91 protein-coding genes and 1 tRNA gene (1 of these 92 cut by a window edge) are annotated in these 115,343 nt (G+C 44.8%); 58 read left to right on the top strand and 34 right to left on the bottom strand.

Annotated elements, in window-relative coordinates:
- Positions 1-256: 256 nt before the first annotated feature.
- Both J6I44_RS12315 and J6I44_RS12310 read right to left on the bottom strand, forming a co-directional pair.
- Positions 257-1,618, bottom strand: coding sequence for a RagB/SusD family nutrient uptake outer membrane protein (locus tag J6I44_RS12315; RefSeq protein ID WP_265766439.1), 1,362 nt, complete (start codon positions 1,616-1,618; stop codon positions 257-259).
- 18 nt (positions 1,619-1,636) lie between these two features.
- Positions 1,637-4,609: a SusC/RagA family TonB-linked outer membrane protein gene (locus J6I44_RS12310; RefSeq protein WP_265766438.1), complete on the bottom strand. Its 2,973-nt coding sequence runs from the start codon at positions 4,607-4,609 to the stop codon at positions 1,637-1,639.
- 360 nt (positions 4,610-4,969) lie between these two features.
- On the opposite strand from J6I44_RS12310, the gene J6I44_RS12305 reads away from it, so the two are divergent.
- Positions 4,970-5,533 carry a TlpA family protein disulfide reductase gene (locus tag J6I44_RS12305; RefSeq protein WP_265766437.1) on the top strand — a complete coding sequence of 188 codons (564 nt, stop codon included), beginning with the start codon at positions 4,970-4,972 and terminating at the stop codon, positions 5,531-5,533.
- Positions 5,534-5,632: 99 nt separating this feature from the next.
- On the top strand, positions 5,633-6,943 hold the full coding sequence (gene ahcY / locus J6I44_RS12300) for an adenosylhomocysteinase (protein WP_265766436.1): 1,311 nt from the start codon (positions 5,633-5,635) through the stop codon (positions 6,941-6,943).
- A 114-nt stretch (positions 6,944-7,057) separates the two neighbouring features.
- Here the strand turns inward: ahcY and J6I44_RS12295 are convergent, their stop codons facing one another.
- Entirely contained in the window at positions 7,058-8,044 is a 987-nt protein-coding gene (locus J6I44_RS12295; protein WP_265766435.1) for a carboxypeptidase-like regulatory domain-containing protein, read from the bottom strand.
- 147 nt (positions 8,045-8,191) lie between these two features.
- Here J6I44_RS12295 and gldC point away from each other — a divergent pair, with 147 nt between their 5' ends.
- Positions 8,192-8,527, top strand: a complete 336-nt coding sequence (gene gldC / locus J6I44_RS12290; protein ID WP_265766434.1) for a gliding motility protein GldC — start codon at positions 8,192-8,194, stop codon at positions 8,525-8,527.
- Between the two features lie 68 nt (positions 8,528-8,595).
- On the opposite strand, the gene amrB is transcribed toward gldC, so the two are convergent.
- Together amrB and nth are read right to left on the bottom strand one after the other, a co-directional pair.
- Positions 8,596-9,840: an AmmeMemoRadiSam system protein B gene (gene amrB / locus J6I44_RS12285; protein WP_265766433.1), complete on the bottom strand. Its 1,245-nt coding sequence runs from the start codon at positions 9,838-9,840 to the stop codon at positions 8,596-8,598.
- Positions 9,841-9,939: 99 nt separating this feature from the next.
- Positions 9,940-10,647 (bottom strand): endonuclease III, encoded by a 708-nt coding sequence (nth, locus tag J6I44_RS12280; RefSeq protein WP_265766432.1) that lies wholly within the window; start codon positions 10,645-10,647, stop codon positions 9,940-9,942.
- A gap of 142 nt (positions 10,648-10,789) precedes the next feature.
- Here nth and J6I44_RS12275 point away from each other — a divergent pair, with 142 nt between their 5' ends.
- On the top strand, positions 10,790-12,064 hold the full coding sequence (locus tag J6I44_RS12275) for a spinster family MFS transporter (protein ID WP_265766431.1): 1,275 nt from the start codon (positions 10,790-10,792) through the stop codon (positions 12,062-12,064).
- Positions 12,065-12,347: 283 nt separating this feature from the next.
- On the top strand, positions 12,348-12,608 hold the full coding sequence (locus tag J6I44_RS20900) for an energy transducer TonB (protein ID WP_350356699.1): 261 nt from the start codon (positions 12,348-12,350) through the stop codon (positions 12,606-12,608).
- Between the two features lie 184 nt (positions 12,609-12,792).
- On the opposite strand, the gene trxB is transcribed toward J6I44_RS20900, so the two are convergent.
- Positions 12,793-13,761, bottom strand: coding sequence for a thioredoxin-disulfide reductase (gene trxB, locus J6I44_RS12270; RefSeq protein WP_265766430.1), 969 nt, complete (start codon positions 13,759-13,761; stop codon positions 12,793-12,795).
- A gap of 250 nt (positions 13,762-14,011) precedes the next feature.
- Here trxB and J6I44_RS12265 point away from each other — a divergent pair, with 250 nt between their 5' ends.
- From J6I44_RS12265 to J6I44_RS12250, 4 genes are all read left to right on the top strand, one after another.
- Complete coding sequence (locus J6I44_RS12265) at positions 14,012-14,380, top strand: transmembrane 220 family protein (protein WP_265766429.1); 369 nt, start codon at positions 14,012-14,014, stop codon at positions 14,378-14,380.
- Between the two features lie 214 nt (positions 14,381-14,594).
- Positions 14,595-15,719: a Re/Si-specific NAD(P)(+) transhydrogenase subunit alpha gene (locus J6I44_RS12260; RefSeq protein WP_265766428.1), complete on the top strand. Its 1,125-nt coding sequence runs from the start codon at positions 14,595-14,597 to the stop codon at positions 15,717-15,719.
- Between the two features lie 100 nt (positions 15,720-15,819).
- Entirely contained in the window at positions 15,820-16,101 is a 282-nt protein-coding gene (locus J6I44_RS12255) for an NAD(P) transhydrogenase subunit alpha part 2 (protein ID WP_265766427.1), read from the top strand.
- A gap of 4 nt (positions 16,102-16,105) precedes the next feature.
- Positions 16,106-17,539, top strand: coding sequence for an NAD(P)(+) transhydrogenase (Re/Si-specific) subunit beta (locus tag J6I44_RS12250; protein ID WP_265766426.1), 1,434 nt, complete (start codon positions 16,106-16,108; stop codon positions 17,537-17,539).
- 273 nt (positions 17,540-17,812) lie between these two features.
- Here J6I44_RS12250 and J6I44_RS12245 read toward each other — a convergent pair whose 3' ends face one another.
- On the bottom strand, positions 17,813-18,238 hold the full coding sequence (locus J6I44_RS12245; RefSeq protein WP_265766425.1) for a DUF4342 domain-containing protein: 426 nt from the start codon (positions 18,236-18,238) through the stop codon (positions 17,813-17,815).
- A gap of 218 nt (positions 18,239-18,456) precedes the next feature.
- On the opposite strand from J6I44_RS12245, the gene J6I44_RS12240 reads away from it, so the two are divergent.
- The 10 genes from J6I44_RS12240 (at position 18,457) to J6I44_RS20895 (ending at position 35,403) form a co-directional block, all read left to right on the top strand.
- Positions 18,457-19,998, top strand: coding sequence for a YifB family Mg chelatase-like AAA ATPase (locus J6I44_RS12240; RefSeq protein ID WP_265766424.1), 1,542 nt, complete (start codon positions 18,457-18,459; stop codon positions 19,996-19,998).
- 502 nt (positions 19,999-20,500) lie between these two features.
- A complete protein-coding gene (locus J6I44_RS12235) occupies positions 20,501-23,797 on the top strand; it encodes a SusC/RagA family TonB-linked outer membrane protein (protein ID WP_265766423.1) in 3,297 nt (1,098 codons plus the stop codon).
- A 51-nt stretch (positions 23,798-23,848) separates the two neighbouring features.
- The gene (locus J6I44_RS12230) at positions 23,849-25,306 is read left to right on the top strand and encodes a SusD/RagB family nutrient-binding outer membrane lipoprotein (RefSeq protein WP_265766422.1); all 1,458 of its coding nucleotides are present in this window, start codon (positions 23,849-23,851) and stop codon (positions 25,304-25,306) included.
- Between the two features lie 413 nt (positions 25,307-25,719).
- Positions 25,720-28,155: a replication restart helicase PriA gene (gene priA, locus J6I44_RS12225; RefSeq protein ID WP_265766421.1), complete on the top strand. Its 2,436-nt coding sequence runs from the start codon at positions 25,720-25,722 to the stop codon at positions 28,153-28,155.
- A 549-nt stretch (positions 28,156-28,704) separates the two neighbouring features.
- The gene (locus tag J6I44_RS12220) at positions 28,705-30,663 is read left to right on the top strand and encodes a glutamate-cysteine ligase family protein (RefSeq protein WP_265766420.1); all 1,959 of its coding nucleotides are present in this window, start codon (positions 28,705-28,707) and stop codon (positions 30,661-30,663) included.
- A complete protein-coding gene (locus J6I44_RS12215; RefSeq protein ID WP_265766419.1) occupies positions 30,641-31,588 on the top strand; it encodes a succinylglutamate desuccinylase/aspartoacylase domain-containing protein in 948 nt (315 codons plus the stop codon). Before J6I44_RS12220 ends, J6I44_RS12215 begins: the two co-directional genes overlap by 23 nt.
- An 88-nt stretch (positions 31,589-31,676) precedes the next feature.
- Positions 31,677-32,522 carry an SMC-Scp complex subunit ScpB gene (gene scpB, locus J6I44_RS12210; protein WP_265766418.1) on the top strand — a complete coding sequence of 282 codons (846 nt, stop codon included), beginning with the start codon at positions 31,677-31,679 and terminating at the stop codon, positions 32,520-32,522.
- Positions 32,497-33,312, top strand: coding sequence for a pseudouridine synthase (locus J6I44_RS12205; RefSeq protein ID WP_265766417.1), 816 nt, complete (start codon positions 32,497-32,499; stop codon positions 33,310-33,312). Before scpB ends, J6I44_RS12205 begins: the two co-directional genes overlap by 26 nt.
- A 22-nt stretch (positions 33,313-33,334) precedes the next feature.
- Positions 33,335-34,204, top strand: coding sequence for an alpha/beta hydrolase family protein (locus J6I44_RS12200; protein WP_265766416.1), 870 nt, complete (start codon positions 33,335-33,337; stop codon positions 34,202-34,204).
- A gap of 38 nt (positions 34,205-34,242) precedes the next feature.
- On the top strand, positions 34,243-35,403 hold the full coding sequence (locus tag J6I44_RS20895) for a tetratricopeptide repeat protein (protein ID WP_265766415.1): 1,161 nt from the start codon (positions 34,243-34,245) through the stop codon (positions 35,401-35,403).
- Positions 35,404-35,645: 242 nt separating this feature from the next.
- Here J6I44_RS20895 and J6I44_RS12190 read toward each other — a convergent pair whose 3' ends face one another.
- The gene (locus tag J6I44_RS12190; RefSeq protein ID WP_265766414.1) at positions 35,646-36,335 is read right to left on the bottom strand and encodes a DUF4412 domain-containing protein; all 690 of its coding nucleotides are present in this window, start codon (positions 36,333-36,335) and stop codon (positions 35,646-35,648) included.
- 113 nt (positions 36,336-36,448) lie between these two features.
- Here J6I44_RS12190 and J6I44_RS12185 point away from each other — a divergent pair, with 113 nt between their 5' ends.
- Positions 36,449-36,937 (top strand): metallophosphoesterase, encoded by a 489-nt coding sequence (locus J6I44_RS12185; protein ID WP_265766413.1) that lies wholly within the window; start codon positions 36,449-36,451, stop codon positions 36,935-36,937.
- Between the two features lie 40 nt (positions 36,938-36,977).
- Here J6I44_RS12185 and J6I44_RS12180 read toward each other — a convergent pair whose 3' ends face one another.
- The 4 genes from J6I44_RS12180 to J6I44_RS12165 all read right to left on the bottom strand — a co-directional run bounded on the left by J6I44_RS12180 (position 36,978) and on the right by J6I44_RS12165 (position 40,658).
- Positions 36,978-37,979: an isocitrate/isopropylmalate dehydrogenase family protein gene (locus J6I44_RS12180; RefSeq protein WP_350356704.1), complete on the bottom strand. Its 1,002-nt coding sequence runs from the start codon at positions 37,977-37,979 to the stop codon at positions 36,978-36,980.
- Between the two features lie 104 nt (positions 37,980-38,083).
- Positions 38,084-39,076, bottom strand: a complete 993-nt coding sequence (locus tag J6I44_RS12175; RefSeq protein ID WP_350356698.1) for a zinc-dependent alcohol dehydrogenase family protein — start codon at positions 39,074-39,076, stop codon at positions 38,084-38,086.
- A gap of 18 nt (positions 39,077-39,094) precedes the next feature.
- The gene (locus J6I44_RS12170) at positions 39,095-39,526 is read right to left on the bottom strand and encodes a DoxX family protein (protein WP_265766411.1); all 432 of its coding nucleotides are present in this window, start codon (positions 39,524-39,526) and stop codon (positions 39,095-39,097) included.
- A 13-nt stretch (positions 39,527-39,539) separates the two neighbouring features.
- Complete coding sequence (locus J6I44_RS12165; protein ID WP_265766410.1) at positions 39,540-40,658, bottom strand: PQQ-dependent sugar dehydrogenase; 1,119 nt, start codon at positions 40,656-40,658, stop codon at positions 39,540-39,542.
- 170 nt (positions 40,659-40,828) lie between these two features.
- On the opposite strand from J6I44_RS12165, the gene J6I44_RS20890 reads away from it, so the two are divergent.
- Complete coding sequence (locus J6I44_RS20890; RefSeq protein ID WP_350356703.1) at positions 40,829-41,035, top strand: deoxyribodipyrimidine photo-lyase; 207 nt, start codon at positions 40,829-40,831, stop codon at positions 41,033-41,035.
- A gap of 110 nt (positions 41,036-41,145) precedes the next feature.
- Here J6I44_RS20890 and J6I44_RS12160 read toward each other — a convergent pair whose 3' ends face one another.
- From J6I44_RS12160 to J6I44_RS12140, 5 genes are all read right to left on the bottom strand, one after another.
- On the bottom strand, positions 41,146-41,745 hold the full coding sequence (locus tag J6I44_RS12160; protein ID WP_265766409.1) for a DJ-1/PfpI family protein: 600 nt from the start codon (positions 41,743-41,745) through the stop codon (positions 41,146-41,148).
- A 67-nt stretch (positions 41,746-41,812) separates the two neighbouring features.
- Positions 41,813-42,280: a hypothetical protein gene (locus J6I44_RS12155; RefSeq protein ID WP_265766408.1), complete on the bottom strand. Its 468-nt coding sequence runs from the start codon at positions 42,278-42,280 to the stop codon at positions 41,813-41,815.
- An 89-nt stretch (positions 42,281-42,369) separates the two neighbouring features.
- Positions 42,370-43,092 (bottom strand): SDR family NAD(P)-dependent oxidoreductase, encoded by a 723-nt coding sequence (locus J6I44_RS12150; RefSeq protein WP_265766407.1) that lies wholly within the window; start codon positions 43,090-43,092, stop codon positions 42,370-42,372.
- Positions 43,093-43,096: 4 nt separating this feature from the next.
- Positions 43,097-44,035: a cobalamin-binding protein gene (locus J6I44_RS12145; RefSeq protein ID WP_265766406.1), complete on the bottom strand. Its 939-nt coding sequence runs from the start codon at positions 44,033-44,035 to the stop codon at positions 43,097-43,099.
- A gap of 99 nt (positions 44,036-44,134) precedes the next feature.
- Entirely contained in the window at positions 44,135-44,758 is a 624-nt protein-coding gene (locus tag J6I44_RS12140; protein WP_265766405.1) for a YceI family protein, read from the bottom strand.
- Between the two features lie 248 nt (positions 44,759-45,006).
- Here J6I44_RS12140 and J6I44_RS12135 point away from each other — a divergent pair, with 248 nt between their 5' ends.
- Together J6I44_RS12135 and J6I44_RS12130 are read left to right on the top strand one after the other, a co-directional pair.
- Positions 45,007-46,332 carry a DUF3472 domain-containing protein gene (locus J6I44_RS12135; RefSeq protein WP_265766404.1) on the top strand — a complete coding sequence of 442 codons (1,326 nt, stop codon included), beginning with the start codon at positions 45,007-45,009 and terminating at the stop codon, positions 46,330-46,332.
- Between the two features lie 234 nt (positions 46,333-46,566).
- On the top strand, positions 46,567-47,058 hold the full coding sequence (locus J6I44_RS12130) for a DUF4168 domain-containing protein (protein WP_265766403.1): 492 nt from the start codon (positions 46,567-46,569) through the stop codon (positions 47,056-47,058).
- A gap of 48 nt (positions 47,059-47,106) precedes the next feature.
- Here J6I44_RS12130 and J6I44_RS12125 read toward each other — a convergent pair whose 3' ends face one another.
- The 3 genes from J6I44_RS12125 to J6I44_RS12115 all read right to left on the bottom strand — a co-directional run bounded on the left by J6I44_RS12125 (position 47,107) and on the right by J6I44_RS12115 (position 50,546).
- Entirely contained in the window at positions 47,107-47,712 is a 606-nt protein-coding gene (locus J6I44_RS12125) for a DNA-3-methyladenine glycosylase (protein ID WP_265766402.1), read from the bottom strand.
- A gap of 109 nt (positions 47,713-47,821) precedes the next feature.
- Complete coding sequence (locus J6I44_RS12120) at positions 47,822-48,727, bottom strand: YihY/virulence factor BrkB family protein (RefSeq protein ID WP_265766401.1); 906 nt, start codon at positions 48,725-48,727, stop codon at positions 47,822-47,824.
- Positions 48,728-48,929: 202 nt separating this feature from the next.
- The gene (locus J6I44_RS12115; protein ID WP_265766400.1) at positions 48,930-50,546 is read right to left on the bottom strand and encodes a carboxylesterase/lipase family protein; all 1,617 of its coding nucleotides are present in this window, start codon (positions 50,544-50,546) and stop codon (positions 48,930-48,932) included.
- 135 nt (positions 50,547-50,681) lie between these two features.
- Between J6I44_RS12115 and J6I44_RS12110 the strand changes: the two genes are divergently transcribed.
- Together J6I44_RS12110 and mutS are read left to right on the top strand one after the other, a co-directional pair.
- A complete protein-coding gene (locus tag J6I44_RS12110; protein WP_265766399.1) occupies positions 50,682-51,413 on the top strand; it encodes an NUDIX hydrolase in 732 nt (243 codons plus the stop codon).
- A 138-nt stretch (positions 51,414-51,551) separates the two neighbouring features.
- The gene (gene mutS, locus J6I44_RS12105) at positions 51,552-54,239 is read left to right on the top strand and encodes a DNA mismatch repair protein MutS (protein ID WP_265766398.1); all 2,688 of its coding nucleotides are present in this window, start codon (positions 51,552-51,554) and stop codon (positions 54,237-54,239) included.
- A 401-nt stretch (positions 54,240-54,640) separates the two neighbouring features.
- On the opposite strand, the gene J6I44_RS12100 is transcribed toward mutS, so the two are convergent.
- A complete protein-coding gene (locus tag J6I44_RS12100; protein WP_265766397.1) occupies positions 54,641-56,275 on the bottom strand; it encodes a redoxin domain-containing protein in 1,635 nt (544 codons plus the stop codon).
- A 278-nt stretch (positions 56,276-56,553) separates the two neighbouring features.
- Here J6I44_RS12100 and J6I44_RS12095 point away from each other — a divergent pair, with 278 nt between their 5' ends.
- The gene (locus J6I44_RS12095; RefSeq protein WP_350356702.1) at positions 56,554-57,477 is read left to right on the top strand and encodes a GntR family transcriptional regulator; all 924 of its coding nucleotides are present in this window, start codon (positions 56,554-56,556) and stop codon (positions 57,475-57,477) included.
- 176 nt (positions 57,478-57,653) lie between these two features.
- Complete coding sequence (locus J6I44_RS12090) at positions 57,654-59,633, top strand: DEAD/DEAH box helicase (protein ID WP_265766396.1); 1,980 nt, start codon at positions 57,654-57,656, stop codon at positions 59,631-59,633.
- A 73-nt stretch (positions 59,634-59,706) separates the two neighbouring features.
- On the opposite strand, the gene mnmC2 is transcribed toward J6I44_RS12090, so the two are convergent.
- Both mnmC2 and J6I44_RS12080 read right to left on the bottom strand, forming a co-directional pair.
- Positions 59,707-60,495, bottom strand: a complete 789-nt coding sequence (gene mnmC2, locus J6I44_RS12085; RefSeq protein WP_265766395.1) for a tRNA (5-methylaminomethyl-2-thiouridine)(34)-methyltransferase MnmC2 — start codon at positions 60,493-60,495, stop codon at positions 59,707-59,709.
- 29 nt (positions 60,496-60,524) lie between these two features.
- Positions 60,525-60,875 carry a hypothetical protein gene (locus tag J6I44_RS12080; RefSeq protein ID WP_265766394.1) on the bottom strand — a complete coding sequence of 117 codons (351 nt, stop codon included), beginning with the start codon at positions 60,873-60,875 and terminating at the stop codon, positions 60,525-60,527.
- 151 nt (positions 60,876-61,026) lie between these two features.
- On the opposite strand from J6I44_RS12080, the gene J6I44_RS12075 reads away from it, so the two are divergent.
- The 3 genes from J6I44_RS12075 (at position 61,027) to J6I44_RS12065 (ending at position 64,601) form a co-directional block, all read left to right on the top strand.
- Complete coding sequence (locus J6I44_RS12075; RefSeq protein ID WP_265766393.1) at positions 61,027-62,229, top strand: M20 metallopeptidase family protein; 1,203 nt, start codon at positions 61,027-61,029, stop codon at positions 62,227-62,229.
- A 146-nt stretch (positions 62,230-62,375) separates the two neighbouring features.
- A complete protein-coding gene (locus J6I44_RS12070; RefSeq protein WP_265766392.1) occupies positions 62,376-63,473 on the top strand; it encodes an NAD(P)/FAD-dependent oxidoreductase in 1,098 nt (365 codons plus the stop codon).
- Between the two features lie 159 nt (positions 63,474-63,632).
- Positions 63,633-64,601, top strand: a complete 969-nt coding sequence (locus tag J6I44_RS12065; protein WP_265766391.1) for an isoaspartyl peptidase/L-asparaginase family protein — start codon at positions 63,633-63,635, stop codon at positions 64,599-64,601.
- Positions 64,602-64,686: 85 nt separating this feature from the next.
- On the opposite strand, the gene J6I44_RS12060 is transcribed toward J6I44_RS12065, so the two are convergent.
- Positions 64,687-65,325 (bottom strand): NUDIX hydrolase, encoded by a 639-nt coding sequence (locus J6I44_RS12060; RefSeq protein ID WP_265766390.1) that lies wholly within the window; start codon positions 65,323-65,325, stop codon positions 64,687-64,689.
- A gap of 337 nt (positions 65,326-65,662) precedes the next feature.
- Here J6I44_RS12060 and J6I44_RS12055 point away from each other — a divergent pair, with 337 nt between their 5' ends.
- The 3 genes from J6I44_RS12055 (at position 65,663) to rdgB (ending at position 68,653) form a co-directional block, all read left to right on the top strand.
- A complete protein-coding gene (locus tag J6I44_RS12055) occupies positions 65,663-66,883 on the top strand; it encodes a S8 family peptidase (RefSeq protein ID WP_265766389.1) in 1,221 nt (406 codons plus the stop codon).
- Positions 66,884-67,041: 158 nt separating this feature from the next.
- The gene (locus J6I44_RS12050) at positions 67,042-68,043 is read left to right on the top strand and encodes an adenosine kinase (RefSeq protein WP_265766387.1); all 1,002 of its coding nucleotides are present in this window, start codon (positions 67,042-67,044) and stop codon (positions 68,041-68,043) included.
- Between the two features lie 22 nt (positions 68,044-68,065).
- A complete protein-coding gene (gene rdgB, locus J6I44_RS12045; RefSeq protein ID WP_265766386.1) occupies positions 68,066-68,653 on the top strand; it encodes an RdgB/HAM1 family non-canonical purine NTP pyrophosphatase in 588 nt (195 codons plus the stop codon).
- Positions 68,654-68,823: 170 nt separating this feature from the next.
- On the opposite strand, the gene nagB is transcribed toward rdgB, so the two are convergent.
- Complete coding sequence (nagB, locus tag J6I44_RS12040) at positions 68,824-70,752, bottom strand: glucosamine-6-phosphate deaminase (protein WP_265766385.1); 1,929 nt, start codon at positions 70,750-70,752, stop codon at positions 68,824-68,826.
- A 151-nt stretch (positions 70,753-70,903) separates the two neighbouring features.
- On the opposite strand from nagB, the gene J6I44_RS12035 reads away from it, so the two are divergent.
- Entirely contained in the window at positions 70,904-72,439 is a 1,536-nt protein-coding gene (locus tag J6I44_RS12035) for a sodium:solute symporter (protein WP_265766384.1), read from the top strand.
- Positions 72,440-72,489: 50 nt separating this feature from the next.
- Positions 72,490-73,734, top strand: a complete 1,245-nt coding sequence (locus J6I44_RS12030) for a serine hydrolase domain-containing protein (protein ID WP_265766383.1) — start codon at positions 72,490-72,492, stop codon at positions 73,732-73,734.
- A 41-nt stretch (positions 73,735-73,775) separates the two neighbouring features.
- Here the strand turns inward: J6I44_RS12030 and J6I44_RS12025 are convergent, their stop codons facing one another.
- Complete coding sequence (locus J6I44_RS12025; RefSeq protein ID WP_265766382.1) at positions 73,776-74,531, bottom strand: hypothetical protein; 756 nt, start codon at positions 74,529-74,531, stop codon at positions 73,776-73,778.
- Positions 74,532-74,756: 225 nt separating this feature from the next.
- Between J6I44_RS12025 and J6I44_RS12020 the strand changes: the two genes are divergently transcribed.
- The gene (locus tag J6I44_RS12020) at positions 74,757-75,281 is read left to right on the top strand and encodes a hypothetical protein (RefSeq protein ID WP_265766381.1); all 525 of its coding nucleotides are present in this window, start codon (positions 74,757-74,759) and stop codon (positions 75,279-75,281) included.
- 677 nt (positions 75,282-75,958) lie between these two features.
- Here the strand turns inward: J6I44_RS12020 and metH are convergent.
- Positions 75,959-79,645, bottom strand: a complete 3,687-nt coding sequence (gene metH, locus J6I44_RS12015) for a methionine synthase (RefSeq protein WP_265766380.1) — start codon at positions 79,643-79,645, stop codon at positions 75,959-75,961.
- A gap of 189 nt (positions 79,646-79,834) precedes the next feature.
- Here metH and J6I44_RS12010 point away from each other — a divergent pair, with 189 nt between their 5' ends.
- On the top strand, positions 79,835-80,803 hold the full coding sequence (locus J6I44_RS12010) for a methylenetetrahydrofolate reductase (RefSeq protein WP_265766379.1): 969 nt from the start codon (positions 79,835-79,837) through the stop codon (positions 80,801-80,803).
- 424 nt (positions 80,804-81,227) lie between these two features.
- Here J6I44_RS12010 and J6I44_RS12005 read toward each other — a convergent pair whose 3' ends face one another.
- Positions 81,228-82,226, bottom strand: a complete 999-nt coding sequence (locus J6I44_RS12005; protein ID WP_265766378.1) for an aldo/keto reductase — start codon at positions 82,224-82,226, stop codon at positions 81,228-81,230.
- A gap of 122 nt (positions 82,227-82,348) precedes the next feature.
- Positions 82,349-83,095, bottom strand: coding sequence for a lysophospholipid acyltransferase family protein (locus J6I44_RS12000; protein WP_265766377.1), 747 nt, complete (start codon positions 83,093-83,095; stop codon positions 82,349-82,351).
- A 242-nt stretch (positions 83,096-83,337) separates the two neighbouring features.
- Between J6I44_RS12000 and J6I44_RS11995 the strand changes: the two genes are divergently transcribed.
- From J6I44_RS11995 to J6I44_RS11950, 10 genes are all read left to right on the top strand, one after another.
- On the top strand, positions 83,338-83,907 hold the full coding sequence (locus tag J6I44_RS11995; protein ID WP_265766376.1) for an RNA polymerase sigma factor: 570 nt from the start codon (positions 83,338-83,340) through the stop codon (positions 83,905-83,907).
- A gap of 143 nt (positions 83,908-84,050) precedes the next feature.
- Positions 84,051-85,049: a FecR family protein gene (locus tag J6I44_RS11990; protein WP_265766375.1), complete on the top strand. Its 999-nt coding sequence runs from the start codon at positions 84,051-84,053 to the stop codon at positions 85,047-85,049.
- Between the two features lie 120 nt (positions 85,050-85,169).
- Entirely contained in the window at positions 85,170-88,466 is a 3,297-nt protein-coding gene (locus J6I44_RS11985; protein ID WP_265766374.1) for a SusC/RagA family TonB-linked outer membrane protein, read from the top strand.
- Positions 88,467-88,495: 29 nt separating this feature from the next.
- On the top strand, positions 88,496-89,974 hold the full coding sequence (locus J6I44_RS11980; RefSeq protein ID WP_265766373.1) for a RagB/SusD family nutrient uptake outer membrane protein: 1,479 nt from the start codon (positions 88,496-88,498) through the stop codon (positions 89,972-89,974).
- Between the two features lie 42 nt (positions 89,975-90,016).
- Positions 90,017-90,475: a DUF4843 domain-containing protein gene (locus J6I44_RS11975; RefSeq protein WP_265766372.1), complete on the top strand. Its 459-nt coding sequence runs from the start codon at positions 90,017-90,019 to the stop codon at positions 90,473-90,475.
- Between the two features lie 23 nt (positions 90,476-90,498).
- Positions 90,499-91,533 carry a dipeptide epimerase gene (locus tag J6I44_RS11970; protein ID WP_265766371.1) on the top strand — a complete coding sequence of 345 codons (1,035 nt, stop codon included), beginning with the start codon at positions 90,499-90,501 and terminating at the stop codon, positions 91,531-91,533.
- Position 91,534: 1 nt separating this feature from the next.
- On the top strand, positions 91,535-92,812 hold the full coding sequence (locus J6I44_RS11965) for a serine hydrolase domain-containing protein (protein WP_265766370.1): 1,278 nt from the start codon (positions 91,535-91,537) through the stop codon (positions 92,810-92,812).
- A gap of 1 nt (position 92,813) precedes the next feature.
- Positions 92,814-94,391, top strand: coding sequence for an N-acyl-D-amino-acid deacylase family protein (locus J6I44_RS11960; RefSeq protein ID WP_265766369.1), 1,578 nt, complete (start codon positions 92,814-92,816; stop codon positions 94,389-94,391).
- A gap of 243 nt (positions 94,392-94,634) precedes the next feature.
- Complete coding sequence (locus tag J6I44_RS11955; protein WP_265766368.1) at positions 94,635-95,897, top strand: NAD(P)/FAD-dependent oxidoreductase; 1,263 nt, start codon at positions 94,635-94,637, stop codon at positions 95,895-95,897.
- Positions 95,898-95,937: 40 nt separating this feature from the next.
- Entirely contained in the window at positions 95,938-97,488 is a 1,551-nt protein-coding gene (locus tag J6I44_RS11950; RefSeq protein ID WP_265766367.1) for a Na+/H+ antiporter NhaC family protein, read from the top strand.
- Between the two features lie 9 nt (positions 97,489-97,497).
- On the opposite strand, the gene mscL is transcribed toward J6I44_RS11950, so the two are convergent.
- The 3 genes from mscL to J6I44_RS11935 form a co-directional block, all read right to left on the bottom strand.
- On the bottom strand, positions 97,498-97,956 hold the full coding sequence (gene mscL / locus J6I44_RS11945) for a large conductance mechanosensitive channel protein MscL (RefSeq protein WP_350356701.1): 459 nt from the start codon (positions 97,954-97,956) through the stop codon (positions 97,498-97,500).
- A gap of 163 nt (positions 97,957-98,119) precedes the next feature.
- On the bottom strand, positions 98,120-100,099 hold the full coding sequence (gene ftsH / locus J6I44_RS11940; RefSeq protein ID WP_265766365.1) for an ATP-dependent zinc metalloprotease FtsH: 1,980 nt from the start codon (positions 100,097-100,099) through the stop codon (positions 98,120-98,122).
- Between the two features lie 241 nt (positions 100,100-100,340).
- A tRNA-Lys gene (locus tag J6I44_RS11935) sits at positions 100,341-100,413 on the bottom strand.
- Positions 100,414-100,587: 174 nt separating this feature from the next.
- Here J6I44_RS11935 and J6I44_RS11930 point away from each other — a divergent pair.
- The 5 genes from J6I44_RS11930 to J6I44_RS11910 all read left to right on the top strand — a co-directional run bounded on the left by J6I44_RS11930 (position 100,588) and on the right by J6I44_RS11910 (position 104,963).
- Positions 100,588-101,547 (top strand): MBL fold metallo-hydrolase, encoded by a 960-nt coding sequence (locus J6I44_RS11930; protein ID WP_265766364.1) that lies wholly within the window; start codon positions 100,588-100,590, stop codon positions 101,545-101,547.
- Between the two features lie 112 nt (positions 101,548-101,659).
- Positions 101,660-102,058, top strand: a complete 399-nt coding sequence (locus tag J6I44_RS11925; protein ID WP_265766363.1) for an HIT family protein — start codon at positions 101,660-101,662, stop codon at positions 102,056-102,058.
- Complete coding sequence (aroQ, locus tag J6I44_RS11920) at positions 102,055-102,483, top strand: type II 3-dehydroquinate dehydratase (protein WP_265766362.1); 429 nt, start codon at positions 102,055-102,057, stop codon at positions 102,481-102,483. Before J6I44_RS11925 ends, aroQ begins: the two co-directional genes overlap by 4 nt.
- A gap of 105 nt (positions 102,484-102,588) precedes the next feature.
- A complete protein-coding gene (locus tag J6I44_RS11915) occupies positions 102,589-104,052 on the top strand; it encodes a lipopolysaccharide biosynthesis protein (RefSeq protein WP_265766361.1) in 1,464 nt (487 codons plus the stop codon).
- 101 nt (positions 104,053-104,153) lie between these two features.
- Entirely contained in the window at positions 104,154-104,963 is an 810-nt protein-coding gene (locus J6I44_RS11910) for a LabA-like NYN domain-containing protein (protein WP_265766360.1), read from the top strand.
- A gap of 100 nt (positions 104,964-105,063) precedes the next feature.
- Here the strand turns inward: J6I44_RS11910 and J6I44_RS11905 are convergent, their stop codons facing one another.
- Together J6I44_RS11905 and J6I44_RS11900 are read right to left on the bottom strand one after the other, a co-directional pair.
- Positions 105,064-105,507: a hypothetical protein gene (locus J6I44_RS11905; RefSeq protein ID WP_265766359.1), complete on the bottom strand. Its 444-nt coding sequence runs from the start codon at positions 105,505-105,507 to the stop codon at positions 105,064-105,066.
- Positions 105,508-105,648: 141 nt separating this feature from the next.
- The gene (locus J6I44_RS11900; protein WP_265766358.1) at positions 105,649-105,993 is read right to left on the bottom strand and encodes a tRNA-binding protein; all 345 of its coding nucleotides are present in this window, start codon (positions 105,991-105,993) and stop codon (positions 105,649-105,651) included.
- A 283-nt stretch (positions 105,994-106,276) separates the two neighbouring features.
- On the opposite strand from J6I44_RS11900, the gene J6I44_RS11895 reads away from it, so the two are divergent.
- The 6 genes from J6I44_RS11895 to J6I44_RS11870 all read left to right on the top strand — a co-directional run.
- On the top strand, positions 106,277-106,861 hold the full coding sequence (locus tag J6I44_RS11895) for an RNA polymerase sigma-70 factor (protein WP_265766357.1): 585 nt from the start codon (positions 106,277-106,279) through the stop codon (positions 106,859-106,861).
- Positions 106,858-107,784: a FecR family protein gene (locus tag J6I44_RS11890; protein WP_265766356.1), complete on the top strand. Its 927-nt coding sequence runs from the start codon at positions 106,858-106,860 to the stop codon at positions 107,782-107,784. Before J6I44_RS11895 ends, J6I44_RS11890 begins: the two co-directional genes overlap by 4 nt.
- A gap of 104 nt (positions 107,785-107,888) precedes the next feature.
- On the top strand, positions 107,889-110,624 hold the full coding sequence (locus J6I44_RS11885; RefSeq protein WP_265766355.1) for a TonB-dependent receptor: 2,736 nt from the start codon (positions 107,889-107,891) through the stop codon (positions 110,622-110,624).
- Positions 110,625-110,897: 273 nt separating this feature from the next.
- The gene (locus J6I44_RS11880; RefSeq protein WP_265766354.1) at positions 110,898-112,376 is read left to right on the top strand and encodes a hypothetical protein; all 1,479 of its coding nucleotides are present in this window, start codon (positions 110,898-110,900) and stop codon (positions 112,374-112,376) included.
- Positions 112,377-112,479: 103 nt separating this feature from the next.
- Complete coding sequence (gene gltX, locus J6I44_RS11875) at positions 112,480-113,967, top strand: glutamate--tRNA ligase (protein ID WP_265766353.1); 1,488 nt, start codon at positions 112,480-112,482, stop codon at positions 113,965-113,967.
- A gap of 145 nt (positions 113,968-114,112) precedes the next feature.
- On the top strand, positions 114,113-115,343 hold the 5' portion of the coding sequence (locus J6I44_RS11870; protein ID WP_265766352.1) for a Na+/H+ antiporter NhaC family protein. Its footprint extends 494 nt past the window's final position; 1,231 of the gene's 1,725 nt are visible here — the first part of the coding sequence; its start codon is at positions 114,113-114,115; the stop codon falls past the right edge of the window.

The raw sequence follows: 115,343 nt of genomic DNA, 5'->3' as shown, positions 1-115,343 counted from the left end.
GTTGAAGGAAAGGGGGGATTGACGTGCGGGAAATGTTGTGCAAGCCTCATCAGGATCCCATACTGCGGTAGAGTATCCAGATTAGGAGGGGATTCAGAATTTTGCAGGCGGTCCCAGCCCGATAATACAGGGTTGTTTGAAAAGCGTTATTGAGGCAATTGTCATCATTAAAGTGCCAGGACAGGGAATAGGGTAAAACGAAAAAGCCACCCCCGAGAAGGAGTGGCTTTTATACATTAGTCAGATGAGATAACCATTAATTGAAGTCTTCCCAGTTTTGCTCACTCAAGGGGCGAGCATAGTAATTGAAAATTTTACCGCCATCAGTTGGTAGTTCATCCAGCCGGTCATAGCGTTTAGCATCAAACCAACGATGTCCAAACTCGTACCATAAAGAGTATCGACGCTCGTATAACAGTTGGTCAGTAACTTCGGACGGGGTTGAACCGGAGAAATTATCCAAGCCCCAGGTATTCCGAACATAATTGATCGCTTCGTTAGCTTCTGTAATGTTTCCTTGCTGCATCTGAGCTTCAGCATAGATAAGGATCAACTCTTCGTTACGAAGCCAGGGTACCGGCGAGGTATTGGATTCAAATCGATGATCCTGGTACTTTGAGGAGAGTCCCTGCTGGGTAATCGGATTTGTTCGTTCAAAGAATTTGTTAGCAACCCGGAGGTCCCCTTCTTCCGCATCGGTAATCATGGATGGATGTACCATCTCAATTTGGCTGGTCTCTGCATTCTCGGTGTAATAGAATGGATTGAAAGCGTCTGGCGGACCTGTATAGACGAAGTAGGCTCCTTTGCTCATGGCAGCCTCGCCGGAGGTCAGTTCAAAAAAGGGCTTTGCTTCTTCAAGGGAGGCAAGAGCACCACTCCAATCTTCGGCGTAGATTGCGGCTCGAGCATCAATAGCCCGGTTCAGGTTAATGAAGGTAGAGGGAGTATTGAAGTCTGCATACCCTTCCGTCAGGTTAAAGGGAAAACTGCTGCCTGCTGCCTCTAAGTGTGTTTGTGCTTCATCCAGCAGGCCTCGAATTTCTGACAGGGCCTCGTCGTAGCCTACAAATGGACCGGGATTTAGGGGATCATCCACATCAATACGGATGCCGTTTTCTTGGGACTGTGTAAGAAGGGGAATGAGGTATTGGAACGCTTCGAGGGTCTTTGCAACGCCCAGATAACCACTTTTTTCTTCTTCTGTTACATTATCGGTGTTTTCTACTGCCCGAATGATCAGATTAGCTTGCTTGATAGCGGTGTAGGGGGTGGTCCAAACCGTACCCAATCCACGAAAGCTTGGGTCCGTTTCGGCATCGGCACCTTCAGCCAGCCCCAGAAGGTCACGCATATTCCGGGGGTCGGAGGCACGCATAGGATAAATTTCCCGGCCAAAACTACCAATCACATCGGTGAATCCCATGGCTCCGGAGCGGTGGCGTATCTCAAGGCCGGAGATCAGGTTTTGTAATTGTGCTTTATTAGCGCCTTCCAGCACTTCATTTACGGATGGATTATTCGGGTCCTCAATCCGGTCAGGATCAACAATATTGCATCCGGCAAGAGCCGTGATAACTAAAAATACGAATAAATAAATAAGCTTAGTTGATTTCATAAGAGCAAAAAGTTTGAATTAAAAGTCGAGCTTAATGTTAAACAGGACTTTCCTGGATGATGGGTACGGTGCTACTGAAACAGACTGGTTAATTGTTTGGGTACCAAATGTTGACACCTCAGGATCATAACCATCGTAGGTGGTCCACATCCAGACATTACTTGCAGAAATACCGAACTGTAAGCTTTGCAGGGTGTTGCTAAAGGTATTTTCAATGAATGCAGTCGGCACATTATAGTGTAGCCCAACTTCGCGAAGCTTAATGTAGCTGGCTTCCTGCACATAGGATTCGGGAGGCAGTTGGGAAAGCCGCTCAATACCTTTGGGTGTTCCGTCGCCATCAGAATCGGTATTCCAGTCGGTAGAAGTTCCACCGTCATCCGTTAAAAACTGGAAAAGGTTTACATTGTAATTTCCTTGACTCCAGTGGAACAAGAAGTTGAACTGAAATCCGTTGAGGAATGAAAGTTGATTGCCCAGGGATGCCTGGAAATCCGGCTGTGCATTGCCATACATAGTGTAAAGTGCCTTCTCTTCAGGGGTTTCGGGAATGCCGACAATGGCTGTTGGAGAAAAGCCCTCCTGAAGCAGGTAGTTGCCTAAAGAAACACCAAATCCCCCTGAAACATCAGGTGGTATATTAAGACGCGTTATTTTGGAATTGTTTTTCCAAAAAAGGAGGTCCGTGTTCCATGAAAATAGATCTTGCTGTATGGGAGAGGCATTTAATCCTAACTCAATGCCCTTGTTTTCAAGTTCTGCTGCATTGGTAGCAATGGCGGTAACCCCGGTCGAGCTGGCTGTCGGTAGGTCGAGGATAAGATCTTCCACCGTTTTGATATAGTAAGTAGCTGAAAATGAAAGTCGATTCTGTAACAGGCCGATATCGGTACCAAACTCTAATTCTTGAGCACGTTCGGGTTTAAGGTTAGGATCGATATCCCGTGTAGAAATTGTCAGTCCCAGGCTACTGCCAATGTTGGATCCATTGAGAGCACGGAAGGTATCACCGAAACTAGGCACGCCACCGGTTACTCCATAGGCGGCACGTAATTTGAACTGGTTAATGTTATCCAGTTCAAAAAAGTTAAAGTTTGCGATGTTGGCGGCCAGCGATGCTTTGGGAAACAGGTAATATTCGCTTTGGTTATAGTTTAGGGAAGAGCGATCTAAGCGAAGTCCCACAGTGCCAATGAGTTTGTCATCCCAATTAACTTCTTGTTGGCCAAACCAACCAATTTCAATTGTCTGTTGTTTGTTTTGCCCTAATACCGACTGTACTTGGGCCTGATTAATATTATCTTGACCGGTTACAAGGCCCTGACCTCGTAATTGTTGCCGACTTTGTTGCTGTTCATACCGCGAAAATCCAACCTGGGTTGTCAGGTCAAAATCACTCAGCGCCTGATTAAAGAGCAGTACGGCCTGCAGGTTGGTGCTCAGGTTATCTTCTTTGGTACGAATAACGTCGCCGGGATTGGAGGAAGCCTGCTGGTTTTGCAGAAATTCTGGGAAATAAATCAAACTGTTATAATTTAAGTAGTCAATTCCTCCCTTGATGTTCAGCGACAGTCCGGATCCTCCTTCTTGGTAGAGGTCCGTATTTAAATCCAGTGATTGGATGAACCGTGTAATATCTTCTTCATTCTTGGCATGCTCAATGATAGCTAACGGGTTATCATCGAAATACTGATTGGCAGGGTAGTTGCCTTCTTCATCCGGAAAGAGTTGTGCATAGGTAGGGGTATATGCCAGCGTATATCCGAGAGAACCGCCTGACCCGTTTTGGTTGCCTGTAAACCCACGGTCATTAGCCGTCTTAGAGAAATTAGAACTCGAGGAAATGCGAATATTGTCTGAAATGTCATGATCCAGGTTAGCCCGAATGCTTCCACGGTCAAAGCCGGTATTGTCAATAATGCCTTCTTCGGCATGTAAACCGGCCGATACAAAGAATTGAGTCACTTCATCTCCACCGGAAACACTTACATTGGTTTCTGAGATAAGCCCGCGATTTCCATAAATAATATCTTCATAATCATAAATGTTACCGTTGGATTGAGCCTGTCTGAACCGTTCAAGCTCGATCTCTGCTGCTTCACCGGAATACAGGGAGTTGATCTTCTCTTCACTCCATGACGCCACGCCCAGCAGGTTAAGTGGACTGGAGAATCCAATATTTTGTTCAATGCCTACTTCTGTTGCACCAGCAGAGCCTCTTTTAGTCGTAATAATGACCACGCCGGCGTTCGCGCGCTGGCCGTATATTGCTGCAGCAGAGGGTCCTTTAAGTACTTCAATGCTTTCAATATCATCTGGGTTTAGGTCGGCCAGGCGATTGCCGCCATTATCTTCACCTGCACTGGTAGCACCTGTTGCCTGGTAACGCCCATTACTAATGGTAGAGTTGTTTACATAAACACCGTCAATAATATATAATGGCTGAGAAGTACCTGCTCCCAAGGTGCTTATGCCACGCATTTGAACGTTGAACCCACCACCTGGTGCACCCGAATTACTGCGGATGTTTACACCTGGGATTTTGCCGGACAGGGCATTATCTACCGTGGGTGAGGCCACCGTTCCGGTCAGCTCATCAGCCCCTACTTTAGTTACCGCATTGGCAAGGTTTTCGCGCTTAACGCTACTGGCCAATCCGGTAACAACAAGTTCATCAAGATTAGCTATGTCAGGTGTTAGTTCGATGGTTACCTTGGTATCAGAAGCACTGACCGTAATATTTTTTGAGGCATAGCCGACAAAAGAAACCCGGAGTGTAGCTTCTTCTCCCGGCAGTTCAAGAGTAAATTCTCCATTGACATTCGTCGTAGCGCCACGAGAGGATGGCTGGTGGAAAACATTGGCCCCAATCAGTGGCTCTCCTGTGGAGCCATCGGTAATAACCCCAGATACCGTAAATTGGGCCCATGCCGGCTGGACCCCCAGCATCAGTACAAAGCAGACCATTAGAAGTTTATATCTTTTTTCCATAATAAGATGATGTTTATGGTTAATATGAGATGAACATTATGCTGATTTTATTTGTAGAGGCAAGACAGGCTATGGTTTGCATAAAAAACCGTTAATATTGGTAGATGTATCCATAAATATTACAATATATTCCCAGTCAATACCCTCAGTGATAACTATATACTTAAAGACCAATAATCAATACGATTAATTTTAAAAATTGTAATAAAAAAGAATCGGGAAGGCAATTGAGGTAAGATTTGAGGTGTATATTTCATCTTGAAAAAGAAAGCAATTGCCTGGCCAATTTGTTATTTTTGATCATCAATAAAACGAAGGTCAATTGCTTGTTTACAAGCTATCAAGTCTAAAAAATTATATATGCTTAATTACGTACGTTTATTAGCAGCTGGAATAATAGCTGTTGTGTTAGTTGCAAGTTGTGGAAAGTCGGATCAGTCAGAGGCAGAAAAGGAAAAGAATGCACCGGTAACGGATGCCGAAATTATAGAACAAGCCGCTTTTACTTCTCTGGATGGAGATACGGTGCGTGTAGCCGATTTTAAAGGAAAGGTGGTCATGATTGACTTATGGGAGACATGGTGCAAGCCCTGTCTTGCCAGCTTCCCGACGCTCCAAAAGCTGCAGGAAGAGTACCCGGATAATTTTGTCGTTTTGGCCGTTACACCCGGCTTTACAGATACGGTTAAAGATGCTCGTGCTTTTGCAGAGGAGCATGACTATAATTTTGCCTATCTGATGGATGCTAACAAGATCCACCAAAAGATTGGAGTTCAGGGTATTCCATTTAAGCTATTTGTTGATGCCGGAGGTAACTTTATCAAGAAATCGGTCGGTAGCTATGGGCCGGATGAAGACTACAAAAAGATCAAACAGATTATAGAAAAGCATAAGCAGCCGACTGAGAATAAGAGTGAAGTATAAAATTTCAGAATAGCATTTCGATTTTCTTAGGACTTACTTTTGAGTGAATAAAGCTGTATTTTTAACGACTACGAACTTTCAAAAAAAGAATAGATTTTCATGGCACAGAAGGTAAAAGAGAAACTTCCTTATAAAGTAAAGGATATTGGACTGGCTGAGTACGGCCGTAAAGAAATACGGCTGGCGGAAGCCGAGATGCCGGGATTGATGGCTCTGCGTGAAGAATATGCTGATGAGCAACCATTGAAAGGAGCCCGTATAGCCGGTTGTTTGCATATGACGGTCCAAACGGCCGTTTTGATTGAAACGCTGGTAGAGCTTGGAGCAGATGTTCAATGGTCATCCTGCAATATTTTTTCTACACAAGATCATGCCGCTGCTGCGATCGCGGAAGCTGGAGTTCCGGTTTATGCCTGGAAAGGTATGAACGAAGAAGAGTTCTGGTGGTGCATCGAAGAGACTCTTTTCTTTGAGGACGGAGAACCACTCAACATGATCCTGGATGATGGTGGAGATCTTACCAAGCTGGTACACGAAGATTATCCGGAATTGTTGGAAGGTATTAATGGAATTTCGGAAGAGACCACTACCGGCGTTAATCGCCTGTATAAAATGGCCAAAGCAGGGACGCTTGGTGCCCCGGCCATTAACGTGAACGATTCGGTCACCAAGTCGAAGTTTGATAACAAGTATGGTTGCCGAGAATCGTGTGTAGATGCCGTTAAGCGTGCTACCGATATTATGCTTGCTGGAAAAGTGGCTGTTGTTGCCGGTTATGGAGATGTTGGTAAAGGATCAGCTGCTTCGCTGCGTGGCGGTGGAGCTCGGGTTATTGTAACTGAGATTGATCCTATTTGTGCGCTTCAGGCTGCTATGGAAGGTTATGAAGTCAAGAAGATGGATGACGCCATCAAAGAAGCCGATATCGTGGTTACCGCAACCGGTAATAAGGATATCATCACGGCGCGTCATTTTAAAGCGATGAAAGATAAAGCCATTGTGGGTAATATTGGCCACTTTGATAATGAAATTGACGTTGCATGGCTGAAAGAAAACGCTGAGCAAGATAATATTAAGCCCCAGGTTGACCTCTTTAAGCTGGAAGACGGAAAAGAAGTTATCCTCCTTTCCGAAGGACGTTTAATGAACTTGGGTAATGCAACGGGCCATCCATCTTTTGTGATGTCGAACAGCTTTACCAACCAGACACTGGCTCAAATTGCCCTTTGGAATCGCCCGGAGGACTTTGATCTGGAAGTAAGCGTTCTTCCAAAAGATTTGGATGAAAAGGTTGCACGACTCCATCTTAAGAAAATCGGGGTAGAGCTCGAAGAGCTAAGTGATGATCAGGCCGAATACATTGACGTTCCCAAAGAGGGACCGTATAAGCCGGACCACTACCGTTATTAATTATACATTGATCATAATAAAGCCTCCATTCTAAATTGAGTGGAGGCTTTTTTTATTCAGCGAATTCTTGGGAGCCTCTAATCATAGTATGGGCTTTCGCTTGTGCGCTTGATGTTACTCATAGCTATCCAGTTTGGTGGTTGCGTCACTTCCAAAATCTTGCAATTCGCTCTCGTACATCAACTCTCCATTTTCACTGGAAGTTTTATAAGTTAAAACGCCACCGGGGACCGTGGTATCCTGTGCCTGCCATATTTTAAGGCTGACTTCCGGCGCGACCCCATATTCCAAGACATTAGCTTTATAGGTTCCTTTTGGGATGGTAATCTCAACTCCTTCCTGGCTGAGTGCTCCTTCGCGAGACTCTTCTGTCAATTGAGTGGGGGCTGTGTACCACCCTTCAGAGACCGGCTTTTCTTGTACTTCATTTTCTCCAATCTGTTCACGATAGCGTACAATAGAGGAACGATCTTCGGAGAAAAGAACTTCGGCCGTATAGGTGCTGCCTTCTTCATTGGCATCCTTGAGCTCGACCTGCCACCACTGCTGTCCATTATCCAGTTCTTTAAGAAAAGCCTTAGACATGATCATGTCGTTGTCGCTGTCATCCGTATTGATAGCCCATGATGTCCATTGTCCTTCCTGGTAATCCGTAAGTTCCAACCCATAGCCATAGCTGCTAAACATATAGTTAAAGATCAATGGGTAGAGGTTAGCAGATCCAAAAGCAATGCCGGTAAATTCAATGCTGTCGGTGAGCCGGGCCGTAATGGTTTCTCCACGATCGGTGGGCATGGTTACCACAAAGTTGTTGGGCATCCTGTTGTCAGCGAGCACGGTTATGGTATATATGCCCACGCCGCCAAACCGAATATTAGCTTTTCCATCGGCATCCGTAGTCGTCTGGCGCCCATTGGAAGCTTCTATTTGGGCTCCACTAATGGGGTTATCATTTTGGTCGAACACTTCTACATCAACTGAATTGATAGGGATCTTATTTAACAGCCGTGTTTCGGACGTGCATTGCACAAGCACGATACTTGCAACGGCGAAAATACATAGAAGGCGTAACAAAAAACCGAGGCGGGATAGAAGTTTCATAGCAGCTTAATTTAGTATGATGGTTGTTAAGATATAATATACGAAACAGCCGATTAAATAAGCTCAAATCAGAAGGCAAGCTTTAGAAAAAAGCAAGATTTACCGTATTTTGAGAGCAAAAATATAGAGCACTAACCAAACATTTTTATGCCTCAGAATAAAAAGGAAATTAGTATAACCGTAGAGTTAGATGATAACAACGTTCCGGAAAAGATAGATTGGAATGCTACGGATAAAGATGGAGAAGGAATAGCAAACTGCAGAGCGATGATGCTGTCGATGTGGGATCCTAAAAAGCAAGATACCCTCCGGCTCGACCTGTGGACGAAAGAAATGACGATGGACGAGATGAAAGTCTTCTTCCATCAGACGCTGATAACCATGGCGGATACCCTGGAAAATTCAACCAAGGAAGAGGGGATGGCCGAAGATATGCGTGATTTTACTTCCTACTTTGCCGAAAAAATGGAAATTATGGAGTAAGTTAAAAATGAAAAATTAAGGATTAAAAATTTTGTGAATATGGGGGACCAATTTTTAATTGGTCATTTTTAATTTTTCATTGAATAAAGGATAGATCCAAAGGTAACGGCACTTTCGCGTTCTCGTTCATCCCAGCGATCGTAGCTAAGTACCTCCCCTTTCAGGTCAGGCATACTATTTAAAAAAGTATAGAGTGGAGGAAAGCCACAAATACGGTAAGGATCAACATCTTTTGCAAGTAGCTCCAGCATGTTTTTGGGCTCATTATTGGAGCCATAATCCATGAACTGCTGGTCAAAATTTTCTACCTGCGCAAAGAGGGTAGAGGCCGGTTGTTCATCACCAAACTTTTTGCCAGTGTGGGCCAGGTCCCCACTAATCAGGAAAAAGGTGTCATCATCGTGGGCAAATTGATTGTTCAACAGCGATGTAAATCGATCCACCAGCTGCCCATGATGTCCATTGTCCATGTACAGAAGTTCTTGCAAGCTCGACACCAGAAAGGGAACAACGCTAAAACGGTGTTGCCAGAGGTAGCTTAAAAACAGGAGGTGCAGCTCGATGCTGTGTTCCATCCTGTGCGCTCGGTCCTGGGCGGTAATCCCACAATCTTGCTTGGTTTTAAGCCGTTCAATGACAGCCTGGTCACGATTAATGGTACCCAGGGGCAACTGGAAATTTTTATCAACCAGAATGAAGGGGTGATCTTCATATACCTGAGGGTACCAGCCAGCATAGTGAGAGGTAGCCAAAATGACCACCCGTTTGGGTTTAAGATTTTTGATAGGAGCAAAAGCTTCAACATAGCTGTTTAAAGCTACCCTTGGATCAATATGTGGGGCATACAGCGCTTTCGGCTTTTCTGGTGTGCCGTTGGGGATAGACTGGTCAAAAGCTTCATCCAGGTACTGTCGCAGTTCTTCTGGGTTTTCGGGATAAGAGTTACCGGCTGTTACGGATTGATGAACATCACCATGCTCGTATTTAAGCTCCATATTCTGGGCATAGGCCTTAAAAAACTTCGAGTCGAGCAGGCGGTTTTTGTCCAGGAATTGTATGAATTCCAGAACGTCTGATTTGGTAACGCCATCACCGAGATAGTTTTCTAAGTCCGAGAGGCTTTTACGCCCATCCAGCAGAGAAAGCAGGCTTCCGGTGTCTCGATGCAGGGCAAAATCCTGCGGAGCATACTGACGCGGATCCCGAAAGTAAAGGTATTCATCTCCATTTTCGCGCATGGGGATAACATCCAGGTCGCGACGTATTCCTGGAATGGGGTTCGTTTGGGAGTTAAATAGTTTGGAAGTGCTCATTTCTTAATGAAGGCTTCATTATGGGATATAAGGGATAGGGGTATATCGTTTTTGTAACACAATATTGGATGAATTTTTATTTCCATATACCCCTTATACCTACTTTTCTCGCATTTCTTGGCATTCACAGTGGGTGCCATATTTTTTGCAAAGCGGATGATCGGGCGGCTCCGATATACGTGCTTTGCAGGCATTACGTCCGTGATGGATGATTAAGTGAGAAAGGTCCGTCCATGATTCCCTGGGAAAAAGGGCCATCAAATCGCGCTCAATTTTGTTGGTATTCTTTTCTTCTTCCGTCAGTCCGTACCGGTTGGCAAATCGGCGAACATGGGTGTCCACCACCACACCAACATTGATATTGAAGGCATTGCCAAGCACAACATTAGCCGTTTTGCGTGCTACACCATAGAGTTCGAGCAGCTGATCCATCGTGCTGGGAACATCTCCATCATAATTCTCCACGATAATGGTTGAAGAGGTCTTCAGGGCCTTGGCTTTATTTCGATAAAATCCGGTAGATCGGACCAGCTCCTCCAGCTCTTCGATGGGCGCTTCGGCCATCAATTCAGGCGTAGGGTAAGCCTCAAAAAGATCGGGTGTTACCTTATTTACCCGTACATCGGTGCATTGGGCACTAAGGATAGTTGCACAAAGCAGTTCAAAAGCGTTGCGATGAGTGAGTTCGCAATGGGGATTAGGGTAGTGCTGGTAAAGTTCATCAAGGATTTGCCGTGCCTGCGCTTTTTCCTCTTCTGTTTTCTCAGGAAGTTTAGGTAAATCGTCGTATAGTTTTACTTTAGCCATGAATAAAATTCGTTGTCATTAATGCTCTCCAAAAATCATAAAGTGATTGCAAGAATACAATAGTTGATTTGAGGCCAATTATCTGCCGGTGGATTTACACCTGTAATTTCCGGTACATTAAGGCTTAATAAAATTCTGTTAAATGCCTCTAACAAAAGAACGTGCAAAACAGTTTATCTCATCACCCTATGCCTGGCTGGTGCTGGGATTATTAACGCTTATCTATATATCCAGCTTTGTTGACCGCCAGATTATCGCAGTGTTGGCTCCTCAAATCCAGCAAGAGCTTGCTCTAAGTAACTTTCAGGTGGGCTTGCTTTACGGTACGGCCTTCTCGTTTATCTATGCAATATGTGGCATACCCATGGGGCGGCTGGCCGACCTGTATTCTCGAAAATGGATGATTGTTGCCGGACTTGTCGTTTGGAGCCTGATGACCTTTATCAGTGGTTTTGCCAGTTCACTTGCCTTCTTGATTGTGGCACGCTTTTTTGTGGGGATTAGTGAGTCGGCCTTAAGTCCGGCGGTTTATTCGTTGCTTGCGGATTATTTTCGTCCTGAACAACGGGCAACAGTGTTTTCCATTTATGCCTCCGGAATTTTTGTAGGCGTCGGAGTGGCTTTCCTGGGAGGAGGAAGCATCGCCCAAGCTTATAACTGGCGAACCGCGCTCATGAGTGTTGGGTTACCCGGATTACTGATAGCTGCAATAGCATGGTTTGTCATTCGAGAGTTGCCCCGTGGCATTACCCGGGGTGGAGAACGTTACGAAGCCATAACCGATTTTCGGGAGGTTTTGTCGTACATCCTGCAAAAGAAGACCGTGCGCTATCACTTCCTGGGGTTTTCATTCCTGGCCTTTACAGGATATACCATATTGGGATTTATTGGAATTGTGCTTAAAGATATTCATAACGCCGCTTCCCTAACACCTCAATACGGATGGTTTATGATGGCAACCGGCTTGAGCGTGATAGCTTCTGGTAAAGCAGCTGATTGGTTAGCCGGTCGTTGGGAGGCTTCGCGTCGTTTTGTGATGGGTATGGTGGCCGGATTAGCATGCCTTCCACTCTATTACGCCGGACTTTTTGCCGAGTCTGGTACAACGGCTCTTATTTTAATTGGTTTAGCGAATATTATCTCTTCCTCCTATAATGGAGTGGCAGCAGCTCTGCTGCAATACTTGGTGAAACCCAATATGCGGGCGCTGGCTGGGGGACTCTATCTTTTCGTCATTAGTATCGTTGGATTTGGGATTGGCCCACCCCTTACCGGATGGCTAATGGATACTGTTTTTACCGCGCAATACGGTCCGGCTAAAGCCCTAATGCTTGTATTTAGCTGCTGCGGAGTGCTGGGTAGCTTATGCTTTTGGAAAGCTATGCAGAGCTATGAGCAGGATGCTGAGAACGCATAGATCCGACAATTAGATACTATAAAATTCAATAAATTGTTAATAGTATTCATTTATCTATTATGTTCTAAGGTTATAACTAATCATGATAAAAATGACTATTCATGAAAGGTAAAACGATCAAATATTTGCTGTTATCTTTTTGTCTCTTAATAGGAGTCGCATGCAGTTCATCAAAAGAAGGGGTTGTTTCGCAAACACAAGATAAGCCTGTCGAGATAGGTAGCGATTCGTTGACCGTTTTCAAGCAGGGTGAAGTAGATAAAGAACCACAGGTGGTTGGGGAATGCTACGTCTTGCCCAATCGATGGACTACCCTGCGGAAGCCAGGAATAGAGGGCTTCGTGGAGAGGTTACTGTGAAGTTTATTGTCTTAAAATCGGGTGAGGACATAAACCATACTATTATTAAGTCGGTACACCCCATTCTTGATAAGGCTGCTATTCAAACTATTAGAGAGGCATCTTTTGAACCGGGAATCAAAGATGGTAAGCCAGTCAATTCCTTCTTTAGTCTTCCGCTTAAATACCGTATGAAAAGGTTTTAATCCTTCTTGGGGGGAAGATAAATTGGGGTGGGATTGATTGCATCTCACAAAAAGATGGCCCTGTAATTTAGATCAATCCTCCTGTCCTTTTTCTTTAAGAGTCCTTGCAAAACTGGGCTTGTCATCCTGAATTTAACTCAGAATGACAAGACGTAATAGTTTTGAAAAGGACTCTCGAAATATATTACTCAGCAGCTACTTTTTCCTGAACTTCCTGTTCTGCTAAAAACCGCTCTGCATCCAGGGCAGCCCTACAACCGGTACCCGCAGCAGTTACAGCCTGACGGTAAACCGGATCCATGGCATCACCACAGGCAAAAATTCCTTCCAGATCTGTTTCGGTAGATTGTCCTTTGGTTTGGATATACCCTACATCATCCATGGTAAGAACGCCTTTAAAAAGGTCTGTATTGGGTTTGTGTCCAATAGCGACAAAGACGCCCTTTACATCCTTAAGGGTGGAAACATCATCTGTTTCGTTATTGACCACTTTCACACCATCTACGGCCTCTTCGCCAAGCACTTCCTGCAACTCGGTATCCCACATGAATTCAATTTTCTCATCATTAAAGGCACGCGTCTGCATTGCTTTCGAAGCCCTGAGCTCCTTGCGACGATGCAGGACGGTAACTTTACTGGCAAACTTGGTGAGGAAGGTGGCTTCTTCCATCGCTGTATCGCCACCACCGACTACAATAACATGCTCATCCCGGAAGAAGGCGCCATCACAAGTGGCGCAGGCCGAAACGCCTTTCCCTCTCATCTGCTGCTCGCTTTCCAGTCCTAACCATTTGGCGGATGCGCCGGTAGATACGATAATTGATTGGGCAAAAAGTTCGGTTTCCTCATCAACTTCTAAACGGTACGGACGTTCGCTAAAATCGATATCAGAGACCATGCCATAACGGCAATCGGCACCAAAACGCTGTGCCTGTTCCCGAAAATCCTGCATCATCTTGGGGCCTAAAACGCCTTCCGGATATCCGGGATAGTTTTCTACATCGGTGGTCTGCATCAATTGTCCGCCGGGTTCGGGTCCCTCAAAAACCAAGGGATTCAAATCAGCCCGGGCTGCATAAAGCGCGGCCGTCAACCCTGCGGGACCGCTTCCCACGATTACAACATCAAATGTTTTTCCTGCAATATCTTCCATAATTCTAAAATTCTGTCACTTTGCTCTATTAAATTCATCCAAACATACAAAATTTAACGAAATGAATAGAGTTGAAATTTTCTATGCCTGTCATAGAGATGAACTAACAGCTCTTGATCTTACGAATCGATTCTATGTTTGGTTATTTGCCTTATCGCAAATCAAGATAAAATAGGATCGTGAACTTCTTCCAAATGTTTTACTTTAAAGGTGTTCAATTTTAAAAAGTTAATGAAATTATATTCATAATATGTCGACCTCTAACCGATGGATCACCGGCTTCAACTACTTTATGATGATCCTTTTTCTTCTGGCAGCCGGATTTCAGTATAACGATTTTGACGCCACCGCCTGGATTATCACATACAGTACAGCTGCTCTGGCTTGTATTTTATGGCGCTGGACCTCTATTTCACGTTTCTTATTTGCTTTACTATCACTGGTCTGTGCAGTCTGGGCGCTTTACCTCTTAATAATACACGGCGATCAACTCTCTTGGGACGGGATGTTTAACTCTATACAGATGCAAAACAACAGTATCGAAATAATCCGTGAAGCCGGCGGACTATTTATTATCAGCTGCTGGTCGGCCGTTTTGTTTTGGAATCCACGCCAATAGAAAATCCCCCATCCGGAAAGTTTACACAATTATTATCGTGTGATTTCAAAAAAATGCAGTAGAAATACCTTTATTTCGGAGCGTTACCTTCATAAATACTAATATTAATTGCCCATAAATAAGTAGTCGCATAATTTTTTAAAAAAACATTTGTATTCCTCGTCGTTTTCTATTTTTTTTAGATTCAATTTTAAACTTTTTTACAATAACTATTGTGATTGTTGCGATACCAAAAGAAACGGCCGAACGTGAAAAACGGGTAGCGTTAATTCCTGATACAGTAAGTAAGCTTATCGATAAGGGATTAGAGGTTGTCATTGAAAAAGATGCCGGACTGGCATCGAACTTCCTGGATAAGGCTTACGAGGATGCAGGAGCCACGATCCAAGAAAACCGGGCAGAACTTTTCTCCTCTGCCGATATCCTTATCAGCATTCAAACGCCATCCGAAGAAGACCTTAACACTCTTTCCGAAGGAAGTATCCTTATTTGCTTTTTATGGGCCTTGCAGAACGAAGATACCATTAACCTGCTGAAAGAACGGAATATAACAGCCCTCGGAATGGATGCTATTCCGCGTATTTCTCGCGCACAGAATATGGATGCTCTTTCTTCGATGAGCTCTATTGCAGGATATAAATCTGCCCTGATCGGCGCAAATAAATTGGATCGTTACCTTCCTATGATGATGACCGCCGCGGGAACCATTGCCCCGGCCAAAGTACTTGTCTTAGGCGCCGGCGTGGCTGGTCTGCAGGCAATAGCAACCGCCAAACGGCTGGGAGCCGTTGTCGAAGCTTTTGATATTCGTCCGGTAGTTAAAGAACAGGTTGAAAGCCTGGGCGCTACCTTTGTAGAGGTGCCCGACCTGGATGAAGATTCCGAAACCGAGGGGGGCTACGCCAAGGAACTGTCGGATGACAAGCAGGAACGCCAGCGACAAGTCATTCATGAACATGCCAAAAAATCCGATATCATTATCACAACGGCATTAATTCCCGGTAAGCCAGCCCCATTGCTGGTCACTAAAGAGATGGTTCATGATATGAAGCCAGGTTCTGTTGTTGTAGACCTTGCTGCTGAACAAGGTGGAAACTGTGAGCTGACGGAACCGGGTAAAACAACGGTGGTGAATGAGGTAAATATTGTCGGACCTCTTAACATACCCAGTATGTTAGCCCATCATGCCAGTGAACTGTATTCTAAAAACATGTGGGCCCTTATGGATCACCTGTTAGAAGAAGGGGAACCCCATTTCGACTTTGAAGACGAAATTACACTCAAAACAACCATCACGCATCAGGGCGATATTATCAGCCCAATGCTGAAAGAGAATTAAAAATTAAGAATGTAAAACTATCTGAACCACAAAATTTACTCATTCTTAATTTTTCATTTTTAATTATCCTAATCGAGCAAAAACTAATAACCAAAAGATTATGTCGGGTCTTATATTTAATTTATTCATCTTTGTCTTAGCCTCCTTTGTAGGCTTTGAACTTATATCTAAAGTGCCTCCTACGCTACATACTCCGCTTATGTCGGGAGCAAACGCCATCTCTGGCATCACCATTATTGGTGCTCTCATTGTTGCGGGACAAACAGGCGACGAATGGGCGCAAATTATCGGTTTTTTAGCTATTGTCTTTGCCACCATTAACGTGGTAGGCGGATTTATGGTTACCGATCGTATGCTCGAAATGTTCAAGAAAAAAGATTGAGATAATGAGTCATTTTTTACCTTCCGGCCTTCAGACTATGTTACCCAACATTATTCAGCTTGTTTATTTAATAGCAACAGGCATCTTTATTTTTGGCATTAAACGATTGGGGTCTCCGGCTACTGCTCGTTCAGGAAACCAGCTTGCCGCTCTTGGGATGTTAATTGGTATTGTTGTTACGCTTTTTGACCAACAGATACTGAGTTTCGAATATATTATTGCAGGAATTGTTGTCGGCTCAGCAATCGGCGCTTTCCTTGCCAAAAAAGTAGAGATGACCTCCATGCCCGAACTGGTTGCTGTCTTTAACGGTTTTGGTGGCGGTGCTTCGGCCTTAGTGGCTTGGGGCGAGTTTACTCGTGTTGCCGATCCTACTATCTTCAGCGGTCAAGATCTTGTAACTACAGGTTTAAGTATTCTCATTGGTGCTATAACCTTTACCGGTAGCTTCGTTGCTTTTGGAAAGCTAAAAGGCTTTATAAGTGGAAATCCACTTACCTTTCCGGGCCAAAACGTCTTCAATGCTCTGCTATCTATTGGTAGCTTTGGTCTGGTTGGCTGGTTAGCATTTGATCCCACAAATCTAATCATTTTCTGGACGTTGTTCGGCATTGCGCTGTTTCTTGGTATTCTTACCGTATTGCCTATTGGTGGAGCCGATATGCCGGTAGTGATTTCCCTTTTGAACTCTTACTCGGGCCTGGCTGCTTCTATGGCGGGCTTTGTGATCGGCAACAACCTGCTGATTATCAGTGGTGCTTTGGTTGGTGCGGCTGGTCTTATTCTTACCAATATCATGTGTGAATCTATGAACCGTTCGCTGGGCAATGTATTGTTTGGTGCCTTTGGTGGTGATAACGGCGGCGATGGTGGAAATACAGGTCCCGCAGCTGATACCGACAAAACGGTTCACAAAACAACGGCCCAAGACGTTGCCTTACAGTGTTCTTATGCCGATAAGGTAATTATTACGCCCGGCTATGGATTGGCGGTAGCACAGGCTCAACATGTGCTTAAAGAAGTCGTCGATAAACTGGAAAAGAAGGGCGTGAATGTTAAATATGGAATTCATCCTGTCGCAGGACGTATGCCCGGCCACATGAACGTATTGTTAGCTGAGGCTGATGTACCTTACGATCAGCTGTATGATATGGAACAGATCAACCCGGAATTTAAGTCAACAGATGTTGTACTGGTTATTGGTGCAAATGATGTTGTGAACCCTGCGGCAAAAACCGAAGAGGGAAGCCCCATTTACGGCATGCCTATCCTGGATGTGGATGAAGCCAAGCGTACCATCGTCTTTAAGCGGAGCTTAAGTCCTGGTTTCGCCGGTATTGATAATGAGCTCTTCTATGAAGATTCGAACCAGATGTTCTTTGGTGATGCGAAAGATACCCTTCAGGATCTCTCGCAGGCTATTGGTGAGATGGATTAATTAAGCTTCCGTTCAGAGCCACAGATTTCCACTGATTAGATTATTCAGAAGAATAATGTTAAGGATCAGTGCGAATTTGTGGCTTTACCTATTTAAATTATTAAAGAACATACATAGTTGGATTCTGAGCTACTACTTAAAGTAGACTTCATAAAACACCATCAGATCCTGTCATTCTGAACTAAATTAAGGATGACAAGCCCAGTTTTGCAAAGATCTCTACAATGTAGGAATGATGAATTTAGGGTTTCCTAATTTTTAATTTTTCATTGACTACTCTTCTTCGCCTTTGCCCACCGTTTTTTCCGTCTTACTTTTTGTATTAGCGGTGTCTTCCTTTTCTTCTTCCTCGTCTTTGATGTCAATGATTTCAGCCTCTACCTCATATTCATCTTTCGACTTTTTTTCTTGGGTTTCGCCTTCCTCTTCGGGATAACGTTCCACAATAATCTTAATATCATTCATGAACAGGGCAAACATACTGATGGCTGAAACAACGGGCGCTATTGCCGTAAGCATCGCTGTTCCGGCAACCCCAACCGTCAGTTGCGATTGAAATAACACTTTCCCTTCTTTGTTCTGGATGATAACTCTTCGGGCATTGCCTTCTTTGATCAATTTCTTAACCTGGCTAATAATCTCTGAAGCAGTTCCCTTTACCTCTTCACTAAACGTCTTTTTGGATTCTGAAGTATTCATGACAGTCTCTTTTTAACCAATTGGATAGTTATGATTTAAAATCTCCTTAGTCAACATATACCAAATAAAAGTAGCTATACCTTGAAGGTTAACGAGGCACTAAAGTCTGTTTATAAGCTAATTTTATAAATTAATTTAAATTTTTTTGTAAGGATTTCTCTTTTCTAAGGTCTTACTACGTAAAGCGAATAAAAAAGATTCATTAAAAGGAGCCCCATATGTTATCCAGAGTCTATTGCGCCTCAACCATTGGAGTAGATGCCCGCCTTATCGAAGTAGAAGTGAACCGATCTGGAGGAATGCCCAAATATTTTTTAGTGGGCTTGCCCGATCGGGCCGTAAGTGAGTCCAGTGATCGTATTGAAGCAGCGCTGGAAAATTCGAATGCTTCATTTCCGGGAGGACGTATTACCGTAAACCTGGCCCCGGCCGATCTGCCTAAAGAGGGGAGCGCCTTCGATCTGCCCATTGCTTTAACACTGCTCGAAGTATCCGGACAAGTGGAGACCGACCGGCTTCAAAAAACGCTGGTGTTAGGCGAGCTGGCACTGGATGGAAAGCTACGCCCGGTAAAAGGGGTATTGCCAATGGCGGTACAAGCGCGTAAAAAGGGAATCAAACACATGGTAGTTCCGGCCGAAAATGGTCCGGAAGCTGCCGTAGTGGATGGAGTCAGCGTTTATGCCTTTGAGCATTTGGTTGAAGTGATGGAGTGGTTACGCAATGAAGGGGGGCATAAACCGCTCGATGTCGATGTAAAAGCCATGTTTCGAAAAAATGGCGAGCATGAAATATTAGATTTTAGCGATGTTAGAGGACAGGAAAACGTTAAGCGCGCTCTGGAAGTTGCTGCTGCCGGAGGTCATAATGTCGTCATGGTAGGGCCTCCCGGGTCCGGGAAAACAATGATGGCTCGCCGATTACCCAAAATTTTACCACCTTTAACGCTCGACGAAGCCCTGGAGACGACCAAAATACATTCAGTGGCAGGACTTTTGCCCGGTGGTAAGGCACTGGTCACAGACCGCCCGTTTCGTTCTCCGCACCATACGGTTTCGGATGTAGCCCTGGTAGGGGGAGGAAGTATCCCCATGCCAGGAGAAATTTCTATGGCGCATAACGGGGTGCTTTTCCTGGATGAATTACCTGAATTTAAGCGAAGTGCACTTGAAGTAATGCGTCAACCACTCGAAGATGGTTCAGTTAGTATTTCGCGTGCGCGAATGAGTGTGAGTTATCCCAGTCGGTTTATGCTGGTAGCATCTATGAATCCCTCGCCAACCGGGGATTGGTATGATGCTTCTGACCCGGCCGGGGCCACACCTTCGCAGATGCAGCGATACCTGAGTAAAATTAGTGGTCCTTTGCTCGATAGGATTGATCTGCATATTGAGGTGCAAAAAGTGAGTTATGAAGAACTTTCAAGTAAGGCGAAGGGAGAATCGTCTACAGCTATCAGGGAAAGGGTGATAGAGGCGCGAGAGGTTCAGACCAATCGGTTTATGGGTATTGAGGGAGTATATTGCAATGCACAGATGAATACTAAAATGTCCCGAAAAATTTGTGTGCTGAATGATGAAAGTGCTCAGCTATTAAAAAAAGCTATCACTTCACTGGGTTTGTCCGCTCGTGCTTATGACCGAATACTTAAAGTTGCGCGCACAATAGCAGACTTAGAGCGGTCGGAAACCATACGATCCAACCATATTGCAGAGGCTATTCAGTATCGTAGCTTAGATCGGGAAGGTTGGTTGGGCTAAAAAAGTGTAAAATTATTTTAAAAAGTATGGTATTTGTAGTATTAGACATTCTGATTTTTGCCATTATGTCAGGGGAAGGGGCTGGATTTTAGGTAAAATCTTATACAGGCTTACAGATAGTATAAAACATCCTTTTGCAGCTGTTAATAGAAGAATTTGGCAAATGTCTCAATAGGTATTTTGGAATATTAAGGCGTTTTGTGATATAGGTTAAAGAAAATTTGGCATAATTAATAAAAATCCTTAAATAGGTAGGCGTGTATTTTTTCTATAACCCAATTTTGGGTAAATACTTTCAATTCTTCTGTAGAAAAAGTACATTTAATTGTTCAAAAAATTATGCGCAATGATTCTCTAAATATTTTTAGAGCAATCGATATTGCTCTTTAGGGCTTTTTTGAGCATAAAAGGGGGTGCATGTTAAGTAGTATATATTACTATACGCATGTAACCATTCTTTTATTGTACTATAATCTAATCGTTAATAAATATGAGGTTATCTATGTATAGAAAGTTACTACTAACGGTAGTGGCCTTTCTGCTAACTATGGGTACTGCTTTAGCGCAGACCGGTAGTCTATCAGGAACCGTCACAGAAGCCGGATCAGGTGAGGTTTTGCCTGGTGCTAACGTGTTAATATCTGAGCTCTCCCGCGGAGCTTCAGTGAGTCCGGAAGGAACGTATGAAATTACGGATCTTCCGGCTGGAACATATGAGGTAACTGTTTCTTTTATTGGTTACACAAGTACGACAGAAACAGCAACCATTACTGAAGGTGAGGAAACTACGCTTGACATCGCATTAGAGGCAGGCGTTGCTCTTGGTGAGGTTGTTGTAAATTCTGCTTTGAGTATTCCCAGGGAAGAAAAATCTTTGAGTTACTCCGTACAGCAGGTAAGTGGAGATGAGCTTGCCGCTGGTGTAGAGGACGGTATTGTTAGTTCTCTGGCTGGTAAAGTTTCCGGGGTTCAGGTTATTGGATCTGCCGGAGCGAATATCGGCGGTTCACAAAAAATTCGTATTCGTGGTGCCAACGGTCTTTCCGACGGTCAGCCACTTTTTGTTGTCGACGGTACGCCGATCAGTAATAGAAGTTTTTCTGAAAGTACAAGAGGTCGTGACTTCGGTAACTTAGCGTCTGACCTTAACCTTCAGGATGTAGAGTCTGTTTCTGTATTGAAGGGTGCGTCTGCATCTGCTCTCTATGGTAACCGAGCGGCCAATGGTGTAGTACTGATTACTACTAAGAGTGGAAGCATGGGTGCGGATACTCCCTTACAGGTAAATTACAGTAACAACACTTCTATTTCAGAGGTGGATATTTTACCTGACTATCAAAACCAGTATGCTGGTGGATATGTGCAAGATCTGATTCCTTATACTGATCCAGAAACGGGTGAAGAGGTAATGGGACTGAACTATGCAGCTGATGAAAGCTGGGGGCCTAAAATTGATGGACAGATGTACCGTCCATGGTGGTCTTGGTATCACGGTGACTTTACCGGCGACGGACAAGATGATTATGGTACACAGGTTCCATTGACAGCTAACCCTGACAATGTCCGTAATTTCTATGAAACTGGTTGGGAAACGTCAAACAGCCTGGCTATTAGTGGTGGTAGCAGTAATACTGCTTATCGTGTTTCTGTTAAGGACACTAAGACGAATGGAGTTATACCTAACTCTGAGCTTGATAAAACATACCTGAACTTTAATGGTTCCCTTCAGCACAATAACAAGTTTACTTCCAAGGTAAGCTTCAATTATGTGAATACACATGCTAAAGGGCGTCCGGCTCAAGGTTATTCTCCTACATCAGGGAACCCAACCCAGTCGTTTAACCAATGGTTCCAGCGACAGTTGGATATGGACAAGGTTAGTAACTACCGGTTGGATGACGGCTCTTTGACTTCCTGGAACATCCGATCTCCAGAAAATTTACGTCCACTCTACTGGAATAGTCCATATTTCAGTATTAACGAAAATGTGCCTGTTGATGACCGTGACCGTGTGTATGGTAATTACAGCCTGTCATATAAAGTATTGCCGAGCCTTGAAGTAAAAGGTTCTATTAAGGCTGATATCTATGATATGGTTACAGAAGATCGTATTGCCTCAGGTGGTCTTGAGGTTGACGATTATACGGTTCAACAGCGTAACAGCCGTGAGATGAACTATGAGTTTACGGCTAATTACCAACAGGATTACGAAAACTTTTCACTCAGTGGTCTTGTAGGGGGTAATCTGCGCCAGGAGCGTTATCGTTCTGTTTATCAGTCAACGGAAGGTGGACTTTCTACGCCTAACCTGTTTACTATTGAAGCTTCTGTAGATCGTCCTGACGTAGAAAGTTATATCGAAGAAAAGGACGTTCGAAGCCTGTTTGGTACCGCTACCTTAGGATGGAAAGACTTGCTTTTCGTTGATGCCTCGCTGCGTAATGACTGGTCGTCATCTCTGCCAACCGGCAATAACTCTTATCTCTACTATAGCTTTTCCGGTAGTTTAGTCTTTACTGAACTTGGTATTTTCCAGGATCAGGATTTCCTGAGCTTCGGTAAAATCCGGGCTTCTATCGCCCAGGTAGGGGATGACATCGATCCATATTCGGTCATTCGTACCTATGATGTAGGAACGCCTTACGGCTCTTCTCCAAATTTGCAGGTGCCTAATACATTGGTCAACACCAATCTTAGGGCTGCAATATCTTCCGACTATGAATTCGGATTGGATACGCGCTATTTCGGAGGCGACCTCCGACTCGACCTGACGTACTACAATTCAGTGCGTGAAGATGAAATTCTTCAGCTTCAGGTTCCCGGTGCCAGTGGATACGAAGAAGCCACTATTAATGCCGGTGAGTTTGTGAAGCAAGGGGTTGAAGCACAATTAGGTGCTACGGTACTCCGCCGTCAGGATTGGTTGTTAGATCTGACCGTAAATTGGGCAACCAACAAGTCAGAGATCAACTCTCTGGATGAGCGTATCAACCGACAAGAGTTAGAAGGTGCTTATTTCGGTCCGACACTATATGCTACAGAGCAATCTACTTGGGGTAATATCATTGCCGGTGGATATGATGAGCATGAAAATGGCGGACGTATTGTAAATTCTAACGGTACCTTCGCGGTAAACCCAAATAAAGATCTGGGCACTATTTTACCTGACTGGACGGGTGGTTTCCGAGCTGACGTATCTTACAAGAATTTTAGTCTCGGAGCATTTGTCGAATTTCAGAAAGGTGGACAGTTCTACTCCATTACCCGCATGTTTAATGCGTATTCCGGCCTTAGTAAACAAACGGTTGGTAACAATGCGATCGGTAATCCGGTACGTGATCCTATTATGGATTCCGACGGAAACACTACTTACATTAATGACGATGGTGATGAAGTAGCTTATGCTTCTTTGCCTACGGATCAAACCAGTCCAGAAACGGGTGGTGTATTAGTTGAAGGAGTAGACAGCGATGGTAATCCTGTTTCATATATGACACGAGCATCAACTTATTACAGCTCTATGTTCTCTATTAAAGAGGCGTGGACTTATGATGCCAGTTACGTTAAGCTTCGAAATATTAAGCTTACCTACCAGCTGCCCAACAGTCTGATGGAAGGATTGCCATTATCACAAGCCAGTGTTGCCCTCAACGTTCATAATGCATTTTTACTGTATTCAAATGTTGATGGTGTTGACCCATCCATTATCCAAAATGGTACAACTGGTTTCTCTTGGTGGGAAGGCGGAGGTCTGCCTGGTACCCGCTCAATTGGATTGAATGTAAACTTAAGTTTCTAAACCTACATGGATCCAATTATGAAAAATTTAGAAAAAAGAACACTATTTGATATGAAGAAAGCAATAGTAACTCTACTGTTAGCAGTATTAGTTGCAAGCTGTGATGATTTTGGGGATATCAATCAAGATCCCAACAATCCATCTGAAGCCCAAACAGCATTGCTGCTTACTGGTGCAGAACGATCAATTAGCGATGTGATCGGAGCCGTAACGGGTACACTCTATGTACAATACTTTTCAGAGACACAGTACACAGAGGCTTCACGTTATGAGACGATCAACTTCAATTTTAACTCTTGGTATTATAATCCGCTGCAAAACCTGCAGACGATTAAAGAGTTAAATCGAAATCAGCCAGCCGAAGTATTATCCGGGGGGAGCAATGCCAATCAAATAGCGGTTGCCAATATTCTCCAGGTGTATTTTTACCACTTCATGACTGATCGATGGGGCATGATTCCATTTGAAGAGGCCCTTGGGGGTGGAGAAAACCTTGGCCCTGCCTATAGCGACCAGCAAACCATTTATACAAGTATGCTGGATACGCTTGAAGCAGCTGCCGGTAATATTTCAACCTCTGAAGCTGCTGTCAGTGGGGATATTATCTTTGATGGTGACATGACGCGTTGGCAACAGTTTGCCAACAGCCTGCGCCTCCGTATTGCTATGCGTGCGGCTGATGAAGCGCCTGAAATGGCAAAAACCCATGCAGAAGCCGCAATTTCTGCCGGGTTGTTAGAAGCAGATGCAATGTATCCTTACATGGCAAATGCCAATAATGACAATCCTTGGTACGAACGATTCCAGACACGTACGGACTATGCCATCAGTGAATTCATGGCGGACGAAATGAAAGCCATTGATGACCTGCGTCTTACGGAGTATGCGCTTCCTGCTCCTGCCGCTGAAAACGATGAGCCCGGTACGCAGCTGGAGGAAATCGTAGGGATGCCCTATGGAATCGAAAATGCGGGTAGCATTGATAACTCCCAAATCTCGTTCCCCGGTTCTGCAATAGGTGCCGGTGGACCTGGTGTAGGAGAGCAGGATGCTCCGCTGCCTATTATCACGACGGCGGAACTTAACTTCCTGAAAGCCGAAGTTGCAGCCCGTGGCTGGAATGCCGGTGGAACTGCTGCCGAGTTCTATGCAATGGGTATTGAGCAGTCCTGGAAGCAATGGGGCGTTTATGGAGACGGCAGTGATTTTACTACTTACATGGCGCAGCCAGAAGTTGCTTATGATCCAACAAACTGGGAACAAAGCATAGGCTACCAGAAATGGATTGCCCTTTTCCCCTTAGGCTACGAAGGTTGGGCTGAATGGAGAAAGCTGGATTATCCCGAGCTTACTCCTGCACCAGCAGCCATGAACAGTAGCGGAGAAATTCCTCTTCGTCATGGATATCCAACCTCCGAGTCACAGCTGAACCAAGAGAACTACGAAGCAGCTGTAAGTGCACAAGGAGAAGATGCATTAGATACCAAGCTTTGGTGGGATGTCGACTAACTGACACCTGCTCACTTTATGTACTTCGAAAGCCCCTTCCATTACCGGAAGGGGCTTTTTTATTTTAAACCTTATAGGCCGGGATGTCATCCCGGCTCACCTATTTTTAGGCAGGCATAAATTCTTTTGAGTCCACACTTCTGGGTTATAATCAACTATATTTCTCATCTTTCAATTAACATTGATTCACACCCGCAAAATGGATATGCTTGCTGCAGCATAGAGATTTGACATCATATATTACCAAAAAAGAAAACATAGTCTTATTTGGGAGATTAAATCGCTCTACTCTGAATATTTTGTTACTGGTTACCAGTTATTAGTGTTCAAGGAATGCTCAATACTAATTGCCTACTAGCGAATAACCAATAACTAATTCTACCAATTAACAAATAACAACCAAACTACTGAATTTGTCTACCTACGCTGATATTGTGTTTCCAACCGCGGTGCGACAGCCGTTTACCTACCAGCTTCCTGAAGAGTTTGTGTCATCAGCTGCTGTTGGTAAAAGAGTATGGGTTCCGTTACAGAAGCATAAAGCGATAGGATTTATTGTACATCTTCATGATCAGACGCCCTCCTTTAACACACGTCCCGTAGAGAAAGTATTGGATGAGGAACCAGTGCTATCTAAAGAATTACTCAGGCTCACGCAGTGGATCTATCGATTCTACTATTGCGGATGGGGTGAAGCTATCCAGGCGGCTTTACCCGTTGGGCTTAATTTTTATGCAGAGAAGAAGTTGCGGTCATCCGTAGAATCGCTACCGGATTACCTGGAAGAGCAGGAGCGTGAAATCGTACAAGAGATCCAAGCAAAAGGAAGCTATTTGGAAAAAGAAGCCAATAAGCGGTGGGGCGACCAAGCCATTAAGCGGTTAAAAGGGCAGAAGCTTCTGGAAGTCTGGGAAGAGCCGGCCGTTAAGATGGATCCCAGTACTGAGAATGTATGGAGATGGTCTGGCGATCAGTCGAAAGAAGAGGCCACAGAGTTGGTTAATTGTTACCTGGAAGACGGCAAAGAATACAAATGGATACAAGCTCTTAAACTCCTGACGGAGTTAGAGCTTCCGGATTTTCAGCGAGAACTGACCGATTATGACTTATTGGAATATTACACGCTGAATCGAATAGCCGAAGAGGGGTTGATTGAAGCCGAAGAAGTGGAATCCAACAATTTGAGTTTAAAGCATGAGCACGACCCCACACAATTGAAAACGTTAAATAAAGAGCAGGAAGAAGCATTTTCGGCCATAGAGAAGGCCATAGATGAGCAAGAGTTTGCTTCGTTCTTGCTTCATGGTATCACAGGGAGCGGTAAAACCGAAGTCTATATCCACGCCCTTAAGAAAGTGCTGGAGCAGGGAAAAGGCGGCTTGGTTTTAGTCCCTGAAATTGGGTTGACCCCACAGATCGTTAAGCGATTTTATATGATTTTTGGGGATGATATTGCGGTGCTCCACAGCAGGCTGACAAATCGAGAGCGTTATGATGCATGGAGAGCCCTACAGCAGGGAGAAAAGCGTATTGCCATTGGGGCACGCTCAGCTGTTTTTGCCCCGGTGCAGAATTTAGGGCTCATTGTGGTGGATGAAGAACATGATTCCTCATACAAGCAAAAAGATCCGGCTCCGCGTTACCACGGACGCGATGTGGCTATTATGCGTGCCCATATCAACGATGCGGTGACCGTGATGGGCTCGGCCACGCCCAGCATGGTTTCGTTGTATGGCGCCAAAAATGGAAAGAGCAAATTGCTTTCGTTGAAAGAACGTCCTTTTGAAGCAACATTACCCAAAGTGGAAGTGCTGGATCTGAAACAATACCGTTCGGCCATGCGGGGACCTATTGCCGTTCCATTATTTCAGGCGATAGAAAAGGCCTTGGAGCACGATGAGCAGGCTATTTTGCTTTACAATCGGCGCGGTTACTCTTCGTATCTGCAGTGTGGCCATTGTGGGGAAATACCCGAGTGTCCAAACTGTTCGGTAAGCCTGACCTTTCATAAATCTAAAAAGCAGCTGCGATGTCACTATTGCGGATACTCAGAGCGGGAGCCTCAGAAGTGTAAGGAATGTGGGCATAATGCTGTTGCACCCAAGGGTAGTGGTACGCAGCAGCTTGAGGAAAGTATAAGTGACTTATTTCCAGATGCTAAAACACTGCGCATGGATTATGATACCACATCGGGAAAAGATGCGCATGCACAAATTTTGAAGTCATTTGGACGAAAAGAAGCTGACATTTTAGTTGGAACCCAGATCGTGGGTAAAGGACTGGATTTTCCGGATGTAACAGTGGTAGGCGTTATTGATGCGGATACGGAACTGGCTTTTCCCTCATTTAGATCCGGGGAACGAATGTATCAGCTGCTGAGCCAGGTAGCGGGGCGATCAGGACGAGCAGGGAAAGAAGGCAGTGTCTTTTTCCAGACCTGGCAGCCCGACCATCCTGCTATACAGACGGCTAAAGACCATCATTTTGAGGCCTTTGCCGAGCAGGAATTAGCACAGCGTAAAATGTTACAATATCCGCCGTACTCGCGGATTATTAGATTTATTTTTAAAGGTAAAAGAGAGGAACGGGTCTATAAAGTGGCCACCACATTTACCGAAAGTTTAATGAACGTTCTGGGAAGCCCCGGACCCATATTGGGGCCGAGTCCGGCACCTATTGCGCGTATGCAGAACTACTATCGTTGGGAAAGCTTTGTCAAAATTAAGCCTGCGAATGGAGCTGGAGCAATAGAACAGCTCATTGACCGTACGTTTGAACAGTACAAGAAAGTGAAGCCAAACAAATCCAGCAGTGTACGTATCAATGTGAATGTAGATGCTTTGGAGTGATAGAAGAAGAGTATTAAGTATTGAGTTGAAAGTTTTTAGTGGTACGTTAGAGAACCTTTAGTATCCCGGAAACAGGAATCAGAATTTTTGTTCTCAACAGATTGCTTTTCTTAAGCACGTCTACTCATCGGATGAGTCCCCAAAGCTATTGTTCGGTATTGAGCTAAACCACTCATCCGATGAGTGATAAGCTTATTTTCTATTTGAGACTCCGGCAAAGTTATAATATGCCAATTGGCTATGGCGAGCGTCCACACTTGCTGTGTATGGCTCATCTGTCCGCAGGAAGGAATCCTCCCGCTCACTATCTTCCGTGTCTCCACAAAAGGATGCTGTTCTAATATGATGAAGGATTGAGGAGTCCAATGAGGCCAAACTTTACGTCCGACCGGCCGGGGTTGCGTTATAAGGTCGCAAGTTAGCTGTTTGGCGGGTTCTGAAAATCCTCCATACCCTAAGGCAATGAATAACCCGAAGGATCGCTTGCATTCTATCCCAGAAATTCGATTATTACAGCAGATTAACTCTTTATAACAGCAAGAGGTTTTTATGGGTGAGTCGAAGGTAAAATTGGCCGACAACCAGGAGGAAGTTCAGCGCTTCATGAAGTATGTGCTGAAAGATTTACGAGCGTTAGATCGAATGCTCAAAGAGGATGACTGGTTTGAAAGTGATCCTATCAGAATAGGTGCCGAGCAGGAGCTGTGCCTGGTCAACCAGCAAGCCAAAGCCTGGCCGCATGCTATGGAGATTTTGGATAGGCTGCAAAGTGAAGGAGCTGAAGGATTTACTACAGAATTTGCTAAGTTTAATCTGGAAATAAACTTAGAGCCGCTCGAATTTACGGCTGACTGTCTTTCTCATATGGAAGAAAACCTGCAGCAACAGGTGGATAAAGTCCGTTCAGTGACCGAAGATATGGGAGGGGAAATTTTGTTGACGGGTATTCTGCCGACGATTCGCAAGATGGATCTTGATCTTAAAAATATGACTCCTCTCCAGCGTTATCGGGCTCTTTGCCAAGCCATTAGTAAGCTGCGTGCCGAAGATTTTGATCTTCGTATCCAGGGGATGGATGAACTACTGATGCGATTCGACTCGCCTCTGTTGGAAGCCTGTAACACAGGGTTTCAGGTACATTTGCAAGTGGATCCCAAAGACTTTGTTACAAAATATAATATTGCTCAGCTTATAACAGCACCCGTTTTGGCGGGAGCTGTGGGTTCGCCCATTTTATTTGGAAAGCGGCTCTGGAATGAAACACGCATTGCGCTGTTTCAACAATCCGTGGACACCCGAACGGTGGGCGATCACCTGCGCGATAGCAGCCCGCGCGTTACCTTTGGCAACGAATGGGTTGAGGAAAGTATCTTGGATATTTTTCGAGAGGATACTGCACGCTACCGGGTTATGCTAAGTTCAGAAGTGACCGAAGATGTGGAAAAGCTTTTGGATGAAGGTACGCCTCCGGCTCTGCGTGCACTGCAAGTTCATAATGGCACGGTCTACCGATGGAACCGTCCGTGCTATGGCGTGGCCGACGGTCGTGCGCATCTGCGTATTGAAAATCGGATGCTCCCATCGGGCCCTACTGTTACTGATGAGGTAGCCAATGCGGCCTTCTGGCTGGGCCTGATGAATAAGATGGATGACTATTATCCAAATGTATCTGATAACATGGATTTTGATGATGTCCGGATGAATTTTGTGGCAGCTTCGAAGATGGGGCTCGACACAAAATTGCGCTGGTTCGACGATCAGCGGATTAATGTGGTGGACTTGATTTCTGAAGAGCTGTTGCCTATCGCCCGCGAAGGCCTGGAGGAAGCCGACATTGATAGCAGCGATATCAACAGTTACCTGGATATTATCCGTCGACGCGTAGAATCGGGGCAAACGGCCTCGAACTGGATGCTTTCCAACTATGCATCGCTGATGAAAGAAAATGAATCCAAAGAGCATACGCTGGCTGCTATAACAACAGCGATGATTAAAAATCAGAAGAAAGGAGAGCCCGTTCATAAATGGGGGCGTGCACGCATTGAGGACCTTGAGCACTGGCAGCCCTCCAGCCTGATTGTAGAAGAATTTATGACGACGGACCTGTTTACGGTCCAGAAAGATGATATTCTCGAGTTTGTTGCCAACCTGATTGACTGGCGGCATATTCAGTACGTACCGGTGGAAGACGATAAAAAACGATTGGAGGGACTGGTGACGATGCGTATGATTTTTAACGAGTATAGCGAGGCCGTTAACCAAGATGAAGAGGTCGGTGAAACCGTCGAAGATATTATGATCGATAACCCTATCACTATCCATCCGGAAGCCTCCATTATTGAAGCCATGGAGATTATGGAAAGCCAAGAAATAGGATGCCTGCCGGTGGTGAAAAATAATCGATTAGTTGGTATTATTACGGAACATAATTATATGAAAATTGCAGGGCGATTGTTGAAAGTGCTGCATTCAAATAGTGAGGTTAATGGATCATCTGATAGCACCTGAAGAAAGGGCAAAAACGGCTTCAAAAAGAATCATAGGTTCACTCAATGGGGCGCAGGATGGGCCCTTGCTCATCCTTATTGCAGGGTTGCACGGCAACGAGTCAGCCGGAGTTGCAGCCGTTGAAAATGTTTTGGCTAAGATTGAACAGACTTCGGCACCATTCTCCGGGAAAATATTTGCTATCCGAGCTAATCTGAGCGCCTTGAAAAAAAATGTGCGTTATATCGATGAGGACATGAACCGAATTTGGTTTCCTTCTATTATCGATGAAATACGTTCTACTCCTGAACATGCCATTGAGTCGAGTGAACGGCTTGAGATTAAACAGTTGCTGCATATCCTGGACCAGCTTAAAAATGAAACTCCCTATCCTACTATTTTAGCTGATGTTCATACCTTTTCGGCGGAAGGTTCAATGTTTACCCTACCCAATGTATCGCAGGATGAAATTGAGTTGCTTTCGAAAATATATGCTCCTATGGTGTTGGGGATTGGTGAATCGCTTCGGGGAACGCTTCTTAAATATTACCACCGCAAGGGCCTGCTTTCATTTGGCCTGGAAGGAGGACAGCATAAAAATAACTTGACAGAACAGAACATAACGGCTTTGCTGATGGTATTACTACAGGCTGCTGGTTGTATTGACAGTGATGATTACCCGGAGATGGATGATTACCGGGCCCACCTCAAACAGCAAACGCATAGGCTTCCGGTCAAGACGGAATTAGTGTATCAACATATCATCGAAGAGGGGGATGATTTTCAAATGCGACCTGATTACCACAACTTCCAGCGCATTAAGGAAGGAGAGTGGCTGGCTTCAGATCAAAATGGCAAAATTGTGGCCCAGTGTGATGGCTACATCCTAATGCCGTTGTACCAGTCCCAGGGTAATGATGGATTCTTCATCATCAAGGAGCAGTAGAATTAATCGGTAAACCCTTCAATTTTTGTTATTTTAGGCCTTTGACGTGGTTTCATGACAACCGCCAAACCATGATGTATGCAAAGTTATGAATGATTACGAATTTGTTGACGGCACGCGACTGTCTGCGGTCATAGAATCTCTTATTTTTACCAGTCCGGAACCTATCACACCGGAGCGTATTTGTGAAATTATTGCCAAGGGGGAAGAAAACCTGGGGCTGGAGACTGATGCTATAGAGCCTTTCGTGGATAAACTGAATCAGCGCTACGAAGAAAATGGATTAGCCTTTGAAATCGCCTTTGTAGGAGGTGGATTTACTTTTGCCACTAAAAAACGCTATGAGCCTTGGCTGAGTATCTTTCAGCATGAAAACGCCTACCGTAAACTTTCACAGTCGGCTATCGAAACGTTAGCCATCGTAGCGTACAAACAGCCGGTTACCAAGCCCGAAGTGGATGATATACGTGGCGTTGACTCCGGGTATATCCTGCGCCAACTGCTGGAGAAAGTGCTTATTGAAGTTTCCGGCCGCCTTGATGCTCCCGGAAAACCACTGCTCTATCGGACCAGCAAGTATTTCCTGAAGCATTTTGGCATTAACAGTATTGATGAGCTTCCCAAGCCTCGCGAGATTGAGGAGATCCTCAAAGATGATGATATGGCCGAACATCGGCAATTTCTGTTCGATCGGCAGCTTGAGCTTAAGGACCTGCAGGAGAAAGCGGAGGATGAAGATGCCGTAGAAACAGCCGTATCGCTGATTGATGCGGTTGAACATATTGATGAAGAGGAGGTGCCCGATCTGGAAGAGTTTACGGCCGAAGAGTTAATACTGGATGATGAAGAATCGGCTGATGAAGAGGAAGCAGAAGAAAATGAATTTGAACAAGAAGACTTTATAGAAAATGAGCCAGAAAAAGAAGAGGAATAGAAGAAGACGAAGGCCTAAAGAAGCCCCCCATGCCGTTGATCAGAATTATGGTGAGGAGGAAAAAATACGCCTGAATAAATATATTGCACACTGTGGGTTCTGTTCCCGTCGTAAGGCCGATGATTACATTGCAGCGGGCAAAGTAGAGGTCAACGGTGAGGTCGTCACCCAAATGGGCGTAAAAGTCCAGCGTAGCGATAAGGTTGTCGTGGAAGGCCAGCACCTGAGCCTCGAAAAGTTTGTTTATATCTTACTGAACAAACCCAAAGATACAATCACTACTACGGATGACCCCCGGAATCGTGATACGGTGATGGATAAGATTGAAGATGCCACGGGGAAGCGGGTCTATCCGGTGGGACGTCTCGATCGCCATACAATGGGGCTGCTACTGTTGACCAACGATGGAGACCTCGCCAACCGGTTGATGCATCCCAGTTATGAGGTACGCAAGATATATGAAGTTGAAACTGCTCGTAAACTGGAGGCCAAAGAACTGAAGCAGCTGGCACAGGGTATTGAGTTAGAAGATGGTTTTGCTCAGGCTAAGGACATAACCCGCATTTCGAATCAGAATAGTTTTGTGCTAACCGTTTTTGAGGGACGTAATCGTTTGGTCCGGCGTATGGTAGAGTACTTTGGTACGGAAGTCACCAAGTTAAAACGAGCGGATTATGCCGGCCTGAATTTAGATAACGTAAAGATGGGCCGTTGGCGATATCTGAAGAAGGGAGAAATTAATGCACTCCGTACCTTGGTAAATCTAAAGCCGCTGAATTTTAAAGGGTAAATTAAGTTTATAGCAATTGATCATGAAGCTATCAGGAGCTGTTGCATCCACCGAAGGGTTACCTATTTATTACGATTTGTACACGCCTGATTCTTTTGATAAGGGTGATGACTTACCCGTAATTCTGTTTGTGCATGGGTTTAAAGGGTTTAAAGACTGGGGCGCCTTCCCCGAAGCGTGTAAGCAGCTGAGTTCTGGGGGATTTGCGGTCCTCGCCATGAATTTTTCACTCAATGGCGTAGGCGAGAGTATGACAGAATTTGATCAGCTGGATCTTTTTGCTCGCGAAACGTTTAGCCAGGATTTAGATGATATTGGTTCTGTGGTTACAGCGCTTAAGGAAGACAGCATAGAACTGCCGGAAGATTGTAGCCTGGAGACCGAAAATATTGGCATCCTGGGGCACTCTCGCGGTGGGCACACGGCAACGACGGCTGCAGCCGAATATTCGGAAATAAAGTGCTTGGTAACGTGGTCAGCCGTGGCCGATTACAAAGAACGATGGAGTAGTAATCCGCTCATGGTTGCAGATTGGGAAGAGGGGGGCGTAACAGAAATAAAGAATGGTCGTACCGGGCAGATGATGCCGTTAAAAAAGATTGTATTTGAGGATATCCTGGAAAATGCGGATCGATTGGTAGCTGTGAAACGCGTTGAAGAATTGAGCTCACCGGCCTTGTTTATACATTCCAGGGGGGACGAGGGAGTGTCATACAAGGAGGCAGAGAAACTGTATGGGCATTGTTCTTCTGAGTATAAAGAGCTACAGCTAATGCCGGATTCTGGCCATACCTTTGATACTTCCCATCCTTATGATGGCGGAGATCTGCCTTCAACGTTCCAGAAGGTGCTGAAAAACACGGGGCAATGGTTTAAAAATCATTTACAATAAGCATGGTTATCTAAAGTTATTGAGATAAAAAAACGCCGGTGAAACGAATAAAGCATTTTCTTCTAATACTAATTGGCATCTTTTGGTCAATATCCGCTTCGGCACAGATGCCGGAGTTGGTTAATAGCGACCAGTTTCGACCGGATGCCAAGGCTGCCGTCGATTCTATTTATAATTTTCAGTTTGATGGCGCCGATCGGGTTTTAAGTCCATGGAAAGAGAAATATCCTTCCCACCCGTTATGGTCCCTCATAGAAGGCATGAAATTTTGGTGGCAGGTGCTGTCAGATTTAGAAGATCAGTCAAATGACAAGCAGTTTGTGAACATGATGAAGAAGGCGAACTATCAGGCTGGTAAGTTGCTTCATCGCCAATCTTCGCATGCCGATGCACTTATCATTCAGGCGATTAGCAACGGCTATATCGGCCGGCAGTATTCGAACCGAGAAGAATGGATCACCAGCCTCAACTATGCACGCAAGGCGATGGGCACCTACGAATATTTATTGGAAAAAGAGCCTGACATGCCGGATTTGAAGCTTGCCCAAGGGCTCAAACTCTATTATGCGGCCTATCTTCCCGAAGCATATCCCGTGGTGAAAACCGTATCATGGTTTTTACCTGACGGTGACAAAGAAAAAGGGTTAAACTTTATTCATGAGGCATCCGAACAGGCTATATTTGCCCGGGCTGAGGCCACCTATTTTTTGGGGAATATTAATTATAATTATGAAAACAATTATAAGGCGGCCGTCCAACATTTTGAGAAGCTACATCGGCAGTATCCTCGAAATAATTACTACGCCCGTATTCTGGTAAAGAACTATTATCAGCGTGATCGATACGACCAAGCGCTTAAGTTTATTGACCAGACACTGGAGCGCTGGGAAAGGGATGATTTGCCGTTTGAAAAGGTTATGAAGGAAGAGCTTCTAACCTGGAAAGGACGTATACTGGAGAGAAGAGGAAATCATCAGCAAGCTTTGAAGCTTTATAAACAAGCCTTTGAAATTGGAAAAAAGTTGCCTAACACAAAGGGGCGCGATTTTTGGGTGACCTCTGGTTATTCCGCTGGTAAGCTTTTACACTGGCAGCATAAAGATGATGAAGCTAAGTCGTACTTAAAAGAAGCAGCCGAGTCGGAAGTAAGCTCAGACTACCGGGAAGAAGCTCAAAAGTTGTTATCCCAAATAGATTGACAAATTTTTGATACGTAGTGTAAAAAGAGCACTTTTCAAAACTACTGCTTCTTGTCATTCTGAACTCGTTTCAGAATCTCATATACTTGTGGGAGTTTTCTCAAAAGAGATCCTGATCTCGACTACTCGGGAGGGACAGGATAACGAGCCCAGTTTTGGCAAGCCTTCAAATATTCCTCAGACTTTTAGATAAGTTGTTCATTTCCCCGGCCCCCGAAACTTCCGAAGTGCCGGGGAGGCACCTAATTATTACGTTGCTTCATCATCTGTTTCATCATGCCGCTCATATCCCGGTATCCTTGAGGAACTTCGAATAACTCATCCGAGAGTGATTTTTCTTCAATCTTGGTCGCTCGCATTTGGACGGTCTCGTTTCCGCCTGACTGTTCAATTACTTCGAGGGGCATGAAGCCTTCGGCGATAATCTCTTTGGCCCAGTCTGGCGCATTTTGTTTGGCCATGGGATTACCCGGGGTCATAAAGGTGCCGAGGTCATTGGCCATGCACATGGTAAGTTTCTCGTCATTATCGTTGGCAATGTTCCAGATTTCGCAATCATGACCAGCGATTTCTTTGGTTTGGCCCGTTTTTTCCACTTCCGATTTATCCCATTTACTATCATAGTTACTTTCTTGGGACATATCAGTCATATCCATGCTCATATAGCTTTTCATCTGATCCATGATAAACGTCATTTTTGACTCGTCAGGCTTGTAAAGCATAGCTCCCGACTGTGGACCCATACCAAACTCCATCCGGATCTTGCCATTCTTGATCATGTACTGGATGTCATCCATATTTTGCTGTTCCATTTTATCAAATTGATAATGGATGACACCTTCAAAGTCTTGTGCTATTGCGTTAAATCCCAGGCTCAGAACGAGACATAATCCTAAAGTGAAGATGCAAAAAACCGATTTTAAATATTTCATAATTTCTCCTTAATTGAATGTTAGGTACTCTGTGTCAGTATCTATGGTTAGTTATATCCATTAAAGTATACGTATTAAATTAAACAGATAGTTCGAAATAACAGAAAAATCTCATGCTCATAGGTCTTATTTCAGATTCGCACGATCATATTCCGCATGCGGAAAAAACGGCACGGATTTTTAAAGATCGGAAAGTAGAGTTGGTCCTTCATGCCGGGGATTACTGTAGCCCATTTATGATTCCTGTTTTTAAGGGGGTACCTTTGAAGGGCGTGTTCGGAAATAATGACGGTGATAAGTACCTGCTTATGAAGAAGTTTCAATCTATTGGCGCCGAATTGATGGGCTCCTTTGGTGATATAACGGTGGATGAGCGCCGGATTGCCCTCTATCATGGCACGGATGTCCCTATTACAGAGGCACTGGAGCAATCCGGTAATTTCGATGTGGTAATCACCGGGCATACTCACCAGAAAAAACAAGAAAGAATAAGTGGGACGCTGTCCATAAACCCCGGGACCGCCCACGGCTTCGGGGAAGAGGCCTCGATTGCCCTGCTGAACACTTCTTCGCTTGAAGTAGAGTTTGTTGACTTATCATAGTCCGTATTGCGTATTGTATTTAACCTACACCCAATACGTACTACGCTAAACGCTCACAGACAGCTTCGGTAAAAGTTGTGGTAGAGCCGCTTCCACCGATATCAGGAGTGCAAACAGATTTATCAGCCAGCGTTTCATAGATGGCCTGGCGGATGGTGTCGGCTACTTCTTGCTCGCCAATATATTCAAGCAGCATCAGTGAAGAGAGTAAGAAAGCAATAGGATTGGCTTTGTTTTGTCCTGCAATATCTGGAGCGGAACCGTGAACAGCTTCAAAGATAGCCGCGTCATCACCAATGTTGGCAGCGCCAGTCAGGCCAAGTCCGCCGACTAATCCCGATGCGAGGTCGGAGAGAATATCGCCGAATAGGTTGGTTGTTACGATGACGTCATATTTATTAGGATACATTACCATCTGCATGGCCATGTTATCTACAATAAGATCTTCATATTCAATCTCAGGGTATTCTGCAGCAATTTGTTCGCCTACTTCCATAAACAGTCCACAAGTATATTTTAGGATGTTCGCCTTATGGACCAGAGTAACCTTTTTGCGACCATTATTCTTGGCATATTCGAAAGCGGCACGAACAATTTTTTCGCTGGCTTCACGAGTTACTACTGCAATACTTTCGGCGTGCTCGTCTTCTTGAATCCATTTTTCTTTACCAATATATAACCCTTCGGTATTTTCCCGAAACATCACCAGGTCGATATTATCGAATCGGCTTTCGATATGCGGAAGTGTTTTTGCCGGACGGATATTGCTGTGGAGCTTAAATTTTTTACGCAAAGCTACGTTTATTGAACGAAAACTGGCTCCAACAGGGGTTGTTAATGGTCCCTTTAAGGCTATTCTATATTTTTTTATGGCTTCCAGGGTCTCTTCTGGCAGTGGATTGCCTAATTCTTCATGTGCGCTTAGGCCGGCCGAGCATTCAATCCAGTTGATGGGGGCTTTGGCCTCTTGAAAGATAGTAGTTACAGCCTTGGTGATTTCAGGGCCTATGCCGTCTCCGGGAATAAGTACGATGTCGTGCATAAAAAGGTATGGTTTATCGGGAATTTGTGTTATCCAGTCGCTCTTGGTTAGCTTCAAAGATATGAATTATACAGAGTGAATTCACGAATAAACTGAGCGCTGAATCAATCGGGATTTATAGCCAGTACGGCCGAGCCTTCGAGGTCGCCCGCCCGAAGATCATCGAGTGCTTGGTTTGCTTGGGCCAGGGGGTAAGTGGTAACGGTCGAATGGATGGGCACCTTTGGTGCGAGCTGCATGAATTCAAGGCCATCCTGGCGAGTTAGATTGGCAACAGACTCAATAGAACGTTCGCCCCAGAGATCACTATAGGGAAAGCTTGGGATGTCGCTCATGTGGATGCCGGCACAAATAACCTTCCCTCCCTTTTTTATAGCTTTCAGGGCTTGGGGCACTAAATGTCCGGCCGGGGCAAAGATGATGGCCGCATCCAGTTTTTGAGGCGGTAGGGTTTCAGAACCACCGCCCCATGTAGCGCCAAGGGAACGGGCAAATTGTTGTCCTCTGGCATCGCCGGGACGGGTAAAGGCATATACCTTCCTATCCTGGTGGAGGGCGACTTGCGTTAAAATGTGAGCTGCGGAACCGAATCCATAAAAGCCAAGGGTTCGAGCATCGTCAGCTTTGCGGAGGGATCGGTAGCCAATGAGGCCAGCACAAAGTAGCGGAGCAGCTTGATTAGCTGGATAGCCATCCGGAATCGGAAAACAAAAGCGGGCATTAGCGGTTGCAAACTCAGCAAATCCACCATTTATTTGATAACCTGTAAATTGGGCGTTATCGCAGAGGTTTTCTTGGTCATTTTTACAAAATGTACAGTGTTCACAGGTGTACCCAAGCCATGGCACACCTACCTTGTCTCCAATCTTAAAGCCTGTGACGTGTTTGCCAACTTTGTGAACGGTGCCTACAATTTGATGTCCCAGGATGAGGGGAAGCTTTGGATACTGCAGTTCGTGGTCTACAATGTGAAGGTCGGTACGACAAATGCCACAACTTTGTACTTTAAGCAGTAACTGGTGTTCTTCAACTTTAGGGACGGGAAGGTCTCGGAGCTCCAGTGGCTCACCAACAGTATGTAAGACCATGGCTTTCACAATAGCATAGGATGGTGTTTAGTACCGGCGTCGACGTTTTTCCAATTTTTTGTCGAGGCTGTATGGACCGGGACGAATAAATAACAGGCTTAAAAATACGATAGCAAGTTCAATGCTGTGGGAGTATGCTGTAAAAGGGTCCCCGGAGGCGATATGTGTGATGGCAGCAACAATCATCACAATAATTAAAAGGATAAGACTTGGTGTAAAAAACAGCCCTAACATAAGAAAAAGTCCACCAAAAAATTCGGTAATACCAGCCATAAAGCCAAAAAACATGGGGGCAAAATCGATGCCGATAACTTGTAAGGTTGATCCAACTTGAGTCCACATTTCTGGACCTCCGAAAACTTTAGGATATCCATGTAACATAAACATAATCCCCAGGCCCACACGCAATATAAGGATTCCGATATTGCGTAGTTTTTTTTGTCGTTGGGTTCGTAGCATGTAGTAAAATCGATTAAGAGTTATAAGTTATACGATAAATAATGCCTTTATGGTCGTCTGAAATAAGTACTGATCCGTCATTTAATTGCAAAAGATCTACCGGCCGACCCCAAACGGCATCATTGCCTTGTAGCCATCCGCTGATGAATGGTTGGTAAGAGTCTGGGCTACCATTTCTTAAGGAAACCCTTGTAATACGATACCCAATTTTATCACTTCTGTTCCAGCTTCCATGTTCTGCAATAAGGATTTGATTTTTATAGTCTTGCGGAAACATCTGGCCTGTATAAAAAATCATTCCCAAGGGAGCTACGTGCGGCCCCAGCTCTTGTGCCGGGGCACGAAAGGGTTGGTCCATCCCTTTCCCCTGGCCCCCAAACTCCGGATCCCAGATATCAGTTCCATGTTTATAGGGGTATCCAAAATGTTGGCCTTCTTCAGTAAGATGATTCAGCTCGCAAGGCGGTCGGTTATCGCCCAGCCAGTCTCGGCCGTTATCGGTAAACCATAAGTCCCCGGTTTCAGGATGCCAGTCGAAGCCGACCGAATTGCGTACGCCATGGGCAATAACTTCACGTTCTGTTCCATCTGGATTAATCCGTGTGATGCTGGCAAAGAGCTCATTCTCTGACTTACAAATATTGCAAGGGGCACCCACCGGCACATAAAGCTTGCCATCCGGACCAAAAGCGATAAATTTCCATCCGTGGTGGCCTTCGCTGGGATAAGAGTCGGTGACAACAACCGGCTCAGGGGGGTGAGCAAATTGTTCATCAATATTATCATAACGCAGAATCCGATTAATAGCTCCCACATAAAGCGAACCATTACGGTAGGCTATTCCACTGGGAGACCGAAGATCTTCATCAATAGTATAAACGGTATCGGCTTTGAAATCATTATTCCCATCAACGATAGCATAAATGTTACCTGCCCCGCGGCTGCCTGCATAGATGATTCCATCTTGACCCATGACCATCTGGCGGGCATTGGGTACATCACTGGCATAAATTTCTGCGGAAAATCCATCGGGTAGCTGTAGGTTGCTAATGATTTGTTGGGCATTATTTTGCGCATTAGTGCAGCTACTTAGCACAAAGCAGGTAAGTACAGCAAAATATGCAATTATCATTGGTTTAGATGCAGGCACAACAAATTCACTATTTAAGGAAAGTATATACTGTGAATAAAATCCTTCTGTAGACAATTATACAATCCATTGCTATTAAAATCGAACGATAAAAGACCATTTTTATTTAAATAATTGTAAATGAAAGTTTTACTAAGTTCAAGATGTAGAACATTTTACTTTGGTTTCGCAATGACTTAAGAATACACGACAGTGCTACTTTATATGAAGCCGCACAGGCCGATTACGTAACACCGATTTATATATTTGATGAGCTTGGTTGGGGCATATTCTTTTGGATTTCCCAAAATATAAATCTAAAAGCTCTTCACTTTCAGTCTGCCGTCTTCTTCAAATTGAACATGATGGGGAGTGGGTAATCTGGCAAAGTTTCAGGTCCAACCTGTTTATGGCTTAAAGGAAGGAAGTAAATATGGCTGTAAAAAAAGCCCCTGTCGATGACAGAGGCCTGTACAAGTTTATTAATAAGTTAAGCTATGGCTTTATCCTGATGGGTGATTTGGGTACCCAATACATCCAGAAAAGCAGCCAGCCATTTGGGATGTCCCGGCCAGGCAGGCGAAGTTACAAGGTTGCCGTCCGTAACGACTTCAGTAGGATCTACTTCCTTATAGCGTCCACCGGCCATTTCTACTTCTGGCGCACATGCAGGATAGGCTGTCAGTGTTTTATCACGTACTGCATCGGCGGCAGCGAGTATTTGTAGTCCATGGCACAGTGCTGCAATCGGTTTGTCTTCAGAAACAAAGTGATTGACCATTTCAAGCACGCCGTCTTCTCGACGCAGGTATTCAGGAGCGCGGCCGCCGGGGATGACAAGCGCATCATAATCTTCCGGATTTACCTCATCAAAAGTAGCATTTAGGGCAAAGTTGTGGCCCGGTTTCTCAGTATAGGTTTGATCTCCCTCAAAATCATGGATAGCTGTTTTTACGGAATCTCCTTCCTTCTTACCCGGACAGACGGCATGGACAGTATGACCCACCATCTGTAAAGCCTGAAAAGGAACCATGATTTCGTAATCTTCACCAAAATCGCCGACAATCATCAATAATTTTTTACCAGACATAGTGTATAGAATGATTTCTTTTGAATTATCATTAGAATGGTACCTTAATATAACCGGAGTTGTGATGCTAGCGTTCTTTTTGTGTGCAAATATCAACGAGACGGGGAAGGAATTCTACCTGTTCAGGAAGAATTTTTTTACGGGCTTCGAAGGGACCAAAATATTCGATGCGGTCCATTTCGGGGAATGATTCCATTTGCCCGGAATCCGGTGGCCATTCCATTTCGAACCAGAAGGGCTCAAAAATAAAATTATCCGGAATGTTGTGCGCAACGGCCCACACATGCATGGTTTCACCCTCACTGGATACAGTCCCTAACGCTTCATAGTCTCCATCGGGAATAAATCCAAAGCTTTCTTCAAAGGAGTGCTGGGCCCGCTCCAAGAGGTCTTTTTCGTTATCCACATAGTATTTGGGGATGGTCCAGGCTTGCTCATCTTTATCTTGCCACATGGGGGCTCCGGGATGCCCCAGCAGTAGCTGAAGGTGAGGCTTTCGACGAAACAGTAAAAGACCAGTGCTAATTTGAGCCATCAGTTAGTGATAAAGAGTTGTTGGATGAGTAGTCAAATAGAATAAGAAGTTGAGCTTAAGTCAAGTGGCTATTTATTGAGTGAGCTTACTTACATTCGGTTCCATATTTTTTCAGGAATCAGCTTTATTAGCCAAGCTATGAGCCGCCATCGTTTGGTGACGTAGGCTTTATCTTTTTTGGCTTCAATGGCATCAGCGATTTGAGTGGCCGCTTTTTTTGCCGAAGAAACCCAGAACATATTTTTTTTATTCTCAGTCATTTCGGAGCGAACAAAGCCCGGAAGTATATTCGTAATGGTGATATTAGCATCCGAATGATTTGCTTTCTGACGGTAGCCCTGTAGGTAAGTATTAACAAAGGATTTGGACGCATTATAAACAGGGGTTCGGCCCCAGCCAAATAGCGAAGCAATTGAGGAAATGCCTACAAGGTGGCCATGGCCCTGTTTTTCAAATTGTTCAAAACAGAAGCTGGTAAGGTTTGCAAAGCCCCGGATATTGATATCAACAACCTTAAGATCTGTTTTTCTAGTGGTACCTTCGCCACTTCTTGAAATACCTGCATTCAGGACAATGATATCAAGCCCATTCATCTGGTCAGTGATACGTTTAAGTTGTTTAATGGCATTTTCAGTATGGCTTACATCCATTGTTTGGATATACAATCGGTCACCCAGCTCATCCTGGAGCTCTTTGAGTCGCTGGTTCCGTCGGCCGGTAGCTCCAACTATATAGCCGCGATTATGTAATTCAACAGCCAAAGAACGACCTATGCCCGAAGTAGCTCCAATAATGATGGCTTTGCCGGGCATAACATTAACCTAACGCTTGTTGAAATTGATAATCATGAAGGTTTATCCAGCCGGGGTGCGAAGTATCACTTCGAAAGCGTCCGGGATGAATGATTTCCGCCAGGATTTTGGTAGAATCGACCAAGCGTGGACCTGGGCGGTTAAAATAATGATCCCCATCCATGATAAATACCTGGTGGTTTTGTACGGCTTTCAGGTTTTCCCATCCGGGCTGGCTGGTAAGGGAGGAGAGCTCCGAGAGTGTTTCGGAGATACCAAATCCACAGGGCGTAATGGTAATAATTTCAGGATTGAGCTGCTGGACTTTCTCCCATTCGAGCCATGGAGAGTGCTTTCCGGCTTCCGCAAGTTGGGGATTGCCACCCGCCAGTTGTACAAGTTGTGGAATCCAATTGCCAGCTGCCATCAGCGGGTCGAGCCATTCAATACAGAGTACATCCGGTGCATAAAGCGGCAACGTTTGTTGCTGAATGTCTTGTAGAGTGCCTTTCATTTCAGCCATAAGCTCTTCGGCTTCCGGTTCGGCATCAATGGCCCGGGCGATGGTACGAATTGAGTCTATAACCGACGACAAGTCCGTTGGCGATACCGAGATAACCTCCACGTCTTTATCCAGTGTGGACTGTACTACCTTTTTGACTTCCGTGAATGAGGTAGCACATACATCACAATGATCCTGAGTTAGGATAACATCCGGGTTGAGCTTTTTAAGGAGTTCAGCATCTACCCGATAGACCGCGAGCCCTTCCTGAAGTACCGCCTTTACCCGCTGGTCAATTTGATAACTGGTACCATCGGGATCGAATTTGGGTTCTGTGCAGGCGGGAAGAGAGATAATATCCTCTGGAAAATTACACTCATGAGAACAGCCTATAAGCTCCTCTTTTTTGCCAAGGGCTACCACAATTTCTGTGATACTGGGCAGCAATGAAACAATGCGCATGGAGATATATAAGGTTTAGATTATGGATATATCTCAAAATACAAAAAGGAGCCTATTTCGCATAAGCTCCTTTTGTAATAAAAAAGTTACTAACGGTATTTAGTTGGCAGGGCTGGTCATCTCAAGATCAATATTCAAATCAACCTCTCCGCCAATAATGGCTGTGGATGCCCAGTCGCCTGCACCAACATTGAAATCATTACGATTCAACTGGTAGTCAATGGTGACGCCTGCAACTTTGGTATTCTCCTGCATGGGATGGTCCTGAACACCCAGTAGTGTAAAGGGCAGTTCCACTTCTTTGGTTACATCCTTAATCGTGAGCTCCCCGTGTGCAATGAATTCATTATCGCCTTCGACCGTAATCTGGTCACTGCTGAATGTAATAGTAGGATATTCGGCGACACTAAAGAAATCATCGGATTGCAGGTGACCGTCTCGTTTTTCAACATCCGTATCGATACTGCTGACCTGAATTTCGATGTCGATACTGCTTTCCTCCAGGTTATCGGGGTCGAACATTACGTTGGCATCATACTCTTTAAATTCCCCGGTAATGGGGGTAAAGATATGACGAATGGAGAATGAGATATTGCTGTGGGCCTTGTCAATCGACCAAGCTGTAGCATTCGATGGGTTTTCAACATCAACTGGAATAAACGCGGATGCTGTTACAAACAGAACAGCAAGCAAGAGTGAAATATTACGTTTATAAGAATTCATAATTTGTAGGGTTTGATTGAATTGAAATTGATCAAATATTAGGTCTACAATAATAGGCAAAATTTTAATTCGATGTTAAACTATTTCGGAAGTGGAAATAATTTTTTGACCATTATTTTTAAAACAAAAAGAAAGTATATATATCGAACAATAAGCATGTAAAGAAATGTTATTATTTTCTTTTTCTTTCATATATTGTGGCTGCCAAAAGTTTTCCGCAAATTAATTTTAACAGTTCGTCTAAAGTTATGAATTATATTCAAAGAGATTTGCTCATCAAGTTGGTAACAATGAGTATTGTGGTAACCGTATTGGGATGCTCGGCGGATGGTGAAACGGTCGGTCAAAATAAAGGGATAGTGAAAACTGTGGAAGTTCCATTGGGCGGCAATACCTATCAAACAGGACCGCCAAGTGGAGATGAAATATCAAATGCCGGCATTGAAGGTTGGCAGCACAGTGCAAGCAACTTTAGTGTGTTTATAAAGTTCGATCGTCAAGTAACGGTGGATGTTTCGTTACGAGGATCCGTTGATGCCGGTACAAGCACGGTAGAAATACTTCATGGAGAGACGGTTTATAATGTAGCTATTAGCAGCCAGTCAGAAAAGGAGGTAAGCGTTGGAAAGGTAGGCATAAGCGAAGCTGGGTATGCGCGTTTTGATATCAAGGGGGTTGAAAAAGAAGGAGATACCTATGCTCATATTAGTGATTTAATTCTGAAAGTTCCCGAAGATGTGAAGGTGACTTATGTCAGGGATAATAAAAAAAATCGGTTTTATTGGGGACGAAGAGGTCCATCTGTTCATCTTGGCTATGGTTTCCCGGAAGAAACGGATATTGAGTGGTTTTATAGTGAAGTTACGGTTCCCAAGGGACAAGATCCTGTTGGTTCCTATTTTATGGCCAATGGATTCGGTGAAGGCTATTTTGGAATTCAGGTTAACGCTAGTGATGAGCGACGAGTATTATTTTCAGTCTGGAGTCCATACCAAACAGATAATCCCGAAGAGATCCCTGAAGAGCAGCGCATCCAAGTGCTTAAAAAGGGTGAAGGCGTATATACGGGCAAGTTTGGTAATGAGGGTTCAGGTGGGCAAAGCTACTGGGTCTATCCCTGGGAAGCCGGCACCACCTATCGGTTTTTGAATGGAGCACGACCTGATGGGGAGGGAAATACTATTTACACTGCATACTTTTATTTACCCAACCAACAACAGTGGAAGCTAATTGCCCAGTTCAAACGGCCCCAAACGGATAGCTGGTATACACGCCCCCACTCTTTTTTGGAAAACTTTGTGGATACCAATGGTTACCTGGGACGCCTTGCCTGGTATCATAACCAATGGGCTCGCGACAAAAGTGGGCAATGGCATCAGATAACGGAGGCCCGCTTTATGGGAGATGATATTGCACAGCGAGCATATCGCACTGACTTTGCCGGAGGTGCGGAAGAAGGCCGGTTCTTTTTAAGGAATGGTGGATTCTTTGATGATCACGTACCGTTAAACACAACCTTGGATATTCAGGGTACAGGTCAGCCGCCTACCGTTAATTTTGATATTCTTCCATAACTGGAGCTCATACCTTTGAGCATTCCAAAATGGTTTTTGATTGCCAGATCTTCCTTCATATCTCTTTACTGTCAACGTACAATGAAGAGTAGGTGCTAACGTTTAAACGATACGAACCAAGCCTGATAAGGCAATTTAATGACGCAGGGCCGTTTTAAATCGGAACAAATAATCGATATATTTGTTCAACTTAATCCAGATTACGGTCTAAATTTCTAATTTTATTTTCTTTATATGAAGTGTTTCAAAAATGTGATGCCTCTTTTAGTCGGATTGTTATTAATGGCAGGCTCTGCAGTTGCTCAGGTGCAACAGCAGGCGCCACAACCTGCACAGGCAGATAGTATTACTGATCAGGAGTTGCAAAAGTTTGCCCAGGTTTCTTCTGAATCTCAGAAGATTCGCCAGGAAATGGGTCAAAAGGTTGATTCAATGCTTGCAGAAACAGATATTGATATGCAGCGTTTCCAAAAGATTATGATGAGTAAGCGCAATCCTCAAATGGCTGATTCACTGGATGTTACTGCTGAAGAAGAAGAAACGATCAAAGAGATTCAGCCCAAATTGATGAAGATGTCACAAAATGCTCAACAAAAGATGATTGGCATTATTCAGAATAATGGATTGAATCCACAGCGATTCCAACAACTGATGCAAGCCGTTCGGAGCAATCCTGAAGTTATGAAGCGATTCCAGAAAATTACCCAGGATAGCATGCAAAATTAATGTGTTTCTATCTTAGCTAAAAGCCCATTCTTAACCGGATGGGCTTTTTTATTTATGGCTAACCCATGCACTATCGTGGATAAAAAAGCGCCAGGGCCGGCTTGCATGGTCGCCGGCGTAATCAACCCCAATCCGTGGTTTGGCTGTAATCATATCATCCGAAAAAGTATCTCCACGGTCTTCAATCCAAAGGGTAGAGCCTGTGAGGGGAAGGGCATCGTTGGCTGTTGTAATACCCAGAGCTTGGGACAGTCGCCCCGGGCCCGCCGTTAATGAGGGACTATTAGCCGAGGCATTTCTGCGCTGAAGCATGGTTTCTTTTCCTTGCAACGGCTTGATGGCTCGAATCAAAACGGCATCGGGCTTATTAGCGGTATTGGTTACCACGTTAAAAAGATGATGGATACCATAGCACAAATAAACATAGCTGATGCCCCCATTTTTAAACATGGTTTCCGTCCGCTGAGTGCGTTTTCCACCGGAAGCATGAGAAGCTTTATCATCGTAACCGCGATAGGCTTCGGTTTCGGTTATCAGGCCGGAGGTAAGCTTGCCGTTAATTTGTGTACACAGCACCTTTCCAATCAGCTTTTTACTAAGCTGCACAACATTAGATTGCTGGTAAAAAGACAGCGGAAGTTTGTTGCTCGCCATGAAATATAAAATTATGGACGTTAGAAGTTGAAGTTAAATGAGGGTTAAGGTTCAGGATATCCAGCTCACCGCTCTTTGTCCAAAATTTACTACTCATGACTCAATTCTTCTAAGAAATAACGGTATAAGGGTTCCGTGGGATGGAGTGGTCCTTAACAAATACTTGTTGGTAAGCCCGGGCAATAATTGTACTGAATACAAAAAGAGCGGCTGAATAAAAGGCCCAGACCCCGATAATCACCAAAATAGTATATCCCTGATAAAAATACCGATAGGCATGCAGGCTGTATTCCAGGTACCAGCCGACGCCAAATTTGGCAAGCTCAAAGAGCGTAGTAAAAATGACCGCAGCCAGCAGGGCCACCCGCGGTTGCATCCGCTTTTCGGTGATGTAGCGAAAGATGATGTAGAACAGAAAAAAGGTAAAGAGAACCGGAATGAGATAATTAAGCAGCTCATAAAGCCAGCTGAGTTCTACCACCATCTCGGTAAATGGCAGTGGCAGCTCGTTAATGGATACTAACGATAACAGTGAGATAACCAAGCTAAAGAATAAAAATACACTACCCACCAGTCCAAATGTGAAAAAGTTATAGACCATCTCCAGGATAGGGTGCCGGCGGTCTTCGATTTCAAAAATATCAAATACGACATGCTTGAGCGTATGGAACAAGCCCTGAGAGAAAAAGATCAGGATAACCATCCCCACGATTCCAAAGATGCGTCGTGCCCCGATCAGTGGGTTCAGCAGGCTTTCCAGTGTTACGGCTCCACGGAATACATCACCCGACTCTGATTCGTAGGTAAAGCTGGGAAAGAGTTCGCGGCCATACCGCAGGATCTCATTGAAAGCTGCGTCGTAAGAGAGAACGTACCCAATGATAGAAATCATCAGCAGGGTAAACGGGATGGCACAAATGAAAAGGTTAAAAGTGATGGCGGAAGCATTGAAAAAAATATCTTTTTTCTTCACCAGCGTAATAATGAGCCGCCAAAAATCCTTATACTTCTGCACTATAAATTTCCTGAGTTAATAAGTAGTCGAAAGTTAAATGCTGATTATTCTTTATGCCAAACTAAATTTAGTAGCCGAAAAGTGAGAAGTTGTTGGTAAATATACAAATATAAGAGCTATTTACCTTGATACAGATAAATCGTCCGAATTAATAGAAAGGAAAGGCCCTTCCTCAAAGCAGTTGAGAAAGGGCCTTAATAAACTATTCCGAATAGTATAGCTGATCGAGCAACAGGTAACGCTGTCGGTGCTGATCTTCTTTCAGTTCGGTAGTGGGTGCAATGTGGATAATCTTAGGAGACTCACTTTCATTTATAGCTGACCAGAAGGGAACACCCAATCCATTGGGATTTTTGTTCTTTACAAAGTTGGCTGCATAATTCTGGAAGATATCAGAAACTTTATAATCCGCTGCGGTCCATGCAAACACCTCATTGGATGGAAGGTTACCCATCATATATTCAATTTCAGCTGCGTGAGCGGCGCCCTCTACTTCTGGAATATCGTTAGTGGTATCTTGCGCATTATTTGGGGTATCTTTCTGGGGCGGACGTGGATGGGTGTAATAGTAACGATAGACAGGGCTATCAGCCGTTTCAGCGTGGGTGTCACTCCATTTCCAGGTACTATAGGCGATAAAACGATCGCTGGCTAAATCCGTAGCCGATTGTACCGCCTCTTCTGTTGTGGATCCCGGATAAAGTTCTAATATGTTATCGGCTGCATCGCTATATAACGTTTCAATCCGCTGCTTATAGTTTTCGGGTGTCGGTTTTTGGCCTTGCATAATGAATTGGTACGGCATTTCCTGGGAATTCCAGCCCACGAAGAGCGGAACATCAGCTTGTTCTCCGGCTCGGTAAATCTCGATGGGGGCTTTCGGGAAAAAGTAGCCGTCCACCGTAGGACTAAATCGAGGAGTTCCCTGACCACCGGCAGCCTGCAGCAGGGTGTCTGCGGGGAGCGATCGCAAGTCCGCAAGCGAACCGGCATCTACAGAATTTGCAAACTGTAGCCCCTGTCTCTCGCTCCCATCCAGTGGGATGGCGGGAAGGGCCCCAAGGATAGAGCCGCTTTCACCGATGGCTCCGGCAATTAAACCTCTCGATAATGGAGAGGCCATCTGTGCGCTGACGGATATGGAGCCGGCCGACTCTCCTGCAATAGTGATGTCATTAGGGTCGCCGCCAAAGGCCACAATATTATCCTTAACCCACTGCAGTGCTTTGGCTTGGTCGAGCAGGCCATAGTTCCCGGATGCATTTTCAGGAGATTCTTCTGTTAATTCGGGATGGGCCATAAATCCAAATATGCCCAGCCGGTAATTGACCGTGACGGTCACAATACCATGGTTGCGAGCCATGCTGGCCCCGTCGTAGCGGGGTTCCGAGCCGTCGCCAGCCATATATCCGCCCCCGTAAAAGTAAACCAAGACCGGTAGCTGTTGATCAGGAGACGTTTCGGGCGTCCATACATTAAGGTACAGGCAATCCTCACTGTTGCCGTCGGCGCGGAATACCATATCCCCGAAGACGGGCAACTGCATGCAAGCAGGACTGAATGTTTTTGCTTCCCGAACGCCCTCCCACGGTTGCGCTTCCTGGGGCGGACGCCACCGCAAATCACTGACAGGAGGCTGGGCAAAAGGAATCCCTTTAAAGATAGAGATCCCTGAATCATCAATTCCTTCGAGCGTTCCATCTTTAACAGTAACGGTGGGAGCAGAATCCTGTTCATTGGATTGTGCCACTGACTTTTGCGTCAATAAAGAACAGGCACTTAAGAAAATAACCAGAAGTACAACTATCTTTTTATACATGAGATTCTTTTTTTGAGATAAATAACGTATTCAGCACTGTAGAATAAATTCTTACGTTCAAGCATTATTATTGTTACACTATGCAACAATAGTAGTTAATTTATAGAAACAGTACAAACCATAAGTGCTCTGTGCATGAATAAAGACCAACATACAAGTGAAGGAAAGGAGGTAGATTGGACGGGCTTTCTCCCCGGCATTGCCATCGACTGTGTGATGGTTGGCTACAATGAAAAGCAGCTCAAGGTGTTGATTCTTGAATATAAGGAAACCGGCTTTTTTGCTCTGCCGGGTGGGTTTATCCGCAGAAATGAAAACCTCGATGTGGCTGCTCAAAGGGTGTTGCAAAAGCGTACCGGATTAGAGGGTATCCAATTGAACCAGTTCCATACCTTTGGCAGCTTAAACCGCTATGCTCCCGAGCCCATGCGCAAGATCATGAAGAAAAACGGACTTCAACCGGCGGAGGATCATTTTTTATTACAGCGTTTCGTCTCTACCGCTTACTACGCCCTCGTCAACTTTGAACAGGCAGAACCCATTGCGGATTTCCTCTCCGACAGCTGCCGCTGGTACGATATTAACCAGTTGCCCAAGCTGTTGTGGGATCATCGAGACATTATCCAAAAAGCGCTGGAAAGCCTGCGCAAGAATATCGATGATGCCGCTGTAGGGCTCACGCTCCTTGATGAGGAGTATACCATGCGCGAGTTGCGAACACTCTATGAGACCATCCTGGATAAAGAAATCAACCGGTCAAGTTTCCACCGGAAGATGGTTAACTCCGGTCGCTTAGAGCGGGTAGGGAAGAAAAGTACCGGCAAGGCTCATCGGTCACCGTACCTGTATAAATTCGTATCCAATTAACAATGATTTTGGATTGATTAACTGCCGGTGATTCTTGTTTTTGAAAGACTCTTTCAGGGAATTCTATCTTCTGAAAGAAGCGGTAATTTTTATACCTTTCACCAGAATAAATCCAACGTATTAAGCCAATAGTTATTGATGAGTAGTTCTACCAAGAAAAAGAAGCTGACCCCATTGATGCGCCAGTATCACGACATCAAGGAAGAGCATGAAGGCGCTATTTTGCTCTTCCGGGTTGGTGACTTTTACGAGACCTTTGCCGATGATGCCGAGCTGGTGAGCGAAGAGCTGGGCATTACGCTGACCAAGCGAAATAATGGAAGCGACCAGACCCCGCTGGCGGGCTTCCCCTACCACGCCCTGGATACCTATCTGCCAAAGCTGGTGAAAAAAGGCTACCGCGTGGCCGTCTGTGAGCAGGTCGAAAATCCATCAGAAGCTAAGAAAGCGGGCCGCAAGATTGTATCCCGGGAGGTAACCGAGATTACGACGCCCGGCGTCACGATGTCGGAGAAGCTGTTGGAGCACAAGCGCAATAACTATGCGGCGGCGGTCTATTGGGAAGGAAAAATGGCGGGTGTAGCGTTTTCAGACGTGTCTACGGGAGAATTTGCCCTGAGCCAGGTTCCCAAAGAGCAACTGCATGATCTGTTGCAGTCAGTGACGCCCTCGGAGCTGCTTCTTCCTCAGAAGCTCAAAAACCAGGTGCCGGAACAACTGCTGGACTACAACCTTACGTTCATCGAAGAGTGGGTGTACGAGGGCGACTACGGCTATAACCTGCTGACCGATCATTTTGAAACGCACTCCCTCAAAGGGTTTGGCGTGGAAGGCCTGGAGGTAGGTCATGTGGCAGCCGGCGCGCTGATGCACTACCTGCAGGAAACCCAAAAAGCCTCGCTTGGGCATATCAAGCGTATACAGTCGTTTGAAAACCAGGAATATATGGCCCTTGATGGCTCCACCAAACGCAACCTGGAGCTAACGACCACCATCCAGGAGGGGCAGAGCGAAGGCACACTCATTTCTATTTTGGATGACACCGAAACGGCCATGGGCGGACGCCTGCTGCGCAAGTGGATTATGCGTCCATTAAAACGGATGGGGCCCATTCGTAACCGCCTGAATGCAGTAGAAGCACTGAATGTGAACCATGAGATCCGGGAAAATCTGCGTGAAGAACTGGGGCAGGTAGGTGACTTGGAGCGACTGATTTCGCGTATCTGCGTAGGTCGTGCCAATGCCCGGGACCTGGCCAAGTTGAAGATGTCGCTGGCCCAGGTGCCACGCATCAAAATGCAGTTTAACCAGCTGGAAGAACCCCTGCTGGATGATATCCTGGACTGGCTGAAGCTGCTGGTAGAGGTACAGGAGCGCATCGAGAAGGCGATCGTGGAAGATCCGCCGGCCAGCGTACGCGACGGGGGGATCTTTGAGGACGGCTTTAACGAGGAGCTGGATGAGCTTCGGGATATCGCGCGTAATGGTAAAAATTATATCAAAGAAATTAAGGAGGAACTGGCAACTGAAACGGGCATCAGTTCACTTAAAATTGGTTACAACAAGGTGTATGGTTACTACATCGAGGTAACAAACACGCACACCGATAAAGTGCCGGAGCATTTTATTCGTAAGCAGACGCTCGTCAATTCTGAGCGCTATATTACGCCCGAACTGAAAGAGGTGGAAGAGAAGATTCTTTCTTCCGAGGAGCGTAGTAAGACGCTGGAATATGAATTGTTTGAAGAACTGCGCCTGTATGTAGCAGAATACGCTGAACAGGTGCAGCAAATTGCCCAGGCGATTGCGGAGCTCGACTGCCTGCAAAGCTTTGCCGAGGTAGCCTTCAGCAATAATTATTGCAAGCCGGCTATTGCTGATGATCAGGTGATTAATATTACCAAAGGACGACATCCGGTGGTGGAGAAAACGCTGCCCGCCGGTGATCCGTTTATTCCGAACGACATCCACCTGGAAAATGAGGATGAACAGATCCTGATTATTACGGGTCCCAATATGGCGGGTAAGAGTATTATTCTGCGCCAGACGGGACTGATTGTACTGCTGGCACAGATTGGCTGCTTTGTTCCGGCCGACGAAGCACATATCGGCTTGGTGGATAAAATCTTTACCCGCGTGGGAGCATCTGATAACCTGGCGGCCGGGGAGAGTACCTTCTTGGTAGAAATGAACGAGGCAGCGAATATCCTCAATAACGCCACCCGAAACTCCCTGATTTTGCTGGATGAAGTCGGTCGCGGAACCAGCACCTTCGACGGACTTAGTATCGCCTGGTCGCTGGCGGAATACCTGCACAATCAGCCATCAGTTGCCGCTAAGACGCTCTTTGCGACGCACTACCATGAGCTCAATGAGCTGGAGAATATGTACGATCATGTGGTCAACTATAATGTGTCGGTGAAAGAACATGATGATAAGGTAATTTTCCTGCGAAAGCTGGTCCGTGGCGGCGCTGATCACAGCTACGGTATCCAGGTGGCGGATATGGCCGGGCTGCCGTCGGTGGTTATTGAACGGGCTAAGGAGATTCTGCACAACCTGGAGAGCCACAGCCTGGATGTGACCGACAGCAACGGCACGCTGGAAGAAGGGGCTAAGAAAAAGAAAGAGGCTGTGAAAAAGGCCGCCAAAGAGATGGACAAACAGGGCCAGATTACACAGCCTTCACTGTTCCAGGCGCAGCTCGATCCCAATGTCGAAGTACTCATGGACAAGCTGGACGCCTGCGACCCCAACCGGATGACACCTATCGAGTCGTTGATGCTGGTGTCGGAACTCAAGAAGCTGGTGGATAAGAGTAAATAGGTTCCCGGATACCAGATTCCGGATGTGAGATACAGATTGCTGTTCTAAGATAGGGGCAGTTATTTGTCACTTCGAAGATGCCACCACTCATCGGATGAGTGATTCTGCTTCATCCTTTAATTATTTTCTAATACTCATCCGATGAGTATGAAATGCCATGCATAGGCGCTATGGATGATCTTTTTTCACTACTGTTTCAAGTTTGCAACTTGGAATAGTTTAAAGCACCTGAAATGATCCTAATCATTATTCGAGTCTACACACATGATTCGTGAGGCCGGAGGAACCCAAGCTCCGAGGGAGTTGCACTCCCGACTACAGAAGAACGGGAGTATAACTCCCTCTGAGCTATAACCATATCCGCAAGATTACTAAGAATTGGCAGGTCTTGTCTTAATTCATCACTCTAAGTATTGCTCCAGCGTGGGAATGAGCTGCTCACCCTCTAATGAGCTGCCCATTTCCAGAACCGTGCCATCGGGACCGATTAAGAAATAACTTGGGTATCCACCTACTAAAAATAGCGAGCTGTAATCACCGGTGTCATCCAGCACCTGGGACCAGGGCAGGCGATACTCTTGCAGTGCTTTGGTTAGCGAGGCCTGGTTCTGATAGGCAAAGCCAATCATTTCGAAATCCTGGTTCTTGAATCGATGGTAGGCTTTCTTGAGTAAGGGAATCTGCTGGATACACGGTCCACACCAGCTGCCCCAGAAATCCAACAAAATATACTTTCCCTGGAGCTTTTTGGAGCTGAGGGTATCGTCCTTAACCGTTTCGGCCTTCCATTGGGGCGCTGTGGTTCCTTTTGTAATCGCTTCACGGGTTTCAGTTGCAAGGGCCGGACGTAGTCGTATCCACCGGCCGTGCGGATCGATATCGGCTACCTGCCAAGATTGATCTCCTAATGTAAAAGAAGGAAACTGAAAGTAGGTTTGATCATAGCGCATTCGCTTGAAGTCGCTCGCATATACTTCATTCGAGCCGTCGCCTACCTCTAAGGTATCATCATTGTTGCGGTCGATAGTCAGTTGATGGTTAGCCGAAAAGCGAGAAAGGTAAGGAGTGGAAATGTTAAAAGTATCTTCTTGAATAATTCCCCGCCGGTGTTTGTAAGGAAGTTCATAGACCAGGTTCGGAGCGCCCTGACGAGCGGTGGAGCGATAGCCGGGCGGGAGGTCGGTTGCCTGGCTGACCACAAATGGCACTAAGTTAGTTATCGTCTCACCATCAATGATATTGCGCACCGGAACCTTACCCGACCATTGGTTGGAGGACTCGTCTTCTTCAATGGTGAACACTTTTTCCGATAAACTGATCGCTTTGTCGCCATTGGTATCCACAAAGATATGCCAGGGTTCTTCGGGACTGGTCTTAGCTGCGGAAACGAGTTGCAGATCGTTCGTGGTGGCAGATATTTTTTGGTAGTAATATACAGCATCATAAAAGTTGTCAGGAATGCTTTTAACCGTTGCATTGGAAGCATTTACATCGAACAGGTTGTGGCCAATTTCTTTATCATAAAGAATGGTACTATTGGCCCTGAGATGCTTGCCATTATAATCGAGGTAAATCTGGGTGGTATCCAGCGGTATTTTGGGCCATTGATCGGATAGTGATTCCGGTGGGAGGTCGTGCCAGGTTTCCACCGTATCCTGAACGGTTTTTGGTTTGTCAAAAGTAACGGACCGAACCGGCCGAAAGGAGTAATCTGCCTGCTCCTCGGAGCTATAAATAGAGCCACGGGTGTATTTATAGGAGTGTTCACTGCCTTGCGGGGCGGTGAGGGTGATGGTCCACTGCCCGTTCTGAAAAGCAACGGCTTCGGCATATTCTTTCATCCCAAAGCCGGTTCCCCGGTTGCCCGGATCCCAGTTGTTCAGTGAGCCGGCCCAGAAAATCGTAGCGTCTTTCGGGGTGGATTCAGGAACAGTGATATTAAAAGTGATGGAAATGCTGTCGGTGGATGTTTGTTGGGCATGGAGCAGCGTCGAAAAACAGATAATGAGAATCCCCGATAAAACTGATATCTTCATGATGGTTGTTTTTAATCCCTTAAATAATTCGAATCCATTTATTAACTAAAGCTAATTCTAAACGATGAGTCCTAATCATTCAATCCTCCTGTCCTCCTTCTCCAAGGAGGAACCCATTGTTGAAGATAGGGTCATGAGCTACTACAGAAGTAGCCACCAAAAGTCCCTTCCCGAAAGTTTTCGGGACAGGCTTTGGAGAAGAGGGATTTAGGGAGATTGATTATTCCCAATAGTTTTTAAGCTTTAATATTACTCACATAAAGCATTGTACTAAATAAATAGTAATAAATTCAAGTAAACGCAAAGCTATCAAAACGTCTGCCAAATATATCGCTGATCGCATCCGGTTGATGATCGCTACCAAGCAGTTCCAGGTGGGGGAGACGCTGCCGTCTACACGTCAACTGGGACAACAGCTGGAATCGAGCTTCCATACCGTCCGGAAGGCCTACCATATCCTCGCGGATGAGGGGATGATTCGCGGAGAACGGGGGAAGGGCTTTATCGTGGAACGCCAAAATACGAATCTGAGTAAAGCGGATCGCCTGGAAGTAGGCGCAGAGAAGATGCGGAAGCTGCTGGAAGAGCTGATTGGCTATGGTCTGGATGAATCGGAGATTGATGAGTTATTCCAGGAGCAACTCAGCTTTATGGACTGGCCCGATCGCATCGAAACCTGCGCCAGTATTGGTGAGACCGATGAGATGGGCAAGATGATTGCCGATGCCATCAAGAAAGAGGTGGGGGTACGGAGTCGGGTTCTTAACGCCAACCAGTATAACGAAACGGTGAAGTACGATGCGCTTTTTGTGCCCATACAACTGGTGAACAAATTTCGGTCTTATGCTGAAAAGGGTCGCTTGCTCCCGATAGTGTACGGCGTGAAGCCGGATACGCTGCTTTCAATTGTGGATCGCGCGGCGATCGATACCATTGGCTTGGTGACGGCAGAGGATGAGACTATCCCCAAAATTATTGATGAACTGAAGGTGAGTATCAAGTTTGGCGGTTCTTTTGTGGCGGGGGCTACCTATGGAAAATCGTTGCCGCTGTTTGTTCGGGAGGCAGACCTAATACTCTATACGGCGCAGAGCGCAAGCTTGGTGGAGCAGAAAATTCCGGAACGCAAGCGGCTGAAACTGGAGTACCAGATTTCTGAGAAAAGTGCCGATACCATCCGGGCTGAGTTGTGGGACCAATAGTCAATTAAGAATGAAAAATTAGGAATTAAAAATTGAGTGATCTTGACATTTAGTATCCTATAATCAATTAGCAGTAAGCAGACGTGAAAGGTGAGGTGCATGACTGTTAAATTTTCATGTTTCAAGATTACCGTCTTTTATGCGAGATTTAGAACACAGAATATTTTACATCGATAATGAGCAATAAAAAGGTTAAAAAACTTATAGAGCGGGCGATAGAAGCCATTGAAGCAGAAATAGATGCCGTCCGCCAAAAACCGGCGCAGGATGTACTCTTTGAGGGCGTCCGGCGCGAGGATCATCCCCCGGGAGCTTTTTACTATGAGTTTGATTCCAAAAACACCTCGCTTCGTTTTGCTGAAGTGATCCGTGCCGAGATGGAAGGCTATGACGATGAGTTTGAACTCTATCCGGTGGAGGTCTCTGATGAGAAGGCCGTGCTGCATTTTCCGCATAATTTTGGGGATATGCTATCCAAAGTAAGCCTGGAATGGGAAAATGATTTTGTGCTGCGTAAGCTGCGAACGGAGCTGCAAAAGCTGCTCGATTATGAGGATGATACGCCACGTGAGCGGATGGGCCGGCTGTTTTATCCGGATTCGTACAAGCATCACGAAGATGATGATCAAACCCGGGTGCTGGATGACAGCAAACTAAATGAGGCGCAGCATGAGTCGTTAATCAAGTCCCTCCAGAATAAGGTACTGTACGTTTGGGGGCCGCCCGGGACGGGCAAGACCTCAACGCTCGGCTTTATCATGGCTAATTACCTCATTAAGCGGAAACGGGTGCTCTTTGCCGCCAATACCAATCGCGCGGTGGATGTGGGGCTGTCAAGCGCACTTGAGGCGCTGACATCCATAGAAAAAGAGCATTTAGAGGAAAAGGTTACCCGGTATGGAGAGCTGGCACTGGATAGTGAACGCCTGGAGCAAGTGCTGTTTGACCGGCATATTGAAGAGAAATCCAGTCAACAGGAACAGAAGGCTGCCGGCCTTTCGAATTTGCTGGGAAAATACCAGAAGCTCCAGAAGGAAATCGACAACCTGATGGATGAAGGGGAAACGGTGCCGGAGGAGTTGGATGAAGAGATCCACCAGCTGGGCGAACGAGTGGATAAACATGGGGGAGAGGCTGCACTGGAGGAGAAGGTGGATCGCCTGATGACCGTCAATGAACGCATAGAGCTGGAACGGATGCAGTTGGTGGCCACTACGCTGGCCAAGGTCTGCACTTCAGATCTTTTTGACGGACAGGAATTTGATGCGGTGGTTATTGATGAAGCATCGATGGCCAACTTGCCCTACCTGATGGCGCTGGCGGCCAAAGCAAAAGATCATATCGTGGTGGTGGGCGACCCTATGCAGTTACCACCCATTGCACTAACAGACAATACGGATGCCCGAAAATTCCTGGAAGAGGATATTTTTACGTATGTGTCCAAGGCTCAAAGCACGGAAGGTTTATTTTCCTGGCATGACAAAAATCGCCCATTGACCACCTTTTTCGACACGCAGTACCGACTCAATAAAGACCTGGCAGAAGTGTTGAGCTCGGTCTTTTATGAAGGACGACTTAAGACCGCTGATTCTGATGCGGACTCTATTACAACCCCTTCCGGGAAAAATAGGGATAGCAGTCCCACCGTCAATGTCATAGACAGTCAGAAATATGGTCCCGAACTGAGCCAAAAAGACGAAGGGCGTGGCTTTAGTCCGGTCAACGAAGTGCATACTATTATTTTGATACGTATCCTGAAACGCCTGGTGCTGAAGAATCATGTACCGATGGATGAAATTGGCATTATTGTGCCGTTCAGGAGTACGGTCTACGATATTCGGGGCGAGCTTTATGACGAGGGTTATGGAGACATTGAGGTTGGGACTATCCACACCTTCCAGGGACGAGAAAAGAAGGTCATCATTTTTGATACCGTTATGAGTGGAGAAGGATCCTATCGCAACCGGCGTCATTATTCGGTACGTCCTTTTGATGAAGAGAAAAATGGCTTGGCCGTTCCTCGATTATTAAATGTAGCCTTTTCAAGGAGCAAGGATCGCTTGGTAATACTTGCCGATATGGATCATATCAACAAGGTATATGGCCAAAAATTTCTGGGAGAGTTATTGCACCGTTTCTGTGAGCAAGAAACCTAAGATAAGAGCACCTATTGGGTTGGTCACTGTTGCCATTTTTAGGTGACGAAGTCAGGGGAATGACCAGGTAAGGTTAATCAAAATCGCCTTGTTCGTAGCGGCGGGCATAACGTTCTTCATTCACTTGCTTGCAACCTTCCAATTGGTGGGAATCCAGGGCAGCTAAAATCATCTCGCGTTTGCCCAGCGCTCCCCGGGTTTTGCCAACCTTCCAGCCGGCCCAAGCCAAAGCTCCCTGGGCTTTGGAGGCTGCACAATAGGTGGATAAAATAACATCATCGGCGCTATATGCTCTAAGCTTCTTAAAAGTTTCACCCGTCCAAAGTTCGCCATTCACATCCGGGGAGAAAGCATCGTGAAAAATATAGTTTGCCTGCACCTCTTGTTTTTTACAATCTATATCTTCAAACAGGCCATTGAATAAATGGACAGAAATCCGGTCCGCAATCTGGAATTGGTTGTTACCCTTTTTAATTTGGCTAAAGAAATCAGTAACGGCGTGTTGCGCTTCCGGGTGGGTGAGGTGGTTGGTAAAGTTGAAATTGGTAACGGTGTCTGGCTGGAGGGGGAATCCTTCAACGGAGAAGTAGGTGATTTTAGCTTGGCTATCTTCGCTAAGGTAGTAATCCATTAGCAGCATCAGGTTAAGTCCCGTGCCAAAACCTACTTCAAAAATAGTGATTTGGTTGGCGCTGGCCAGTCTGTCAAGTAGTCCGGTTTGTTCAAAAAACACGTAGCGGCTTTCGGCTACGGCACCATTGGGATTATGGTAGTGCTGGTCAAATTGGGAAGAATAAACGGTGTGTGAGCCATCACGTGTTTCAACGAGTCGATTACCATTGCCGGTAGGTTCTTCGGACATTAATTATAGGTCTCTAATTCTAACTTTGATTAATTAGAATGTATCAAAATTTTAGGTAAATGATGGAGGCCAGTCAGGGAAGACAGATCCATATTTAGCTGGATAGAAACTTTTTCGAGCTCTTTCTCTACTTTTTGGAGTTCTTGCTCAACGTGTTCCAGTTCTTTAAGCTTTTCAAGCTTCTCTAATTTTTGTAAATCAATAGTAACCTCAGGGGGAGCCGTTGGGGGCTCGGGAGCATTGGGAACTTGGATCTGCATTTTGTGAACTTTAATGGGATCCTTGGTTATAGTGTCAACAGGGTTAAAGAGATATACACTGAGTGCCATAAAGGCGCAGCCTGCTGCGATAACTTCCCAGGTTTTGTTTCGGCTTTTCATAGGTCAATGGCGTTTGGTTGATGGATGTTAATGCAGCCTACATTCTATACGATGGTCCATAAAGAAGGTTACAAAATAAGTTCATGAACTTCCGCTAAAATACCTATTTTTAGTTTCAGTCGTTATTTTTTTATAAAAATATTTTGTGATTATGGATTTGAGTGCCCTACAGGAACGCGCAGCAAAGTACCAGGATGAGATGGTTGCCATTCGGCGTCATTTGCATCAGCACCCGGAGCTCAGTTACCAGGAAGTAGAGACCACCAAATTTATCGTCGAGAAATTGGATGCATTGGGAATTCCTGTCGATCGTCCACTGGATACCGGCTGTGTAGGCGTTCTGGAAGGGGGCATCAAGTCGGATCGGGTGGTTGCACTCCGCGCTGATATTGACGCGCTTCCCATCCATGAAGAAGGCGAGCACAAAGAGGAGTTTATGTCCCAAAATGAAGGCGTTGCCCACTGCTGTGGACATGACAGCCATACCGCTAACCTGTTGGGTACGGCCCATATTTTATCGGATCTGAAAGAGCAAATCGAAGGGACGGTCTTGCTTATTTTTCAGCCGGGCGAAGAGAAACTACCGGGTGGAGGGCGTCTGCTCTGCAAAACGGGGTATCTACAGGAGAAGGGCATAGATGTCATTTATGGATTACATTCCAATCCGAATTTAGCACCCGGAGAAATTGCACTCCGCAAAGGCCCGCTGATGGCTCGTCCGGATGAATTCAAAGTTGAAGTTATTGGTCAGGGTGGTCATGCCGCCTCACCGCATGAAGCTATTGATCCCATTGTGATGGCTTCCCAAATCATTACCCAGCTGCAGACGATTGTAAGCCGAAGTGTAAATCCCACCGAACCGGCTGTCGTAACCGTAGGTAAAATATCCGGAGGATCTGCACATAACGTTATCCCCGAAAAAGTGGAGCTATTGGGGACGGTGCGAACGTTTAACCAGGAAACGGCCTACTTGATTAGGGATCGGATTGAGAGCATCGTAAAGAGTATCACCGAGGCCTCGGGCGGTGACTATACCTTTACTTTTGATGAGGGCTACCCTGCGGTCATTAATACCGAATGGGCGGCCGACAACGTGATTGATACGGCAAGTAAACTGTTGGGCGCAGATCAGGTGAAGTTGATGGATGAGCCGTTGATGGCTGGCGAAGACTTCGCCTTTTACCAACAACACTTTCCAGGGACTTTTTTCTTTCTGGGGTCTGGTGGCGAAAGTTCTGGAGCCGTTTATCCGTGGCACCATCCCCAATACAATATCGATGAGGACTGTTTCCAGACGGGAGCTGCCTTAATGGCCTCGTTGGTTTTTCAGGATCTGCCGGAAGTAAAACATTAATGGTTATTGGATTTTTTATTTCGCAAGGCAAGACCTCGCTGTTTTAAGCGTGGACGCTTGAAATAACATAAAGATGATAAGCGTGGACGCTTATCAGAGCAATTTAGTGGTAACCTCCAACTTCCAATTTCTAACATCTAACTTCCATGACACAGCCGTCTTTCTGGGAAGAAGAAACATTCCTCCAGCCGTATGATTTGATCATCGTCGGTGCGGGTATCGTGGGACTTTCATCAGCCCTGTTCTATAAGCAAGAGCATCCGTCGGCGCGTGTAGCGGTGCTGGAACGGGGCGTTTTTCCAAAGGGCGCCAGCACTCGGAATGCCGGCTTTGCCTGCATTGGATCCATTGGAGAGCACCTGGCAGATCTTCAAAAAACATCCGAAGAAAATATTAAAGCACGCATTGTCCGGCGCTACCGGGGACTTGAGCTCCTGAAGCAGACGCTGGGAGAAGAAGCCATAAATTATGATCCTTGTGGGGGATATGAGCTTTTTACCTCTGATTCAAAGTTCAAAATTGTGGCTTCCAAAATAGATCGATTTAATCGCTGGATGGAAGAGCTTCTGGATGAAAAAGAGGTTTACACTTCCCAAAAGTTAGAGGGCTACCCGGTCATCTATAATCGTTTGGAGGGTGCTTTGCACCCGGGAAAGATGATGCAAGCTTTAGTGCAGAAGGCTCTGCATGCGGGTATTGAAATCCGTTGGAACACCCGCGTTCAGGCAATAGATAAGGAAGGGAGTTTGGTCGGGACTAATAGCTCGAAATTTTCTACCCGAAAGGTGCTTCTGGCTACCAATGGATTTACTCGGCGATTACTGCCAAAATTAGAGGTTACACCAGCGCGCGGTTATGTTTTGGTGACCAATGCGCAGGAGCAGATGCCTTGGCAAGGCACTTTTCATCATGATCGAGGGTATATCTACTTCCGAAATATCGGGGATCAATTACTTATCGGGGGTGCTCGGAATATGGCACAGAAAGAGGAGGAGACGGATGTTTTTGGTGTCAATGCATCAATCAAAAACCATTTGATCGATTTTACTTCTAAGGTGTTGGGTTTGCCAGATGGTTGGACGATAGAGGAAGAATGGTCCGGCATTATGGGATTTACGCCAACTAAGGCCCCTGTTGTGCAACAATTAGCCGAACATAGCTATGTTGCTGCCGGGCTCAGTGGCATGGGTATTGCCATCGGCATGGAGGTAGGCCAGCAAGCCGCCAATTTGTTGCAGGACTAATCCAGCCATGAAAAAGGAAGTGTAATTAGGATGCAATTTTTGTAAACTTGGACCATTCTGGTTGTGGATATTGAGTTCTGCAAAAATGTTGCTAACGGGCTAAAATACAGAAACTATCCACATATTTGGTTATATCTCTCATCAATTAAAAACAGCTATATGATTAGCCGAAAGAATTTTCTAAAACTAACTGCTTTAGGTGGTCTTATTCCTGTACAAAACTGGTCTCCAGATATATTCTCATTCTCTAAAAAGATGGGTGGCCCCACTGTAATTTCTACTTGGAAGCATGGGATGCCGGCAAATGAAGCTGCCTGGAACGTTTTGTCTAAGAATGGATCTGCACTGGATGCTGTAGAAGCAGGCGTTCGTATTCCAGAAGCCGACCCGGAAGTACGTACCGTTGGCTATGGGGGCTATCCCGATCGTGATGGTTTTGTTACACTGGACGCCTGTATTATGGATGAAAAAGAACAGTGTGGCTCAGTTGCCGCTCTGCAAGATATAAAGCATCCGATATCAGTGGCACGAAAAGTGAAAGAGGAGTCGCCCCATGTAATGTTAGTTGGCGAAGGCGCCCTCAATTTTGCTCTGGATATGGGATTTGAAAAGGAAAGCCTGTTAACGGAGGCTTCCAAAAGTGATTGGCAGGATTGGAAAAAGGATGCAAACTACCAACCCGAAATAAATATTGAGAATCATGATACCATTGGTATGCTGGCGCTGGATGCAGATGGCAACCTGTCGGGAGCCTGCACTACCAGCGGAGCTGCCTGGAAGATGCATGGTCGGGTTGGTGATTCTCCGCTCATCGGCGCCGGACTGTTTGTCGATAATGAGGTTGGTGCGGCTGCGGCTACCGGACTGGGAGAAGAAGTCATACGAACTTGTGGCAGCCACCTGGTCGTCGAAAATATGCGTCACGGCGATGATCCGGAAACGGCTTGCAGGAAAGCAGTACAGCGTATTGTTGAAAAAAATGAATCCGTTGAAAATATTCAAGTTGGGTTTATTGCCGTAAATAAGCAGGGGCAATATGGAGGGTACAGCATTCAGCCGGGCTTTGACTTTGCAGTGTACCAGTCGGATGAGAATCGGTTGGTTCATTCTAACAACTGGATGAGTTGATAGCGGTTGGAGTATTGGTGTATCAGTTGGGAATAATAAAACAATAGGTTTTGATTGAAAAACCCTCTTGACTGTTAGCCAATAACTAAGGTTCTTTTGCCACAAACTCTCGGTATAAATCCAGGAATTCATTAAGCATCATGGCTGTGGCTCCCCAAAGCGGGACGCGGTGTACATCCCAGTAGGGAACATGATAGTGATGGTCTTGCAGTTTCCATTGTTCTTCGATCAGATTCTTTTTGGTCGCCAGTGATTTAAGTTCAACAGAAAATATTTCTTCCACTTCGTCGGGATTAGCGATAAAATCGGGGATAGAGTCCATATATCCCACAACGGGCGTTACCTGGCTATTGGAATGAGAGATATAGAGGGGGCTCAATTCTCCAATTATCGTTACTTCTTGGGTAGCAATACCTATTTCTTCATTGGCTTCTCTCAGGGCCGTTGCGGCAGGCGTTTCATTAGGTTCTGCCCGTCCACCCGGGAAGCTTAGTTGTCCACCATGATCAATGTTGTCACTTCGCAGCGTTAGAACAAGTTCCCATTTCATCTCATCATTGGGCAGAAGTAATATTAAAACAGTGCTGGGAGAGGCCGAACTATCGGGAGACATTGGTCGATTAGGTCCTTCTGATACAGGTTTGGGAGCCATTTGAAGCTGGGCCCCTTTGCCGGGCAGATCTTGTTGAAGACGATACCTTAAGAATGTTATGAGATTATTCATTAGGGATAATAATGGGAAAGAGATTCGTGATTTTTAACAAAAAGAGGGAAATAGATACTGCCATTAACGGCGTTAATATAGTACTGAATCTGAAATAAAACATCGGTGTATGTTTTAACCAAACCTAAAGTCGCTTTAGTTCTCTCAATATCCAATAGACTTAGTTTGATCAATAATAATTGAGGGAGGACAAATTTCAGGCTAAGGCAACATTCATTATAGCGGTTGATTTTCACAGAAGGTATGGATAGAATGTTAGTATTGTCTAATTATTGTAAATTAAAGTAAATCATCAGCAGATGGTGAGGGAAATGTTAATTAACCTATCCTACTTATTATGAAAAAGACATACCTACAAATTAGTATATTAGCTATAATTCTTTCATTTGGCCTATATGCTTGTGATCAGCCGACAACTAATCAAAACTTAGAAGAACAGGAGCAATTAGCCACTCAAGATGGCAAAGCTATTGATGGACAGTATATCGTTGTATTTAATGATAAAGGTCCAAAAGGAAAAGCTTTATCGGATGTAAAGAAGGTAAAAGAAGTTCGAAGCAGGATACTGGCAGACTATACCATTGCATCGAATGCAGTAGTGGGAGAGTATAATACGGCGCTCAAAGGCTTTGCAGCTAAACTGGATGCCGAACAGTTGGCAAGGCTTCGGACTGATGAACGAGTCTCTTATGTAGAAGAAGATCGGTTTATTACGCTTGCCCCGCCGGGAGCCTGTTCGCCCTGGCCATCTTGCAAAGACAGCGATGGTGGAGGGGGAAGTCAAACAACACCATGGGGGATCACTCGAATTGGAGGAGCCACGGCAAGTAATGGTACCGCTTGGGTTATTGATACGGGGATTGACCTGGATCATCCTGATTTAAATGTGGACACGCAGCGTAGCGCCGTATTCGTTTCACAAGGTCCCGGTTCAGGTAGCCCGGATGATGGCAATGGACACGGTACCCATGTTGCCGGTACCATCGCCGCTATTGACAATGACATTGATGTCGTCGGAGTTGCTGAGGGAGCAACAGTAGTTGCTGTAAAAGTCCTCGATGATCGTGGAAGTGGGTCTTATTCTGGTGTCATTTCCGGCATTGATTACGTAGCAGCTAATGCATCTGCGGGCGATGTAGCCAATATGAGTCTGGGAGGAGGAACATCCGACGCCGTCGATGATGCCGTCCGTAATGCCGCTGACCAAGGAGTTTACTTTTCTATTGCCGCTGGTAATGACGGGGATGATGCAAACAACTATTCGCCGGCCCGCGTTGAATATAATAATGTATGGACCGTTTCTGCTACGGATGATACTGATACCTTTGCTTCTTTCTCTAATTGGTCTGGTCCTACCGATCCACCAGTCGAACTTGCTGCTCCTGGAGTAGATATTCTTTCTCTTTGGGAGTCGGGAGGCACATCAACGATAAGTGGTACCTCCATGGCTGCTCCCCATGTAGCAGGTCTTTTACTGGTAACAAACGGTAATCCAAGCGCAGATGGTACTGCCAGTGGTGACCCTGATGGAGATCCAGATCCTATCGCACATAATTAGTTTATTGCTAAAAATCTAAGGTTTTCAAAAGGCACCGGCTGTAAAGGCCAGGTGTCTTTTGATTAAATACTCCTATCTACTTTCTTAGGCTATCGATAGTTCTTATCTTTAGCTGCTTTATTATTTTTAACCATATCTTTTTACTCCAACACTTTTCTATGAAGAAGTATAATGTTTATGGCATTGGTAATGCCTTGGTTGATGTTGAATTCGAAGTAACGGATAAGTTTCTTGATAAGCATGACATCTCCAAGGGGGTGATGACGTTGGTAGATCAAGAGCTGCAGTTTAAATTGATTGACGATATTAATCACGCTGAAGCCGTTCAAAAGCCCGGTGGTTCTGCCGCAAACACATTATATGCCATCAACCAATTTGGAGGAAGCGCTTTCTATTCGTGCAAAGTAGCGGCTGATGCCTTTGGCGACAGCTACTTGAAGAACATGGATGAGGTAGGAATTAATACCAATTTTGACCGGCAGGAGCGAGAAAAAGGAATTACCGGTAAATGCCTGGTGATGGTCACTGATGATGCAGAACGTACACTCAATACGTACTTGGGTATTTCAGCTGAGCTTTCAACACAAGAAGTGGATGAGCAAGCTATTCAACATTCTGAGTACGTTTATATTGAAGGCTACCTGGCAGCCTCTGAAAAAGGGCATGAAGCAATGAAGTTGACGAAAAGTATGGCCCAGAAACATAATACTAAAACAGCGTTAACGCTTTCGGATCCTTCCATTGTGGAAGCTTTTAAAGGGCGGTTCAAAGAATTGATTGGAGATTCTATCGATTTACTTTTCTGTAATGCCGAGGAGGCAAAAATATATACTGGCAAAGAGGATTTAGCTGAAGCCCGGGACACGTTAAAAAATCTGGCCCAAAAAATTGTCATTACTGAAGGAAAGCATGGATCCATGGTATATGATGGGAGTTCCTTTATTGATGTTTCCCCTCATGAAGTTCAAGCAGTTGATACTAATGGAGCGGGCGATATGTATGCCGGTGCCTTTTTATATGGTATTACAAATGGACTAAGTGACCATGAGGCAGCAAAATTAGCAAGTTTGGCAGGCTCAAAGGTAGTATCACAATTTGGTCCGCGCTTGAATGGAAACAAAGCCCGGGAAATTTTGGACACCCTACAAGTGAAAATCTAAAACGAGGCATTAGTAATTAGTTATGGAGACCTTGGTATTAGCATCCCAGAATAAAGATAAAATAGAAGAACTACAGTCAACATTAGCACCGTTGGGCATTGAGCTTAAGTCAACCTATGATTTTCCGGATCTGGAAGAAGTTATTGAAGATCGGGATACCCTCGAGGGGAATGCACTAAAAAAAGCCCGATACGTTTATCAAGAAACGGGCTTGCCGTCTTTGTCTGACGATACGGGTCTGGAAGTGGATGCTTTGAATGGTCGACCGGGTGTTTATTCCGCACGATATGCGGGTGAGTCGGCAACCTACCAGGAAAATGTACTGAAGCTGATCGAGGAATTGTCAGGCGTTGACTCAGATAATCGGGATGCTCAGTTTCGTACGGTGGTAGCCTTAGTTTCTGGGAATGGACCCCATACTTTCGAGGGAATTTGCCGTGGAAAGATACTGACTGAGCAAAGAGGAAACGGGGGTTTTGGATATGATCCTGTCTTTCAGCCAGAGGGATACTCAAAAACATTTGCTGAGTTGGATACTGATATCAAGAATCAGGTTAGCCATCGAGGTAAGGCGTTGGCCCATTTCTTAGAGTATATTAAGAGTCATTAGGCAAGGTAGTGAAAATGCTTGCTATCCGCCTGGCAGCTCTTGCTCCCGGATGACCAATTTCTCCTACCACGCATAGTGAGTCAATAGCAAAAAGCGATTTATCAGGAATTAACTGTAAATGGCGTGTACTTTTAGGTACACGCCATTTAAATAAAGCTAAGGTGATCACATTATTTTTGCCGCCCTTTGTATTCCACAAAGCCTTCGATAGCCTCATATTCAGCAAAGCCCAAAGCATCATAAAGTTGAGCCGTGCCTCGATTCCGTTCTTCCGAGCGCTGCCAAAATTCGCGGGGATCAGCACCGGGAAAGAGCGGACGGTCTTTTTGAGATTGGTGTTTAAAGATAGCTTTCCTCTTTTTGGTCAGTTCTTCCGGACTAAGTGGTACAGCCATTTCAATTTCATTAACATCCCACTCTTGCCAGGCTCCGCGATAGAGCCAGACTTTGCAGTCATCAATCCAGTCATCATCTTTGCACTCTTCCAAGGCTTTGAAGATGGCTTCTAAACATACTCGATGTGTTCCATGGGGATCGGAAAGGTCGCCCGCAGCATACACTTGGTGAGGTTTAACCTCACGGAGCAGATCTACGGTAATGTCTACATCTTCCTGGGAGAGTGGTTTTTTCTTAACGCGTCCGGTTTCATAGAAAGGCATATCCATGAAATGCAGCTGATCTTCGGGAATACCGCAATAGCGTCCCGCAGCTTTGGCTTCGCCTCGTCGAATCAGACCCTTAATGTGTTTAATTTCATCCGAATCTACCTGGGCGGGTTGTTTTTCTTCTAAAAAGGTTTTGATGTTTGAAAGCATTTGATCGGCTTCCTCCTGCCCCATATCGAACATGTCATTATAATCAGAGACAAAATCCATAAACCGCACAACGTCGGCATCAAAGACAGCGATATTACCGGAAGTCTGATAAGCTACATGAACCTCATGGCCGTGTTCAACAAGACGAATAAGCGTTCCTCCCATCGAGATAACGTCATCATCGGGGTGGGGGCTAAACACAACAGCTCTCTTTGGGAAGGGCGTTGCACGCTCTGGCCGATGAGTATCATCAGCATTGGGCTTACCGCCGGGCCAGCCGGTAATGGTGTGCTGTAGCTCATTAAATATCTTGATATTAATGTCATAAGCGGGACCATGTTGAGTCAATAGATCGCCCATTCCGTGTTCGTTATAATCTTCATCAGTGAGTTTGAGAACCGGTTTTTCTACTTCTTGGCATAACCAGACAACGGCTCTCCGCATTAATTTATCATCCCAGTCGCAGGTGGTAAGTATCCATGGCGTTTTTTGACGGGTGAGTTTTTCAGCTGCGGCTTCATCAAGGATAACCTGGGCATTCTGATGCTCCTGCAAATAGGTGGCCGGAATTTGTTCACGGATACTGCCTTCGACCGCTTCTTTAATAATAGGGGCTTTACCCTCACCCCAGGCCATCAGGATCACTTTGTCGGCATCCAGAATTGTACCTACTCCCATGGTGATAGCGCGGCGTGGGACATGCTCTTCCCCAAAAAAGTCACTGGCCGCATCTTTACGGGTAATCCGGTCGAGTGTAATTAGACGAGTACGGGAATTTGGACGCGAGCCCGGTTCATTAAAACCGATATGCCCTGTCCGACCGATCCCCAGCAGCTGAATGTCTAAACCACCTGCTTCTTGTATTTTTTGCTCATATTGCTGGCAATATTCTGCAACCTCATCCCGGTCGAGCGTGCCGTCAGGAATATGAACCTGATCTTCAGGGATATCAATATGATCAAAAAGGTGCTCGTTCATAAACCGAACATAACTCTGCAACGAATGGGGCTCCATCGGGAAGTATTCGTCGAGGTTAAAGGTAATAACGTTCTTAAAGGAAAGCGCACCTTCTTTGTGCATGCGAACAAGCTCCTTATAGACTCCCGTAGGAGTAGAACCCGTTGCTAAACCCAGCACGGTTTTTTTGTTCGCTTCATCACGACTGCGGATAAGTTGGGCTATCTCCTCTGCCACTTCTTTAGAAGCAGTACTGGCATCCTGATAGATATTTGTGGGGATGTTTTCGTAATAAGTGGTCTTATCAGTTTCCTTATAGTAAGTCATTGATCTGGTTGTATTCCTTTATTGGCTAAGTTAAAAAATAAGCCAATGATTATTTCTTGGGGTTACAATAAAAATACTCTATAATTTCGGTTCGTAAGTAACATTATTTTACGGCAAATGTAAATGATAAAAAGGTAAAAAAAGGGGAAGGGTGGAATTTTCTTACGTCGATTATATAATAATTTTGGGATACCTGTTGGGTGTGGCTTGGCTTGGTGTTCGAATCGCCGGGCGCCAGTCAAATACATCTGATTATTTTCTGGGTGGCCATGACATTCCATGGTGGGCCGTTCTTTTTTCTGTCGTAGCAACTGAAACGAGTACTCTCACTTTTATAAGTGTTCCCGCTGTAGCTTATGGGGGAAACCTCACTTTTCTTCAAATAACGCTGGGATACATTGTCGGTAGAATATTCGTTAGTACCCTCTTTTTACCAGCCTATTTTGAAGGAAATTTAACGACTGCTTATCAGTTTTTACAAGAACGCTTTGGCGATTCTATGCGCAATGCCGCCAGTACCACGTTCATGGTTACTCGCTTACTCGCTGACGGGGTTCGCCTGTTTGCAACAGCCATTCCATTGGCTATTATTTTGCGCTTGGGAGGAGCTTTTACCGGCTGGAGTGATGTAGAAGTGTACCTGCTCTCAATTGCTGTCATCTCGGTTATTACTCTTGTCTACACCCTGATTGGAGGAATAAAAGCAGTAGTGTGGATGGACGTCATGCAGATGGTAGTCTATGTCGGTGGAGCTATTTTTGCAGGAGTCATTATGGTTATGGATTTGCCTAATGGACTGAGTGGAGCAATGGAACTGGCGGCACAGACAAACAAATTGCAACTAGTTGATTTTGGTTTTGGACAGGCCTTCGCGGATTTCATTGCTCAGCCTTATACCTTTTTTACGGCCCTGATTGGGGGAGCCGTTTTCTCTGTGGCTTCGCATGGAACCGACCAGCTCATTGTACAGCGCTTGCTCACCACCCGGAATTTAAAAGATAGCCAAAAAGCATTGATTGGCAGCGGAATTGTCGTGGCGCTCCAGTTTGGCCTATTTCTTTTCATCGGTTTATTGCTGTATTCTTTTTATGATGCCCAAACTGCTCAGCAATTGGGACTGGCAACCACCGACGAAATTTTTGCCAAATTTATTGTAGAACAACTACCCGTTGGTATGTCGGGCCTGATTGTAGCCTCACTTTTTGCCGCAGCAATGAGTAGCTTGAGCTCTTCCCTCAATTCTCTGGCCTCATCCACCACTTTTGATCTTTACAAACCCTATTTCGGAAAGCAAAATACTCCGGCTGAAGATTTACGGATCTCACGAATCTTCACGACCGTTTGGGCGGTAATATTAACGGGCTCCGCATTTTTCTTTGCCTATTTACAATTGCAGGCTGGTGAACGACCTGCTGTCGTAGAGCTCGGTCTGGGCATTGCTTCCTACACCTATGGAGGACTCCTCGGGGCTTTCCTGCTCGGACGCCTGTTTTCTAAGCCGAATACCAAAGACGCACTTATCGGTTTCTTCGTAGGATTACTTTCATTACTGTTTATGGTTAAAGGTCCGTTGCAAGAGCTGCTGCCGGGCGAAGGGTTGGCTATTGCCTGGCCGCTCTATACGGTTGCCGGTAGTTTTATTGTTTTAGTCGCAGGTAAAGTATCTCAATGGGTCAGGAGTCGCTAAAGGATAGGATACAGCATGATCTTGAATAAACACTCTGAGGAAAATAGGGGATGAGAAACGCATCATTAATGGCTATTTGGGCTCTGCTATTTGGATTAGCAGCATGCTCAACTGACTTAGCCTCACAACAGGCCAAAGCTCCACATCTGTTGGCTGTTGACAGTCTCATCCAGAACTCCATTGATGCAGAGAACATTCCGGGAAGTGTAATCCAAATTAAGCGCGGAGATTCCATTCTGCATCGGGCGGCCTATGGCTTTGCTCAGAAGTATAGTTATAGCATGCAGCGTTTGACAAAGCCGGAAGCTATGACTACGAATTATCTTTTTGATCTTGCCTCTCTGACGAAAGTCTGTGCTACCACTTTTGGCATCATGCTACTGGTGGATAAGGGCAAAGTTGATCTGGACGCTCCTATTTATAAATACCTTCCTGAATTTGGAGAGGGAACGAAATCAAAGATTACGGTCCGACATTTGCTAACTCACACTTCCGGGCTTCCACAATGGCTCCCAACCTACTACTATGCCTCCAATCAGGAAGAACGCTACCACTATGTAAGACAAGTACCATTACAATGGCCCGTTGGGGAGGGACGACATTACAGCGATTTGGGCTTTATGTTGCTTGGGGATATCATTGAGCGAGTCTCTGGAGACGAGTTAAACAAATATGTGCAAAGAGAACTCTATCAGCCTCTTCATCTTGAACAAACAACCTTTAATCCCCTGGATAATGGTTATGAGCAGATAGCAGCGACTTCACACGGCAACCCTTTTGAAAAGCGGATGGTTTATGATGATAGTTTTGGTTATAACGTGGACGCTGATCCGAAGTCATGGGATGGTTGGCGAAATTATACACTTAAAGGCGAAGTAAACGATGGCAATGCTTGGTATGCCAACCAGGGGATAGCAGGTCATGCAGGTCTTTTTTCTACCATAGATGACCTGCAGGTACTTGTGGATCTGTTAATAAATGAAGGGACGTTTGAAGGTAAAAAGATTATCTCTTCTGCGACCATTGATACCTTTCTAACCAAAGATCGTTTTGGGAATGGCCTTGGCTGGGCTATGGATAAAGATTTTATTGCTGCCGAAGGCGCTCCGGAAGGAACTTTCGGTCATACCGGATTTACAGGAACGAGCATCGTAGTGGTGTCCAAATATGAGTTGTCCATTATATTTTTAACGAATCGGCAGAATAGCGGGCCCCAGGAAAATGGATATTATTTCAATTTAGATGCGTTGCGACAACAAATTGTGGATATTGCTTTGGATGAAGTGGTTCAGTGAGCTACAACTAATTCGCTTAAAAGAAGTAGGACTCTTCTTAGTTAGTAGAGAATAATATCCCCCTCCTTCTTTTTATATCTCTTTTGGAGATACCGGAGTTCAATAAGAGCCTGGGCAGAGTCGAAATAGAAAATATAGGCTCGGGCGTCAGGTTCATTTTTAAAAAAGAGATATCCCCGAACATATTCACCGGGAAAAAGATCGGTTTTGCGTAGTGCATCAATCTCCCAAACCTCACGCTGATCACGTAATCCCGATTTGTAGAACGCTCGTCGTTGGCGGTTGATTTCATGATTGATACTGGCTTCCTCGCTTCGTTGACTGATATCCTCCCGCTCTTCTTGAGAATCGGCGGTGGCATAATTCACAATAGAAGCTGTTTGACCGATGGCATGCAAAAGGTCACCGGTTCGTTGGTTAGCCTCAGTCTGAGCAATTTGGAGGTCCTTTTCCAGCAGTTGTAGTTCGGGATTAATAGCACGTCGAGAAGAAATAAGAGGCAGGTTTGAGGTATCCTGAGAAATGTATTTAAGCGCATCATACGAGAATTGAGTCGGATCGACACGTAAGAGCGAATCGGTTTCATTTACTACTTCAACATCCATGACAAACTGATCAGAAAGATGCCGATAATATGACATCGTTAGTATGACTCCATTCCGCTCAATCTGTACATATTCTGTACCTTGCTCAAAAGAGGTCTGCTCTGCCTGGGGGTGCATTCGAAATACAGGTCTGGGAGAGCATGAAGCAAGCAGGATCGTAAGGGCCGAACCTATTAATGCCAATCGATACATAACCACCGTAACTTTCTTACATTTATAAAGAATCTATAAGGCAAAGTGGTTATCATCAATCACATCATAATGTGAGGAAATTATAGTAGTCAGTTATTGAGGATCACATGATCATGCGAATGCAGAGAATTTGACGAATATTACCTTGGAGTAAGACGTTACAACTCAACAAAAAGATCAGTAATAAAAAATATTAATTGTTATTAACCTTAAAAGAAGATAATTATGAAATACCTTAGCCTTATATTTTCCGTACTTTTATTTGTTGGTTGTCAGGGAGAACGGGGGCCAGTCGGGCCAGAGGGACCTCCCGGGGGTTCGGGACCCATTGGTCAGGGCTTTGGTGTAGAAGCAACTTTTAATGCGAATAATAATTATTCGCAGCAGTTTTTCTTTTCTGATTATGGCGCTGAGGCGTTTTCTTCCGACATTATAGTGGTTTACTGGAAGTATGGAGAGGATGAACAAACTGGCAACGGCATATGGCAGCAGCTTCCTGCAACAATTTATTTTGATGATGGGCAATTTCAATATTCCTTCGACCATACGGTTGATGATGTGCAGCTTTTTCTGCAGGGAAATATTGATCTCGGTACGCTTGGGTCCGGTTACACCCAGAATCAGGATTTTTGGGTGGCTATTTTACCAGTAGAATTTGTGGAGTCGAACAATGTTGATTTGAATAACTTCCAGGAAGTAAGGGGAATAGTTGACCCCAAGAGTATTCAGGAATTACAGCCAGTGAAGTAAAACGGCTGAAGTCTAACATAAGACATGCCAAGTTTTCAAAACTTGGCATGTCTTATAATGTGTCTAATCAATAAGAAGATGACTTATTTTGTTATAGTTTTTCATCGTTTGATGATGAGATATAAAGTTGTCCCTGCCTTGGTATAGCTTCAATACCTTCTGTTTTTCAATATTAGTTGAATGTTGGGTTAGAATAGCTGAATAGGATGAATATTTCCAATCCAGATAAGATTCGGCCAGATGATGATGAATTGGATTATGATGGATATAGTGGATCAGGTGCTGAAGATATTGTTTTGACTCAACTTTTACTCTCTTAAAAGGCTTTTGAAATAAGCTACCATGACGGCTGTATTTTTTATTAACCGACTTTGTGTATGAATTGAAGAAGTTACTAAATTTTTTAGAAATAAGACCTGACAGGTTTTGTAAACCTGTCAGGTCTGCATTCGATAATTCTTTTTTGTTTTTGATCTGAACAAGAAAATGGAAATGATTTGGTATTAAACAGTAAGCCCAAACATCGAGATAAGCATCCAAATATTGGTTCCATTTGCTAGGGAAGTAATGATAGTCCTAATCCTTAATAAATAGTTTTATAATGATTACTAAACTTTTGAAACTTAGTAACCATTAAATATAATCACTACTGACTGAAAGCCCAGTTATAGTTAAAACTACGGTTCATAACTCAGGTTAGAGCTTAACCAACGCTCTATTTCTTCCACACTCATGCCTTTGCGCCGGGCATAGTCTTCAATTTGGTCTTTTTTGAAGTTACCCACATTAAAATAATCAGATTGGGGATGGGAAAAATAGAGTCCACTAACCGAAGCAGCCGGATGCATGGCGTAGTGTTCGGTGAGATGGATACCAGCTTGCTCTTTGGCATCAAGGAGATCAAACAGAATGCGTTTTTCGGTATGGTCGGGCTGGGCCGGGTAGCCGGGAGCCGGACGAATACCAGTATACTTTTCGCGAATCAGTGCTTCGTTATCGAAATCTTCCTCCGGTGCATAGCCCCAGATATCTTTTCGTACTTTTTCGTGAAGAAGTTCTGTAAACGCTTCGGCCAGTCGGTCGGCCAGTGCTTTGGTGAGAATCGCATTATAATCGTCATGGTCCTCTTCAAATTGTTTCACAAGCTCTGGGGCGCCAATGCCGCAGGTCACGGCAAAGCCGCCCATATAGTCGGCAATGCCCGTTTCTTTGGGAGCTACAAAATCAGCGAGTGCCTTATTTGGCTGTCCGCGTCGTTTCTGGGCCTGCTGACGAAGAGTATGGAAGGTCGTCAACACTTCCGATCGGCTCTCGTCGGTATATAGTTCAACATCATCACCGACAGCATTCGCGGGATAAAGTCCCAGTACCGCCCGCGCTTTTAGTAACTTCTGGTCGATAATTTTGTCCAGAAGCGCATTGGCATCGTCAAAAAGTTTACGTGCTTCTTCGCCATACTTTTCATCCTCGAGTACGGCGGGAAAGCTGCCCTTCATCTGCCAGGCAATGAAAAACGGTCCCCAGTCTATGTAATTGCGGATTTCCTCCAGCGGATAGTTATCAAAAACCTGCCGGCCTAACTGGGCCGGCTTTTTAACTTCCGTGGCTGACCAGTCAATATCGGAGGCATTGGCGCGAGCCTCTTCCAGCGAAAGATAGGTCTTGCGATTGGACCGACTTTCGTGCTGTTTCCGGAGTTTTAAGTATTCGTTTTTCTTTTTCTTAACGAACTCCTCGCGCAGTGTCTGGGAAACAAGGTTACCCGTCACGGATACACTTCGCGAGGCATCCAGTACGTGCACCACCGGCCGATTGTAGTTTGGTTCTATCTTTACAGCGGTATGCATGCGCGAGGTTGTGGCGCCTCCGATAAGCAGGGGCTGCTGAAATTCTTCACGTTTCAATTCCTTGGCTACATGCACCATCTCATCCAGAGAGGGAGTGATGAGCCCACTGAGGCCAATAATATCCACATTGTTTTGTCGGGCTTCCTCCAAAATTTTATCTGCCGGAACCATCACGCCCAGGTCAATGACATCAAAGTTGTTGCAGCGCAACACGACGGCCACAATATTTTTACCGATGTCATGAACATCTCCTTTGACAGTAGCCAGCAGTACTTTGGCCTTTGGTTTACTATTTTGGTTCTTTTCCTTCTCCTCTTCAATAAAGGGGATGAGGTGGGCCACTCCTTTTTTCATCACGCGGGCACTTTTTACCACCTGTGGAAGGAACATCTTGCCCGATCCAAAGAGGTCCCCGACGACATCCATACCCGACATCATGGGACCTTCAATAACTTCAATAGGTTGATTGTATTTCTGTCGGGCTTCTTCCACATCATCCACAATATGATCGACGATGCCTTTCACCAGCGCGTGTTTAATACGTTCTTCGACAGATTCCTGGCGCCATTCTTGGATTTTTTCTTCCGTCTCAGTGTCTTCACCTTTGATTTCTTCGGCATAATCCACCAAGCGTTCCGTAGCATCATCGCGTCGGTTAAGGAGCACATCTTCCACAAGATCGCGCAGTTTATCGGGTATCTCCTCGTAGACTTCCAGCTGCCCTGCATTTACGATCGCCATATCAAGGCCGGCTTGGATGGCGTGGTAGAGAAAAGCCGCGTGCATGGCTTCGCGCACTTTGTTATTACCACGGAAAGAAAATGAAATGTTACTAAGTCCACCGCTGACTTTAGCCATCGGCAGGTTTTGTTTAATCCATCGGGTAGCCTCAATAAAGTCAACGGCATAATTGTTGTGTGCTTCAATACCGGTGGCCACCGTCAGGATGTTGGGATCCATGATGATATCCTGTGGCGCAAAACCCACTTCTTCAGTAAGGATGTTGTAGGCCCGTTCCGCAATTTCGATGCGCCGATCATAGCTGTCGGCTTGCCCTTGCTCATCAAAACCCATGATGACGACAGCACCCCCAAAGTTGAGGATTTCACGAGCTTGTTCTTTAAACTGCTCTTCGCCTTCTTTTAAGCTGATGGAGTTAACCACACACTTGCCCTGGGCTGCTTTCAGTCCTGCTTTCAAGACGGACCACTTGGAAGAGTCAATCATGATGGGCACGCGCGAAATGTCGGGCTCTGCAGCCAGCAGCTGCAGGAAATTTACCATCACTTCTTGGGAATCCAGCATGCCCTCATCCATGTTGATGTCAATAATCTGGGCACCGTTTTCTACCTGCTGGCGCGCTACCGAAAGGGCTTCCTCGAACTCCTCATTCTTGATAAGCCGCTTAAATTTGCGGGAGCCCATTACGTTGGTACGTTCACCGATATTCACAAAGTTGGTATCGGGACGGACGACCAATGGTTCGAGTCCGCTGAGTCTTAAATAAGGTTTTTGTTCTGGGATTTGTCGTGGCGCACATTGCTTCGCTGCTTCGGCAATTGCTTTAATATGCTTTGGGGTAGTACCACAGCAACCTCCTACAAGATTTACAAAATCAGATTCTGCATAGTCACGCAATTGATCCGCCATAAATTCGGGCGTCTCGTTGTATTCGCCCATCTCATCGGGCAGTCCGGCATTGGGATAGAGACTGGTATGGCAATCCGCAATACGTGCCAGTTCTTCAATATATGGACGCATTTGATCGGATCCCAGCGAACAGTTCAGTCCAACGCTGAGCAGATTCTTGGTATGAGATATAGAAATCCAGAAGGCTTCGGTCGTCTGCCCCGAGAGGGTACGTCCACTTTGATCTACAATGGTACCAGAGATCATGACCGGCAGTTCCTGGCCGGTCTCTTCGGCATGTTTGTGAATCGCATAGATGGCTGCCTTGGCATTCAGCGTATCAAAAATGGTTTCTACCAGCAGCATATCCACGCCGCCATCGGCCAGGCCCCGAATTTGTTCGCGGTACGATTTTTTGAGCTGATCGAAGGTGATAGCACGGTAACCGGGGTCTTCCACATCGGGAGAGAGCGACAGTGTTTTATTGGTGGGCCCAACGGCTCCGGCCACTAATCGGGGTTTGTCCGGATTTTGTTTGGTAACCTCATCGGCCACTTCTCGCGCATTCCGGGCAGCGGCCACATTTAGATCGTAGGCCAGATCCGCCATGTCATAATCCGCCTGGGAAATGGAGGTACTGTTAAACGTATTAGTTTCAATGATGTCGGAGCCCGCTTCCAGAAAGGAGCGGTGAATACCTTTAATAAGATCGGGCTGTGTGATACTGAGAAGGTCGTTGTTGCCCTGCAGGTCGGTATGATAGTCTTGGAACTGCTTGCCCCGGTAGTCGTCTTCTGTAAGATTGTGAGATTGGATCATCGTGCCCATCGCGCCATCCAAAATGAGGATACGATCTTGCAGGAGATCCTTAATTTGATCGAAATTCATGTATCTGTCTTTCAGGTAATTAATATAAGGTGCTTTGAGCCACTTTTTAGAAGGAGGCTCTTGCGTTGCACAAAAACTTTTCAACTGAGCTACGAAGTGATTACCTTTACACTTTAGGACTTTTCGTTAGAAAAGCCTGTAACGGTTGATCATTTTTGGATACAGAAGATACAAAGAATAGCAGACTAAATGAAAGTAATTGAACATTACGACCGATCGGATGAGCCTTTAATTTCTTTTGAGATTATTCCTCCCAAACGCGGAGGGTCGGTCAAGAAGGTATTTGATTCGCTCGATCAGGTTATGAAATACAATCCGCCCTTTATTGATGTGACCTACCATGCGGCGGAATCGCATTATGAGGAACTGAGTGATGGCACCATTAAGCGGCATATCAAGCGGAAACGACCGGGGACCATCGGGCTTTGTGCGGCAATTAAGCATAAGTATGGGGTAGATCCGGTGCCCCATCTGATTTGTGAAGGATTTACCAAAGAGGAAACGGAGGATGCCCTCATCGAGCTGAATTATCTGGGTATAGATAATGTGCTGGCTATCCGGGGAGATAAGGCCGATGATTCTGTTCCCCGAATTAAAAATGGTACGTTTAATCAGTTTGCTGTAGATTTGGTTGATCAGATCAAAGATATGAATAGCGGGCAATATCTGGAGAATATCACGAATGCGCACCAAACAGATTTCTGTGTAGGTGTGGCCGGCTATCCTGAGAAGCATTTTGAGGCGCCGAACCTCGATTTTGACATCCAAATGCTTAAAAACAAGGTGGATCGCGGCGGTGACTACATCGTGACGCAAATGTTTTTTGATAATGAGGCCTACTTTCGGTTTGTGGATAAGTGCCGGGATGCAGGCATTGAGTGTCCCATTGTACCGGGATTAAAAGTCTTAACCCGGGATGCTCATCTCAATTTCTTGCCCAAATATTTCCACCTTAACATTCCTGAGGAACTTTCCCATGAGGTGCAAGCCAATCCAACGCAAGCACGATCTATTGGCATAGAATGGTCAGCCCAGCAGTGCACCGAGCTGTTGGAGAAGGGAGCGCCGGGCATTCATTTCTATATTATGGGAGATCCAACCCCGGCCCTGGATGTGATTGAACAACTTCCATTGGGGCATGAAGCGATAGGGAAGTAGGTTTGTGATGATTGTTTGTAGCTTATAAATATGGAATATATAGCAGTAAAGCGGTTACCAGTTGAAATAATGATTTGAAAGCTATTAAGCAGAGTCAATCTCCCTAAATCCCTCTTCTCCAAGGGGGGCTTTTGGTGGTAGTTTTTTTAACATTCTGTAGCTTTCATTTACAATAATGAGTTCCTCCTTGGAGAAGGAGGACAGGAGGATTGACGGTAAAGCTCTGCGCAGAGCATAGAATTATGCTTGGATCGAGAAAACGTAGAAGAGGGCTTGGCAAATCCACTCAATCATGTCATTCTGAACTTGTTTCGGAATCTTTTATCAGCGTTTTAATTAATGGAGGCTACCAACTCGGCAACCTCCATTTCTTAAAACTTCTTTGTTTAGAGGGAGCTTAACTCCTGATGTTTAGTACGATTATTTAATCAAGATCCAATTCCAAGGCATCCAGCTCGTCATTGATCTTGCTTAGCTCGTCATTTGATAAGGTAATATCAGCCGCCTTGGCGTTTTGTGTAGCCTGTTCTTTATTACGCGCACCAACCAGAGCAATAGTGATGCCCGGCTGCTGGATGGTCCACTGGATCGTCAGCTGAGCCAGCGTAGCATCGTGATTATCTGCAATAGGTTGGATGGCATTGAGGAAAGCATTCGTGCGCTTAATATTTTCATCCGAGTAATAGGGGCTGTCGGCACGAGCATCACCTTCTTCATAATCTTGGCCGGGCGTCATTTTCCCGGTTAATAGTCCTCTTTGTAACGGACTGTAAGCCAGGATGCCTTTATTGTTTTCCAGGCAATAGGGCACGACTTCCTCTTCAATATCACGGCGAAGCATGCTGTACGGTACTTGGTTGGAAACAATATTGATCGTTTCGTTGGCTTCTTTGAGTTGCCCTGCATCGTAATTACAAACGGCGGCTTCCCGAATTTTACCCTGCTCTTTGAGCTGTATCAGGGCTTCCATCGTTTCTGATATTGGGGTGGTGGGATCGGGCCAGTGGATCTGATACAGATCGATATAGTCGGTTCCCAGCCGCTGCAGGCTTTCTTCACATTCTTTGATCACGCTCTCTTTTGCGGCATATTCATGGATGGCCAGATCATTGCCGTCATTGTCTTTGCTTGGGAATCGGAAATGCCCCTTATCGGTATCCCAGCGGAGGCCGAATTTGGTAAGAATCTGCAGTTTATCTCGCGGGATGTCGTTTATGGCATCGCCCACAATCTTTTCACTAAGTCCCTGTCCATATACCGGAGCCGTATCAATAGAGGTAACTCCGTGGTCATATGCGGCCTGGATTGCTTCGACAGATTGTTGGTGGTCGGTTCCGCCCCACATCCAGCCACCGACAGCCCAGGCACCAAATGTAATAGCCGAAAGTTTTAAGTCACTATCTCCTAAAGTGCGATAAATCATATTTTAATAATGTCTTCAATTCTAATTGTATTCTGTTTGCTAACATAGGTAACGTTTTTGTCAACTTCATCAGGGAAAAAAACATTCCGTGTATTTATATGTGAGGAGGGACATTATTCAACTCATTCTTTGACTCCTGCCCAACGCAGATATTTTTTTCGAACGCCGGCAATCTGTTCTTCAAGGTTTTCCAGGTTCCATTCTGTAGGGCTGATAGGTCCGTGTATGTGAGCGGTCAGGGTTCCTGGTTTTGTGATCAATGAACCGCCCTTGCTGAGCCTGCGATTTCCTTCAAAATAGATGGGGACTATGGGATAGTCCAGGTCCATGGCCATACGAAAGGGACCTTTTTTGAACGGACCTATAACACCAGGATGTTTACGAGAGCCTTCGGGCGCCATCATAACGGATAGGCTGTTTTTCTGAATGCGTTTATAGGTTTTTTGCAGCGTAGCAATCGCTTGGTCCGACTTATCCCGACGGATAAATATTTGTCCGGTAAGCCGCCCCAGCAATAAAAATAGGGGGTTATATTGAAACTGCCATTTAGCTACAAACCGAACGCGGGGGAGTCCCAAGGCCAACAGGGTGAGCATATCGAGGGTAGAGCTATGGTTGATGATGAAAATGGCCGGACTTGCTACTTCATCGGTATGTAGCTTTATATTAAACTGAATACCTAAAATTTTAAATACCGGTCGCACAAGTAAAGGGGCAATAGATTCGATGATAAAATTCGTAGCTTTCCCAAAAGAAAGGATAAGAAGTAATAGTATAAAGGGGGTGGCGATCAAAAAAATGACAAAGAAGAGAATAATGGCTAAAATACTTCGGATGTAATCCCCAGTAGAAAAATAAGCGTTCGTCATACTGTTGCAGGCAAAATTTATAAATCAGATCAGATTCGCAAAATACCATACTTCAAACAACAAAATAAAAATATAAGTATTGGGTAGTATAGAGTTGTTGATTTAAAATAGTTGATTATTACTTGATTAATTATTCACTTTATGTAAAATAAGAGAAGGGGGGTGTGTTAGTTTTATTTATATTTGTATAAATATGTTATATGTTTAGGTTTTTTTATAATTATGGCTAATTAATTTACTATATGGGATGTAGCGGATACGAAGATAGGATATTGTTGGGCAGGCTTAAGCAGGGTAGTGAAACTGCATTTAAAAAAATATATGATAAATATCACCGATCATTATATCGGGTTGCAAAAAAATATTTGAGAAATAAAGAACTAGCAGAAGATGCTGTTCATGATATTTTTCTAAAGTTATGGCATCATAGGGCGAAGATGAATCAGTCAGGATCTTTAAAGGGATTCTTGTTCACATCTTTAAAAAACCATGTTTTAAATCTTATTGACCGTGATAAACGCAAGCTTAAAAAGAGAGTAACCCTTTCCTACGAAAAGAAAATGGATGGTTTGGAAAACAGTAATGTTATAGATCTTGCTCAGTATCGAGGTCTTTATCAAGAAGCGGTTGAAGAATTGCCGGACAAAAGACGTGAGGTTTATAGATTGCGGGTTAAAGAAGGGCTAACCAATAATGAAGTTGCCGAATACCTGGATGTTTCTATTCATACCGTAAAATCTCAATATTATAAAGCCTCAAACTTTGTCAAAAAATATGTAAGTGAACATCTTAGTAAACCTACAGGCACCTAGTTTGGCATTTAAAGCGGCATGAATGCCTACAACTTTTCCCGTCCACAGGAAAAAATAAAATAATTATCTATTTGGCGTAATACTTTTATGGTTCTCGTTTGTATAAACTATAGACAAACGAAAAAGCTAATAGCTGAACTGTAATGGACCAACGTCTGCTTGATAAATATTTTCGTGATGAATGCTCTGATGAAGAGTTGGACCAGGTATTAGGCTGGTTTCAGACGGAAGAGGGAAGAACTTTCCTTGCTCAGGAAATGGAGGAAGAATTTGAGAACGCGTTAGAAACTCCCCATGAATTTGGTTGTTATCCTGCTGATAGTGAGCATATTTTTAATCGGATACAGCTACAGAAACGTAAATATCCAGATACTAACCACAGGTTTAGTATTGGCATCCGAGTGGCTTCTATCTTGCTCATCTTGGTCGGCATATCCGCTTTTTTCTACTTGGAGGGATACCTGTCTTTCGGTAGTGAAAATCCACAGCCAAAAACCATTACCTATGTCACACAGCAGGGCCAACAGCATATCTTCACGCTCTCTGATGGTACTAAAATTCGGTTGAATGAGCAGTCGCAGCTCAAGGTTCCCACAAAGATGCAGGAGGGCAAACGAAATGTGAATCTTAAGGGGGAAGCTTATTTTGAAGTAGCAAGAAATACCGATCACCCCTTTATTGTCAATACCGAAGGCTCCACTATTGAGGTTTTGGGAACAAAATTTAACGTCAATACAGACTCTACACAGAACTGTGTTGAAGTAGCTGTTATTGAAGGGAAAGTAGCTTTAAAACAAAAGGGAGACGGTAGTTCAGGAGGAGCGCTTTTAACACGGAACAACTTTGGATTGCTACATTTGGGCGATGGGCAAATTACAATAGAGAAAGTAAACGCAAAAAACTATTTAAGCTGGATCTACAACAGATTGGTTTATTCCGGTGAAACACTGGAACAAGTAAGTCGTCAGATAGAGCATCTGTATAATGTGGAGGTAGAATTTAAATCAAGAAAGCTTAGAAAGCTTAAACTAACAGCCAATATTGAGAAGACAGACTTGAGTGAAGTGCTGGATGTCATCGCTAAGACTTTTAATATAACTTATCAAAAAAGGGAAAATGGTAAAATTGTCTGGATGACATAGATATCATTATATCTAACTATCCAAGCATGTATTAAAACAAATGATAAACTCAAAAAGGGTGGTAATATGAGATGTAGATACATACCGAGTAAAATGATTTTAAAGTGGTTGTTTATGTGTATGGGTATCGTTTTGCTAAGTGAAGGAACGGTAGTCGGACAATTAACGGCGATGAATTATATGGAGGTTGAGCAACAACGCAGGGTAAGCGTAGCCTTTGACAATGAGCAGCTCAGTGATGCTCTGCAAACGTTGGCAGAAAAAGCCAACGTAGGGATTTCCTACGAGACACAAGCAGTTCCACAAAAGCCTATAACCTATGAGGCTGAAAATGCTTCAGTTTATATGGTGTTGGATGCGTTACTGTCAGGCACGGGGCTGTATGCCACTCTTTCGGATAACCGCAAAGTGATTTTAATTAAAGAACAAAAAACAGAAGTACCGGTGCAGGCCGGAACCATAACCGGAACCGTGACAGATGCACGATCCGGCGAACCACTCCCCGGAGCGAATGTTTTTATAGAGGCTACTGGGCAGGGCGCTTCTACAAATGTGAACGGTAAGTTTGAAATAACGGGTGTTGAAGCTGGGACCTATAACATTACCGTATCTTTTATAGGGTATGAGCGTTATGAAAATACCGTTGAAGTTGAAGATGGCCAGGCAACAGAACTTACAATTAGCCTCGAAAGTAGTGATCTCGGGCTTGATGAGGTCATCGTTACGGGATATAGTACGCAAACAAAGCGTGAGTTTTCGGGTTCCATAAGTACCGTCGATTCAGATGATTTAGAAGATGTTTCGCTACAAAGTGCGGAGGCTTTACTTCAGGGACGGGCCTCAGGTGTTCAGTTAACGACCTCCAGTGGTAACCCGGGCGGTGGGTTTCAGGTTCGGGTCAGGGGTACGGGCTCGATTAATGCCGGTAACGAACCGCTGTGGATTGTTGATGGCGTGCCGGTCAACTCTGAGAGTAATACAGAATCGAATGATGTTTCTCCTCTGAATAATATTCCGGCTTCGGATATACAATCCATTGAAATCCTTAAAGATGCGTCTGCTGCTGCCATTTATGGAGCCCAGGCTGCCAATGGGGTAGTGTTGATTACTACAAAACGGGGCCGACAAGGCGACACACAGATTAGCGTGAATTATGAAACGGGTATCCGGAAGGATATTAAACGGCTGAATATGATGAACTCTCAGGAATGGGTGGAATATCACTTCGAAGCACAGGGAGAAACGGAAACGCGTGGTGACGTTGAAGATTTTGGATATGATAAAAACTTTGATCCAGGCAGTTTGCCAACTTTTGATTGGCAAGACTATATTTATCGAAATGGGGTATCTAATTCTGTCAATGTATCAGCCAGTGGCGGATCCGAACAAACCCAATATTATATATCAGGGGGATGGGAAAATACAGAAGGGCAGGTTCAGGAGGTTGGATTTGAGCGATTTAATTTACGGACGAATTTTGATCATAAATTTAACTCCAAGCTATCGGCCAAAGTTAATGTGAACTTAGCAAATACTTCGGCCCCGGGAGTTTGTCAGGATGGGTTTTATGTAAATTGTCCGTTCTATCAGTCTATTGAGGAAGTTCCCATGTCGTTTCCGTATTTGGATGCAGATGGGAATCTAACAGGACAAAATACACTCTCAGAGGGCGGTAGCTATAATCCTAATACCGAGCAGGGGCTCAACAATAACCCGGCGGTTATCCTTAATGAAGAAGTCCGCTCAACCCAGGTAACATCAATCCTGGCGAATCTTGCACCTACTTATGATTTCAATTCTTGGTTATCCCTTAGCGGAATGGTGGGAATTGATTATAGAGTTGAGAAGGAACGTGATTGGGAAAAACCCTTGGCTGACCCAAGCGCAGATGGAAGTGTGAACCGTCGGTTTGGAACGGTAAGTAATTTTAGTGCCAACCTCCTTCTAAATGCAAGGCAAACGTTCAATGAAGTTCATAATGTATCGGGTTTAATAGGAGGCGAATATCGCCGAGAATATTTAGACGAAGTAGAGGCAAATCAAATTGGTATAGGGAATCCCTTTCTAGGAGTACTTGATGCCGCAGCAACACCGGAAGCAGGCCAGGGATTTAACTCTGAATTCCGAATCGCCAGTTATTTTGGACAAGCCAACTACAATTATGATTCTCGATATTACGCAACCGTAACAGCCCGTTATGATGGCTCTTCGCGATTCGGTAGCAATAAGCGATGGGGATTCTTTCCATCAGGATCAGTATCCTGGTTGATCAGTGAAGAAAATTTCTTTGATGTTGACTTTGTTGACCAACTGAAGTTACGAGCCGGCTATGGCATCACAGGAAACACTGCAATCGATAACTACGAAGCACGAGGCTTATTTGGGGTTGCAGGTAGTTATAAAGGCGTTACCGGTTTGACGATTACCCAGCTTCAAAATTCCTTGCTGACCTGGGAGAAGTCCAGAGAGCTTAATGTAGGAATGGACTTTGGGTTTTTAAATAATCGTATATCTGGTAGCCTTGACTTGTACAGGCGCATAAACTCTGACTTGCTTTTAGACCGACCTCTTCCAACAGATTCTGGGCTGGGTTCTTATACACAAAATATTGGCAAGGTCGAGAATCGGGGGGTAGAGTTTGAAATCCGTACCATAAACCTTGATGCATCGGACTTTTTCTGGACAAGCCGGTTCAATATTGCCGTCCAACAGAACGAAGTAAAAGAATTGGCTAATGGCAGCAAAATGTTAGATCCGGGCAATGATAATCCCATTGCTGTTGGCCACTCGCTGGATGCATTTTGGATGCCAAAATGGGCTGGTGTTAATCCCGCAGACGGTCGCCCCATGTGGTATGACGCTAATGGTAATATTACCTATAACCCAACGACCGCCGATAATGTTTTCTTGGATGGCGGTGAGCAGGATTTGATCGGTGGATTTGGCAACCGATTTTCCTATAAAGGTTTGTCGCTTGATGTTTTCTTTCAATATAGCTTTGGACAAACAGTACAGCCACAAACGGAGTTCAGTTATCTCTTTGCTGATGAAGAAGGAGTGCTCAGAGAAGTACATACTAAGCGCTGGCGACAGCCCGGTGATGTTACAAAATATCCCCGAGCGGAAGAAAATGGGAACGGGTATTTTGAAGCATCCGGCTGGTCAGATGTCAACAGCAGTAACTCTCTGTTTGATGCAAGTTATATTCGTTTAAAAAATATAAGCTTGAGTTACTCTTTGCCTAATCACATTGTCGAAAAATTAAATTTGAGAGGTATTCGTATATACGGTTCAGGTACAAACCTAATGACGTGGACAGCTTATCCTTATGTTGATCCGGAGACAGTAGGACCTGAATCTTCTGCTTCATTTCCTACGGCTCTGCAAATTAATGGTGGTATTGAGCTGAAGTTTTAAACGATTTAAAAAAAATAAAAGGTTTGACTATGAAATATCCAATGAAATTAATCATTCTTGTTTGCACACTGTTCGTAACACAGGCTTGTAGCGATTTGCTCAGTGAGACAGACCCAAGTACTGCCGTGGATCAAAACACTGCTCTAACAAGCCCGGAGGCAGTTCGAGGTGTCCGTGCCCGAATGTATGGCCGTATGTTAGCAGCCCCAGATATGAATACTACTTGGCTGCTTGGTCCCAGCGCCTTGGCTGATAATACCGATATCGGTTCCGGAACACGCTTTGAAGATTTTAACAATAATGTTTTTGAAGCAGGGCTCGGAACTGCAGCCTGGAATGATCTATATGATATGATAAACGATGCCAATATCCTGTTGGAGGGGGTACAGGAGGGGGTTTTAAATGCGGAAACTGAAAATAAATTCTGGGGAGAGGCCTACTTCATGAGAGCCTTCGCGCTGCATCATTTGGTACGTATCTTTGGCTATGAGCCGGGGATGGCACCGAGTTCAGGAGATGCGACGGGCTTCGATTTAGGAGTTATAATACGTACGCAGCCAACACTTGATGTTACTGATGCAGATTTTAAGGCACGAAGTACAGTGGGAGAAGTATATACCCAAATTGAAAGTGATTTGGAGGCTTCATACCAGGCTTTAAGCCAATCATCTGCTGAAGGACCATTTTATATTACACCGGCAGCTGTTAAAGCACTGGAAGCTCGGGTTAATCTATACCAGGGGGAATTAGAGGTTGCCAATACTGCTGCAACTGATGCCATTGCTGAATCCGGCGCTCGTCTTGCTGAAGCTGATGAAATTGCTACTATGTTTGATGAATCGGCCAGCAACCCTGAGGCTATATTAACGTTTGATGTAGATCCGGCAACAGAATCAGGTGGTGTAAATGACGGTTTAGCCGCGTATACTTCCATGCAATGGTTTGGGCAAATACCTACCCAAGATCTGATTGATTCTTACCCGGAAGGCGATGCACGCCTGAAAGCCTGGTATACCCCATGTTTTAATGATGTTACTGAAGAAGAAGTTAACGCCTGTGCCGGGGTTAACATTGATAATCTCGAGTTGCACAAATATGCAGCTGAGCAGGGTCAGTTCGCCGACGATTATGTTCATTTCCGAGTTGCTGAGATGGTTCTAATTCAGGCCGAAGCACTGCTCAATACCGAAGGTCCATCTTCAGCTGTCGCTAAATTGAATGAATTGCGTGCCAAGCGGGGCATCGATGCTTATACGGGTCCGGTGACAGAAGAGGCTGTACTTGATGAAATTCTTGAGGAACGCCGCCGAGAGTTAGTGGCCGAAGGCCATCGCTTTTTTGACCTTAAACGGCTCGGACGTGACTTGCGCAAGGTAGCGTTTGACCTAGATGATGGTACAACAACGGTATCATTTCTTCCATATGAAGAATACTATTTCCTGGATGATTTACCTGATGGAGAAGTGGAACTAAACCCTGAACTGGTGGAGAATCCATTCTTCGATTAAGGCTAATTCAGAAAATGATCTAAAAAGATTAAATAGTTTATTATGAAAAAACGAACAGCATATAATATATTATCAGTTTTATTAGTCTCACTATTCTTGACGGGTTGTTTGAATGATCTGTTTGAACAAGAAGATCAAACCTATCAGGGAGAGGCTAAACTTGAATTTCGACCTCAAACAGATACCTTTGATGAAGATGAAGGAGAGGTGGAGGTCTTGATTCAACTTATAGGAGCCCAGCGTGATAATGATGTTTCGGTGAATTTTTTGGTTGATGAAGAAACGACAGCTGAAGCCGGAACGCACTACGAACTGCTTTCTACCTCGCCCGTCACCATCCCCGCTAATTCAAGTTCGGCAGCAGTAACTATAAATTTGGATGGAAATTCACTTCCAGAGGGAGAAATCCGAACTCTATTTCTTAGGCTGGAGAATCGTGGAGATGTAGAGCCTGCCCAAAACCTCGATACGTATGAATTAACAATTGAAGGAGTAGAGTAGGATTAATCTATGTAACGTCAATTATGTTACAGCTGGAGTTTAAGCCTTATATCCTGAAAAAGAAGCATATATTTAAAATTTCAGGAGCGTCAAGAACTAAAACTCCTATACTGTTGACGAAGATTCGGTATAGAGGCATAGAAGGCCTGGGGGAAGCCTCTATGCCTCCTCTCTATGGAGAAACTATTGATTCAGCTACCGATTTTTTACATAAGCTCGATTTGTCAGGCTTTCAATCCCCTTTTGAAGTTGAAAAAATACTCCAAGCAGTTGATGCTATAGCGCTTGGAAATACAGCTGTAAAAGCTTCAATTGATATCGCTTTGCATGATCTGGTAAGCAAGTTACTAATGCTCCCGTTGCATCAATATCTTGGATTGCCTGCCTGTACACTTGCTACTTCTAAAACAATTGGCATCAATAGTCCAGAAACGATACAGAAGCGCGTAGAGGAAGCCAGCGAGTTTAATTACTTAAAAATAAAGCTGGGAACTGGAACTAAAGAAGATAAAGCAATAATCAGAGCAATCCGGGAGGTCAGTGACCAACCATTGTATGTAGATGCCAATCAGGGGTGGGAAGATCCTGGAGAGGCACTGGCAATAATCAAGTGGCTTAGTGACAAAGGAGTGGTTTTTATAGAACAACCGCTTCCCAAAGATGATATTGATGGTCAAATATGGCTAAAAAATAAAAGTCCGCTACCCATTGTAGGGGATGAAGGAGTACAGCGGTTGCCTGATATGGCGCAAGCACGGGAGCTTTATCATGGAGTGAATATTAAACTCATGAAGTCTACCGGAATTCATGAGGCCCGCAAAATGATTCATGCTGCTCGGGGGTTGGGTCTTAAAGTATTACTGGGATGCATGTCTGAAACCTCTTGCGCTATTACTGCCGCGGCCCATTTAGGTACTCTTGCAGATTGGGTAGACCTTGATGGTAATTTAAATGTTACAAATGACCCGTACCAGGCATCTGAGGTTGCGGATGGAAAAATAAGGCTCCCGGAAGACCCGGGTATAGGTCTGAAAAAATGTTCCTGGAAAAAGATATAATATGATACAACACTTGAATAGCTACTTTCTCTTATTCGTCCTCATTATTTTGGTGTTAACAGCCTGCAGTGCGCCTCCGAAGCCCATTTCCAATGCCAAAGCACAACAACTGGATAGCCTGTTCACCCATCTGCATGAGCATGGCATGTTTAATGGTGCAGTAGCCGTTGTTGACAGCGGAAAAACGATTTTTAAACAGGGATTTGGTGAAGCCAACCTGGAAAAAGAGACCCCATTTGAGCCATCTACCCTGATGGAAATAGCTTCCCTTTCCAAACAGTTTACCGCTGCTGCTATTCTTCATCTCGAACAGCAGAATAAACTTTCAGTTAAAGATGATATTAAACACTATCTACCGGACCAGTTTCCATACGAAGAGATTCGAATTGAGCATCTGTTGAGCCACATATCCGGACTGCCAGATTATGTACAGTATTTCAAAGAGCACTGGCCTCGCGATCAGGTAGCTACAAATAAAGATATTATTTCTTACCTGATAGAGCAGCAGCCTGCGCCTCAGTTTGAGTCTGGTACCAAGTACGACTACAGCAATACCGGCTATGTTATACTGGCAGAAGTAGTAGAAGCGGCATCACGTAAACCGCTGGATGAATATTTGACCGAAATACTTTTTGAGCCTTTTGAATTTAAAGATGCTGGCTTTTTTGCGAGAGCAGAAGTTTTTCAAGAAGATAGCTATGCCCCGGGTTTTATGTGGTCGGCCGATTCTTGCCGTTATATCCGGCCGGAGAATAAACCTGGGAAAAAATACTATCAGTTTTTGAGTGGGCGCTTGGGACCGGGACGACTTTCCATGAGTATTGATAACCTACTTAAATGGGACAAACTGTTATATACCGATCAGTTTCTTACAGCATCTTCGAAAGAGAAAATGTTTACACCGGTAGAATTTGAAGGAGTAGAAACAGACTACGGCTTTGGTTGGCATAATTATACAAACGAAAAGGAGGGCAAAGTCTCGTACCACACAGGTAGCTGGGCAGGTAATTTAAGCTATATTAAACGGTTCAGAGATCGGAAAAGCACAGTAGTTATACTCAATAATACTTATCAACATGAGTATATGAAGCTCATTCGGGCGAAGACAGATTCTATTATATTAGGACATTCAATCAAATATCCGAAACCAAAACTAACTGAAGTGCTTGCGAAGAAAGATTGTCAAGCAGGATTTGACCGGGAACAGTGGATGGAAGAGCAAAATAGCTCGGATTATGTTTATGAGGATGATAATTGGGATTCATTACAAAACAAGTAGCATGTACAAAGTTTTAATAGGCTTAATTACTCTCGTATTCACCGCTTGTACCCCACAGCCCGATGCATCGGTGGAATATGACAAGCTGATTATTAATGGTAAAGTTTTAGACGGCACCGGTAATCCCTGGTACTATGCAGATATTGCTGTCAGGGATGATGAAATTGTCAAGATTGGAGTTGTAAAAGCGGCCGCCCGTGATACTATTGATGCCAGCGGATTCTATGTAACGCCGGGTTTTATTGATGTACACTCTCACGCCGCTTCCGGGCTTACCAAACCGGAGCTTAGCGATGCCAAACCGTTGCTTCTGCAAGGCATCACCACCGTATTTGTCAACCCGGATGGAGGAGGCGCCGTTGATCTGAAAGAGCAGCGCCAGGGGTTGCTTGAAGATGGCCTTGGCGTCAATGTGGCGCAGATGGTTCCCCAAGGATCAATTCGAAAAGAAGTGATGGGAATGGAAGACCGGGCACCTTCATCAGAAGAGCTGGAAAAGATGAAGCAATTGGTTCGGGAAGGAATGCAGTCTGGGGCATTTGGACTTTCCAGCGGCCCGTTTTATGCTCCGGGCAGCTATGCAAAGACTAATGAATTAATCGAGCTCTCCAGAGTAGCAGCCCAGCTTGGAGGAGCCTATGTAAGCCATATCCGGGATGAATCCAACTATACCATTGGCCTGGAGGCGGCCGTTGACGAAGTCATCCAGGTTGCGAGAGAAGCAGCTTTGCCTGGAATCGTCACACATATTAAGGCACTGGGACCTCCGGTGTGGGATCTGTCGGAAACGATCGTAGCAAATATTGAAAAGGCGCGTGCTGAAGGGGTCGAAGTTTTTGCCGACCAGTATCCCTATATGGCATCAGCCACAGGTTTGATTTCTGCTTTGGTGCCCAGGTGGGCCGAAGAGGGCGGGCATGAAGAACTTGTAAAACGGCTGAAAGATCCAGAAAAACTTCCCAAAATACGTACTGCAATGGAGAAAAATTTAGCCCGCCGTGGTGGACCAGATCGCATCCAGTTTCGGTATTACAGTCCGGATTCAACCATAGAAGGTAAGACGCTAAAAGAAATTGCCGATGCCCGGGACGTACCTCCACTGGATATGGCCGTTGAGCTTATCAAGAAAGGGAGGCCTGGTATCGTATCCTTTAATATGAAAGAGGAGGATGTGCACCGCTTTATGCGTCAGCCGTGGACGATGACCAGCTCTGATGGTGGACTCGTGGAGATGGGGCAAGGCGTCCCACACCCCAGAAACTATGGAACTTTCCCCCGAAAGATACGGAAATATGTGTTAGAGAAAGAGGTGATCGATTTAGCCTCCGCCATCCGAAGCATGACCACATTGCCGGCCCAGGTCTTTGACATTAGCGGCAGGGGACAGATTCGAGAAGGAGCCAAGGCCGACCTTGCCATTTTTGATTTGGATCAATTATTGGATAAAGCAACCTTCCAACAGCCGCACCGATTTTCAAAAGGAATGGAATATGTTCTGGTGAATGGGCAATACGCTCTTGAAGAGGGTCAAATATCGGATCGGCGATGGGGGAGAGTGTTAAATCATTCAGACCAATAAAAGCGGATTAAGCGTTTTGTTTGCACAACTAATTTTTAATAGAATGGAAGTGTATAATGTATTTAGAATAATCAATATACAGACAAAATTATTGGACTCGGGGCAATAAGCAAGTAGTACTATTTGTCCTCTGACTGCAATTTTATGGTAAACTGATCTTTATACAGCTCCGGAGTAAATAAAGAGAGGCACTAAAAGAACTTAAGTACAACAAAATTTTAATATTGTTTTTGATTGAATGCAATGATGAATAACACAGATCATGTCATAGTCATTGGTGCGGGTATTGCGGGATTGGCCGTGGCTTACTATTTAAGAAGAAATGGGATAACTGTTACCATTTGTGAAAAAGGGGATGGCGAAGATAATTGTTCATATGGCAATGCCGGTCTGATTGCACCACGGCATATTATCCCCCTTTCATCCCCTGGGGTTATTAGCGAGGGGCTGCGCTGGATGCTTAAGGCAGAAAGTCCCTTTTATATCAAGCCTCGTTTAAATAAAGAACTGATTAGCTGGATATGGAAGTTCAGAAAGGCTTCTACCGAAAAACATGTGGATGAGGCAGGACCGGTGCTGAGAGATATGCTTTTTAGAAACCAAAACTTGCTAATTGATCTTGAGAAAAAAGAATCAATCAGTTTTGGGTTTCAGAAGAACGGGCACTTAACAATATGTAAAACAGAAAAAGGGTTAAAAAAAGAGGCAAAAAAAGCACAAAAAGCGAGTGCTCTTGGGGTTCCGACGGAAGTTCTGTCGGCCAAAGAGGTGCAGGAAATGGAACCGAATATCAGAATGGATATCCATGGCGCAGTATATTACCCTAAGGATGCTCATTTACACCCCGGACATTTAATGGAACAGCTCAAAGCTCTACTGCAAAAGCAAGGGGTGAACTTCAGGTTTAATACAGAGATAACAGATATAAATGAGAAATCTGAAGGAAAGGTAGATGTTGTAAGCTCAGACAATCAAAAATTAAGTGGAACTCAGGTGGTCTTATGCAGTGGAGCATGGACACCGGAATTATTGAAGCGCCTTAATTTTAAGCTTCCCCTTCAGGCTGGTAAGGGGTACAGCATAACGCTTGATTCTCCCTCGACCGTACCACAGATTAATTTCTTGTTAGCAGAGAAGAAAGTGGCTGTAACGCCGATGATGGGTGATCTGCGATTCGCGGGGACGATGGAAATTGTAGGAAAAGATCAATCTGTTACACCTGCTAAAATTTCTGCTTTGAAAAAATCTGTCACTCAATATTTTCCAGAATACTCTTTGGGGGATTTGGATGGGCAAGATGTCTGGGTAGGGTTGCGCCCTTGTTCGCCCGATGGTTTGCCTTATGTAGGCAAAGTTGAACCATTTAATAGTATCTTTGTTTCTACCGGCCATTCAATGGTTGGCATGAGTTTAAGCTTTGCCAGTGGTGAAATAATTAGTCAATTGATTACTGAAAATCAGGCTAAACTCTCCCATCCTATGATGGATCCTAATCGCTATATGTAAAATTCAGTTGAATTTTTAAAATTATATATCCAGATCTATTATGACCCATACTGACCAATCATGGCTTAACTCATTTTCGAAAGGCAATTGGATCAATTTGGCAATTACGCTTCTTCTGGTTGTACTTGGGGTTATCTTTGCCGGTGATTTTCCCCAATTTAATGGCCATTACGGTTGGTGGTCAGTAGCTCCGCCGCTGGTTGCCATCGGTTTAGCTTTCTGGACACGGGAAGTGATAAGCTCCCTGTTTGTAGGCATAGCGTTAGGAGGCGTTATATCCGGGAAATTGAATGTAGTGCAGGAGTTTTTGATCCCTTCCATTGGGACCGAAAGTTTTGCTCTTATTTTATTGGTCTACCTCTGGTCACTGGGCGGACTTATTGGCATCTGGACACGAACGGGTGGCGCCGAGAAGTTTGCACACTGGGCCAGTGAACGGATGGTACGTGGAAGAAAAAGTGCTAAGTTTTTTACCTGGATGATGGGGCTGGTCTTTCACCAGGGAGGTACGATCAGTACCGTCTTGACGGGTGCGACGGTGCGTCCAATTGCCGATAAGCACAAAGTTTCGCATGAAGAGCTCTCCTACATGGTCGACTCCACCGCCTCGCCGGCAGCTACGGTCATCCCGTTTAACGTGTGGCCATTATATATCGCCGGACTTGTAGTGGGCACTATTCCGTTATTTGAGACGGCGCAGGATGGCGTGGCCTTTTTTATCCAGGCCTTACCCTTTAATTTTTATGGCATTTTTGCTTTGCTGATAACGCTCCTGTTTGCATGGGAGCTGCTTCCCTGGATTCCCGGCAAGAAAATGCGTGAGGCTATCAGTCGTGCCCGAACCGAGGGTAGCCTGGACCGAGCTGACGCCCAGCCTATGGCTTCCTCCGAACTGACGGAAGTGGATGTTCCGGAGGATTACAACTCCGGGCTGGTCGATTTTTTTGGTCCCATTGGTACTTTATTAGGCGTGGCTATTATTCCTTATGGATATACCGCCTATGTGATGGGCAATACCGAAGATCCTACGCTATTGATTGCTGAAGCCTTTGTGCTGGCAGTATTAACCGGTATGTTTGTGGCTCTGGCTAAGGGTATGGACTTGCAGACGGTCATGGATGGATTTGTCGATGGTTGTAAGGGCGTCACGATTGGAGCTATTATCCTGGCACTGGCGGTCTCTCTCAAAGAAGTTGCCGAGGCAGTAGGGACCGCGGAATATGTGGTTGATTTAGTAGGGGATACTATTGCTCCGGCAGCCTTACCAGCCATTTTGATGGGATTGTGTATGCTTATCGCCTTTTCGGCAGGCACTTCATGGGGCACCTACGCCGTTGTGTTTCCGGTAGCCATGCCCCTGGCATGGGCCGTACTACCGGATGAGTTTTTTATCACTCTTTGCTTCGGTGCGGTAGTAGGCGGCAGTGTATTTGGAGATCAATGTTCGCCTATCTCAGATACTACGATTTTATCTTCACTGGCTACCGGTTGTGATCTGATGGATCACGTGTATACTCAAATTCCCCTGGCATTAACGGCTGCAGGATTGGGAGGCCTGTTATATACCTTATTGGTAATTTTGGTTGTCTAATTCTGGCTATCACGATTCTTCCAGTTGAGAGGTACAGTGTGGGCATCTTGAAGCTTTTACAGGAATCTCCGTAAAACAGTAGGTGCACTCTTTGATTTTTGGTATTTCAGGGGCAGGTTTTTCTTCAGGTCGTTTTAACCTGTTGATATTTTTAACCAAGACAAAGACTGCAAAGGCAACCAGGAAAAAGCTAATACTGGCATTAATGAAGGTGCCATAAGAAAGGATGGTCGCTCCGGCTTCTTTCGCTACTTGCAGTGACTCGTAGGGTCCCGGAGTTGCGCCAGGCTTAATGACAAGAAAGGCACTGGAGAAATCAATGCTTCCAGTTATAGGGCTCAAAGCCGGTAGAAGGACATCCTTAACAAGCGATTGGACAACACTGGTAAATGCAGCACCAATGATAATACCAACAGCCATATCTATGACATTTCCCTTTATCGCAAATTCTTTAAACTCTTTCCACATAATAAAACCGAATAAATGATTTTGGTAAATGAGAGAAATAATAATCAGTGAAAAAATCCCAAAATCCAAATAGAAGCTTGTCAGGCTTTTATAGCTGCAAATAAAAAAGCGTGAGCATTTAAATACTCACGCTTTTCAGATAAGTTTTGGGGTCTCTTAGAAGCTATTCCTCCTCAGGAAGTCCATCAGTGGGACTGATTTCGTTTTGGGATGGTTCGTCATCCTGATTTTGCTCCAGGGCCCCGTTCATCCACTGCATTACAGCCTTGCCGGGAACTTCCTCTTTTTCAAGAAGTTCGTCTGCAAGACGGTCTAAGACATCACGATGAGTGGTGATGGCTTCCAGGGCACGGTTATAAGCTTCTTGTAGGATAGCTTTAATTTCATGATCAATTTCACGGGCTGTGCTGTCACTGTACTCTTTGGGGCTCCCCATCTGTTCTCCGAGGAAAACTTGCTCTTGTTGACCTCCGAATGCAATATTGTTGAACTTTTCACTCATACCCCAGTCGAGCACCATTTTTCGGGCCAGCTTGGTAATCTGTTTTAGATCGTTTTCAGCACCGCTCGTGGCAGTATCAAAAATGAGGTTTTCAGCAGCACGCCCCCCCATCATAACGGCCATGCGGTCGAGCATATATTTTTTCTCATAAAGCAGTTTTTCTTTTTCCGGAAGCTGCATCGTTACGCCCATAGCTTTGCCCCGTGGAATAACGGTTACCTTATGGATAGGATCAGCGTTAGGCAGGGCAGCAGCAACGATGGCATGTCCCGCTTCGTGATAAGCCAACAACTTTTTCTCATGATCGGAAAGGCGTATGCCTTCTCGTTTAAGTCCCATCATCACTTTATCACGTGCCTGATCAACATCTTGCTGCTCAACCGCCTTGCGTTTATGACGGGCAGCGATGAGTGCAGCTTCATTGAGCAGGTTTTGCAGATCGGCTCCACTAAATCCTGGTGTAGATCGTGCAATTTCTTCGAGGTTTATCTCATCAGAGAGCTTTTTATTCTGGGCATGAATTTCTAAAATTTCTTCCCGATGCTCCTGGGTGGGTAGATGTACGGTTATCTGTCGATCGAAACGCCCGGGACGAAGAAGCGCCTTATCCAGAATGTCGGGCCGATTAGTTGCCGCCATCACGACAACGCCTGCGTTAGGTTCAAAGCCATCAAGTTCTGCCAGCAATTGGTTTAGGGTTTGCTCGCGTTCGTCATGACCGCCTCCCAATCCTGCACCACGTTTTCGGCCAATAGAGTCGATTTCATCGATAAAGATAATGGCCGGGGCCTTTTCTTTAGCTTTGTTGAACATATCTCGCACGCGTTTGGCTCCAACCCCAACAAACATTTCCATAAAGTCCGATCCTGTAATCGTAAAGTAGGGGACGCCCGCTTCGCCTGCTACGGCTCGCGCAAGCAAAGTCTTTCCGGTTCCGGGAGGGCCTACCATTAATAATCCTTTAGGAATTTCGCCGCCCAATGAATCAAATTTATCGGGGTTTTTAAGGAAGCCAATAATTTCCTGGAGTTCGGTTTTGGCGCCTTTTAGTCCGGCGACATCATCAAAAGTTGTATTAACTTTTTCAGCATCCTGTAGCTTGGCCTTGCTTTGGCCGATTTTAAACATGTTTTGTCCCTGCATGCGCATTTGCCGGAAGAACTGAATACCAATGATAATAAGAAAGGCCAAAGGAATGCCCCAGAGGAGGATCGTCCACCAGTCAACATTGCTCTTGGGCAAGGTTTGGACTTTGACGTCATTGGCTTCCAGCATATCCATTAACTTTTCATCACCAAAAGAGGGGAGGTAAGTCGTAAATTTACTGTACTGGGTTGTATCGTTTTCGGAAGCCTTAAGCGGGGTTTTCTGCTTTAACTGACCCTCAATCTGATTGCCCCGAACGGTTACCTTCTGTACGTTGCCAGATTGTATTTGATCTCTAAACGTACTGTATTCGATGGAGGGAGGCCCGCCAAAGATACCCCCACTTTGTGAGCTGAAAATCCAGAAGGCAAGCAGGGCAGCAATAATAACCCAATAGAAGGTATATTGATGTTTGCCACCGGGGCGTTTGTTGCCTTTCTGGTTGTTGTTTCGGGATCTGTTTGTGTCCGATTGTTGCTTCTTATTCTCGGCCATAAATATGAGTTAAATAAATAACAAAAAGTTTAAATATATCCACTTCCCTTTATAACGTAAGTTGAAGGGAAGGTAATTCCATATATCTTTAATTTGTAAGTATACGAAGAGTTAATGAATTTTTGTGAAATAACTTACAAAAACACATTATGGTTGGCAGGAGCATATATACTTGACCAATTAGAAAAAAAGCCTCTGAGGCTATCAACCGCCAGAGGCTTAAGAGAGAGAGTCTTAAAAGTGAGTCGGGTGGGGATCGAACCCACGACCCACGCCTTAAAAGGGCGTTGCTCTGCCAGCTGAGCTACCGACTCTCGATTTCAAAATAGAATGCAAATATACGGTATTTGTAGATATAATATCAACCTTAAATCCAATTTTTTTTAGATTCTTAAAGTAGAGGGCATTAAAAGAGAATAGTGCTTGGGTTGCGCAGAAAATCGATACCTTTAAGCATAAATGGCTTATTTGAAATAAACAGTTTGACTATGCTATTACCCTCATGGGCCCGAGAGTATATTTACCCGCTTAGAATTCCTACCCCTTTTGCGGTGGGAGATGTGTTCAGCTATCTTATCAAGGATGAAAAGAATGTACTCATCGATTGTGGGTACTATTCAAAAAAAGCAGAGGAAGATCTGGATAAACTCTTGAAAGAGGAGGGACTTATTTTAGCAGACCTAGATGAAATCTGGCTGACCCACGGACATCCTGATCATTTTGGACAGGCAGCTCACTTGGGGAATCTCTCTGGGGCAGTAATTTATGGACATCCCAAAGAGCAGGATAATTTTGGAGGTGGCGACAATCAAGAGCTTTTTCGGACTTTTTTCGAAGAGCATCAAATTCCCAAGACGTTTGTTAATCAAATGATTGAGCAGCTGGATTGGCTTCAGCAATTTTCGGAACCCCTTCGCCCAAAACCGATACAGGAGGGAGAAGAGCTTTCCAGCGGAAGCTTGTCAGTGGTTGTAAAACATACGCCCGGCCACGCCCCGGGGCATGTGGTATTTGATACACAAAAGGGATTGATTTTTGGTGGTGACCTGCTGCTGGAACATATCAGCACTAATGCCCTGATCAATTTTGATCCGGATACGGAGCAGCGTAATAAAAGCTTATTGCAGTACCGTAATTCACTGAAATGGATTTCCGGACAAAAAGGGGTGGTTTTGCCGGGTCATGGAAATTTGATCAAAGATATTGGCGGAGTGGCCAATCATCATTTGACAGAGCACGAGAATCGGTATCAAAAAATCCAAATGTTGCTGGAAAAACGCCCCATGCGACTAATGGAGATAGCGCAACGGTTATTCGCAGAGGCCATTGAGAAGGGAGCAACATTTTTGGTGCTGTCAGAGGTAATGGGCTACCTGGATTGGGGAATACAGGAGGGGACCATGACCAGCGAGGTGACCTCTAATGGAATTATTTTTAAGATGCCTTAGGTATTGTACTTTGCAATGAAGAAATGTGATATTGTATTTGACAAAATGGGAAGCGATTCTCAGTTTCCTGTAACCTGTAACCTGTAACCTGTAACCTGTAACCTGTATTGGCATGGCAACCATTTTTACCAAAATTATAGAGGGCGAAATCCCTTGCCATAAAGTGGCAGAAACTGACGATCATATCGCCTTTTTGGATATTAATCCTATTGCAGAAGGGCACACCCTGGTCGTTCCCAAACGAGAGGTCGACTATTTTTTTGACCTCCCGGATGACTTAATGCAGAGTACCATGAAATTTTCCAGGGCTATTGCCCATGCAATAGATGAAGCACTGAGCCCTCTTCGAACCGGCGTTATTGTACAGGGATTAGAAGTTCCCCATGCCCATGTTCATTTGATTCCCCTCTATAAAACACATCAGGTGATGGCATTAGGCCACAATGTAGAAGTAAGTGAGCAACGGATGGAAGAACTGACACAACTGATTAGCGATGAGGTGCAGGTATGAAGATATCGATTTTAAATGGACCCAACCTGAATATGCTGGGGACACGCGATCCTGAACACTATGGTTCCGATACGCTGGATGATATTGAAAAGCTGTTAGCAGAATCATTCCCTGATCACGAACTGACATTCTTTCAAAGCAATGGGGAGGGTAAGCTGGTCGAGGCTATTCACGCTCTTCTGGAAGGTAATGTGGATGGGGTTGTTGCCAATTTTGCCGCCTACACCCATACTTCCGTAGCTATTCGTGATGCTATAGAACTGCTTGAGATCCCCATTGTTGAAGTTCATCTATCAAATATTCATGCCCGTGAAAAGTTTCGGGAACAAACACTGACGGGCAGTGTTGCTGATGGGATTATTACCGGTTTTGGGAAACATAGCTATGTGTTGGGCGTGCATGCCCTGGAGAAGCTGGTCAATTAAAAATTGGAGATTAGAAGTCAGATGCTGGAGGTTAGAGTTTGGAATACGGATTTTTTTGTGATTAATTCTTGACATGCAACCTGCAACCTGCCATAACCATACTTTTTGAAGAAGCTTAAAGAACTCCTTTCCGATACTCTTGTTTACGGCATCAGCAGTGTACTGGCACGGTTTATCAACTATCTGCTGGTTCCCTTTTACACGGATGTATTTCGTGCCGATCAATATGGGATTGTCGGGCTTGTCTATGCAGCTATTATTTTCCTGAACGTGATTTTTACTTTTGGCATGGAGTCGGCCTACCTGCGCTATGCGAAAGATCGCGAGAAAGCTCAGGATGTGTTCAAAACGTTACAAGTAGCCTTGCTTGTGGTGGCAACAATATTAGCTGTTTTACTCTGGTTGTTTGCCCCTGCTCTGATGCCTTTGATGAGTCTAAGTCCTGAAATGCAGAACTTCTATTTTTTAATGATTGGCATCATTTGGTTTGACACACTGGGAAAGGTTCCATTTGCAGAGCTTCGACTGGTGCGAAAGTCCGTCTCTTTTGCTGTTATCCGGACGGCGGATGTCCTCCTAAATATCGGGCTTAACTTTTATTTTATTCTTGGACTGGGATGGGGAATAGAGGCAGTTTTTATAGCAAACCTGATTGCCTCCGCCGTCACTACAATTGTTCTTTGGATTTTGACGAGACATATGCTGAGAGGTTCCGTCAAACGGTCCCTTTTTGATAAAGCATTGGCTTTTGGGCTCCCTTTTATCCCCGGGGGGTTGGGTTATGCTATAAATGAAAGCCTGGATAGATTTTTATTGAACAACTATCTACCGGAAGGGACAATTCATCAGCTTTATGGATCTGGATTTACCCACGAGGCCGTGGTAGGGATTTATAATGCCTGTTATAAGCTTGGGGTCTTTATGCTGTTAGTTGTAACGATGTTTAAAATGGCCTGGCAGCCATTCTTTTTACGGCATGCCGATGATCCGGAGTCAGAAGATTTATACCGAGAAGTTTTTCGATACTTTAATGCTGTAGCCGGTATTTGTTTTTTAATAGTTGCTTTGTTTATCGATCAGATTGTACAGATAAAAGTCCCTGTTTTAGACGCTTTTATAATTGGAAAGGAGTATTGGTTAGGGCTCAATATCGTCCCCCTTCTTTTAGCGGCCTACTGGTTTCAGGGCTGGTATATGAATTTTTCTGCGGGCATTTTTATTCGCGAAAAAACAAAAGTTCTACCCGTAATTACCCTTATCGGAGCGGCTGTGACAATTGCCGGTAACCTTTTATTATTACCCTATTTGGGTATGATGGGGTCCGCTGCTGCCACGTTGATTAGCTATGCCGCTATGGCTTTGTTGCTTTATCAACAGAGTGTAAAAGTGTACCAGGTTAATTATCAAATGGGGCGTGCTTTTGGGATGATTTTTATAACTGTGGCGTGTCTGTTGCTGCAACCTTATCTGAATCAATGGATTGTTTCGGAATGGACAAGCCGCCTAATATTGTTATTGGTAGGTAGCGTAGGATTAATATTATTAGCTTGGCCTACATCGGAAAAGTAGTTCAGTGTGCTCATTACAACCCGGGTTTAATTAAAGGCTTCTGCTTGGGTTGGTAGATAATATTTGGGTTTTAATAATTCGAAATTATTGGAGAAAGTATTATGCAAGGGAATGTTGGTATTTTCGTGGACGCGGTCAATGTAACCATGAACGGTGGGTTCGGCTTACGTTACGATATCCTCCGTAAATTTGCCACCCGTGATGGCTGCGTTCCTTCAAGAATGAATGTCTACCTGGCATATGACCAGGAACGGGCAGAAATGGATGAATCCTACCGCCAAAAAACAGAACGCTTTAGTGAGGTGCTCCGTGATTTTGAGTTTAAGGTTATCGAAAAGCCAATGCAATATTATGAGGATGAATCGACGGAGGAAGTTATTACTAAATCCACCGTCGATATGGATATGGCTGTGGATATGCTTACCCAGGCTGACCATCTTGATAAAATAATCTTACTCACCAATAACGGTAGTTACGTGAGTGTGATACGTGCAATCCAAGAAAAAGGAACCCGGGTTGAATTGGTGGGTTTTGATGATATGTCCCCGGAGCTTCGAAAAGAAGTGGATTTATATATATCGGGATACCTAATTCCGGGACTGTTGCCTATCGAATCGCCCTATGGATGGGGGGAAGTCGGGTCACGCGTTCGGGGTGTTTGTTACGACTTTTCCCACAACGATGGATATGGATTCCTGCGTTATTTGGTTAAACTGAATGAAAACCTTTGGATTACAGATTCCCGGTTCGAAGAGTCGCCTTACCAGACGGTTTTTGCCCATATTTCTCAATTTGAAAATAACCTTGATACCGAGTTTCTACCAAGTCGTCATCTTATTTTTGAATTTGACCTTATCGAAAATGAAAAGGGACTGGTAGCTGAAGAGATCGTTTTGGTGAGTGCACCATAATAGTAAGGTAAACTTATTTCGTTTTTGCCCTTCGGCCTGATAGGGGGGGATGCCGAAGGGTACACTCGCTTATAGAATATTATCCAACACCAAAGGTGTGTTAGCTATTTTGATCCTGGCTGTTATGGTTTAAAAGCTTATTTAATTCACGTAATAAATCTTTACCTAAATTTTCTTTGTGCGAACCAGGTACTAAACCAGACTGAGTTTCTTCTTTGATAACAACCTTGGTTATATTGTCAGAAATTTTGGTAATGTTTAGGTCTGCCCCAAGCCCACCTTCAGAGTTATTATTGCCGGCAACATCATACCGTGTCTTAAAATAGTGGTAATGGTAGTTGTTTTGATCAATTTGTTTCGATTTCAGTATCTTCATACCTGCATTGGCTAATGCTTCTTGTGATGCGTTAATCACTTCTTCAAAGCTATTTGAGTAGGTATGAGGAATATTTGGATCAACTGCGGATTGCGTGGTAGCACATGCAGATACTAAAAGGCTAAGAAAAAAAGCTACTACAAGTCTTGAGGATAGTCGATAATCCATGATGTTAAGTAAATAAAAAATTAAGATGAACAGAACATGTTATATTAGCTTGTATTTTATTAAATCATTACAAGTGTTTCAAGTGTTAAAATGGCAAGCTACAGATTATTATCACTAAATGAACCCCTGATGCTTTGGAAATTAGTTTAGTTTAAGACCATTAGAAACTTCTTGGTCAGGAATAGCAAGTACAACTTTTTCTTGCTCATTATAAAAACCGGTTACCAAACACTCCGAAATAAAAGGGCCAATTTGCTTTGGTGGAAAATTAACAACGCCAATGACTTGTTTACCAATGAGGTCCTCTTTGGAATACAAGTCGGTAATTTGGGCACTGCTTTTTTTAAGACCTATTTCTTCACCAAAGTCTACCGTTAACTTGTAAGCTGGTTTATGGGCTTCAGGGAAGGAGTAGGCTTCAGTAATGGTGCCTACACGTAGTTCAATCTGTTCGAATTGTCTCCAGCTAATGGTTTTATCGTTCATAGAGGATTTTTTTTGAGGGGATTAAGATTACCGTGGGTTGGAAAGATTATTAATCGATTCCGTTTCGTATTTCCATCAAAAAATAAAGCTTATTTATGATTTGTAAATGGAGAAGAGCAATAATTGTGAGGACATATATCATACCATAGCAAAGATTGTCTTCTGGATGATTTAGCCTTCCAGTTATCTAATACTATGGCTAATTCTGATACAACATCATAAAAAATAAGTTTTACAATAGTTATACTGTCTATCCAAGGTGTATAAGTAGTAGAACAAACACATGGCCAAGTTGTCTGATAAGCAAATACGTATTTGGGGTAAAAGGATTTCCAACTCCGACCGGAAGGCATTGAATAGCCTATTCCGGTCGCTATACCCCGGGCTTATCAATTTTGCAGCAAAGTATAACAGCAACCGAGCTATTATTCGTGATATTGTGCAAGAGTCGTTTGTAGCCTTGTGGGAAAACCGGTCTCGCATTGATCCTAATGGATCTGTGAAAGCTTATTTGTACAAAACGGTCAGGAATAAATCATTGAATTATATCCGTGACCATTCAAAGGAGACTGTCGGCCTGGAAGACTATGAGCCTTTAGTCACTGATAGCAGTTTCAATATAGGCAGTTCGGATAAAAAAGAACAAAAACTTTCAGATTTAATGCGAAAGTGGATTGAAGAATTGCCAGGCCGCCAGCGTGAAGCATTCAGGCTTAGCCGTTTTGAAGGACTGGACCATGATGAGATTGCCGGGGTGATGGAAGTATCGCCCAATACGGTAAACAATCATATCGTAGCAGCACTAAAATTTTTGAGAGAGCGATATGATATATATAAGAAGCAGGAAACAAAAGATCGAACATTATGAAAAACGATACCTCTGACAAATACCAAAAGAATGGACACAAAGATTTCTTTGGCCAGTTTTCGGGAAAAGAAAAAGATGACCTTAAGGAAATGTGGGAGCTGAGCAGCCAGGCAGAAACCTCTACTATTGAGGTCAGTGACCAAGAAATTGAGCAGGATTTGGCAGCTATACAGGAACGCCTTACAAAATCGAAAGCCCCAGATATAAAATGGAGGTGGTTTGCGGCAGCAGCCGTACTAATGTTGGTGTTGGCGGCAGGGTTACTTTTTGTTCCTCAGACTGTAACAGCTCCCCGGGGAGAAATAGTGCAAACAACGTTGCCGGATGGATCTGTAGTTGAACTTAATAGCGGTAGCCAACTGCAATATAATCGTCTTTTTGCATTTGCCAACCGGGATGTCAGCCTCGAGGGAGAAGCCTTTTTCTCTGTAGAGTCGGGCGATCATCCTTTCATTATCGAAGCCAATGGATCAGCTGTAAAGGTGACTGGAACCCAGTTTAATGTTCGTTCCTGGGATGAGGATCCAGATCAAAAGACAGAGGTAGCGGTGACTGAGGGTGAGGTTCAATTTTATCCAGTAAATACACCGAAGCGTTTTGTTACCATACAAAAGGGAGAGTTGAGCAGCTGGATAGGCTCACTGGAGGAGCTTACTACCCCGAAACCAGTAGAAGTCGAGAAAAGAATCGGATGGCGAGAGCATAAGCTCTTGTTTCATGAGGAGTCACTACGGACAATCTTTGCAGAGCTTGAGCGAAGGTTCAACATAACGATTGAATTGAAAGCACAACAATTAGCTGATGAAACGTTAACAGCCTTTTATAATAATCCCAAAGAGGCGGCCTCTGTCCTAAAGGATATTTGTCGTGTTAAAGGATTGAGATATGCGAAAACAGTAGATGGGTACCGAGTCTATAAGTAAAGAATGCTGTACCGGGAGGTTATTTTAAAAGTTGAATTTTCATATCAATGGTTAAGGTCAAGTTAACATCTAATAGCTTCTACAAAGGAATTGGCTTTCTGCTGATGATGCTTTGTTGGATTCCGTCTTTAGCTCAGGATCAGCAAACAGAACAGTTCTCCTTTGATTTTCGCGGCCAGTCGTTGTCCTCTGTTTTGCAAACTATTGCAGATAAAACAGCAACCGATATGGTTTATGATCCGGGTATTATCGAGGGAGTGAGCGTCTATACCCGTATCGAGGATGAGAATGTACCAGAAATTTTGCGGGGAGTGTTGCAAGCCACTTCGCTCGATTTTATAACCCTTTCATCGGGAACGGTTGTCATTGTTAAAAAGGTTACTGATGATCCTTCCTATGGATCTTATTCCGGTAAAATTGTTGACCTTTCAACAGGAGAACCCCTCCCCGGAGCTTCGGTCAGGGTGACTAATGCTCCCGGCGGTACGAGTACCGGGCGTGGGGGGCGATTCGCACTCGATAACCTGATATCGGGATCTTATAACATCGTTTTTAGCTATGTAGGGTATGAGCCGGTATATAAGACCATCGATATTACACCCAATGAAAATCTGCGGGAACAAGTGGAGCTAAAGCCCGAGCCTGTGGACTTTATGCCCATCGTCGTTACCGGGCATATTCCTCAAGTTCCAATGAGTAGTGAGGGTGCGTCTATAGGACACCGAAAATGGCGGGCCGGCAGTAGAATACCAGATGCCCTTCGGTCACTGAGCCTCTTTTCTGGCGTACAGCACGGCCTGTCAATGGCGGATGTACATTTGCAGGGAGGGCAGCAGGGGGAACATCGTATCCAACTTGATGGTGTTCCTGTCTATAACCCTTTTAGTTTTGGAAAAATGTTCAGTGCCTTTAGTCCCTATGCTATTAATAAAGTTCAGATCCACAAGGCAGGGTATGATGTATCTGAAGGCAGCCAAATTGCCGGGTTGATTAACCTAGATCATGAACTTAGCAGTATGGATGATCATCAGTTTTTAATACAGGCAGATCCTTTGAGCGTAAATATTCGGGCAGAAATCCAGGTATTAAATAAAAAGGATTCAGACCCGGCGCTTTCAATAATGGCTGCTGCACGATCCAACTACTGGGGTGTGTATCAGGAGCCCACCTTGAAGGGAACCCTGCAGCAGTGGAATGAGCTCGATCCCCTGACAACAAACCAGCTGGTAGATATTGAGCAGGATGCTTCTCGTTATGAGCCCTATAAGCATAAGTCAAAGGTGCGTTTTTACGACTTACACCTGGCATCAGCCTATGATATTGATGATTATCAGACATTCTCGGCTTCGTTTTATTTGGGTGAAAATAATGTAACCACTGGTCTGTTAAGGCAAGCGCCCCCTTCCGATGATGCCCCAAGATATCTGAAAGCAGGCGATGCCTATTACTGGAACAATTTCATGGGACAGATTTCCTACAATCATTTGATCTCATCACGAATAGATTTAGAAACCCAAGTCAGCTTTACCTCGAATCGATTTCAGCACAACTATTCGCTGAATGGAAGTAACGATGCTATTGTACCTGGATTTAATAATTTGTCATCAGAAAGCTTAGCCGATGCTCCTGCTTTCGGAGAATACCCAGTTGACTATAACCTGCTTCCCAATCAACGGAACAGTAACCGGATTCAGCATTTAATTGCCCGTACCGATGCAACCTATAGTTTTAGTCCACAGTTTGATTTAGAAGTAGGGTTGCAAGCCGACCATATTCGGTCCCGGATCAATTTTACCGATCTGTTTTATTTACCCACCCTTGCTGATCAGGAGTCGGTTCTTTTAGGCAACTATATAAAAGGCAACTGGAAAAGGGGCAAATACTGGAAGCTTAGCTTAGGTAACAGGCTTACCTATGCAAGTGCTTTTGGCCGGATTTATGCTGAACCCCGCGGCAGTATTCAATTTGATCAGCCGGATGCTGGTATTGGCTACTGGTCGGTTCGTTTTTCAGGAGGACTTTACCACCAGTTTGTCAATCAGTTTGAAGTGACGAACCCGGGGCCAACATCGCTGGTTCCATCCTTCAGCATCTGGTCTCATGAGGGATTATCAAAAGCTCCTAAAGCCTGGCATATTGGAGGTTCATTTAATTTTCAACCCGCTGATGAGACAACGATCAAGCTTGAGGGCTTTTACAAATGGCAGCCAACGACCTATACGGTGTCGTACCAGAACCTGCTGAGAGAAGAAGACATCAATCGATCGACGCTCAATGCTTTTGCCGAAACTACAGAGATGGAAAATATCGGAGCGGCTATCCGATTTCACCAAGCGGTAAGTAATGCCAGGCTTAAATTTATGTTAGGATATGACTTTAACTACAACCGTATTAACCTGGATACCCAGTTTGGGCGGGCACTACCAGCTTCATGGAATGAGCCCCATCGATTGCAGGTACGAAGCTTGTGGCGATTTTTATCGGATTGGACAGCCGTTGCCAAATGGCAGACCGTTTGGGGACGAGCCTGGGGCTTTCGGCAGACTTATTACAATTATCTGTTTTTTGAAGGAGGCGGCAGGTTTGGGGATTTTGTTTTCACTCATCCGGAAGACGATCGGTTGGCCCCTTTCCACCAACTTGATTTGTCGCTCAGTTATCAGCCCTCTTTCGATCTTGTGGATATGGAACTGCGCCTGGACCTGATCAACGTGCTTGACCGACGCAATACTATCGACTGGAGTTTGCGACCGAAGGAAGAATCCAATAATGAGTACAAAATACAGAAGAGAACCATGCCGGGCTTTCATCCCTCACTCAGTATTCAGATGAAGTTCTGACCTATCCGCTTAAATATTTTGTTCCCAAAAATAATCTGAATTAATAATAGTTATCCCTTCCAGTTTATGTGTAATAAAAGCGGGGATGTGGCCATACATCCCTCTATTGACTTAAAGAATCCCCCAGAGAGACGCAGGGTCGGGAATGGGCTTACCCCCATATCCCGACTTTTTTATTTAAAAGGAGATCAAGGGATAGTTATAGGCGGCCATCAGTGTGTATTAATAAGTACGACCGAACCTTAATAATCTGGAACTGGTGGAATGCATCTATTGAAAAAAGTTATTCTGTTAATAGTCGTCTTTGCAAGCTTTGGGCTATTCCGACCTACACATTCAGTGGCACAGCTTATCAATTTAAAAACAGCCCCGGTAGCTACGGGAGATCAATTTTTGGTACAGCCACCGGTTAATACCGGCATGGGAGGTGTATCAATTGCTCTGGATGATACGCTGGCGGATGCGCTCGCCAATCCTGCGAAAACCGGCAGGCTCAATACTGCACAGATTTTTATGAACCCCACCTTTTATCGTATTACAGATGGAAACGGCGGGGCTAAAACCCTGTCGGTGGGTGGGTTGACCGCCGGTGATTACTGGTTCGGTGGCCTGGGAATAGCTATCCAGGATATGGATCGGGCCTCGCCGGGAACTAACTTGCTGAAAGATGAATCATCCAATAACAACTACTTGTGGGTTCAAGGCGGACGCCGGCTAGGTACACAGACCTCGTTAGGCGGACGTTTCTTCTGGGCCGGACTGGATGCCATGGGTGGAGTCGATCTTTTGTATCCACGGAGTCAGCGCATTGAGCAAGATGGCCATATGCTGGATGTTCGGCTGGGGATCGATGGTAAATTAAATAATGGCGGCCACTATGAAGTGTTAACCCTGTTTGCCCGCACGGATATGACCCATACTGTGAGCTATGGAAGTCCCTGTATGGCATGTCAGCCAACATTTGCCGAAAATAGTTTGACGGTTGTCCCAGAATCAGAAAATTCTCGAAAAAATAAAGATAAAACCAATACCTGGGGATTGCATTTGGGATATGACCGTCCGTTTAACGAGAGTACCTGGCGTTGGGGCAGTATTCTTACCCTCAACTATAAAACGCATCCCAAAATACCCAATTATGAGCTGATGAATATCCCGCGAGACCCGGGAAATACTTGGGCTTTTAACATCGGACTGGGGACATCCACAACCGCGGATGACGGCGTAACGTTCGGGGCGGATGTGATCTTTGAGCCAGTATGGAGCAATACTTGGGTTGAAGCTCAAAATGATATTATGAATACTGACGAAACCAAAGTTTTGGTGGAGAAGGGCGAGAAGACGATTGAAAACGATTTTGCATTTTTGAATTCAGTTGTAAAAACGGGAGTCGGCTGGAGAGGGAGACATGCGCTTTTGGAAGCAGGGATTAGTGCCAAGACCTTTCGGTATGAGCTCAAACAAAATGACTACGTAGAGGATACCTTTCGCAAGCAACGGGAGCACTGGACGGAATGGAATTTTAGCCTCTCGGCTGGTGCACTCTTTGAAAGCGTAGAGATAACCTACACCGCTTTGATAACAGCGGGAACCGGGCAGCCCGGCACCGTTTCTGGCAGCAACGTAGCAGAGGCAGGGTTTAGTAATATGTCGGCTGGTGCCGGAGATTTCATTTTTGCCCCGGATGGTGACCTGGCGCTTAATAATGCCAATGTAGTTACACACCAGGTTAGTGTTACCCTTCCCATCAGGTAATGGTAAAAGGCCTTAGAATTGCTGGCTAATAATTAGCCTTAATGCTACAGAAGCTTTATTTTTAGCGTTTACAGATCAAAATCAAACTAACTAAACGCTATTTATGAAAGGTTCTGTACGTGTACGTTTTGCGCCGTCGCCCACAGGTATGCTACATATCGGTGGATTGCGCACGGCTTTATATAATTATTTATTTGCCAAGGGTCATGAGGATGGAGTGTTTGTGTTACGCATCGAAGACACCGATCAGACCCGCTATGTAGAAGGGGCCGAGCAAGATATTATAGAGTCGTTAAAATGGACCGGAATGGAAATTGATGAAGGTCCGGAGAACCCCGGTGAAGTAGGTCCGTATCGCCAAAGTGAACGAAAGGAGATGTATGCACAGTATGCCGAGCAGCTGGTAGAGCAGGGGCAGGCTTACTACGCCTTCGATACGCCCGAAGAGCTGGATCAGATGCGCGAGCGGTTGAAGAAATCCGGGAATCCCGCACCTAAGTACGATGCCATCACACGCATGTCGATGAAGAATAGCCTTACCCTTCCGCAGGAAGAGGTGGAGCGTAAACTGGAAGAAGGTGAAGAGTATGTTATTCGCTTGAAGGTGCCCCGCCGTGAAACCATCCGATTTGAAGACGAAGTGCGTGGTTTTGTATCCTTTGAAAGCAAAGGCCTGGATGACCAAGTACTGTTGAAGTCTGATGGCATGCCGACCTATCATTTGGCAAACGTAGTGGATGACCACCTGATGGAAATTACCCACGTTATTCGAGGCGAGGAATGGCTGAGCAGTGCGCCCAAACACATCCTGATGTACGAATATTTTGGATGGGAACCGCCCAAAATGGCGCACTTGCCGCTTATCATGTCGCCCAGCGGTGGAAAGCTCTCTAAGCGAAAAGCCGAGAGCGAAGGTATCCCGATCAATACCAAAGATTACATCGAGCAAAAGTTTGAACCCGAAGCGCTCGTAAACTTCCTGGCGTACCTGGGATGGAGTCCCGGTGACGATACGGAACTGCATACCATGGATGAACTTATTGACCTGTTTTCGCTGGATCGTGTAAGCAAAGGCGGGGCCGTATTTGATTATAAAAAGTTGACCTGGTACAATGAGCACTATTTACGGGAAAAACCGGTTGATGAGCTGTATCCGCGGGTTAAAGTGATTGCTGAGGAGCATGGTATTGAGCCCGATGAAGAATATATGAAGCAGATCATCCCGCTGATGAAAGATCGGGTTAGTAAAATTGAAGATTTTGTGACCATCGGTCGCTTCTTCTTTGAAGATCCGGAAGGATATGAGGATCGGGCGCTTAAAAAATGGAAAGACAACAGTGCTGAGCTGCTTAGTGCATATGTGGAAGAGGTGGAGAAATTGGATGAAGATGAGTTCAAGGCTAAAATTCTGAAGGATAAAATTAAAGAGGTCATCAACGCTCATGACGTTGGTTTTGGCCCTTTGATGATGCCTCTGCGGGTAGCCGTATCAGGCATGGGGTATGGGCCCGATCTTACGCCTACGCTTGAGCTGTTAGGCAAAGAAACAACCATCCACCGCATTAATACAGCCATCGAAAAATTAGGGTAACTTTAAACCATCAATATTTAAACCCTGAGGGTTTCTCAAACCCTCAGGGTTTTTTACTATAAATTTTTTTCTGGCAAATAAGTACAGAGATTGTATTTTCATAAATCGATTATGGATCAGCTTAAGATTAATTAAGGCCGATTAAATGAAGCAGAAAGTATTTTATTGGATTGCCGGCATATGCTCCATTTTTATATTGATTAACGTAGCCCATGGTTTTTCAGGGCCATCATTTGTGCAAGAGGTAGGAGAAACGGGGGTAACGGGGTCCTGGCTCAGTATTTTGCCCCCGCTTGTTGCAATTGCTATTGCGCTTATCTTTCGGCAAGTATTGTTTGCATTGTTTTTGGGTATATGGTGTGGCGCTTTTTTAGCTGGAGATCTTTCGTTTGGGGGGCTTTTCACCAGTTTTTTTGCCGCGCTTAGTGACTACATTGTTCCTGCTACGGCGGATGTTAGCCATATGAGCATTATCGTTTTTACGCTTTTAATCGGGGGGATGGTCGGTATCATTACCGACAATGGTGGAACGCGCGGAGTTATCCAGCGAATTACAAAGTTTGTGCGTACGAAAGTACACGGACAGCTGATGACTTCGCTCATGGGCTTCATCGTCTTTTTTGATGATTATGCCAATACGATGGTTGTGGGCAATACCATGCGTCCACTTACCGACAAATTGAGAATTTCGCGTGCTAAGCTTGCCTACCTGGTAGATGCTACCGCTGCCCCCGTTGCTACTATTGCTTTGGTGAGTACGTGGATAGGTGCCATGGTTGGCTTTATCGCTGATGCAGAATCAAAGATGCCCAATTTCAATGAATCGGCTTATGGGGTATTTATAAACTCACTGCCTTATAATTTTTATGCTTTTTTCACCATTTGCTTTGTACTGTTGATTGCCTGGTCGGGCCGTGATTTCGCCACCATGTTAACAGCGCGTATAAATCTCTATAAAGCCAAGCACCAACCCGAACTTGATCGTTATAACCTCTGGAAGGATAAGATTAAGGATGATGAAGAAAATAAGAAGGTCTCTCACTGGAGTAATGCCGCTTTACCAATCCTGACGCTCATTTTTGGAACAGTCGGTGGTTTGTTTATCACCGGCGAGGGCAGCTCTGTACAAGCTATTATTGAAACAGCCGACTCATACAAAGCCTTGCTCTGGGGATCACTCATTTCTATCGTAGTAGCTATTGTTATGACGCTTGCAAAGAAGCTATTGAAGATCGAAGAAATGATCGAGGGTATGATGGAGGGCATGCATACCATGTTCGATGGTCTGCTGATCCTGGTCATGGCATGGGCACTGAGCGCCCTTACCGTAGAGCTGGGAACGGCCGACTACTTGATGTCAGTCTTTGGCGAGACGC

Origin of the sequence: Fodinibius salsisoli (assembly GCF_026229185.1) — a bacterium.
Taxonomy (GTDB): Bacteria; Bacteroidota; Rhodothermia; order Balneolales; family Balneolaceae; genus Fodinibius; species Fodinibius salsisoli.
This window is presented reverse-complemented; position numbering and strand designations above follow the sequence as displayed.

Coding starts and splice junctions, on each gene's coding strand:
- J6I44_RS11995 (WP_265766376.1), top strand. CDS start 83,338: ATGGGATGTAGCGGATACGAAGATAGGATATTGTTGGGCAGGCTTAAG.
- J6I44_RS12250 (WP_265766426.1), top strand. CDS start 16,106: ATGAGTCATTTTTTACCTTCCGGCCTTCAGACTATGTTACCCAACATT.
- J6I44_RS11975 (WP_265766372.1), top strand. CDS start 90,017: ATGAAAAAACGAACAGCATATAATATATTATCAGTTTTATTAGTCTCA.
- J6I44_RS11960 (WP_265766369.1), top strand. CDS start 92,814: ATGTACAAAGTTTTAATAGGCTTAATTACTCTCGTATTCACCGCTTGT.
- J6I44_RS11900 (WP_265766358.1), bottom strand. CDS start 105,993: ATGAACGATAAAACCATTAGCTGGAGACAATTCGAACAGATTGAACTA.
- J6I44_RS12025 (WP_265766382.1), bottom strand. CDS start 74,531: ATGTATCGATTGGCATTAATAGGTTCGGCCCTTACGATCCTGCTTGCT.
- J6I44_RS12065 (WP_265766391.1), top strand. CDS start 63,633: ATGATTAGCCGAAAGAATTTTCTAAAACTAACTGCTTTAGGTGGTCTT.
- J6I44_RS11970 (WP_265766371.1), top strand. CDS start 90,499: ATGTTACAGCTGGAGTTTAAGCCTTATATCCTGAAAAAGAAGCATATA.
- J6I44_RS11980 (WP_265766373.1), top strand. CDS start 88,496: ATGAAATATCCAATGAAATTAATCATTCTTGTTTGCACACTGTTCGTA.
- J6I44_RS11885 (WP_265766355.1), top strand. CDS start 107,889: ATGATGCTTTGTTGGATTCCGTCTTTAGCTCAGGATCAGCAAACAGAA.
- ftsH (WP_265766365.1), bottom strand. CDS start 100,099: ATGGCCGAGAATAAGAAGCAACAATCGGACACAAACAGATCCCGAAAC.
- J6I44_RS12315 (WP_265766439.1), bottom strand. CDS start 1,618: ATGAAATCAACTAAGCTTATTTATTTATTCGTATTTTTAGTTATCACG.
- metH (WP_265766380.1), bottom strand. CDS start 79,645: ATGAATTTCGATCAAATTAAGGATCTCCTGCAAGATCGTATCCTCATT.
- J6I44_RS11910 (WP_265766360.1), top strand. CDS start 104,154: ATGCAAGGGAATGTTGGTATTTTCGTGGACGCGGTCAATGTAACCATG.
- J6I44_RS12020 (WP_265766381.1), top strand. CDS start 74,757: ATGAAATACCTTAGCCTTATATTTTCCGTACTTTTATTTGTTGGTTGT.
- J6I44_RS12130 (WP_265766403.1), top strand. CDS start 46,567: ATGAAGTGTTTCAAAAATGTGATGCCTCTTTTAGTCGGATTGTTATTA.
- J6I44_RS11930 (WP_265766364.1), top strand. CDS start 100,588: ATGCTATTACCCTCATGGGCCCGAGAGTATATTTACCCGCTTAGAATT.
- J6I44_RS12180 (WP_350356704.1), bottom strand. CDS start 37,979: ATGCACGACATCGTACTTATTCCCGGAGACGGCATAGGCCCTGAAATC.
- J6I44_RS12140 (WP_265766405.1), bottom strand. CDS start 44,758: ATGAATTCTTATAAACGTAATATTTCACTCTTGCTTGCTGTTCTGTTT.
- ahcY (WP_265766436.1), top strand. CDS start 5,633: ATGGCACAGAAGGTAAAAGAGAAACTTCCTTATAAAGTAAAGGATATT.
- J6I44_RS11890 (WP_265766356.1), top strand. CDS start 106,858: ATGAAAAACGATACCTCTGACAAATACCAAAAGAATGGACACAAAGAT.
- J6I44_RS11950 (WP_265766367.1), top strand. CDS start 95,938: ATGACCCATACTGACCAATCATGGCTTAACTCATTTTCGAAAGGCAAT.
- J6I44_RS12150 (WP_265766407.1), bottom strand. CDS start 43,092: ATGCCCGGCAAAGCCATCATTATTGGAGCTACTTCGGGCATAGGTCGT.
- J6I44_RS12100 (WP_265766397.1), bottom strand. CDS start 56,275: ATGAAGATATCAGTTTTATCGGGGATTCTCATTATCTGTTTTTCGACG.
- J6I44_RS12265 (WP_265766429.1), top strand. CDS start 14,012: ATGTCGACCTCTAACCGATGGATCACCGGCTTCAACTACTTTATGATG.
- J6I44_RS12205 (WP_265766417.1), top strand. CDS start 32,497: ATGAGCCAGAAAAAGAAGAGGAATAGAAGAAGACGAAGGCCTAAAGAA.
- J6I44_RS12275 (WP_265766431.1), top strand. CDS start 10,790: ATGCCTCTAACAAAAGAACGTGCAAAACAGTTTATCTCATCACCCTAT.
- J6I44_RS12060 (WP_265766390.1), bottom strand. CDS start 65,325: ATGAATAATCTCATAACATTCTTAAGGTATCGTCTTCAACAAGATCTG.
- J6I44_RS12090 (WP_265766396.1), top strand. CDS start 57,654: ATGAGCAATAAAAAGGTTAAAAAACTTATAGAGCGGGCGATAGAAGCC.
- J6I44_RS12010 (WP_265766379.1), top strand. CDS start 79,835: ATGAAAGTAATTGAACATTACGACCGATCGGATGAGCCTTTAATTTCT.
- mnmC2 (WP_265766395.1), bottom strand. CDS start 60,495: ATGTCCGAAGAACCTACCGGCAATGGTAATCGACTCGTTGAAACACGT.
- J6I44_RS12170 (WP_265766411.1), bottom strand. CDS start 39,526: ATGCTACGAACCCAACGACAAAAAAAACTACGCAATATCGGAATCCTT.
- J6I44_RS12055 (WP_265766389.1), top strand. CDS start 65,663: ATGAAAAAGACATACCTACAAATTAGTATATTAGCTATAATTCTTTCA.
- J6I44_RS12190 (WP_265766414.1), bottom strand. CDS start 36,335: ATGAAATATTTAAAATCGGTTTTTTGCATCTTCACTTTAGGATTATGT.
- aroQ (WP_265766362.1), top strand. CDS start 102,055: ATGAAGATATCGATTTTAAATGGACCCAACCTGAATATGCTGGGGACA.
- J6I44_RS11905 (WP_265766359.1), bottom strand. CDS start 105,507: ATGGATTATCGACTATCCTCAAGACTTGTAGTAGCTTTTTTTCTTAGC.
- J6I44_RS12165 (WP_265766410.1), bottom strand. CDS start 40,658: ATGATAATTGCATATTTTGCTGTACTTACCTGCTTTGTGCTAAGTAGC.
- J6I44_RS12255 (WP_265766427.1), top strand. CDS start 15,820: ATGTCGGGTCTTATATTTAATTTATTCATCTTTGTCTTAGCCTCCTTT.
- J6I44_RS12305 (WP_265766437.1), top strand. CDS start 4,970: ATGCTTAATTACGTACGTTTATTAGCAGCTGGAATAATAGCTGTTGTG.
- gltX (WP_265766353.1), top strand. CDS start 112,480: ATGAAAGGTTCTGTACGTGTACGTTTTGCGCCGTCGCCCACAGGTATG.
- J6I44_RS12230 (WP_265766422.1), top strand. CDS start 23,849: ATGAAGAAAGCAATAGTAACTCTACTGTTAGCAGTATTAGTTGCAAGC.
- J6I44_RS11955 (WP_265766368.1), top strand. CDS start 94,635: ATGATGAATAACACAGATCATGTCATAGTCATTGGTGCGGGTATTGCG.
- nagB (WP_265766385.1), bottom strand. CDS start 70,752: ATGACTTACTATAAGGAAACTGATAAGACCACTTATTACGAAAACATC.
- J6I44_RS12245 (WP_265766425.1), bottom strand. CDS start 18,238: ATGAATACTTCAGAATCCAAAAAGACGTTTAGTGAAGAGGTAAAGGGA.
- J6I44_RS12135 (WP_265766404.1), top strand. CDS start 45,007: ATGAATTATATTCAAAGAGATTTGCTCATCAAGTTGGTAACAATGAGT.
- J6I44_RS12200 (WP_265766416.1), top strand. CDS start 33,335: ATGAAGCTATCAGGAGCTGTTGCATCCACCGAAGGGTTACCTATTTAT.
- J6I44_RS12115 (WP_265766400.1), bottom strand. CDS start 50,546: ATGTATAAAAAGATAGTTGTACTTCTGGTTATTTTCTTAAGTGCCTGT.
- mscL (WP_350356701.1), bottom strand. CDS start 97,956: ATGTGGAAAGAGTTTAAAGAATTTGCGATAAAGGGAAATGTCATAGAT.
- J6I44_RS12050 (WP_265766387.1), top strand. CDS start 67,042: ATGAAGAAGTATAATGTTTATGGCATTGGTAATGCCTTGGTTGATGTT.
- rdgB (WP_265766386.1), top strand. CDS start 68,066: ATGGAGACCTTGGTATTAGCATCCCAGAATAAAGATAAAATAGAAGAA.
- J6I44_RS12080 (WP_265766394.1), bottom strand. CDS start 60,875: ATGAAAAGCCGAAACAAAACCTGGGAAGTTATCGCAGCAGGCTGCGCC.
- J6I44_RS12005 (WP_265766378.1), bottom strand. CDS start 82,226: ATGATTTATCGCACTTTAGGAGATAGTGACTTAAAACTTTCGGCTATT.
- mutS (WP_265766398.1), top strand. CDS start 51,552: ATGAGTAGTTCTACCAAGAAAAAGAAGCTGACCCCATTGATGCGCCAG.
- J6I44_RS12125 (WP_265766402.1), bottom strand. CDS start 47,712: ATGGCGAGCAACAAACTTCCGCTGTCTTTTTACCAGCAATCTAATGTT.
- trxB (WP_265766430.1), bottom strand. CDS start 13,761: ATGGAAGATATTGCAGGAAAAACATTTGATGTTGTAATCGTGGGAAGC.
- J6I44_RS20900 (WP_350356699.1), top strand. CDS start 12,348: ATGCTACGTCTTGCCCAATCGATGGACTACCCTGCGGAAGCCAGGAAT.
- J6I44_RS11925 (WP_265766363.1), top strand. CDS start 101,660: ATGGCAACCATTTTTACCAAAATTATAGAGGGCGAAATCCCTTGCCAT.
- J6I44_RS12295 (WP_265766435.1), bottom strand. CDS start 8,044: ATGAAACTTCTATCCCGCCTCGGTTTTTTGTTACGCCTTCTATGTATT.
- nth (WP_265766432.1), bottom strand. CDS start 10,647: ATGGCTAAAGTAAAACTATACGACGATTTACCTAAACTTCCTGAGAAA.
- amrB (WP_265766433.1), bottom strand. CDS start 9,840: ATGAGCACTTCCAAACTATTTAACTCCCAAACGAACCCCATTCCAGGA.
- gldC (WP_265766434.1), top strand. CDS start 8,192: ATGCCTCAGAATAAAAAGGAAATTAGTATAACCGTAGAGTTAGATGAT.
- J6I44_RS12310 (WP_265766438.1), bottom strand. CDS start 4,609: ATGGAAAAAAGATATAAACTTCTAATGGTCTGCTTTGTACTGATGCTG.
- J6I44_RS12160 (WP_265766409.1), bottom strand. CDS start 41,745: ATGTCTGGTAAAAAATTATTGATGATTGTCGGCGATTTTGGTGAAGAT.
- J6I44_RS12215 (WP_265766419.1), top strand. CDS start 30,641: ATGGATCATCTGATAGCACCTGAAGAAAGGGCAAAAACGGCTTCAAAA.
- J6I44_RS11990 (WP_265766375.1), top strand. CDS start 84,051: ATGGACCAACGTCTGCTTGATAAATATTTTCGTGATGAATGCTCTGAT.
- J6I44_RS12070 (WP_265766392.1), top strand. CDS start 62,376: ATGACACAGCCGTCTTTCTGGGAAGAAGAAACATTCCTCCAGCCGTAT.
- J6I44_RS12030 (WP_265766383.1), top strand. CDS start 72,490: ATGAGAAACGCATCATTAATGGCTATTTGGGCTCTGCTATTTGGATTA.
- J6I44_RS12075 (WP_265766393.1), top strand. CDS start 61,027: ATGGATTTGAGTGCCCTACAGGAACGCGCAGCAAAGTACCAGGATGAG.
- J6I44_RS12110 (WP_265766399.1), top strand. CDS start 50,682: ATGAATAAAGACCAACATACAAGTGAAGGAAAGGAGGTAGATTGGACG.
- J6I44_RS11965 (WP_265766370.1), top strand. CDS start 91,535: ATGATACAACACTTGAATAGCTACTTTCTCTTATTCGTCCTCATTATT.
- J6I44_RS12185 (WP_265766413.1), top strand. CDS start 36,449: ATGCTCATAGGTCTTATTTCAGATTCGCACGATCATATTCCGCATGCG.
- scpB (WP_265766418.1), top strand. CDS start 31,677: ATGAATGATTACGAATTTGTTGACGGCACGCGACTGTCTGCGGTCATA.
- J6I44_RS12235 (WP_265766423.1), top strand. CDS start 20,501: ATGTATAGAAAGTTACTACTAACGGTAGTGGCCTTTCTGCTAACTATG.
- J6I44_RS11985 (WP_265766374.1), top strand. CDS start 85,170: ATGGGTATCGTTTTGCTAAGTGAAGGAACGGTAGTCGGACAATTAACG.
- J6I44_RS12220 (WP_265766420.1), top strand. CDS start 28,705: ATGGGTGAGTCGAAGGTAAAATTGGCCGACAACCAGGAGGAAGTTCAG.
- J6I44_RS12155 (WP_265766408.1), bottom strand. CDS start 42,280: ATGGCTCAAATTAGCACTGGTCTTTTACTGTTTCGTCGAAAGCCTCAC.
- J6I44_RS12240 (WP_265766424.1), top strand. CDS start 18,457: ATGTTATCCAGAGTCTATTGCGCCTCAACCATTGGAGTAGATGCCCGC.
- J6I44_RS12145 (WP_265766406.1), bottom strand. CDS start 44,035: ATGCGCATTGTTTCATTGCTGCCCAGTATCACAGAAATTGTGGTAGCC.
- J6I44_RS12000 (WP_265766377.1), bottom strand. CDS start 83,095: ATGACGAACGCTTATTTTTCTACTGGGGATTACATCCGAAGTATTTTA.
- J6I44_RS11895 (WP_265766357.1), top strand. CDS start 106,277: ATGGCCAAGTTGTCTGATAAGCAAATACGTATTTGGGGTAAAAGGATT.